At 33.5% G+C, this 115,343-nt stretch carries 92 protein-coding genes, 48 tRNA genes, 9 rRNA genes, 1 other RNA gene and 3 other annotated features; of the genes, 3 read left to right on the top strand and 147 right to left on the bottom strand.

Annotated elements, in window-relative coordinates:
* Positions 1-13 precede the first annotated feature (13 nt).
* The 59 genes from rplF to ACTG48_RS00460 all read right to left on the bottom strand — a co-directional run bounded on the left by rplF (position 14) and on the right by ACTG48_RS00460 (position 56,524).
* Positions 14-556 (bottom strand): 50S ribosomal protein L6, encoded by a 543-nt coding sequence (gene rplF / locus ACTG48_RS00750; RefSeq protein WP_003435668.1) that lies wholly within the window; start codon positions 554-556, stop codon positions 14-16.
* 30 nt (positions 557-586) lie between these two features.
* Entirely contained in the window at positions 587-985 is a 399-nt protein-coding gene (gene rpsH / locus ACTG48_RS00745; RefSeq protein ID WP_021382525.1) for a 30S ribosomal protein S8, read from the bottom strand.
* Between the two features lie 32 nt (positions 986-1,017).
* Positions 1,018-1,203: a type Z 30S ribosomal protein S14 gene (locus ACTG48_RS00740; RefSeq protein WP_003421149.1), complete on the bottom strand. Its 186-nt coding sequence runs from the start codon at positions 1,201-1,203 to the stop codon at positions 1,018-1,020.
* A 17-nt stretch (positions 1,204-1,220) separates the two neighbouring features.
* A complete protein-coding gene (rplE, locus tag ACTG48_RS00735; protein ID WP_021382514.1) occupies positions 1,221-1,763 on the bottom strand; it encodes a 50S ribosomal protein L5 in 543 nt (180 codons plus the stop codon).
* 29 nt (positions 1,764-1,792) lie between these two features.
* Positions 1,793-2,098 carry a 50S ribosomal protein L24 gene (rplX, locus tag ACTG48_RS00730; RefSeq protein WP_021382513.1) on the bottom strand — a complete coding sequence of 102 codons (306 nt, stop codon included), beginning with the start codon at positions 2,096-2,098 and terminating at the stop codon, positions 1,793-1,795.
* 23 nt (positions 2,099-2,121) lie between these two features.
* On the bottom strand, positions 2,122-2,490 hold the full coding sequence (gene rplN / locus ACTG48_RS00725) for a 50S ribosomal protein L14 (protein WP_021382511.1): 369 nt from the start codon (positions 2,488-2,490) through the stop codon (positions 2,122-2,124).
* 25 nt (positions 2,491-2,515) lie between these two features.
* The gene (rpsQ, locus tag ACTG48_RS00720; protein ID WP_003421156.1) at positions 2,516-2,770 is read right to left on the bottom strand and encodes a 30S ribosomal protein S17; all 255 of its coding nucleotides are present in this window, start codon (positions 2,768-2,770) and stop codon (positions 2,516-2,518) included.
* 23 nt (positions 2,771-2,793) lie between these two features.
* Positions 2,794-2,997 carry a 50S ribosomal protein L29 gene (gene rpmC / locus ACTG48_RS00715; RefSeq protein ID WP_003421158.1) on the bottom strand — a complete coding sequence of 68 codons (204 nt, stop codon included), beginning with the start codon at positions 2,995-2,997 and terminating at the stop codon, positions 2,794-2,796.
* A 1-nt stretch (position 2,998) separates the two neighbouring features.
* Entirely contained in the window at positions 2,999-3,430 is a 432-nt protein-coding gene (rplP, locus tag ACTG48_RS00710) for a 50S ribosomal protein L16 (protein ID WP_003421160.1), read from the bottom strand.
* Positions 3,431-3,465: 35 nt separating this feature from the next.
* Positions 3,466-4,305: a 30S ribosomal protein S3 gene (gene rpsC, locus ACTG48_RS00705; RefSeq protein WP_054268681.1), complete on the bottom strand. Its 840-nt coding sequence runs from the start codon at positions 4,303-4,305 to the stop codon at positions 3,466-3,468.
* Positions 4,306-4,327: 22 nt separating this feature from the next.
* Entirely contained in the window at positions 4,328-4,663 is a 336-nt protein-coding gene (rplV, locus tag ACTG48_RS00700; RefSeq protein WP_009887891.1) for a 50S ribosomal protein L22, read from the bottom strand.
* A 31-nt stretch (positions 4,664-4,694) separates the two neighbouring features.
* Positions 4,695-4,976: a 30S ribosomal protein S19 gene (gene rpsS / locus ACTG48_RS00695; protein ID WP_021386634.1), complete on the bottom strand. Its 282-nt coding sequence runs from the start codon at positions 4,974-4,976 to the stop codon at positions 4,695-4,697.
* Between the two features lie 34 nt (positions 4,977-5,010).
* Positions 5,011-5,841 carry a 50S ribosomal protein L2 gene (gene rplB / locus ACTG48_RS00690; RefSeq protein ID WP_003421168.1) on the bottom strand — a complete coding sequence of 277 codons (831 nt, stop codon included), beginning with the start codon at positions 5,839-5,841 and terminating at the stop codon, positions 5,011-5,013.
* 29 nt (positions 5,842-5,870) lie between these two features.
* The gene (gene rplW / locus ACTG48_RS00685) at positions 5,871-6,161 is read right to left on the bottom strand and encodes a 50S ribosomal protein L23 (RefSeq protein WP_003435681.1); all 291 of its coding nucleotides are present in this window, start codon (positions 6,159-6,161) and stop codon (positions 5,871-5,873) included.
* Positions 6,161-6,784 (bottom strand): 50S ribosomal protein L4, encoded by a 624-nt coding sequence (rplD, locus tag ACTG48_RS00680; RefSeq protein ID WP_021386633.1) that lies wholly within the window; start codon positions 6,782-6,784, stop codon positions 6,161-6,163. The genes rplW and rplD overlap by 1 nt, the downstream gene beginning before the upstream one ends.
* Positions 6,785-6,813: 29 nt before the next feature.
* The gene (gene rplC, locus ACTG48_RS00675) at positions 6,814-7,443 is read right to left on the bottom strand and encodes a 50S ribosomal protein L3 (protein ID WP_021386632.1); all 630 of its coding nucleotides are present in this window, start codon (positions 7,441-7,443) and stop codon (positions 6,814-6,816) included.
* Between the two features lie 91 nt (positions 7,444-7,534).
* Positions 7,535-7,846, bottom strand: a complete 312-nt coding sequence (gene rpsJ / locus ACTG48_RS00670; protein WP_003421175.1) for a 30S ribosomal protein S10 — start codon at positions 7,844-7,846, stop codon at positions 7,535-7,537.
* Between the two features lie 370 nt (positions 7,847-8,216).
* Complete coding sequence (gene tuf, locus ACTG48_RS00665; RefSeq protein WP_169469762.1) at positions 8,217-9,410, bottom strand: elongation factor Tu; 1,194 nt, start codon at positions 9,408-9,410, stop codon at positions 8,217-8,219.
* A 90-nt stretch (positions 9,411-9,500) separates the two neighbouring features.
* On the bottom strand, positions 9,501-11,567 hold the full coding sequence (fusA, locus tag ACTG48_RS00660) for an elongation factor G (protein WP_021382502.1): 2,067 nt from the start codon (positions 11,565-11,567) through the stop codon (positions 9,501-9,503).
* A 48-nt stretch (positions 11,568-11,615) separates the two neighbouring features.
* The gene (gene rpsG / locus ACTG48_RS00655) at positions 11,616-12,086 is read right to left on the bottom strand and encodes a 30S ribosomal protein S7 (RefSeq protein WP_021382504.1); all 471 of its coding nucleotides are present in this window, start codon (positions 12,084-12,086) and stop codon (positions 11,616-11,618) included.
* A gap of 121 nt (positions 12,087-12,207) precedes the next feature.
* Complete coding sequence (gene rpsL, locus ACTG48_RS00650; protein ID WP_021382501.1) at positions 12,208-12,630, bottom strand: 30S ribosomal protein S12; 423 nt, start codon at positions 12,628-12,630, stop codon at positions 12,208-12,210.
* A gap of 288 nt (positions 12,631-12,918) precedes the next feature.
* On the bottom strand, positions 12,919-16,404 hold the full coding sequence (gene rpoC, locus ACTG48_RS00645) for a DNA-directed RNA polymerase subunit beta' (RefSeq protein ID WP_021382500.1): 3,486 nt from the start codon (positions 16,402-16,404) through the stop codon (positions 12,919-12,921).
* Positions 16,405-16,445: 41 nt separating this feature from the next.
* Positions 16,446-20,162 carry a DNA-directed RNA polymerase subunit beta gene (rpoB, locus tag ACTG48_RS00640; RefSeq protein ID WP_021382506.1) on the bottom strand — a complete coding sequence of 1,239 codons (3,717 nt, stop codon included), beginning with the start codon at positions 20,160-20,162 and terminating at the stop codon, positions 16,446-16,448.
* A gap of 469 nt (positions 20,163-20,631) precedes the next feature.
* Positions 20,632-21,420 carry a 7alpha-hydroxysteroid dehydrogenase gene (gene hdhA, locus ACTG48_RS00635; protein WP_479917875.1) on the bottom strand — a complete coding sequence of 263 codons (789 nt, stop codon included), beginning with the start codon at positions 21,418-21,420 and terminating at the stop codon, positions 20,632-20,634.
* A 388-nt stretch (positions 21,421-21,808) separates the two neighbouring features.
* A complete protein-coding gene (gene rplL / locus ACTG48_RS00630) occupies positions 21,809-22,174 on the bottom strand; it encodes a 50S ribosomal protein L7/L12 (protein WP_021382505.1) in 366 nt (121 codons plus the stop codon).
* 57 nt (positions 22,175-22,231) lie between these two features.
* On the bottom strand, positions 22,232-22,738 hold the full coding sequence (rplJ, locus tag ACTG48_RS00625) for a 50S ribosomal protein L10 (protein WP_003421187.1): 507 nt from the start codon (positions 22,736-22,738) through the stop codon (positions 22,232-22,234).
* A gap of 42 nt (positions 22,739-22,780) precedes the next feature.
* Positions 22,781-22,909, bottom strand: a sequence feature (ribosomal protein L10 leader region).
* Positions 22,910-22,960: 51 nt separating this feature from the next.
* Positions 22,961-23,659 carry a 50S ribosomal protein L1 gene (gene rplA / locus ACTG48_RS00620; RefSeq protein WP_021382507.1) on the bottom strand — a complete coding sequence of 233 codons (699 nt, stop codon included), beginning with the start codon at positions 23,657-23,659 and terminating at the stop codon, positions 22,961-22,963.
* Positions 23,660-23,729: 70 nt separating this feature from the next.
* Positions 23,730-24,155, bottom strand: coding sequence for a 50S ribosomal protein L11 (rplK, locus tag ACTG48_RS00615; RefSeq protein ID WP_003421189.1), 426 nt, complete (start codon positions 24,153-24,155; stop codon positions 23,730-23,732).
* Positions 24,156-24,190: 35 nt separating this feature from the next.
* Entirely contained in the window at positions 24,191-24,733 is a 543-nt protein-coding gene (gene nusG, locus ACTG48_RS00610) for a transcription termination/antitermination protein NusG (protein WP_003421190.1), read from the bottom strand.
* A gap of 19 nt (positions 24,734-24,752) precedes the next feature.
* Entirely contained in the window at positions 24,753-24,974 is a 222-nt protein-coding gene (secE, locus tag ACTG48_RS00605) for a preprotein translocase subunit SecE (protein ID WP_479917874.1), read from the bottom strand.
* 25 nt (positions 24,975-24,999) lie between these two features.
* Entirely contained in the window at positions 25,000-25,149 is a 150-nt protein-coding gene (gene rpmG, locus ACTG48_RS00600) for a 50S ribosomal protein L33 (protein ID WP_003421192.1), read from the bottom strand.
* A gap of 249 nt (positions 25,150-25,398) precedes the next feature.
* On the bottom strand, positions 25,399-26,592 hold the full coding sequence (gene tuf / locus ACTG48_RS00595) for an elongation factor Tu (protein WP_169469762.1): 1,194 nt from the start codon (positions 26,590-26,592) through the stop codon (positions 25,399-25,401).
* Positions 26,593-26,665: 73 nt separating this feature from the next.
* The gene (gene sigH, locus ACTG48_RS00590) at positions 26,666-27,313 is read right to left on the bottom strand and encodes an RNA polymerase sporulation sigma factor SigH (protein WP_021382468.1); all 648 of its coding nucleotides are present in this window, start codon (positions 27,311-27,313) and stop codon (positions 26,666-26,668) included.
* A 64-nt stretch (positions 27,314-27,377) separates the two neighbouring features.
* Complete coding sequence (locus ACTG48_RS00585; RefSeq protein WP_021382459.1) at positions 27,378-27,905, bottom strand: NYN domain-containing protein; 528 nt, start codon at positions 27,903-27,905, stop codon at positions 27,378-27,380.
* A gap of 2 nt (positions 27,906-27,907) precedes the next feature.
* Positions 27,908-28,645, bottom strand: coding sequence for a 23S rRNA (guanosine(2251)-2'-O)-methyltransferase RlmB (gene rlmB, locus ACTG48_RS00580; RefSeq protein WP_021382471.1), 738 nt, complete (start codon positions 28,643-28,645; stop codon positions 27,908-27,910).
* Positions 28,646-28,657: 12 nt separating this feature from the next.
* Positions 28,658-29,416 (bottom strand): FAD-dependent thymidylate synthase, encoded by a 759-nt coding sequence (gene thyX, locus ACTG48_RS00575; protein WP_021382485.1) that lies wholly within the window; start codon positions 29,414-29,416, stop codon positions 28,658-28,660.
* Positions 29,417-29,521: 105 nt separating this feature from the next.
* A complete protein-coding gene (locus ACTG48_RS00570; protein WP_044211958.1) occupies positions 29,522-29,917 on the bottom strand; it encodes a ribonuclease III domain-containing protein in 396 nt (131 codons plus the stop codon).
* A 2-nt stretch (positions 29,918-29,919) separates the two neighbouring features.
* Positions 29,920-31,317, bottom strand: coding sequence for a cysteine--tRNA ligase (cysS, locus tag ACTG48_RS00565; RefSeq protein WP_021382482.1), 1,398 nt, complete (start codon positions 31,315-31,317; stop codon positions 29,920-29,922).
* 146 nt (positions 31,318-31,463) lie between these two features.
* The gene (locus ACTG48_RS00560; protein WP_021382499.1) at positions 31,464-31,619 is read right to left on the bottom strand and encodes a hypothetical protein; all 156 of its coding nucleotides are present in this window, start codon (positions 31,617-31,619) and stop codon (positions 31,464-31,466) included.
* Positions 31,620-31,840: 221 nt separating this feature from the next.
* Complete coding sequence (gene gltX / locus ACTG48_RS00555) at positions 31,841-33,322, bottom strand: glutamate--tRNA ligase (protein WP_479917873.1); 1,482 nt, start codon at positions 33,320-33,322, stop codon at positions 31,841-31,843.
* A gap of 432 nt (positions 33,323-33,754) precedes the next feature.
* Positions 33,755-35,200 (bottom strand): proline--tRNA ligase, encoded by a 1,446-nt coding sequence (gene proS, locus ACTG48_RS00550; protein WP_021382483.1) that lies wholly within the window; start codon positions 35,198-35,200, stop codon positions 33,755-33,757.
* Between the two features lie 120 nt (positions 35,201-35,320).
* Positions 35,321-37,036, bottom strand: coding sequence for a proline--tRNA ligase (locus ACTG48_RS00545; RefSeq protein WP_479917872.1), 1,716 nt, complete (start codon positions 37,034-37,036; stop codon positions 35,321-35,323).
* A 63-nt stretch (positions 37,037-37,099) separates the two neighbouring features.
* Positions 37,100-37,308 (bottom strand) — a binding site (T-box leader).
* Between the two features lie 94 nt (positions 37,309-37,402).
* Complete coding sequence (gene ispF / locus ACTG48_RS00540) at positions 37,403-37,888, bottom strand: 2-C-methyl-D-erythritol 2,4-cyclodiphosphate synthase (RefSeq protein ID WP_021382470.1); 486 nt, start codon at positions 37,886-37,888, stop codon at positions 37,403-37,405.
* Positions 37,885-38,598 carry a 2-C-methyl-D-erythritol 4-phosphate cytidylyltransferase gene (gene ispD / locus ACTG48_RS00535; RefSeq protein WP_021382498.1) on the bottom strand — a complete coding sequence of 238 codons (714 nt, stop codon included), beginning with the start codon at positions 38,596-38,598 and terminating at the stop codon, positions 37,885-37,887. Before ispD ends, ispF begins: the two co-directional genes overlap by 4 nt.
* Before the next feature lie 276 nt (positions 38,599-38,874).
* A complete protein-coding gene (gene lplA, locus ACTG48_RS00530; RefSeq protein ID WP_479917871.1) occupies positions 38,875-39,807 on the bottom strand; it encodes a lipoate--protein ligase in 933 nt (310 codons plus the stop codon).
* A 178-nt stretch (positions 39,808-39,985) separates the two neighbouring features.
* Positions 39,986-40,636: a class II aldolase/adducin family protein gene (locus ACTG48_RS00525; RefSeq protein WP_021382472.1), complete on the bottom strand. Its 651-nt coding sequence runs from the start codon at positions 40,634-40,636 to the stop codon at positions 39,986-39,988.
* Between the two features lie 171 nt (positions 40,637-40,807).
* Positions 40,808-41,281 carry a hypothetical protein gene (locus ACTG48_RS00520; RefSeq protein WP_479917870.1) on the bottom strand — a complete coding sequence of 158 codons (474 nt, stop codon included), beginning with the start codon at positions 41,279-41,281 and terminating at the stop codon, positions 40,808-40,810.
* A 27-nt stretch (positions 41,282-41,308) separates the two neighbouring features.
* A complete protein-coding gene (locus ACTG48_RS00515; protein WP_021382469.1) occupies positions 41,309-42,664 on the bottom strand; it encodes a PTS galactitol transporter subunit IIC in 1,356 nt (451 codons plus the stop codon).
* Positions 42,665-42,740: 76 nt separating this feature from the next.
* Complete coding sequence (locus ACTG48_RS00510) at positions 42,741-43,043, bottom strand: PTS sugar transporter subunit IIB (RefSeq protein WP_479917869.1); 303 nt, start codon at positions 43,041-43,043, stop codon at positions 42,741-42,743.
* Positions 43,044-43,122: 79 nt separating this feature from the next.
* Entirely contained in the window at positions 43,123-43,587 is a 465-nt protein-coding gene (locus ACTG48_RS00505) for a PTS sugar transporter subunit IIA (RefSeq protein ID WP_479917868.1), read from the bottom strand.
* Positions 43,562-46,513 (bottom strand): sigma 54-interacting transcriptional regulator, encoded by a 2,952-nt coding sequence (locus tag ACTG48_RS00500; RefSeq protein WP_479917867.1) that lies wholly within the window; start codon positions 46,511-46,513, stop codon positions 43,562-43,564. Before ACTG48_RS00500 ends, ACTG48_RS00505 begins: the two co-directional genes overlap by 26 nt.
* A 405-nt stretch (positions 46,514-46,918) precedes the next feature.
* Positions 46,919-48,649, bottom strand: a complete 1,731-nt coding sequence (lpdA, locus tag ACTG48_RS00495) for a dihydrolipoyl dehydrogenase (RefSeq protein WP_479917866.1) — start codon at positions 48,647-48,649, stop codon at positions 46,919-46,921.
* Between the two features lie 163 nt (positions 48,650-48,812).
* The gene (locus ACTG48_RS00490) at positions 48,813-49,859 is read right to left on the bottom strand and encodes a 2-oxo acid dehydrogenase subunit E2 (protein ID WP_479917865.1); all 1,047 of its coding nucleotides are present in this window, start codon (positions 49,857-49,859) and stop codon (positions 48,813-48,815) included.
* 12 nt (positions 49,860-49,871) lie between these two features.
* Positions 49,872-50,858 carry an alpha-ketoacid dehydrogenase subunit beta gene (locus tag ACTG48_RS00485; RefSeq protein ID WP_021382484.1) on the bottom strand — a complete coding sequence of 329 codons (987 nt, stop codon included), beginning with the start codon at positions 50,856-50,858 and terminating at the stop codon, positions 49,872-49,874.
* Positions 50,859-50,882: 24 nt separating this feature from the next.
* Positions 50,883-51,845: a thiamine pyrophosphate-dependent dehydrogenase E1 component subunit alpha gene (locus ACTG48_RS00480; RefSeq protein WP_021382479.1), complete on the bottom strand. Its 963-nt coding sequence runs from the start codon at positions 51,843-51,845 to the stop codon at positions 50,883-50,885.
* A gap of 37 nt (positions 51,846-51,882) precedes the next feature.
* Entirely contained in the window at positions 51,883-52,836 is a 954-nt protein-coding gene (locus ACTG48_RS00475; protein WP_021382477.1) for a sugar-binding transcriptional regulator, read from the bottom strand.
* A 401-nt stretch (positions 52,837-53,237) separates the two neighbouring features.
* The gene (locus tag ACTG48_RS00470; protein WP_479917864.1) at positions 53,238-54,698 is read right to left on the bottom strand and encodes an aspartyl protease family protein; all 1,461 of its coding nucleotides are present in this window, start codon (positions 54,696-54,698) and stop codon (positions 53,238-53,240) included.
* A gap of 3 nt (positions 54,699-54,701) precedes the next feature.
* Positions 54,702-54,959 carry a hypothetical protein gene (locus ACTG48_RS00465; protein ID WP_479917863.1) on the bottom strand — a complete coding sequence of 86 codons (258 nt, stop codon included), beginning with the start codon at positions 54,957-54,959 and terminating at the stop codon, positions 54,702-54,704.
* Between the two features lie 83 nt (positions 54,960-55,042).
* Entirely contained in the window at positions 55,043-56,524 is a 1,482-nt protein-coding gene (locus ACTG48_RS00460) for an aspartyl protease family protein (protein WP_479917862.1), read from the bottom strand.
* Between the two features lie 167 nt (positions 56,525-56,691).
* Between ACTG48_RS00460 and ACTG48_RS00455 the strand changes: the two genes are divergently transcribed.
* Together ACTG48_RS00455 and ACTG48_RS00450 are read left to right on the top strand one after the other, a co-directional pair.
* Positions 56,692-57,426: a response regulator transcription factor gene (locus tag ACTG48_RS00455; protein WP_479917861.1), complete on the top strand. Its 735-nt coding sequence runs from the start codon at positions 56,692-56,694 to the stop codon at positions 57,424-57,426.
* 4 nt (positions 57,427-57,430) lie between these two features.
* Positions 57,431-58,528 carry a sensor histidine kinase gene (locus ACTG48_RS00450; RefSeq protein ID WP_479917860.1) on the top strand — a complete coding sequence of 366 codons (1,098 nt, stop codon included), beginning with the start codon at positions 57,431-57,433 and terminating at the stop codon, positions 58,526-58,528.
* A 143-nt stretch (positions 58,529-58,671) separates the two neighbouring features.
* Here the strand turns inward: ACTG48_RS00450 and ACTG48_RS00445 are convergent, their stop codons facing one another.
* The 58 genes from ACTG48_RS00445 to ACTG48_RS00160 all read right to left on the bottom strand — a co-directional run bounded on the left by ACTG48_RS00445 (position 58,672) and on the right by ACTG48_RS00160 (position 84,854).
* On the bottom strand, positions 58,672-60,849 hold the full coding sequence (locus ACTG48_RS00445; protein WP_479917859.1) for a hypothetical protein: 2,178 nt from the start codon (positions 60,847-60,849) through the stop codon (positions 58,672-58,674).
* Positions 60,850-60,977: 128 nt separating this feature from the next.
* Entirely contained in the window at positions 60,978-62,072 is a 1,095-nt protein-coding gene (locus tag ACTG48_RS00440) for a PIN/TRAM domain-containing protein (RefSeq protein ID WP_021382466.1), read from the bottom strand.
* A gap of 88 nt (positions 62,073-62,160) precedes the next feature.
* Positions 62,161-63,231 carry a DNA integrity scanning diadenylate cyclase DisA gene (gene disA / locus ACTG48_RS00435; RefSeq protein WP_021382461.1) on the bottom strand — a complete coding sequence of 357 codons (1,071 nt, stop codon included), beginning with the start codon at positions 63,229-63,231 and terminating at the stop codon, positions 62,161-62,163.
* Between the two features lie 2 nt (positions 63,232-63,233).
* Positions 63,234-64,607: a DNA repair protein RadA gene (gene radA, locus ACTG48_RS00430; protein ID WP_021382493.1), complete on the bottom strand. Its 1,374-nt coding sequence runs from the start codon at positions 64,605-64,607 to the stop codon at positions 63,234-63,236.
* A 179-nt stretch (positions 64,608-64,786) separates the two neighbouring features.
* Positions 64,787-67,234: an ATP-dependent Clp protease ATP-binding subunit gene (locus ACTG48_RS00425; RefSeq protein ID WP_479917858.1), complete on the bottom strand. Its 2,448-nt coding sequence runs from the start codon at positions 67,232-67,234 to the stop codon at positions 64,787-64,789.
* A complete protein-coding gene (locus ACTG48_RS00420; protein ID WP_021382480.1) occupies positions 67,221-68,246 on the bottom strand; it encodes a protein arginine kinase in 1,026 nt (341 codons plus the stop codon). Before ACTG48_RS00420 ends, ACTG48_RS00425 begins: the two co-directional genes overlap by 14 nt.
* A gap of 15 nt (positions 68,247-68,261) precedes the next feature.
* Positions 68,262-68,756, bottom strand: coding sequence for a UvrB/UvrC motif-containing protein (locus ACTG48_RS00415; RefSeq protein ID WP_479917857.1), 495 nt, complete (start codon positions 68,754-68,756; stop codon positions 68,262-68,264).
* A 6-nt stretch (positions 68,757-68,762) separates the two neighbouring features.
* Entirely contained in the window at positions 68,763-69,227 is a 465-nt protein-coding gene (locus ACTG48_RS00410; RefSeq protein WP_479917856.1) for a CtsR family transcriptional regulator, read from the bottom strand.
* Between the two features lie 377 nt (positions 69,228-69,604).
* Positions 69,605-71,533 (bottom strand): elongation factor G, encoded by a 1,929-nt coding sequence (locus ACTG48_RS00405; protein WP_479917855.1) that lies wholly within the window; start codon positions 71,531-71,533, stop codon positions 69,605-69,607.
* Between the two features lie 241 nt (positions 71,534-71,774).
* Complete coding sequence (locus ACTG48_RS00400) at positions 71,775-75,206, bottom strand: pyruvate carboxylase (RefSeq protein ID WP_479917854.1); 3,432 nt, start codon at positions 75,204-75,206, stop codon at positions 71,775-71,777.
* 302 nt (positions 75,207-75,508) lie between these two features.
* A complete protein-coding gene (locus ACTG48_RS00395) occupies positions 75,509-75,922 on the bottom strand; it encodes a hypothetical protein (protein WP_021382496.1) in 414 nt (137 codons plus the stop codon).
* Positions 75,923-75,997: 75 nt separating this feature from the next.
* A tRNA-Val gene (locus ACTG48_RS00390) sits at positions 75,998-76,073 on the bottom strand.
* A 12-nt stretch (positions 76,074-76,085) separates the two neighbouring features.
* Positions 76,086-76,162 (bottom strand) — tRNA-Arg (locus ACTG48_RS00385).
* Positions 76,163-76,171: 9 nt separating this feature from the next.
* Positions 76,172-76,245, bottom strand: a tRNA-Cys gene (locus tag ACTG48_RS00380).
* A gap of 7 nt (positions 76,246-76,252) precedes the next feature.
* Positions 76,253-76,328, bottom strand: a tRNA-Lys gene (locus ACTG48_RS00375).
* 8 nt (positions 76,329-76,336) lie between these two features.
* A tRNA-His gene (locus tag ACTG48_RS00370) sits at positions 76,337-76,413 on the bottom strand.
* A gap of 20 nt (positions 76,414-76,433) precedes the next feature.
* A tRNA-Ile gene (locus ACTG48_RS00365) sits at positions 76,434-76,510 on the bottom strand.
* Between the two features lie 14 nt (positions 76,511-76,524).
* Positions 76,525-76,598, bottom strand: a tRNA-Met gene (locus ACTG48_RS00360).
* 6 nt (positions 76,599-76,604) lie between these two features.
* Positions 76,605-76,680: transfer RNA gene (locus ACTG48_RS00355), tRNA-Phe, on the bottom strand.
* Between the two features lie 3 nt (positions 76,681-76,683).
* Positions 76,684-76,772: transfer RNA gene (locus tag ACTG48_RS00350), tRNA-Ser, on the bottom strand.
* Positions 76,773-76,774: 2 nt separating this feature from the next.
* Positions 76,775-76,850 (bottom strand) — tRNA-Lys (locus tag ACTG48_RS00345).
* Positions 76,851-76,858: 8 nt separating this feature from the next.
* Positions 76,859-76,934, bottom strand: a tRNA-Gln gene (locus ACTG48_RS00340).
* Between the two features lie 9 nt (positions 76,935-76,943).
* Positions 76,944-77,020 (bottom strand) — tRNA-Arg (locus ACTG48_RS00335).
* 24 nt (positions 77,021-77,044) lie between these two features.
* Positions 77,045-77,119, bottom strand: a tRNA-Gly gene (locus tag ACTG48_RS00330).
* A gap of 24 nt (positions 77,120-77,143) precedes the next feature.
* A tRNA-Leu gene (locus ACTG48_RS00325) sits at positions 77,144-77,227 on the bottom strand.
* 9 nt (positions 77,228-77,236) lie between these two features.
* Positions 77,237-77,321, bottom strand: a tRNA-Tyr gene (locus ACTG48_RS00320).
* Between the two features lie 14 nt (positions 77,322-77,335).
* A tRNA-Thr gene (locus ACTG48_RS00315) sits at positions 77,336-77,410 on the bottom strand.
* 11 nt (positions 77,411-77,421) lie between these two features.
* A tRNA-Asp gene (locus ACTG48_RS00310) sits at positions 77,422-77,498 on the bottom strand.
* 5 nt (positions 77,499-77,503) lie between these two features.
* Positions 77,504-77,579: transfer RNA gene (locus ACTG48_RS00305), tRNA-Val, on the bottom strand.
* Positions 77,580-77,584: 5 nt separating this feature from the next.
* A tRNA-Gly gene (locus ACTG48_RS00300) sits at positions 77,585-77,658 on the bottom strand.
* A 9-nt stretch (positions 77,659-77,667) separates the two neighbouring features.
* Positions 77,668-77,742 (bottom strand) — tRNA-Glu (locus ACTG48_RS00295).
* Between the two features lie 15 nt (positions 77,743-77,757).
* A tRNA-Met gene (locus ACTG48_RS00290) sits at positions 77,758-77,833 on the bottom strand.
* A gap of 15 nt (positions 77,834-77,848) precedes the next feature.
* Positions 77,849-77,934: transfer RNA gene (locus ACTG48_RS00285), tRNA-Leu, on the bottom strand.
* Between the two features lie 5 nt (positions 77,935-77,939).
* Positions 77,940-78,014: transfer RNA gene (locus ACTG48_RS00280), tRNA-Asn, on the bottom strand.
* Positions 78,015-78,020: 6 nt separating this feature from the next.
* Positions 78,021-78,094, bottom strand: a tRNA-Cys gene (locus ACTG48_RS00275).
* Between the two features lie 7 nt (positions 78,095-78,101).
* Positions 78,102-78,177 (bottom strand) — tRNA-Lys (locus ACTG48_RS00270).
* An 8-nt stretch (positions 78,178-78,185) separates the two neighbouring features.
* A tRNA-His gene (locus ACTG48_RS00265) sits at positions 78,186-78,262 on the bottom strand.
* 6 nt (positions 78,263-78,268) lie between these two features.
* A tRNA-Pro gene (locus ACTG48_RS00260) sits at positions 78,269-78,345 on the bottom strand.
* Positions 78,346-78,367: 22 nt separating this feature from the next.
* A tRNA-Ile gene (locus tag ACTG48_RS00255) sits at positions 78,368-78,444 on the bottom strand.
* 14 nt (positions 78,445-78,458) lie between these two features.
* Positions 78,459-78,532 (bottom strand) — tRNA-Met (locus ACTG48_RS00250).
* A gap of 6 nt (positions 78,533-78,538) precedes the next feature.
* Positions 78,539-78,614, bottom strand: a tRNA-Phe gene (locus ACTG48_RS00245).
* Positions 78,615-78,617: 3 nt separating this feature from the next.
* A tRNA-Ser gene (locus ACTG48_RS00240) sits at positions 78,618-78,706 on the bottom strand.
* 16 nt (positions 78,707-78,722) lie between these two features.
* Positions 78,723-78,795 (bottom strand) — tRNA-Lys (locus tag ACTG48_RS00235).
* 9 nt (positions 78,796-78,804) lie between these two features.
* Positions 78,805-78,880, bottom strand: a tRNA-Gln gene (locus tag ACTG48_RS00230).
* A gap of 7 nt (positions 78,881-78,887) precedes the next feature.
* A tRNA-Arg gene (locus ACTG48_RS00225) sits at positions 78,888-78,964 on the bottom strand.
* A 30-nt stretch (positions 78,965-78,994) separates the two neighbouring features.
* A tRNA-Leu gene (locus ACTG48_RS00220) sits at positions 78,995-79,078 on the bottom strand.
* A gap of 10 nt (positions 79,079-79,088) precedes the next feature.
* Positions 79,089-79,173: transfer RNA gene (locus ACTG48_RS00215), tRNA-Tyr, on the bottom strand.
* Positions 79,174-79,187: 14 nt separating this feature from the next.
* Positions 79,188-79,262, bottom strand: a tRNA-Thr gene (locus ACTG48_RS00210).
* A gap of 12 nt (positions 79,263-79,274) precedes the next feature.
* Positions 79,275-79,351, bottom strand: a tRNA-Asp gene (locus ACTG48_RS00205).
* A 5-nt stretch (positions 79,352-79,356) separates the two neighbouring features.
* Positions 79,357-79,432 (bottom strand) — tRNA-Val (locus ACTG48_RS00200).
* A 5-nt stretch (positions 79,433-79,437) separates the two neighbouring features.
* Positions 79,438-79,511, bottom strand: a tRNA-Gly gene (locus ACTG48_RS00195).
* A gap of 9 nt (positions 79,512-79,520) precedes the next feature.
* Positions 79,521-79,595 (bottom strand) — tRNA-Glu (locus ACTG48_RS00190).
* A gap of 15 nt (positions 79,596-79,610) precedes the next feature.
* Positions 79,611-79,686, bottom strand: a tRNA-Met gene (locus tag ACTG48_RS00185).
* A 15-nt stretch (positions 79,687-79,701) separates the two neighbouring features.
* Positions 79,702-79,787: transfer RNA gene (locus ACTG48_RS00180), tRNA-Leu, on the bottom strand.
* A 5-nt stretch (positions 79,788-79,792) separates the two neighbouring features.
* A tRNA-Asn gene (locus ACTG48_RS00175) sits at positions 79,793-79,867 on the bottom strand.
* A 6-nt stretch (positions 79,868-79,873) separates the two neighbouring features.
* A 5S ribosomal RNA gene (gene rrf / locus ACTG48_RS00170) occupies positions 79,874-79,990 on the bottom strand.
* A 182-nt stretch (positions 79,991-80,172) separates the two neighbouring features.
* Positions 80,173-83,069: ribosomal RNA gene (locus ACTG48_RS00165) — 23S ribosomal RNA — on the bottom strand.
* A gap of 282 nt (positions 83,070-83,351) precedes the next feature.
* A 16S ribosomal RNA gene (locus ACTG48_RS00160) occupies positions 83,352-84,854 on the bottom strand.
* Together the 16S, 23S and 5S rRNA genes with 44 tRNA genes alongside form the textbook arrangement of a ribosomal RNA operon.
* 508 nt (positions 84,855-85,362) lie before the next feature.
* On the opposite strand from ACTG48_RS00160, the gene ugtA reads away from it, so the two are divergent.
* On the top strand, positions 85,363-86,568 hold the full coding sequence (ugtA, locus tag ACTG48_RS00155) for a glycolipid MHDRG biosynthesis glycosyltransferase UgtA (protein ID WP_021382451.1): 1,206 nt from the start codon (positions 85,363-85,365) through the stop codon (positions 86,566-86,568).
* 68 nt (positions 86,569-86,636) lie between these two features.
* On the opposite strand, the gene ACTG48_RS00150 is transcribed toward ugtA, so the two are convergent.
* The 30 genes from ACTG48_RS00150 to dnaA all read right to left on the bottom strand — a co-directional run bounded on the left by ACTG48_RS00150 (position 86,637) and on the right by dnaA (position 115,343).
* Positions 86,637-86,858, bottom strand: a complete 222-nt coding sequence (locus ACTG48_RS00150; protein WP_021382448.1) for a hypothetical protein — start codon at positions 86,856-86,858, stop codon at positions 86,637-86,639.
* Between the two features lie 141 nt (positions 86,859-86,999).
* Positions 87,000-87,599 carry a recombination mediator RecR gene (recR, locus tag ACTG48_RS00145; RefSeq protein WP_479917853.1) on the bottom strand — a complete coding sequence of 200 codons (600 nt, stop codon included), beginning with the start codon at positions 87,597-87,599 and terminating at the stop codon, positions 87,000-87,002.
* 12 nt (positions 87,600-87,611) lie between these two features.
* The gene (locus tag ACTG48_RS00140; protein ID WP_021382454.1) at positions 87,612-87,962 is read right to left on the bottom strand and encodes a YbaB/EbfC family nucleoid-associated protein; all 351 of its coding nucleotides are present in this window, start codon (positions 87,960-87,962) and stop codon (positions 87,612-87,614) included.
* A gap of 58 nt (positions 87,963-88,020) precedes the next feature.
* A complete protein-coding gene (gene dnaX, locus ACTG48_RS00135; RefSeq protein ID WP_479917852.1) occupies positions 88,021-89,658 on the bottom strand; it encodes a DNA polymerase III subunit gamma/tau in 1,638 nt (545 codons plus the stop codon).
* A 76-nt stretch (positions 89,659-89,734) separates the two neighbouring features.
* An RNA gene (ffs, locus tag ACTG48_RS00130) (signal recognition particle sRNA large type) lies at positions 89,735-89,999 on the bottom strand.
* Positions 90,000-90,036: 37 nt separating this feature from the next.
* Positions 90,037-90,128 (bottom strand) — tRNA-Ser (locus ACTG48_RS00125).
* Positions 90,129-90,584, bottom strand: a complete 456-nt coding sequence (locus tag ACTG48_RS00120; protein WP_479917851.1) for a nucleoside deaminase — start codon at positions 90,582-90,584, stop codon at positions 90,129-90,131.
* Between the two features lie 326 nt (positions 90,585-90,910).
* Positions 90,911-92,182: a serine--tRNA ligase gene (serS, locus tag ACTG48_RS00115; RefSeq protein WP_479917850.1), complete on the bottom strand. Its 1,272-nt coding sequence runs from the start codon at positions 92,180-92,182 to the stop codon at positions 90,911-90,913.
* Positions 92,183-92,306: 124 nt separating this feature from the next.
* Positions 92,307-92,512: a binding site (T-box leader), on the bottom strand.
* Positions 92,513-92,639: 127 nt separating this feature from the next.
* Positions 92,640-93,521, bottom strand: coding sequence for a mechanosensitive ion channel family protein (locus ACTG48_RS00110; protein WP_479917849.1), 882 nt, complete (start codon positions 93,519-93,521; stop codon positions 92,640-92,642).
* 11 nt (positions 93,522-93,532) lie between these two features.
* Positions 93,533-94,042 (bottom strand): 3H domain-containing protein, encoded by a 510-nt coding sequence (locus ACTG48_RS00105; RefSeq protein WP_479917848.1) that lies wholly within the window; start codon positions 94,040-94,042, stop codon positions 93,533-93,535.
* A 126-nt stretch (positions 94,043-94,168) separates the two neighbouring features.
* Positions 94,169-94,285: ribosomal RNA gene (rrf, locus tag ACTG48_RS00100) — 5S ribosomal RNA — on the bottom strand.
* A 114-nt stretch (positions 94,286-94,399) separates the two neighbouring features.
* Positions 94,400-97,296, bottom strand: a 23S ribosomal RNA gene (locus tag ACTG48_RS00095).
* A 311-nt stretch (positions 97,297-97,607) separates the two neighbouring features.
* Positions 97,608-97,683 (bottom strand) — tRNA-Ala (locus ACTG48_RS00090).
* Between the two features lie 55 nt (positions 97,684-97,738).
* Positions 97,739-99,241 (bottom strand): 16S ribosomal RNA (locus ACTG48_RS00085).
* A 110-nt stretch (positions 99,242-99,351) separates the two neighbouring features.
* Positions 99,352-99,428, bottom strand: a tRNA-Ile gene (locus ACTG48_RS00080).
* A gap of 11 nt (positions 99,429-99,439) precedes the next feature.
* Positions 99,440-99,528: transfer RNA gene (locus tag ACTG48_RS00075), tRNA-Leu, on the bottom strand.
* 5 nt (positions 99,529-99,533) lie between these two features.
* Positions 99,534-99,650, bottom strand: a 5S ribosomal RNA gene (gene rrf, locus ACTG48_RS00070).
* A 200-nt stretch (positions 99,651-99,850) separates the two neighbouring features.
* Positions 99,851-102,747 (bottom strand): 23S ribosomal RNA (locus ACTG48_RS00065).
* Positions 102,748-103,029: 282 nt separating this feature from the next.
* Positions 103,030-104,532, bottom strand: a 16S ribosomal RNA gene (locus tag ACTG48_RS00060).
* A gap of 181 nt (positions 104,533-104,713) precedes the next feature.
* Positions 104,714-105,487, bottom strand: coding sequence for a SigB/SigF/SigG family RNA polymerase sigma factor (locus ACTG48_RS00055; protein ID WP_021386626.1), 774 nt, complete (start codon positions 105,485-105,487; stop codon positions 104,714-104,716).
* Positions 105,487-105,894: an ATP-binding protein gene (locus ACTG48_RS00050; protein WP_021386612.1), complete on the bottom strand. Its 408-nt coding sequence runs from the start codon at positions 105,892-105,894 to the stop codon at positions 105,487-105,489. Before ACTG48_RS00050 ends, ACTG48_RS00055 begins: the two co-directional genes overlap by 1 nt.
* A gap of 3 nt (positions 105,895-105,897) precedes the next feature.
* On the bottom strand, positions 105,898-106,215 hold the full coding sequence (locus tag ACTG48_RS00045; RefSeq protein ID WP_021386566.1) for an STAS domain-containing protein: 318 nt from the start codon (positions 106,213-106,215) through the stop codon (positions 105,898-105,900).
* A gap of 11 nt (positions 106,216-106,226) precedes the next feature.
* Positions 106,227-106,487, bottom strand: a complete 261-nt coding sequence (locus ACTG48_RS00040; RefSeq protein ID WP_021386594.1) for a hypothetical protein — start codon at positions 106,485-106,487, stop codon at positions 106,227-106,229.
* Complete coding sequence (locus ACTG48_RS00035; protein ID WP_021386570.1) at positions 106,487-106,783, bottom strand: YtxH domain-containing protein; 297 nt, start codon at positions 106,781-106,783, stop codon at positions 106,487-106,489. Before ACTG48_RS00035 ends, ACTG48_RS00040 begins: the two co-directional genes overlap by 1 nt.
* Positions 106,784-106,851: 68 nt before the next feature.
* Positions 106,852-109,278 (bottom strand): DNA gyrase subunit A, encoded by a 2,427-nt coding sequence (gene gyrA, locus ACTG48_RS00030; protein WP_021386572.1) that lies wholly within the window; start codon positions 109,276-109,278, stop codon positions 106,852-106,854.
* A 19-nt stretch (positions 109,279-109,297) separates the two neighbouring features.
* On the bottom strand, positions 109,298-111,199 hold the full coding sequence (gyrB, locus tag ACTG48_RS00025; protein ID WP_479917847.1) for a DNA topoisomerase (ATP-hydrolyzing) subunit B: 1,902 nt from the start codon (positions 111,197-111,199) through the stop codon (positions 109,298-109,300).
* A complete protein-coding gene (gene recF / locus ACTG48_RS00020) occupies positions 111,200-112,315 on the bottom strand; it encodes a DNA replication/repair protein RecF (protein WP_021386574.1) in 1,116 nt (371 codons plus the stop codon).
* A 16-nt stretch (positions 112,316-112,331) separates the two neighbouring features.
* Positions 112,332-112,538: a S4 domain-containing protein YaaA gene (gene yaaA, locus ACTG48_RS00015; protein ID WP_021386627.1), complete on the bottom strand. Its 207-nt coding sequence runs from the start codon at positions 112,536-112,538 to the stop codon at positions 112,332-112,334.
* A gap of 137 nt (positions 112,539-112,675) precedes the next feature.
* Positions 112,676-113,782: a DNA polymerase III subunit beta gene (dnaN, locus tag ACTG48_RS00010; protein ID WP_021386621.1), complete on the bottom strand. Its 1,107-nt coding sequence runs from the start codon at positions 113,780-113,782 to the stop codon at positions 112,676-112,678.
* A gap of 241 nt (positions 113,783-114,023) precedes the next feature.
* Positions 114,024-115,343, bottom strand: coding sequence for a chromosomal replication initiator protein DnaA (dnaA, locus tag ACTG48_RS00005; RefSeq protein WP_021386592.1), 1,320 nt, complete (start codon positions 115,341-115,343; stop codon positions 114,024-114,026).

Raw genomic sequence — 115,343 nt, 5'->3', positions numbered from 1 at the left:
TTAAGTTTTGGTATTATTTTTTACCAGTTTTTCCTTCTTTACGTCTGATTACTTCATCAACGTATTTTATACCTTTACCTTTGTATGGCTCTGGTTTTCTCCAAGCTCTTATCTTAGCAGCATAATTTCCTACTAATTGCTTGTCTATACCTTTTACTATTAACTCTGTTTGGTTTGGAGCTTCAACAGTTATTCCTTCTGGATCTTCCATTTCAACTGGATGAGAGAAACCTAAGTTCATAACTAATTTCTTTCCTTGTTTTTGAGCTCTATATCCAACACCTTTTAATTCTAATTTCTTTTCGAAACCAGTATTTACACCTACAACCATATTATCTAATAAAGTTCTAGTTAATCCGTGTAAAGATCTATGTTTTTTATTATCAGTTGGTCTTTCAACCATTATTGTATTTTCTTCTTTTTTTATGTTTAACTCAGCACTTAATTGTTTAGTTAAAGTTCCTTTTGGACCTTTTACTGTAACTAAATTTCCTTCAGCTATAGTAACTTCAACACCTGCTGGTATTATTATTGGCTTAACACCTATTCTTGACATGGTCGCACCTCCTTACATTGTTCATATTAATTACCAAACGTAGCAGATTACTTCTCCACCAACATTTTCTTTTCTAGCTTGCTTGTCAGTTAATATTCCTTTTGAAGTAGATATAACTGATATTCCTAATCCGTTTAATACTTTTGGTATCTCGTGATTAGCAGCGTAAACTCTCATACCAGGCTTAGATATTTTCTTAAGACCTGTTATAACTCTTTCGCCTTCTTGTCCGTACTTTAATTGTATTCTTATGATACCTTGTTTTCCGTCTTCTATAACATCATAACCTCTTATGAAACCTTCTTCTAATAAGATTCTAGCTAACTCTTTCTTAATATTAGAAGCTGGAACATCTACAGTTTCATGCTTAACAACATTAGCATTTCTTATACGAGTAAGCATATCTGCAATTGGATCTGTCATTGTCATTTTGTTGCCCTCCTTCCATTCTAATCAAGCTTCTACCAGCTTGCTTTTCTAACACCAGGTATTTGACCTTTATAAGCTAATTCTCTAAAGCATATACGGCATATACCAAATTTTTTCAAAACTGAATGCGGTCTTCCGCATATAGTACATCTAGTGTATTCTCTAGTAGCGTACTTTTGCTTTCTTTGTTGTTTAACAACCATCGCTTTTCTAGCCACGGGAATCCCTCCTTTGCTTACTTAGAAAATGGCATTCCTAATAATTTTAATAATTCACGAGCTTCTTCGTCAGTTTTCGCTGTAGTAACAAATATTATATCCATTCCTCTTACTTTATCTATTTTATCATATTCTATTTCAGGGAATATTAATTGTTCTTTAACTCCTAAAGCATAGTTTCCTCTACCATCAAAAGCGTTAGGGTTAACTCCTCTAAAGTCTCTAACTCTTGGTAAAGAAACAGAAACTAGTTTGTCCATAAAGTAGAACATTTTGTCAGCTCTTAATGTAACTTTTGTTCCTATTGGCATTCCTTCTCTTAATTTGAAGTTAGCAACAGATTTTCTAGCTTTAGTTATAACAGGTTTTTGTCCTGATATTATTTCTAATTCTTCAACGCCTTTTTCTAATCCTTTTGGATTTTCTCTAGCGTCACCTATACCCATGTTAATAACTATTTTATCTAACTTAGGTATCTCCATTACGTTTTTGTATCCAAATTTCTCCATTAAAGCAGGAGCAACTTCTTTCATGTATTTTTCTTGTAATCTAGAAGCCATTTAAGGTCCCTCCTTTCAAGCAATATTTATTATAATTCTTTTCCGCTCTTTGCTGATACTCTTACTTTGTTCCCATCTTTTACTTCATATCTTACTCTAACGCCTTTTCCTGTTTCAGGATCAAATGGCATTACATTAGATATGTGTATTGGGGCTTCTTTATTTATTATTCCACCTTGTTGGTTCATAGCACTTGGTTTTTGATGTTTAGTTATTACATTTACACCTTCAACTAACACTTTGCTAGCTTTAGGATATACCTTTAAAACTGAACCTTTTTTACCTTTATCTTTACCTGCTATAACTACAACAGTGTCACCTTTTTTAACACGCATCATGTCCTATTGCACCTCCTTAATTATAGTACTTCTGGAGCAAGAGAAACTATTTTCATGAATTCATTGTCTCTTAACTCTCTAGCAACAGGCCCGAATATACGAGTCCCTACTGGAGTTTTATCGTCTTTTATTATAACAGCTGCATTCTCATCAAAAGAAATATAACTTCCATCATTACGTCTCATGCCTTGTTTAGTTCTCACTATAACAGCTTTAACAACTTTACCTTTTTTTACAACTCCACCAGGTGTTGCACTTTTAACAGTAGCAACTATAACGTCACCTATGTTACCATATCTTCTTTTACTTCCGCCTAGAACACGTATACATAAAATTTCTTTAGCTCCTGAGTTATCAGCAACTCTTAGACGTGATTCTTGTTGTATCATATCGTAATCCCTCCTTCTTCAAAAACTATTTCACTTTCTCAACAACTTCAACTAGTCTAAATCTCTTGTCTTTTGATAAAGGTCTAGTTTCCATTATTTTAACTCTATCTCCGATGTTACATATATTCTTTTCATCATGAGCCTTGAATTTCTTAGTTCTCTTAACACGTTTATTATATAGTGGATGACGTACAAACTCTTCAACAGCTACTACTATTGTTTTATCCATCTTATCACTAACAACACGGCCTATTCTAACTTTTCTTCTTCCTCTTTCCATGTTTAAAAAGCCTCCTTTCCAAATTAAGCTCTAGTTTCGTATAACTTTCTTTCAGCAAGAACAGTTTTAACTTTTGCTATATCCTTCTTAACAAACTTTATTCTAGCTGTATTTTCTAATTGACCAGTAGCTAATTGGAATCTTAAGCTAAATAATTCACTTTTGAAGTCGTTTAATTTGTTCATTAGCTCTTCGCTTGTTAAATCTCTTAATTCTTTAGCTTTCATCCTATTCACCACCCTTTACTTCTAAATCTTCTTTTTTCACAAATTTACATTTGATTGGTAATTTATGTGCAGCAAGTCTCATAGCTTCTCTTGCCTTATCTTCAGAAACACCCGCTAATTCAAACATAACTCTTCCTGGCTTAACTACAGCTACCCAATATTCTGGAGAACCTTTCCCTGCACCCATACGAGTTTCTGCTGGTTTTCTTGTTACTGGTTTATGAGGGAATATTTTTATCCAAACCTTTCCCCCTCTTTTTATATATCTAGTCATCGCGATTCTGGCAGCTTCTATTTGATTAGAAGTTATCCAAGAAGCTTCTAAAGCTACTAATCCAAACTCACCATAAGTAACTTTGTTACCTTTATGAGCTTGCCCAGCCATACTTCCTCTATGAACTCTACGACGCTTTACTCTTTTTGGCATTAACATGAGTATTTTTCCTCCTTCCTTGAACCTAACTATTATTAATTTCCTTTGTTTTCAGTTCTTTGAGGTCTTGATCCACCTTGAGGTCTTTGTCCTCTGTAGTTTCCTCTGTTATCATTTCCTCTATTATCATTTCCTCTATAGTTTCTATTGTCATTTCCTCTTCTATCGTTTCTTCTGTTATCTCTCTTATTGTCTCTTCTATCGCTCTTTCTGCTTTCTTCTCTTGGATTTACACCGTCTCTAGTTGGTAAAACTTCACCATTACATATCCAAACTTTTATACCGATTTTTCCATAAGTAGTATCAGCTTCAGCGAAACCATAATCTATATCTGCTCTTAAAGTTTGTAGTGGCACATTTCCTTCACTATAACCTTCAGTTCTAGCCATCTCAGCTCCACCTAATCTTCCTGAAGCAGAAACTTTTATTCCTTTAGCACCAGATTTCATTGCTCTTTGTATAGCTTGTTTCATTGCTCTTCTGAAAGCAACTCTTCTCTCTATAGCTAAAGCTATATTTTCAGCTACTAATTGAGCATTTTTATCTGTACTTCTTACTTCTACTATATTAACTATTATAGTTTTCTTTGTCATTTTTTCTAATTCAACTTTTAATGCTTCGATTCCTGCACCAGCTCTTCCTATAACTACTCCTGGCTTAGCAACGTGTAAGTCCATTTTTATTTTGTTAGCTGATCTTTCTATTTCTATCTTAGCAACTCCAGCTGAGTATAATCTTTTCTTTAAGAATTTACGTATATTATGGTCTTCTAATAATAAGTTTCCGAACTCTTTTTTATCAGTAGCGAACCATCTTGAGTCCCAATCTTTTATAACACCGACTCTTAAGCCGTGTGGATTAACCTTTTGACCCATTACTTTCCCTCCTATCTATTAATTATTTTTTCTCTTTAACAACAACCTCTATATGAGAAGTTCTTTTTCTTATTGTAGTTGCACGACCCATAGCTCTAGGCATGAATCTCTTCATTGTTGGTCCTTGATTAGCAACTATTGATGCTATATATAATTTTTCAGTATCCATTTCGTGATTGTTTTCTGCGTTAGCTTTAGCTGATTTTACAACCTTAGCTATTATTGAAGCTGCTCCTCTTGGAGTAAACTTTAATATTGCTAATGCTTCATCAACATTCTTTCCTCTAACAAGGTCACATATTTGGCCTGCTTTTCTTGGTGATACACGTACGTATTTAGCAGTAGCTTTTGCTTCCATTGTTATTCCTCCTTTCTTAGTCATAATTTAATTATTTTCTCTTATTAGATTTTTCGTCATCCTTATGTCCTTTGAAAGTTCTAGTAGGAACGAACTCACCTAATTTATGTCCAACCATATCTTCTGTTATATATACTGGAACATGTTTTCTTCCATCATGAACAGCTATAGTGTTTTCTACCATTTGTGGAAATACAGTTGAAGATCTTGACCAAGTTTTTATAACTTCTTTACTTCCACTAGCATTCATAGCTTCTATCTTCTTTAAAAGTCTTGCATGGACAAAAGGCCCTTTTTTAGTTGATCTTGACATTTATATTCCTCCTTTCCGAGCAAAAATAAATTTACTACTTAGTTCTTCTTGATACTATTAATTTATTTGAAGCTTTATTTTTCTTTCTAGTTTTGTATCCAAGAGCTGGTTTACCCCATGGAGTAACAGGAGATGGTCTACCTATTGGAGATCTACCTTCCCCTCCACCGTGTGGATGGTCATTAGGGTTCATTACAGAACCTCTTACAGTAGGTCTTATTCCCATATGTCTTTTTCTTCCTGCTTTACCGATAACTACGTTACCGTGCTCTATATTTCCAACTTGTCCTATAGTAGCTTTACAGTTTATGCTTACTAATCTCATCTCACCTGATGGTAATCTTAATAAAGCATTTTTTCCTTCTTTAGCCATTAATTGTGCAGAAACTCCAGCAGATCTAACTAATTGAGCTCCTTTTCCTGGCTTTAATTCTATATTATGAATGATAGTACCAACTGGCATATCTTTTAATGCTAAACAGTTTCCTGGTTTTATATCAGCACCTAATCCTGACAATATAGTATCTCCAACGTTAATTCCAACTGGAGCTAATATATATCTTTTTTCTCCATCAGCATAGTTTAATAATGCGATATTTGCAGTTCTGTTTGGATCATATTCTATAGTAGCAACCTTAGCAGGTATACCATCTTTATCTCTTTTAAAATCTATTATTCTATATTTTCTTTTTTGTCCTCCACCTCTATGACGAACAGTTATTCTACCATGTACGTTTCTACCAGCATTTTTCTTTAAGTTAACTAAAAGAGATTTTTCTGGTTGGTTACATGTTATTTCATCAGAAACTAAAACTGTCATTTGTCTTAAGGCAGGAGAAGTTGGTCTAAACTTTTTTATAGCCATCTGTTTTCCCTCCTTCGTTTGTTATAATACTACATTCCTTGGAAGAATTCTATTTCTTTACTATCAGCAGTTAACTTAACTACTGCTTTCTTAAAGCTTGATGTTCTTCCTTGAGTTCTACCCATTCTTTTAACTTTTCCATCGTAGTTTAAAGTATTTACTTTATCAACACTAACTCCGAATACTTTTTCTACTGCTTTTTTTATTTCAGTTTTGTTCGCATCTTTAGCCACAACAAAAGTGTATTTTTTTTCACCCATTTCAGCCATACTGTGCTCAGTTACAACTGGTCTTATTATTACATCATGTGGATTAGTCATTATGCGTACACCTCCTCCACTTTTTTAACAGCATCTGTAGTTATTATGAATGAATCATATTTTAATATGTCATATACATTCATAGTATTAACTAATGCAGTTTGAACACCTTCTATATTTCTAGCTGATTTTATTATGTTATCATTTTTGTCAGCTATAACTACTAAAGCTTTTTTAGCAGCATTTATATTATTTAATATTTGAGCGAATTCTTTAGTTTTAGGAGCATCCATGTTTAATGCATCTAATACTATAACTTCACTATTTTGTATTTTTGAAGATAAAGCACTCTTCATAGCTAATCTTCTTACCTTCTTAGGTAATGTATATCTGTAGCTTCTTGGCTTAGGTGCAAAAGCAACTCCTCCACCTACCCATTGTACAGATCTTGTAGAACCTTGTCTTGCTCTACCTGTTCCTTTTTGTTTCCAAGGTTTTCTTCCGCCACCTCTAACTTCTGCTCTAGTTTTAGCAGATTGAGTTCCTTGTCTCTTATTTGCTAATTGATTTTTTACAACTTCGTATAAAACATGTCCATTAACTTCTACGCCAAATATAGAATCTGATAATTCTATTTCTCCAACGTTTTGTCCACTAACATTTAGTACATTTAATTTTGGCATTGTTATTCCTCCTTTCTCTAGGTTAGTCATTATTTAGAAACCTTTACAGCTTCTTTTATAGTTACTACTGAACCTTTAGCTCCTGGTATAGCTCCCTTAACTAATATAAGGTTCTTATCAGCATCTACTTTAACAACCTCTAAGTTTTGAACTGTTACCTTTACACTTCCCATGTGTCCAGCTAATTTTTTGTTTTTAAATACTCTACCAGGGTAAGAACAAGCTCCCATTGAACCTGGTCTTCTGTGGTATCTAGAACCGTGAGTTTCAGGACCTCTACTTTGTCCATGTCTTTTTATTGGACCTTGGAATCCCTTACCTTTACTTATTCCAGTAACATCTATTTTTGCACCTGCTTCAAATACATCAGCTTTTATTTCTTGTCCTACTGTGTATCCTTCTACAGAATCTACTCTAAATTCTTTTAAATGTTTCTTTAAAACATTAGCAGCAGCTAAATGTCCTTTTTTAGGTTTGTTTAAAGCTTTTTCTTTAGCATCTTCGAAACCTATTTGTATAGCATTGTATCCATCTTTATCAACTGTTTTTATTTGAGTAACGACCATAGGTCCTGCTTCAACAGCTGTTACAGGTATAACTACACCTTTATCAGTGAATATTTGAGTCATACCAACTTTTTTTCCTAATATTCCTTTCATATTAGCACCTCCTATAATTCTTACAGCGGATTACATCTTTTAGAGTAATCATTCTAAGATAATCATCTATAGGATAATATCTTAGGGGTTCTTATAATTTTATTTCTATATCTACACCTGCTGGTAAGTCTAATCTCATTAATGAGTCAACTGTTTTAGGTGTTGGATTAGCTATGTCGATTAGTCTTTTATGAGTTCTTATTTCAAATTGTTCTCTAGAGTCTTTGTACTTATGTACAGCTCTTAATATAGTTACAACTTGTTTTTCTGTTGGTAGAGGCACAGGTCCTGAAACTTGTGATCCAGCCTTTTTAGCAGTTTCAACTATTTTCCCTGCTGAAAAATCTAATAATTTGTGATCATATGATTTTAATCTTATTCTTATTTTTTCATTCTTAGCCATTTTGTTTTCCCTCCTTTATCACGTGTTTAATTTTCAAGTTGCGTACAACCAATACCGATACACTGCTCCGGGTGTGTTGTAACTTTCAAATCGATATTAGTTCGTATTTCACTAGGATTTAATTCTTATTTTCTTAATCTCTCAAGCACACTATTATATTTTATATCATCTGTTACATTTTTTCAAGTTTTTTTTATATTTTTTTCAATTTTATTTTCTATTACAACAGCATAACCTCAGACTTGATTGTTAATCTGTCTCAAGGCACTAGTTTAGTATATATGCTTTAGTGCTACTTGTCAACAAAAAACAAAAAAGAGAGGTGTTACCCCCTCTTTTTCTATATTAAATCCATTAGTTTAGTAAAAGATTACTCTACTATTGTAGCAACAACTCCTGAAGCTACTGTTCTTCCACCTTCTCTTATTGAGAATCTTAATCCCTCTTCTACAACTATTGAGTTTATTAAGTCTACTTCCATTGTTACGTTATCTCCAGGCATTACCATTTCTATTCCATCTGGTAATTTACAAGCTCCTGTTACGTCTGTTGTTCTGAAATAGAATTGTGGTCTATATCCATCAAAGAATGGTGTATGTCTTCCACCCTCTTCTTTTTTAAGTACATATACTTCTGCTGTAAACTTTGTGTGTGCCTTTACTGATCCAGTTTTTGCTAGTACTTGTCCTCTTTCTATCTCGTTTCTTTGTACTCCTCTTAATAATGCTCCTATATTATCCCCTGCTTGTGCTTGGTCTAATAATTTTCTGAACATCTCTACTCCTGTTACTACTACTTTTCTTGGTGCTTCTGTTAATCCTACTAATTCTACTTCGTCTTGTACTTTTAGTACTCCTCTTTCTACTCTTCCTGTTGCAACTGTTCCTCTTCCTGTGATTGAGAATACGTCCTCTACTGGCATTAAGAATGGCTTGTCTGTATCTCTCTCTGGTGCTGGAATATACTCATCTATTTGCTCGAATAATTCTACTATCTTATTTCCCCACTCGCTCTTTGGATCTTCTAATGCCATTAATGCTGATCCTCTTACTATTGGAGTATCATCTCCTGGGAAATCATATTCTGTTAATAAATCTCTTACTTCCATTTCTACTAATTCTAATAACTCTTCATCATCTACCATGTCACATTTGTTTAAGAATACTACTATATATGGTACACCAACTTGTCTTGATAATAGTATATGCTCTCTTGTTTGTGGCATTGGTCCATCTGTTGCTGAACAAACTAATATTGCTCCGTCCATTTGTGCTGCTCCTGTTATCATGTTCTTAACGTAGTCAGCATGTCCTGGGCAGTCAACGTGTGCGTAGTGTCTGTTTGGAGTCTCATACTCAACGTGTGCTGTTGATATTGTAATTCCTCTTTCTCTTTCTTCTGGAGCTTTATCTATGTTTGCGAAATCTACTGCTTCTCCTAATTGGTATCTGTCATATAATGTTTTTGTTATTGCTGCTGTTAATGTAGTTTTACCGTGGTCAACGTGTCCTATTGTACCTATATTAACATGAGGTTTTGTTCTTTCGTATTTAGCTTTAGCCATTTTGAATTTCCTCCCTTTATCTTGTGCGATATGAGATATATCTCATATCGCTGATTATTTTTTATATTTATATTATTAATTATTTTTAAATTATTTTCCTTCAGCTATTTTCTTAGCAACTGAAGCTGGAACTTGCTCATAGTGATCGAATATCATTGTATAAGTTGCACGACCTTGAGTTGAAGATCTTAGGTCTGTTGAGTATCCAAACATTTCTGAAAGTGGAACGAATGCATTTATAACTTGTGCACCACTTCTAGCTTCCATACCTTGGATTAATCCTCTTCTTGAGTTTAAGTCACCCATAACATCTCCCATGTAATCTTCAGGAGTAACAACTTCTACTTTGAAGTAAGGCTCTAAAAGAACTGCATTACCTTTCTTCATAGCATCTTTGAATGCCATTGAACCAGCCATTTTAAACGCCATCTCAGAAGAGTCAACCTCATGGTAAGAACCATCATATAACTCAACAGCAACGTCTACAACTGGATAACCAGCAACTATACCAGATTGCATAGCTCCTTGTATACCCATGTCAACTGGACCAACATATTCTTTTGGTACAGATCCACCAACAGTTTTGTTTGTGAACTTGTATCCTTCACCTGGCTCTTGAGGAGCAACTCTAATCTTAACGTGACCGTATTGTCCTCTACCACCTGATTGCTTAGAGTACTTGTATTCAACATCAACTGGTTGAGTTATAGTTTCTCTATATGCAACTTGTGGTGCACCAACTTTAGCTTCTACTTTGAATTCTCTTAATAATCTATCTACTATTATCTCTAAGTGTAACTCACCCATACCAGATATTATAGTTTGTCCTGTTTCTTGATCAGTCTTAACTGTGAAAGTTGGGTCTTCTTCAGCTAATTTTTGAAGAGCTATACCCATTTTTTCTTGAGCTGCTTTAGAGCTTGGCTCTATAGCAACAGATATAACTGGCTCAGGGAATTCCATAGATTCAAGTATTATTGGATTAGCAGGGTCACATAATGTGTCTCCAGTAGTAGTATCTTTTAATCCTACTGCTGCTGCTATATCTCCAGCATAAACTTTAGTTATTTCTTCTCTTGTATTGGCATGCATTTGTAATATACGACCAATTCTTTCTCTCTTATTCTTAGTTGCATTTAAAACATAAGAACCAGATTCTAATGTTCCAGAGTAAACTCTGAAGAACGCTAGTTTTCCAACGAATGGGTCAGTCATTATTTTGAATGCTAATGCAGAGAATGGCTCTTCATCAGAAGAATGTCTTTCAGCTTCTTCTCCATCTTCTAATATACCTTTTATAGCTGCTATATCTGTTGGTGCTGGTAAGTAATCTAAAACTGCATCTATTACTAACTGAACACCTTTATTTCTATAAGCTGTACCACAGAAAACTGGGTTCATTTCACAAGCTATAGTAGCTTTTCTTATAGCAACTTTTAATTCTTCTATAGTAGGCTCTTCACCTTCAAGGTATTTCATCATTAGTTCTTCATCAGTTTCAGCTACTGATTCAACTAATTTTTCTCTCCACTCAGTGGCTAATTCTTTCATGTCTTCTGGTATATCTGTTTCTTCCATTTCAACCCCTAGGTCGTCTTTGTATATAACAGCATCCATTTTTAATAAGTCTATTATACCTATGAATGAATCTTCTTTACCTATTGGTAATTGCATAGGAACTGCATTAGAATTTAATCTAGATTTCATCATGCTTACAACATTGTAGAAATCTGCACCTAATATATCCATTTTATTTACAAAAGCTATTCTAGGTACTCCATAAGTTTCAGCTTGTCTCCATACATTTTCTGATTGAGGCTCAACCCCACCTTTTGCACAGAATACAGCAACTGAACCGTCAAGAACTCTTAGAGATCTTTCAACTTCAACTGTGAAGTCCACGTGTCCAGGAGTATCTATTATATTTATTCTATGGTCTTTCCATGAAGCAGTAGTAGCGGCAGAAGTTATTGTTATACCTCTTTCCTTTTCTTGCTCCATCCAGTCCATTTGAGAAGCTCCTTCATGAGTTTCTCCTATTTTATGAGTTTGCCCAGTATAAAACAGAATTCTTTCTGTAGTAGTAGTTTTTCCTGCATCTATATGAGCCATGATTCCTATATTCCTAGTTCTTTCCAAAGGAAACTTTCTAGCCATGGTTATCCTCCTTATGATATCCTCAATTTTATAAGATATCTATATATCCTACCATCTGTAATGAGCAAATGCTTTATTAGCCTCTGCCATTTTATGAGTATCTTCTTTTTTCTTAACTGAAGCTCCAGTGTTGTTAGCTGCATCCATTATTTCTTTAGCAAGCTTATCAACCATTCCTTTTTCTCCACGAGCTCTAGTGTATTTTACTAGCCATCTTAAACCTAATGTTTGTCTTCTTTCAGGTCTAACTTCGATTGGTACTTGGTAGTTTGCTCCACCAACTCTTCTTGCTTTTACTTCTAAAACAGGCATTATATTGTCCATTGCTTTATTAAATACTTCTAAAGCTTCTTCTCCTGTCTTTTCAGCAATAACTGCGAAAGCATCATAAACTATACTTTGAGACTTTCCTTTTTTTCCGTCTACCATTAGATTATTTATTAATTTAGTAACTACCTTACTCCCATACATAGGATCTGGTAAAACTTCTCTTTTTGGAACATTACCTTTTCTTGGCATTTCGCTTCCCTCCTTAATTATTTAACTTAAATCATAGGTACTCGACATAATTCACTTAATGCCGTGATGCCATAAATATATATATTTAAAGCACCGAACTATAATCAATCATTAATTGTTTTTACTTTTTAGCTTCTTTAGGTCTCTTCGCACCGTACTTAGATCTTGATTGTCTTCTCTTATCAACACCTGCTGTATCTAAAGTACCTCTTAGTATATGGTATCTAACCCCTGGAAGGTCTTTTACTCTTCCTCCTCTTATAAGAACAACACTATGCTCTTGTAAGTTGTGTCCTTCTCCTGGTATATAAGCAGAAACTTCTATACCATTAGTTAATCTAACTCTGGCAACTTTTCTTAAAGCTGAGTTAGGTTTCTTAGGAGTAACTGTTTTTACTGAAGTACAAACCCCTCTTTTTTGTGGGGCACTAGCGTCAGTTACTTTCTTGTTTAAAGAGTTGTAACCTTTTTGTAATGCTGGAGCAGTAGATTTCTTCTCTACCGCTTTTCTACTTTTACGAACTAATTGGTTAATTGTTGGCATCATCTGCACCTCCTTCCAAATTTTCGATCTTATCAGTGACCGCCAACTACATCAATATGAATATTCATACTGACTGATTGTAACATACGTTACTTACAATTTAATGTCTATAACACATAAATATGTGATATTAGCATTTTTCTAGCTTGATGCTTTTTAGTTTTCATTTATTGCCATCTAAAAGTCACTAAGAGCTTATTCAAGCCCTTAGTGCACTTTTAAACAACACACTTTACTATTTTAACACCACAAATAATGGTTGTCAAGATTTCTTTACTCTATCTGCCATTAATCTTCAATTTTTTCAACAGCTATATTTCTATATTTCTTCATTCCTGTTCCAGCTGGTATTAATTTACCTAATATAACATTTTCTTTAAGTCCTATTAAGTGGTCTTCTTTACCTTTTATTGCTGCTTCTGTTAGTACTCTTGTTGTCTCCTGGAATGAAGCTGCTGATAAGAATGAATCAGTTGCAAGAGACGCTTTAGTTATACCAAGTAAAACTCTTTTAGCAACTGCTGGTCTTAGACCTTTGGCTACAGCATCTTTATTACATTCATTGAATGTTAATACATCTTCATATCCACCTGGTAATAAATCTGTATCTCCTGGGTCTTCAACTTTAACTTTAGATAGCATTTGTCTTACTATAACTTCTATATGCTTATCGTTAACGTCAACCCCTTGAAGTCTATACACTCTTTGAACTTCTTTAACTATATATTCTTGAACTCCCTTAACACCATTTACTCTTACTATATCATGAGGATTTATAAACCCTTGTGTTAATGGGTCTCCAGCTTCTAACATTTGACCTTGTTTAACCTTTAATCTAGAACCATATGGTATCACATATGTTTGAGTTTCGCCTTCTGCTGGTATTACATTTACTTCTTTTCTCTTTCCAGTTTCGTCTATTTCAACTCTACCAGATACTTCAGTTATTACGGCTAATCCTTTTGGTTTTCTAGCCTCAAATAATTCTTCAACCCTTGGAAGACCTTGAGTTATATCGGCTCCTGCAACTCCTCCAGTATGGAATGTACGCATTGTAAGCTGAGTACCCGGCTCACCGATAGATTGAGCTGCTATTATACCAACTGCTTCACCTATATTAACTTCTTTTCCTGTAGCTAAGTTTCTACCATAGCACTTAGAACAAACTCCATGATTAGTTTTACAGTTAAGAACTGTTCTTATCCTAATTTTTTCAATTCCTAAATCTACTATAGTTTCTGCTTCATCTTCTTGTATCATAGCATCAGCTTCAACTATAACTTCACCAGTTTCAGGATTTAATATAGGGTCTATAGTATATCTTCCTACAATTCTATCATATATCTCTTCTATAACTTCATTTCCTTCTTTTATAGCATAAATTTCTGTAGTATCCTCTGTTCCACAATCTATTTCTCTTACGATAACATCTTGACTTACATCAACAAGTCTTCTTGTTAAGTATCCAGATTCAGCTGTACGTATAGCGGTATCAGCAAGACCTTTTCTGGCACCATGTGAAGATGTAAAGTATTCTAGTACTGATAGACCTTCACGGAAATTAGATTTAACTGGTATCTCAACTGTTTTACCAGACGCATTGGCCATAAGACCACGCATTCCTGCCAGCTGTCTAATTTGGTTTTTAGAACCTCTGGCTCCTGAATGTGCCATTATATATATATTATTTAATCTGTCTAGTCCACCCATAAGAGCATCAGTAACTTTATCAGTTGTTTCTGTCCATGTCTCTATGACTTTCTCATATCTCTCTTCATCAGATATTAGACCTCTTCTGTACGCTTTTTCATATTTATCAACTTTTGCTTCTGCTTCAGATATAAATACTTTCTTTTCTTCTGGTACACTCATATCATCAACAGCAACTGTTATTCCACCTAGTGTAGAATATTTAAACCCTAGAGCTTTTATATAATCTAGTAATTCAGCTGTTTCTGTATTTCCATGTTTTCTAAAACATTTATCTATTATCTTCCCAAGAGATTTTTTATCTGCTAAGAAATCAACTTCCAGTGCAAATGGGTTTTCTTTTCTATCTACAAAACCTAAATCTTGAGGTATATTTTCATTAAATATAAATCTACCAACTGTACTTTCAACTAATGAACTGCTTCCATCTTCAAGTGTTACCTTTAATTTTACTAAAGCATGTAGATGAACTGATTTATTATAATAAGCAAGTAATAGTTCATTAAAATCTTTAAATACCATTCCTGTTCCTTTAGCTCCATCTTGTGCTTCTATTGTTAGATAATAGCAACCTAAAACCATATCCTGAGATGGAGTAGTTATAGGTGAACCATCTTTAGGAGCAAGGATATTATTTACAGAAAGCATTAAGAATCTTGCTTCTGCTTGTGCCTCTACTGATAAAGGTACATGGACTGCCATTTGATCCCCATCGAAGTCTGCATTATAGGCTGTACATACAAGAGGATGTAGTTTTATAGCCTTACCTTCAACTAAGATTGGTTCAAATGCTTGTATACCTAATCTATGTAGAGTCGGTGCACGGTTAAGAAGAACTGGATGACTTTTTATAACATCTTCTAAAACATCCCAAACTTCTGGTTTAACTTTTTCTACTATAGATTTAGCACTTTTTATGTTATGTGCATATCCTTCTTTAACTAATTTGTCCATAACAAATGGCTTGAATAATTCTAATGCCATTTTCTTTGGAAGTCCACATTGGTAAAATTTAAGTTCTGGTCCAACAACTATAACAGAACGTCCTGAGTAGTCAACACGCTTACCAAGTAAGTTTTGACGGAAACGACCTTGTTTACCTTTTAACATATCTGATAAAGATTTAAGTGGTCTATTTCCAGGGCCTGTTACAGGTCTACCTCTTCTACCATTATCTATTAATGCATCAACGGCTTCTTGAAGCATTCTTTTTTCGTTTCTTACAATTATATCTGGAGCTCCAAGCTCTAATAATCTTTTAAGTCTATTATTTCTATTTATAACTCTTCTATATAAATCATTTAGGTCTGAAGTCGCGAATCTTCCACCATCTAGTTGTACCATTGGTCTTAAATCTGGTGGTATTACTGGTATTGCATCTAAAATCATCCACTCTGGTTTATTTCCAGACTTTTTAAATGCCTCTACAACTTCTAATCTTCTGATTGTTCTAACTTTCTTTTGTCCTGTACTATCTTTTAATTCCGCTCTTAAGTCTTTACTTTGTTGTTCTAAATCTATATTCTGTAGCAATGTCTTTACAGCTTCAGCACCCATTCCTACAGTAAAAGTATATCCATACTTTTCAAGAGCAGTTCTGTATTCTTTTTCTGTAAGTAACTGTTTTTCATTTAATCCAGTTTCTCCTGGATCAACTACTACATATGAGGCGAAGTATAATATTTTTTCTAATGATCTTGGTGACATATCAAGTAAAAGTCCCATTCTACTTGGTATACCCTTGAAGTACCAGATGTGAGACATAGGAGCAGCTAGCTCTATATGTCCCATTCTCTCTCTTCTTACTTTTGATTTAGTTACTTCTACTCCACATCTATCACAAACTACACCTTTATATCTAACTCTTCTATATTTACCACAATGGCACTCCCAGTCTTTTTGTGGTCCAAATATTCTTTCACAGAAAAGACCATCTTTCTCTGGCTTTAAAGTACGGTAATTTATAGTTTCTGGCTTTTTAACTTCTCCTCTAGACCATTGTCTTATTTTTTCTGGAGAAGCCAATGCTATTTTTATCGACTCGAAATTGTTTAATTCAAACAAGGAGTTCTCTCCCTTCTATTTGAGATTTACATTAATTAAATTTACACATCAAAGTCATCACTTTCAAAATCTATTTCTTCTTCAAATAAATCCTCTTCAGCGAATTCTTCTAAATTCTCTATATCCTCATCTTCTGCGTTTTCAGCAAAATCATCTTCAATTTCTTCTATTATATTACTTTCTTCAACTTCTCCCATATGATTTACAACGTCTAGCTCAAATTCGCCTATTGTATCATCTTCATCTACAGATTCTCTTACTTCTATTTCTTGGTCTTCATCTGTCAATACTTTTACATCTAAGCATAAACTTTGAAGTTCTTTTATAAGAACCTTAAATGACTCTGGGATTCCTGGCTCAGGTATGTTTTCACCTTTAACTATAGCTTCATAAGTTCTAACACGACCTACAACATCATCAGACTTAACAGTAAGTATTTCTTGAAGTATGTGAGCAGCTCCATATGCTTCTAGAGCCCAAACCTCCATCTCTCCAAATCTTTGTCCACCAAATTGAGCTTTACCACCTAGTGGCTGTTGAGTAACTAATGAGTATGGTCCAGTACTTCTTGCATGTAATTTTTCATCTACTAAGTGATGTAGTTTTAAGTAATACATATATCCAACAGTTATTCTGTTATCAAAAGTTTCACCTGTTCTACCATCGTATAAAGTTAATTTACCATCTCTAGGATACCCAGATGCCTCAAGAGCATCCATTATATCGTACTCATTAGCACCATCGAATACTGATGTTGCCACATACCATCCTAATGTCTTAGCAGCAAGTCCTAAATGGACTTCTAGAACCTGACCGATGTTCATACGTGATGGTATACCTTGTGGGTTAAGTATTATGTCTAGAGGAGTTCCATTTTCCATAAATGGCATATCTTCTTCTGGTAATATTCTTGAGATAACCCCTTTGTTACCATGACGACCAGCCATTTTATCTCCAACTTTTATCTTTCTTTTTTTAGCTATATAACATCTTACTAATTCATTTACTCCTGGAGATAAGTCATCTCCATTTTCTCTAGTAAATACTTTTACATCAACTATTATACCAGATTCACCATGAGGTACTTTAAGTGAAGTATCTCTAACTTCCCTAGCTTTTTCTCCGAATATTGCACGAAGCAATCTTTCCTCAGCAGTAAGTTCAGTTTCTCCTTTTGGAGTTACCTTACCAACTAGTATATCACCTGAGTCTACCTCTGCACCTATTCTTATTATACCTCTGTCATCTAGGTTTTTAATTGCACTATCTCCAACATTAGGTATATCCCTAGTTATTTCCTCTGGTCCTAGTTTTGTATCTCTAGCTTCACATTCATACTCTTCTATATGAATTGTTGATAATCTATCTTCTTTAACTAATCTTTCATTTATTAATATGGCATCCTCGTAGTTATAACCTTCCCAAGTCATGAATGCTATAAGGCAGTTTCTTCCAAGTGCAACTTCTCCTAAATCAGTTGCTGGACCATCTGCTATAACATCGCCTCTCTCAATCTTTTCACCTTTACTTATTATAGGTGTTTGATTTATACAAGTACCTGAGTTTGAACGTTTAAACTTAAGTAAATTATATCTATCTCTGTTTCCATCTTCTCTTTTTATAATTATTTCATCTGCTGTTACTCTTTCTGCTATACCAGAATTTCTAGCAACAACAACTGCTCCAGAGTCTTTTGCAGCTCTATATTCTATACCAGTTCCTATAATTGGTGCTTCTCTTCTAACTAGAGGCACTGCCTGACGCTGCATGTTAGCTCCCATAAGGGCACGGTTGGCATCATCATTTTCTAGGAAAGGTATCATAGCAGTGGCAACAGATACAACTTGCTTAGGAGATATATCCATGTAATCTACTCTGCTTTCAGGAACCATTTCAACAGCACCATTTACAGTTCTACAAACAACTCTATGGTTTACGAACTTACCATCATCTGTTAATGGCTCATTTGCCTGAGCTCTTACAAATAAATCTTCCTCATCAGCAGTTAGATAATGTATTTCATCAGTAACTGTTGATGTTTCTTTATCAAATTTTCTATATGGTGATTCTATAAATCCAAATTCATTTATCTTTGCATAAGTTCCTAGAGAGTTTATAAGACCGATGTTTGGTCCCTCTGGAGTCTCTATCGGACACATTCTACCATAGTGTGAATGGTGAACGTCACGCACTTCGAATCCAGCTCTTTCTCTTGAAAGACCTCCAGGTCCAAGAGCTGATAATCTTCTCTTATGTGTTAACTCAGACAGAGGATTTGTTTGGTCCATGAACTGAGATAACTGAGAACTACCAAAGAATTCTTTTATTGCAGCAGAAACTGGTCTTATGTTAACCAACGCTTGAGGCGTTATGGCTTCCATATCTTGAACTGTCATTCTTTCTTTTATAACTCTTTCCATTCTTGAAAGACCAATTCTAACTTGATTTTGTAATAATTCACCTACAGATCTTATTCTTCTGTTTCCTAGGTGGTCTATATCATCAATATTTCCTATATTATAGAATATATTAAATTCATAACTTATTGAAGCTATTATATCATCTAATAATATATGTTTTGGTATAAGTTCTTTAATTCTTGATTTTATAGCTTCTTTTATTTCTTCTTCGTCGCTATATCCATCTAAAATTTCTTTTAAAGTTGGATAATGTACTTTTTCTTTTATGTTTAAATCATCTATGTCAAAATTAATGTGAGACTTAATATCTACAAAGTTGTTTCCTATAACTCTAACTTTCTTATCATCATCCATTAGTAGATTTACTACATTTATACCTGCATTTTGTATATCTTTAGCTAACTCATAACTTATTTTTTCTCCAGCTTTTACAAATACTTCCCCAGTTTCTGGATTAATTATGTCTTGTGCTGAAATTTTATTCATTATTCTATAACATAAAGCAAGTTTCTTATTAAACTTATATCTACCAACTTTTGCTAAATCATATCTTTTTGGATCAAAGAATAAAGCATTTAACAAAGATGATGCACTTTCTACAGTAGGAGGTTCGCCTGGTCTTAATTTTTTATATATCTCAACAAGACCTTCTTCTACTGATTTAGTATTATCCTTTTCTAATGTAGCAGTTAATCTCTCGTCTTCTCCTAAAAGGTCAATTATCTCTGCATCTGTTCCTATTCCTAAAGCTCTAAGTAAAACTGTAACTGGTTGCTTTCTTGTTCTATCAACTCTTACAGAAATTACATCATTAGAATCTGTCTCATATTCTAACCATGCTCCTCTATTAGGAATTACAGTAGATGAAATCAATCTCTTACCTGTTTTATCTCTTTCTTCCGCATAGTAAACACCAGGAGATCTAACTAATTGACTTACTATAACTCTTTCTGCTCCATTTATAACGAAAGTTCCTCTTTCTGTCATTAAAGGGAAGTCACCCATAAATACTTCTTGTTCTTTTATTTCGCCTGTTTCTTTATTTATAAGTCTTACCTTAACTTTTAGAGGTGCACAATATGTAGCATCTCTCTCTTTACACTCTTCTATATCGTACTTTGGTTTATCGTCTAAAGAATAGTCAACAAATTCCAATATAAGATTACCAGTATAATCTTCTATTGGTGAAATATCATCAAACACTTCTTTTAAACCTTCTTTTAAAAACCACTCATAGGAATCTACTTGAATTTCTATAAGATTTGGCACATCAGCTATTTCCTTAATTTTAGAAAAGCTCATTCTAGTTCTTTTACCTATCGTGACAGGATGTGGCATTCACTTTTCACCTCTCAATAATTAAAAATAAAACAATAGTTCATTCTAACGCATCTAATAATTTTAGCATATTGTCAAGTATTTTTCAATATATTTTTTATCTTATATGTAAACTATGCATTATTTTTGATTTTTTGTAAATTATTTTAAGCATATATTATGTATTATGTACAATTTTTCAATATAAAATCCATATTTTGCATTTATAGGTCTAATTTTCTATATAAAATTATATACAAATACCATTCCCCTATTTAATTATAATTCCATAAGAAAATAGTTGTAAATAATTAGATTTATACAAATATATACAATTTATTTAATATACAAAATAAAGACCATAGATAAATTTAAATTGGAATTTTGAGCATTAAACTTTTTCCAATATAAATTATATCTATGGTCTTTATAAAAATAGAATTTTTAACATAACTAATTCATAAATCTTCATTACATATTATCAACTTGACTATCCTAATATATTATCTGCAAATTGTGGAGTAGGTAAACCAAATCCTCCTGCAACTTCAAGTAAATCTCCTGTTATAAATGATGAGTCATCGCTAGCATAGAATAAGACAGCTTTAGCAATATCATCTGGTTCTCCTATACGATTTAAAGGAACATGCTTTAAAAACTCTTTTATGAATTCTGGAGACATATTATCCAGTGCAGCCTTAGTTGCAATAAGACCTGGAAGTACAGCATTACATCTAACATTATCTTTTGCATATTGTGTCGCTATATTTTGAGTTAATGAATTGATTGATGCTTTTGATACACAATAAGCTATTCTGGATAAATCAGGTAATACTGAACCTATACTTGATATATTTACTATACTGCCTTTTCCATTCTTTATCATATGAGGAATTGCTGCTTTACATGGTAAATACACACTTTTTAAATTAGTATTTACTGTGTCAAAGAAATTATCTGTATCCCCAGTTACAAGGTCTTTGTCAAGAGAAGGGTTTGTTGAACCAAAATTGTTTACAAGTATATCTATCTTACCTTCTTTTTTAACTACATCTTCTATCATTGAAGTAAAAGTTTCTTCTTCACGAGCATTAAAGTAAACAAACTTAGCACAACCACCTTCTGCACTTATTTTATTTATAACTTCATTAGCTAATTCTTCTGAACGAGCTGCTAAATATACAATTGCTCCATTCTTTGCTAATATCTCTGCTGAAGCTAATCCAATACCTTTTGTTGCAGCAGTAACTACTGCAATTTTTCCTTGTAATTTTTCCATTGTTAATTCCTCCTTAAATATATCCTTCAAAGTCTACAATTTTCGATTTTTTTAAATACTTAGTTCATTTTAAAATTTATATTCGTTAATTAATTATTTATTACATTTTATTTCCAAATTACTCATGTATTTTTTTAAAATAATATGTAATTTTTTACAGTTCCATTTAATTATATACCCTACATATATACATTACAATAATTGTTTATATTTTAATTTAATAACAATATTAAATTAAAATATCATTACATACTATATGATACCCTTAATTTAATACTATTATATAAATTTTTTTCATTTTATAAAAATATTTTATTTATAATTCCAAATAAATTCTATAATTCTTTGCAAATAAAAAAGATACCCATTGGGTATCTTTTTAAAGAAACTACTTAACTTCTACTTTAGCTCCAGCAGCTTCTAATTTTTCTTTTATTTGATCAGCTTCTTCTTTAGAAGCTCCTTCTTTAACTGTCTTAGGAGCATTATCAACTACTTCTTTAGCTTCTTTTAATCCTAATCCTGTTATCTCTCTAACTGCTTTTATAACTCCAACTTTTGAAGAACCAACTTCAGCTAATACTACATCAAACTCAGTTTTTTCTTCAGCAGCTGGTCCACCAGCAGCTGCACCAGCTACCATTACTGGAGCTGAAGCTGATACACCGAATTTTTCTTCAGCAGCTTTAACTAATTCATTTAATTCTAAAACTTTCATATTTTCTATAGCTTCTAATATTTGTTCTATTGTCATTTTTAGCACCTCCGAATTTTATTTCAAATTAATATTTATAATTTTTTAATTAAGCAATTAAGCTTCTTCTTGACCTTCTGCCTTTTTCGCTATTGCATCTATTAAATATGCAAAGTTTGATACTGGAGCTTTTAAGCTACCAAGTAATTTAGCGATAAGAACTTCTCTTGATGGTATGTTAGCCATTTCAACAATTTTAGACTCATCGTAGAATGCACCTTCCACAATACCCATCTTTAATTTCATCTTTGGATGAGAATCCATGAATCCTTTTAATATTCTTGCTGGAGCAACTGGATCATCATATCCAAATGCTATAGCATTAGTTCCAACTAATAATTCATCATTGAATTGCTCTATACCAACTTCTTTAGCTGCTCTTCTAACTAAAGTATTTTTATATACTTTGTAATCTACACCAGCTTCTCTCATTTGTTTTCTTAACTCAGTTACTTCTTCAACTGTTAATCCTTTGTAATCTACAACAACAGCAGCAGAAGATTTTTGTAACTTTTCAACTATCTCAGAAACAACTTCTGATTTAATTTCTATAGCTTTTCTCATATAGATGTGCACCTCCTTCACCAAATAGGCTTAGTATTTACCGCAACATTATAAAAAGCTTTTGTTGCCAAAAGTAGACATCAAAAGCTTTAGTAATCTCAATTTATCTAAAACCTCGGCGGGATATTAAGCTTTCGCACCCACTATCTACGGCAAATCTATTCTTTTTTACATTGACAAGTGATATGATAACATTTTTGTCAACCTGTGTCAACAGTTTTATTATTCAGCTGTTCTTGCTGGGTTTATTTTAACTCCAGGTCCCATTGAAGAAGCTACTGTTACACTTCTTAAATATTGTCCTTTAGCAGCAGCTGGTTTAGCTTTTATTATAGCATCCATTAATGCTGCAAAGTTTTCAGCTAATTTTTCTCCACCAAATGATACTTTTCCTACTGGAACGTGTATTATGTTAGTTTTGTCTAATCTGTATTCAACTTTACCAGCTTTTATTTCATCTATAGCTTTAGCTACATCAAATGTAACTGTTCCTGATTTAGGGTTTGGCATTAAACCTTTAGGTCCTAATACTCTACCTAATCTACCTACTACACCCATCATATCTGGAGTAGCAACTACTATATCAAATTCAAACCAGTTTTCACCTTGTATTTTTTGAACTAATTCTTCAGCTCCTACAAAGTCAGCACCAGCTTGTTCAGCTTCTTTAGCTTTCTCACCTTTAGCAAAAACTAAAACTCTTTTAGTTTTACCAGTTCCGTGAGGTAATACAACTGCACCTCTTACTTGTTGGTCAGCATGTCTTGAGTCAACACCCAATTTAATGTGTGCTTCTACTGTCTCATCAAATTTAGCTCCAGCTATATCTGAAACTAATGTTAATGCTTCTGATGCATCATAGAATTTAGTTCTATCTACTTTTTGTAATGCACCTGCATATCTTTTACCTTTTTTAGCCATTTTATTTTCCTCCTCGTGGTTAATTTCGGCTTTTCGCCTCCCACTTTATAAAAAAAAGTGTTTCTTTTTATTAGTCTTCTATTACAACACCCATGCTTCTAGCAGTACCAGCTATCATACTCATAGCAGCTTCTACTGATGCAGCATTTAAGTCAGGCATTTTTAACTCAGCTATTTCTCTTACTTGAGCTGAAGTCATTTTAGCAACTTTCTTTTTGTTTGGTTCTCCAGAACCTGATTTTAAGTTTAATGCTTTTTTAATTAAAACTGCAGCTGGTGGAGTTTTTGTTATAAAACTGAATGATCTATCTTGATATACAGTTATAACAACTGGTATTATCATTCCAGCTTGATCTGCAGTTTTAGCATTAAATTCTTTTGTGAATCCCATTATATTAACACCATGTTGTCCTAATGCTGGTCCAACTGGTGGCGCTGGAGTAGCCTTTCCTGCAGGTATTTGTAATTTTATTTGACCTATAACTTTTTTAGCCATTTTGAGCGCACCTCCTCAGATTTTTCTATATAGTATTAGATTTTTTCTATACCTTCAAGCTCTATTACAAATAGAGTCCTTTTACCAAATGCATTTATGCATACTTTGACTTCTCTATTTTCTAAGTCAATTTCTTCTATGTTACCTATTTGTCCACTAAATGGTCCTTGAGATACTTTTACTGTGTCTCCTATTTCAAAATCAATATCGCTATTTACTACTTTAGGGTCTGTTGTATCTATTCCCATAGCTTTGACTTCATCTTCACTTAATGGTACTGGTTTTGAACCAGGTCCAACGAAACCTGTAACTCCCTTAGTATTTCTTACTACATACCAAGATTCATCAGTTATTATCATTTTAACCAAAACATAACTTGGATAAACTTTACGTTGTCTAGTTTTTTCTTTTCCAGTTTTAGTAGTTTCTACTACCTCTTCTGTTGGAACAACTACTTGTCTTATGCAGTCTTCCATACCTCTTGTTTTAACTGCTTTCTCAATTGTAGCTTTAACTTTATTTTCATGTCCCGAATAGGTATGAACTACATACCAACTTGCTTCTTGTAATTCTGACATTTAACTTACCTCTTTTCGTCTATTTTAGTAATAACGCTAGTGCACCAGATAATATAGTGTCTATACCCCATACTAATATAGTGCATGAAATAACTACAGTTAAAACTATACTTGTGTTTTTAAACAGTTCCTTTTTTGTCGGCCATGTAACTCTTTTTAATTCTTGTTTAGTTTCTTTTAAATATCCAAATAAACTAAACCTTTTTTTAGTTTTTGCACCGTCATTTTTTGGGGCAGCCATTCCATACTCACATCCTTATAAAAAACTATTTTGTTTCTTTATGAGTTGTATGCTTTTTACAGAATCTACAATATTTTTGTAATTCTATTCTGTCTGGATTATTTTTCTTATTCTTAGTAGTGTTGTAGTTTCTTTGCTTACACTCTGTACATGCTAAAGTTACTTTAACTCTCATCTGATACACCTCCAACTTTGTAATACAATAATATATATTGTTAATATATGTGAATATAATACCTTTAAAATATGTATTTATTAAAAATCTACAGTATTCAAGATATTATTAACTTCCTATAATCATTACCTTGTATAAGTTATCACAAAATCCTATGCTGTGTCAATGTTTTTGTATTTCTATGTTAAAAAAAGAGGAGCATAACCCCTCTTTCTATTATTCTTTTTAATCCATCAGTTTAATAAAAGATTACTCTACTATTGTAGCAACAACTCCTGAAGCTACTGTTCTTCCACCTTCTCTTATTGAGAATCTTAATCCCTCTTCTACAACTATTGAGTTTATTAAGTCTACTTCCATTGTTACGTTATCTCCAGGCATTACCATTTCTATTCCATCTGGTAATTTACAAGCTCCTGTTACGTCTGTTGTTCTGAAATAGAATTGTGGTCTATATCCATCAAAGAATGGTGTATGTCTTCCACCCTCTTCTTTTTTAAGTACATATACTTCTGCTGTAAACTTTGTGTGTGCCTTTACTGATCCAGTTTTTGCTAGTACTTGTCCTCTTTCTATCTCGTTTCTTTGTACACCTCTTAATAATGCTCCTATATTATCACCTGCTTGTGCTTGGTCTAATAATTTTCTGAACATCTCTACTCCTGTTACTACTACTTTTCTTGGTGCTTCTGTTAATCCTACTAATTCTACTTCGTCTTGTACTTTTAGTACTCCTCTTTCTACTCTTCCTGTTGCAACTGTTCCTCTTCCTGTGATTGAGAATACGTCCTCTACTGGCATTAAGAATGGCTTGTCTGTATCTCTCTCTGGTGCTGGAATATACTCATCTATTTGCTCGAATAATTCTACTATCTTATTTCCCCACTCGCTCTTTGGATCTTCTAATGCCATTAATGCTGATCCTCTTACTATTGGAGTATCATCTCCTGGGAAATCATATTCTGTTAATAAATCTCTTACTTCCATTTCTACTAATTCTAATAACTCTTCATCATCTACCATGTCACATTTGTTTAAGAATACTACTATATATGGTACTCCAACTTGTCTTGATAATAGTATATGCTCTCTTGTTTGTGGCATTGGTCCATCTGTTGCTGAACAAACTAATATTGCTCCGTCCATTTGTGCTGCTCCTGTTATCATGTTCTTAACGTAGTCAGCATGTCCTGGGCAGTCAACGTGTGCATAGTGTCTGTTTGGAGTCTCATACTCAACGTGTGCTGTTGATATTGTAATTCCTCTTTCTCTTTCTTCTGGAGCTTTATCTATGTTTGCGAAATCTACTGCTTCTCCTAATTGATATCTGTCATATAATGTTTTTGTTATTGCTGCTGTTAATGTAGTTTTACCGTGGTCAACGTGTCCTATTGTACCTATATTAACATGAGGTTTTGTTCTTTCGTATTTAGCTTTAGCCATTTTGAATTTCCTCCCTTATCTTTCGATATAAATTAATTTTGCTCACAATAAGCTTATGGTAAGTATTTTACTATTAATCATTTCTGTTTTCAAGATGTTTTTCTAATTTTCTCTTAACCCTTTGTAAAGCGTTATCTATTGACTTTACATCTCTTTTAAGCTTGTCCGCTATAAACTGGTATGACTTTCCATTTAAATATAATTCTAGGACTTCTAATTCCAAGTCACTTAATAATTCGTTCATCTTTGATTCTATATTTTTCAACTCTTCTTTACTAATTATAAGCTCTTCTGGATCTGTTACTATACTTGTAGCTATAATATCTAAAAGTGTTCTGTCTGACTCTTCATCATATATTGGTTTATTCAAAGAAACATATGAATTTAAAGGTATATGTTTTTGTCTTGTTGCAGTTTTTATAGCAGTTATTATTTGTCTTGTTATACATATCTCTGCAAAACATTTAAATGAATTTGTCTTACTTCCATCAAAATCTCTAACTGCCTTATAAAGGCCTATCATTCCTTCTTGTATTATATCTTCTTTATCTGCTCCAATTAAAAAATATGACTTTGCTTTTGCCTTTACAAAATTTCTGTATTTGGTAATAATGTACTCTAATGCTATTTTATCTCCTTCACTTGCTCTTAATACAATGTTATACTCATCTTGCTGACAATTGTCTATTAACTCATAACTTTTTTCTTTCGCTACCAACATGTAAATCTCCCCCATATATAAAACAAATTTATAGGTATATTATAGTCTAAAGAAGCTAGTAATTTCAACGCTTTCTACGAATGTTCTCAAGTTTCGACAATGTTTCTTTATCTAACCTTTCCTCCAACCAATTTCGCTGAATTTTTTTCCTCAAACCGCTATTTTTTTCCTTCATTTTATTCTTGGAACGATCTAACTCTAGCTTTAATTCTCTCGCAGACATTCTTGTAGCACCTTTTCCTAAAATCATTTGTTGCTCTGCATAGTCATTAGTCGCTACTTTTACATCATCGTACTTTGATAAAGAAGTTATAAATTTTTCTATATAACTATCTGCTGTTTGGTGCTCTCTTGTATAAACTATTGTTATGTGTTTTCTTTTCTCAACTTTTTCTCGTGAATTCTTAACATTATAAGCATCAAAAACTATTATAGTTTTATAACCCATAAACTCAGAAAATTCTATAATATCATCAATAAGCTTTTCTCGAGAATCTTCTAAGTCCTCTTTAGCCAGTTCTTTCAAATTATCCCACGCATTTATAATATTGTAGCCATCTATTATTAAGTAATGATTTATATTTTTTTTCATAGTTATTTACTTTTATCCAGTCTTTGTCTGAATATCTCATATAAAAGTATCCCACCTGCCACAGATGCATTTAAAGACGTAACATTACCTATCATTGGCATTTTTACTATAAAGTCACAGTTTTGTTTAACCAATCTAGATATTCCAAAGCCTTCACTTCCAATTACTACACCAAGAGGACCTGTAAGATTTTGTTTATAAAAAGTTTCTCCATCCATATCAGCAGCTGCAATCCACAGCCCTTCATCTTTTAATCTTTTTATTGTATTAACTATATTGGTTACCTTACAAACTGGCATATACTCTACTGCTCCAGCGGATGCTTTAGCAACTACAGGGGTTATGTGTACAGACCTTCTCTTTGGAATAATAACTCCATGTGCTCCTACTGCATCTGCTGTCCTTATTATCGAACCTAGATTATGTGGATCTGTTATCTCATCTAGTATAATGAAAAATGGGTCCTCATCTTTATTCTTTGCTAAATCTATTAACTCATCCAATTCATAATACTTATATTCACTTGCATAAGCTATTACACCTTGATGTGCATGACTTGTGCTGACCTCATCCAACTTATGTTTATCAACATATTGTATGATTATGTTTTTTTCTTTAGCCATTCCTATTATTTTTTTAATTGAACCTTCTTTAGCTGAATTTGAAATTAATATTTTGTCTATTTCTCTATCACTTTTTATAGCTTCTATTACTGGATTTCTTCCTTCTATACTTGCCAAATGATTCACCTCCTACAAGGCCTTAAATTTTTCTCTAACTTGAACTATATCTCCACAAGTCATAGTTCCTTCTGGACAACTCCCATTTACACAACTTGGTCCAGTCTTTTTAAATAGTATTGGAGCAACCTTTTTAACCTCTCTTAACATCTCTACAGCTAGATTTCTTATTTCCCACTGTGCTCTTTCACAGCATCTATGTTCAAAGAAATTAAACAAACTTCTAGCGTTTATAGTAAATACCATTTTTGTTTCGCATGCATTTGGAAATACATATCTAGCATCTTCTATTGCTTTCTTCTCAGCTTGTCTTTTTGCTGTTTTTTCATTTTTTCCATCTTTTATTAATTCATTATAATGATTTTCAAATAATATCTCTACTAAGTTATCATAAGCCTCTTGGTCTTTTTTCATTGAATTTATAAATAACTCTTTTGCTTTTTCTATTTTTTCTATTTCTGGAGGAATTATGTACTCAAATTGCTCTAATTTAACATATCTTTGACTTTGTTGTGAAAAACTAGCTATACGATGTCTAACAATTTGATGTGAACAAGCTCTTGATATCCCTTCTATTGAAAATGTAAATGAAGCATGTTCTAATATTGACCCATGGCCTATACCTAATAACATATTTAAAAATTTCTCTATACTTTCATCTGTTAAGTCTTTTTCTATTTCGTCTGTCCCAACTGGTGAATAACATAGCTTAGCTGCCATAGCTATTACTTTTTCTGGTTCAGGTGTATGTGATATTAATTTTACTTTCATAAACTTTTATCCTTTCTCATGACTAATTTCTATATATTTATTATACATTAGTTATAAAAAAAGTGTTGCCTTATTGATTATTATTAAGACAACACTCTTTAATATTTACATATCTCTTTCAATAATTTTGATTCCTTTATTGATAATATATTGAAGTCTCTCTATTTCATTATTTAAATACAAATATCCAACCAAGGCCTCAAATCCAGTTGCATGTTTATAGTCTATAATATCTGCATTTTTAGGAGAAGTATTTGATTTTTGATTTCTTCCCCTTTTGTATATTTTGCTCTCTTCCTCAGTTAATTCAGCTTCAATTTCATGAATTATACTCGCCTGAGCTTTAGCTTTTACATACTTTATAGCTAATTTATGCAAATCATTAACTTTTCTTTGTGTATTCTGTCTAATTAAATGTTCTCTTATATATGTCTCATACACTGTATCACCTAAGTATGCTAAAACTAGTGGTGACATAGTAACTAATTCAGTTTTTTCCATTTTTATACCCTTTTCCACTTAACGCCTTGTCTTGTGTCTTCTAATACAATTCCCATATCTAATAATTGTTGTCTTATATCATCTGCTAATTGGAATTCTTTATTTTTCTTTGCATCAGTTCTTTTTTGTATTAATTCTTCAATGTCCTTATCTAATACAGTATCTTTTTTCTTATTTACAATGTTTAATACTTTTGTAAGCTCATTAAATTCATCTAAGCATTTTTTAGCAAACTCTAGAGAAGAGTTTTCATCTACATTAGAATTTATTAACTTAGCTAACTCAAATATTACACTCACTGCATCTGCTGTATTGACATCATCGTCCATAGCGTCGATAAATTTTTGTCTGAAGTTATCTAACTCTTTAACAAGCTCTACTTCTTTTTCTGTTAAAGTAGACTCTTTTAAATTACTTAATGTAAATTCTAATTTTTCTTTAGTATTATATAATCTTTCAAGACCAGCTTTAGCTTGATTTAGCATCTCATCACTAAAGTTTACTGGATTTCTATAATGTGCTGATAACATGAAAAATCTTACTATCTCTAAATCATATAATTTTGATATATCTCTTACTGTAAAGAAATTACCTTTAGATTTACTCATCTTTTCATCATTTATATTTATATATCCATTGTGCATCCAGTATTTTGAGAATGTTTTTCCACTTCTAGCTTCACTTTGAGCTATTTCATTTTCATGATGTGGGAATGTTAAATCTTGACCACCTGCATGTATATCAATTGTCTCACCTAAATATCTCTTAGACATAACAGAACATTCTATATGCCATCCAGGTCTACCTTCTCCCCAAGGACTATCCCATCCTGGTTCACCTTCTTTTTTGGCTTTCCAAAGAACAAAGTCCATAGGATGTCTTTTTTGGTCATTAACTTCAATTCTAGCACCAGCTTCTAAGTCTTCTTGTTTTTGACCTGAAAGCTTTCCATATCCTTCAAACTTATTTGTATCAAAATACACATCACCATTTACTGCGTATGCATATCCCTTATCTTCTAATTCTTTTATAAAATCTATAATCTGTTGTATATTATCTGTAACTTGAGGATGAACAGTAGCTCTTTTAATTCCTAACCCATCACAATCTACAAAATATTCTTTTATATACTTAGTAGCAACTTCCTCTGGAGATATTCCTTCTTCATGGCTTCTATTTATAATCTTGTCATCAACATCTGTAAAGTTTTGTACATAAGTTACATCATATCCTCTATACTCTAAATACCTTCTTAGAGTATCAAATATTATAAATGGTCTTGCATTACCTATATGTATATAGTTATAAACTGTCGGACCACACACATACATTTTTACCTTTCCTTCTTCTAATGGAACAAATTCTTCTTTTGTTCTAGTCAATGTATTATAAACTTTCACACTCATCACCTCACCGTATTTTTATAAATTATTTTATTAACATTATATATTATATTATAGTTGAAAATTGCAATAAATAATAGTACTACTATCATTTTTAGTACTATCCTTCTAAACCACATCATAACAAATACTATTGTTATTCTCTATTGCTCTTCTAAAAATATCTTTTTTTGAGAAGAACATTTTTCAAAAGTTTCTTCTGTAATCATTTTTTCATCTTTTAATTTTTCTAAAATTGTAACATATTCTAAGCATAGCTCCTTTAATTCCTTTTTAACATCATCCATATTACTATACATAGTAATTACCCCCTTAATAATTAAATCAAACTAAAATAATAGATTTCCTTCTTCTATGCTTAATATTTTTATTAGTTTATTATTAATATTTTATTTATATTTTTGCTTTGCTTTTTATATATTAAATTTATAGCCCTAAATACCTTCATTTTCTTAACTAGATATTTTCACCAAATACTAACACAAAAAAAGTCCGCTTCTAAATTAGCGGACTTTTATGACTATAATATATTATTTTTTACATAAGCTATTCTATTTAAGCAAGTTTCTTTTCCTAAAACCTCCATTACTTTTGGTAAATCTGGTCCATGCATTTGCCCTGTTAAAATTATTCTTGAGCCCATAAATAAATTTTTTCCTTTTATTTTATACTCTTTTTGTATTTCTTTAAGCATTGCTTGAACAAATTCAGCATTTAATACTTCTGATTTTTCTATTTTTTCTTGTAAAGCATCTATTAAAGTAGGTATGTGTTCTAATTTTAAGAATTCACTTCCTTCTTCAGTCTCTACTTCTATTTTATCTCCAAAGAATATACTTGCATGTTCAGTAACTTCTTTTACATATTGTAATTTTTCTTTAAGTACTGATATCATACTCTTTAAAAACTCATACTTACTAGTAGCTTCTTCTTCTGTTATAAATCCATCTTCTATTAAGAATGGTATTGCTAAATCTGTTAAGTAAGTGTCATCACCATCTTTTATATAATGTTGATTAACCCAATTTAGCTTTTCAGTATCAAATACTCCACCACTTTTAGATACTCTTTCTACAGAGAATGCTTTTTCTAATTCTTCCATTGTAAACAATTCTTGATTATCTTCTGGAGACCAACCAACTAATGCTACATAGTTTACTAAACCTTCTGGTAAATATCCTTTTTTCTTAAAGTCTTCAACTGCTACATCACCTTGTCTCTTACTTAATTTTTTCTTTTCTTTATTAAGTATATTTGGTAAATGTACAAATACAGGTGCTTCCCATCCAAAAGCTTCATATAAATAGACATGTTTTGGAGTAGATGATACCCACTCTTCTCCTCTTATAACATGTGTGATTTTCATTAAATAATCATCTACAACTACTGCAAAATGATAAGTTGGGAATCCATCTGTTTTCATTAGTACCTGGTCATCTAAATCATTAGTATTAAATTCCATATCTCCTCTAACTAAATCTGTAAACTTAATTGTATGATTCTCTGGTAATCTTAATCTTATAACGTATGGTATTCCTGCTTTTATATTTGCTTCTACTTCTTCTTTAGAAAGATTCTTACAGTAACCATCATATTTAGCTGTTTCTCCTGCTGCTCTTTGAGCATCTCTTACTTCATCTAGTCTTTCCTTTGTACAGAAACAATAATAAGCCTTTCCACTATCTAAAAGTTGTTTTATATATTCTTGATATATATCTAATCTCTGAGATTGAATATATGGACCATATTCTCCCTTTTGTATTACACTTCCATTGTCATCTAATATAACACCTTCATCATGATTAACCCCAGCCCATTTCATAGCATTAAGCATATTCTCTATAGCACCTTCTACTAATCTACTTTGGTCTGTGTCCTCTACTCTTAATACATACTCTCCGCCCATTTTTTTTGCAAATAAATAATTATATAAAGCAGTTCTTAAACTACCTATATGTACAAATCCTGTTGGACTTGGTGCAAATCTTACTCTTACATTCATTTTTACTTCCTCCTGATATTTTATTCAATATAACTATAATATTAAACTAGTACATTGTTTTGCAAGTTTATTTTTACTGAACCTCCCATGACTAAAGTCACAGGGTTCCTGTTTCATAGAATTTCGCATAATCAAATCTAATAATAATATCCTTATTTATTTAAAAATACACATGTTTATTATAGCAGAAAATCCTAGTTTTAATTTCATAAATCTTTCTTTTAATCCATTTATTTGCTGAAAATTAAAAGCATTCCCTATTGATATATTTGTATTTATTAGTTACTTTATGGAATATTTATATAGTAACTGTTCTACAAAGTAAGTATGTACACTAATAATAAATATATATAAGGAAATAAAACTTAAAATAAAATTGGGATGAAAAGTATCAAATACTCATCACCCCAGTTTTTATTTAAACATCTTATTTTAGTAAGCTTTTGCCATTACTACCATATTATCTGCTTCTTTTCCACAATATACACACTTGTGACCTAAGTTTTCTTGTTCAAAAGGTAAGCATCTTATAGTTGCTCCTGTTTCTTCCTTAATCTTAGCTTCACATTCTGCATCTCCACACCACATAGTCTTTATGAATCCTGGCTTTTCTTCTAAAGCTTTTTTAAACTCATCCATATTTTCAACTACAGATGTATTATCTTCTCTATGTTTTTTTGCTTTTTCAAACATATCATTGTGTATAACATCAAATAAATCACATATAGCATCAGCTAATCCTTCTAAAGGCATAGAACTCTTTTCTAAAGTATCTCTTCTGAATATCATAGCTTGATTATTTTCTATATCTTTTGGTCCAATTTCAATTCTTACTGGAACACCTTTCATTTCCCACTCATTAAACTTCCAGCCAGTTGTATAGTTGTCTCTATCATCAACTTCAACACTTACTCCTTTAGCTTTTAAATCAGCATATATTTTATCCACTGTTTCCATTACATTTCCTTTTTTAGCAGCTATAGGAACTATAACAACTTGGATTGGAGCTACTCTTGGTGGGAATACTAGACCTCTGTTATCACTATGAGTCATTATAAGTCCACCTATAAGTCTTGTAGATGCTCCCCAAGATGTATGGTATGGATTAGCTAAATTTCCTTCTCTATCTGCAAAAGTAATCTCAAAAGCTTTTGTAAAGTGTTGACCTAAGAAGTGACTTGTACCTGATTGTAACGCTTTACCATCATGCATCATAGCTTCTATAGTATATGTTCTTTCACCACCTGCAAACTTCTCACTTTCACTTTTTTGACCAGCTACAACTGGCATTGCAAGTAATTCTTCACATAATGCTTTATATATTTCTAATTGTTGTATTGTTTCTTCTTGTGCTTCTTCTGCTGTTTCATGTAATGTATGACCTTCTTGCCATAAAAACTCAGATGTTCTTAAGAAAGGTCTAGTTGATTTTTCCCATCTAACAACTGAGCACCATTGATTATAAAGGTATGGTAATTCTCTATATGATTTTAACCATTTCGCATACATTGTACATATTATAGTTTCTGAAGTAGGTCTTACACATAGTCTCTCTTCTAATTTTTTATTTCCTCCATGTGTTACCCATGCAACTTCTGGAGCAAAACCTTCAACATGCTCTGCTTCTTTGTTTAATAAACTTTCTGGTATTAATAATGGGAAATAACAGTTTTTGTGTCCAGTTTCTTTAAATTTTTTATCCATAAATTCTTGCATTTTTTCCCATAATGCATATCCATATGGCTTTACAACCATAAAACCTTTTACTGGTGCATAATCAACTAAGTCAGTCTTAGTTATCACATCTGTATACCATTGTGGGAAATCATCTTCCATCTTTGTTATTTCTTCAACAAATTGTTTTTCATTTTTTGCCATTTCAATTACCTCCTCATTTATTATGTTTTTATAAAAAAACACCACTTTATCTCCTTATATAGATAAAATGGTGTTTATAAAGTACAACTCTGATTATCTATACAATAGCTTTTTAAGTTACTATCCTAACCTAACATTATTTTTGATAAACTCTGCCTTTACTTTTTCATTTATTTCTTTTATGTCAATTATTTCTTTATCTTCTTTATGTCTAAACTTAAATTCTACTTTACCTTCACTAATATTTTTACCTACTGTAATTCTCATAGGTATTCCTATTAATTCTGAATCATTAAATTTAACACCTATTCTTTCATCTCTATCATCTAATAAAACTTCTACACCCATAGCTTGTAAATCATTATATATCTTTTCAGCTATTGATACTTGTTCCTCATTTTTCATATTTGCTGGAACTATCACAACATGGTATGGAGCTACTGATAAAGGCCATATTATACCTTTTTCATCATTATGTTGTTCAATTATAGCTGCAGCTGTTCTTTCAACACCTATTCCATAACATCCCATTACTATAGGTTTTGATTTTCCATCTTTATCTATAAAGTTTGCATTCATAGATTCTGAGTATTTAGTTCCTAGCTTGAATATGTGACCTACTTCAACACCTCTGGCTATTTCAAGTGGCTTCCCACATACTATACACTTGTCGCCTTCTTGAACATTTCTAAAATCTCCAACTATTCCTTCAAAATCTCTTCCATAGTTAGCATTTTTTATATGATACTCAGTTTTATTAGCCCCAACAACTATGTTTCTTTGTTCAACAATTTCTTTATCTATAAATACATAGTCAGCGTTTATACCTATTGGTCCAGCAAAGCCTACTTCTGCATTAGTTACTTTTCTCACTACATCATCTGTAGCAAGTGCAAATTCTATAACAGAACCTATCGCATTAGACACTTTAACTTCGTTAACTTCTCTATCTCCTCTTACAACAACTACAACTGTTTTTCCATCTGCCTCATATACTAAAGTTTTAGCAAATTTATCTGGAGAAATTTTTAAAAATTCCTCTAGTTCTTTTATTGTAGCTGCTCCTGGCGTATGAACTTCTTCTAATTCCTTCATATCTTCTTTTTCTGATACTACATTACAAGATTCTGCTCTCTCTACATTTGCTGCATAGTCACATCCACTACAGAATACAACTTCATCTTCACCAACTTCTGATTTAACCATAAATTCAGCTGATGTAGACCCTCCTATAGCTCCTGAATCTGCCTGAACTGGACTATTCTCTAGACCACATCTATCAAATATACTCACATATGCATCAAACATATCTTGATATGATTTATCTAGACCTTTATCATCTACATCAAAACTATATGCATCCTTCATAGTAAAAGTCTTAGTTCTCATAACACCAAATCTTGGTCTTCTTTCATCTCTATATTTTACTTGTATTTGATACAGGTTCAATGGCAATTGTTTATATGAAGTAATTTCTTGTCTTATTATATCAGTGAAGGCTTCTTCATGTGTTGGTCCGAGACAGTATTCTCTTTCTGTTCTGTCTTTTAGCCTAAACATTTCTTCACCCATAGCAGTCCATCTTCCGGACTCTTTCCATAATTCAGAAGGAAGTAAAGCCGCACAAAGTATCTCTTGACAATCTTTTTTATTTAGTTCTTCTCTAATTATTTGTTCAATTTTTTTGAATACTCTTAATCCCATCGGTAATTGATTATAAACCCCTGAAGTCATTTTTTTTATCATTCCCGACCTAACCATTAATTGATGGCTTGTAATCTCAGCATCTGCTGGGATTTCTTTTAATGTCGGCATAAACATTTTAGACATTTTCATTAATAGATTCCTCCTGAATATTAATTTCTTGAAAATATAAAAAACCTCTCATCTCTATACAAGTATAGAGACGAAAGGTTTAATTTCCGCGGTACCACTCTAGTTAGCTATATAAATAGCTCTCTTTTGGGAATGTAACGGTTCCTACCGTAAAGATTTTTATACCTTTAAGCTAAAAGACAGGTTCAAACATTTCCTCTTGAAAACTCTCACCAACGTTTTCTCTCTGTAAAGATTTCATCGTTTTACTATTTCTTTATCATAACTAGTTTTATATTTATATTAATTTCACTTAAATTCACATATTATAGATATTCTATATAGGCCTATTATTTGATATCCAATAAACTTATTACTAATAATATATTAATTATTCTGACTTGTCAACAATAATAAACAAATACTTTGTGATGCGATACCTTGTTTTGCTCCTGTAAAGCCAAGACCTTCTTCTGTAGTTGCCTTTATGTTTATATTATCAATATCCGTATTTAAAGTTTTTGATATGTTATTTCTCATGCTCTCAATATATGGAGCCATCTTAGGGCTTTGAGCAATTATAGTGCTATCTATATTCCCAATCTTATACCCTTTACTTGTTATTAGATTATATACATATTCTAATAATTTCATACTATTTGCTCCCTTATATTTTTCATCTGTATCTGGGAAATGCTTACCTATATCACCTAAAGCTAAAGCTCCTAAAATAGAATCCATTATTGCATGTATCAGTACATCAGCATCAGAATGACCTAACAAACCTTTATCATGTGGTATTTCTACTCCACCAATTATAAGTTTTCTATCCTCTGTTAATTTGTGTACATCATATCCTAACCCTATTCTCATATAATTCTCCTTCTACTATTAACTTCATCTCTTTTTTCCATATTTAATATTTGCTCTGCTATATTTAAATCTTCTGGACTAGTTATCTTTATATTTTCATAAGAGCCCATTACCATAGTAACGCTTTGCCCTATATTTTCCACCAACATTGAATCATCGGTACCATAGTAATTGTTCTTATATGCTTGTTCATAAGCGTTTATTATCAGATTATATTCAAAAGTTTGAGGAGTTTGTGCTGCCCACAATAGACTTCTCTCTGGAGTTTCTTTTACTGTTCCATCGGAAACTATCTTTATAGTGTCACTTACTGGAACACCTACAACTACAGCCTTTCTTTCTTTAGCCATCTTTATAGATTCATTAATTATTCTATGGTCTACAAATGGTCTTGCTCCGTCATGAATAAGTACTATGTCACAATTTTTATCTAATTTTTTTAAGCCATTATATATTGAATCCTGTCTCTCTTTTCCACCATATGCTATTTTTATATTTTTAAAATTATACTTATTTATTATATTTTCCTTAAAAAAATCTTCCTCTTCTTTTTTTATACATACCACAATTTCATCTATATTTATATTTTCATAAAAAACTTGAATTGTATGAGCAATAATTTCTTTTTCTCTTAATTTTATGAACTGTTTGTTTATATCTAGGTTCATTCTCCTTCCGCTTCCTGCAGCAACAATTATAACACTATACATGGTATCACCTCATATTTTATTTTTAACCATAATTTATTAAAACTTTCAATATTTTTTATTTTAACCATCTGATTAATTATATATTAAATTTTCAGTTGTATAAACAGTTAATCTCTATTTTCTAATTAAAAACATGCACATTTAATTCGATATATATTGATTTTTCAATAGTATTGTTTTTAACTTTACAACTTTGTAATGGTTTATAAAATTGCAAAAAATATTCAAAGCCTCCAGTTTGATATAAGAAAATTTTATCAAATTGGAGGCTTTATATTAAAATATTAAATTAATTAAATCTATGTAATGTGGATAATTTTCTAAGAGGCTATCTTTTATTTCTTGTTTAAAAAACTCCACTTCTAGCAACTTATCCATATTAATCACATCATCCTTGTAAGAAATAAAAAACTTTGATACCTTCCACTTATTAACATGTATATTGATTTCACTTTCACTATTAAATGACAGTACTACTTGAAATTTAGGTGTTTTACCATATGCCCACTCCACTTTTTTATACTTGTCTTCCACTAGATTGTATACACTTTTAATATCATCATCATCTAATTCAAGTTCTTTTATATTTTTTATATTAGATTTTAAATATTTAACACAATAATCTAAAAAATAATTTATATCTTTTTCAAGTACAAGTTTAATATTTGTCACTTTACTTGAAACAGACTTAGTAGCATTTGATTCAGTTGATTTATTTGAATTCAGATACTTAGTCAATTTATTTAAATCCGAATCATAAAGAAGAGTTCCATGATAAAGAGAATTTTTTCTTTTTATAGACTGTGCTGAGCCTGAAATTTTTTTACCCTTTAAAAATAAATCTTTTCTTTCAGTTATAGATACATCTAGACCTAGGGCTAAGAGCATATCTTGCATAAGCTTAGTATGTTCCAAAAAATCTATTTCATGAAGATGTCTATCTTTTTGTATGAATGACATATTTATATTACCTAAATCGTGATAAACAGTACCTCCTCCAGATATTCTTCTTAAAATAGGGATTTCTCCCTTTTCAATGACAGCATGATGTATTTCCTGATATGGATTTTGATTTTTACCAATAAAAATGGATTCCTCGTTTCTCCATATGATTATAATATCATCATTATATTTTTCATTTAAAAATAGATATTCTTCTAATGCTAAATTAAAGTAAGGATTTGTGCTTTTGTTTAATAAGTAATACATAGAAATATAGACTCCTTTTTTATTTTATCTTATTTTTTATTTTAGACTTAAATAATTTTATATACTATTAGACTTCCTATTTTTCTTTCTTAATTATTAAACTTATTATATCATTATAAAACGCCTTAATATTATTGAATATCTATATTTTTACATTAATTTAAAAGTTTTACCTAGCTTATTTGTCCTGACCATATACATTAAAAAATACATCTCTAGCTCTTTGAATTTCTTCGTCTGGCAATAATACTGGTGTGCCAATTGATTTTGCCAAGTAATATACTTTTGCTGAATCTTCCAACATTACAGCTGCTGTAATGGCATGTCCTACAGATGGACCAACTGCTATTACACCATGATTTGCTAAAAGACACGCTCTTTTATTACCAATTACTTCAACAACACATTTCCCCATTTTGTTAGATGTTGGTGGTGCAAATTTTGCGACAGGTACCGCCCCACCTACTTCATTTGCAAGAGTTGTACTTGCACACGCTATAGGTTCATTTAAAATAGCAAAACAACTTGAGTATGTAGAGTGTGTATGAATTATACTATTTATATCTTCTCTATGCTTATATATATATAAGTGGTCTGGCAAATCCACTGATGCTTTCCATTTTCCATCTATAGTGTTTCCTTCTATATCCACTATAACAATATCACTTGGTATAAGGTTTCTATAGTCCATTCCACTTGGGGTAATTGCTATATATCCAGTTTCTTCGTCTCTTCCACTTACATTTCCTCCTGTTAATGTCACCAACTTATAATTTAAAAGGTCTAAAGATGCCTGTAAGACTTCTTTTCTCAATTTCTCCAACAACATTAGTTAAATCCCCCAATCTATTATAGACACAACCTTTATATATCTTAGTTGCACCTTATTATTTAAATACTATCTTCAATTTTATTTGAAAATTCCAAAAACTTTCCATAAAACCTAATATTACATTTTATCAATAGAAATTAATCCACTTCCAATTTTAATTTTTTACTCTTATACTCCTTTATTATCTAATCTCTTATTTCTAAATTTTAATGATTCTGGATATAAACCTTCTTCTAATGCAACAAAATAATTGTATAATTCTATATCGTTACTAAACATATTTGTTCTTATCCAATACCTACCTTTAAAAAAGCTCCCATCATTAATTTTCAGATAAAGATTTTTATTGTAAAACTCTCGTATTCTTACTTTTTTGATATCTGTAATTTCATACTTATGTGTAGCAATAAATGAGATAAAATGTATACATTTATTATCAATAATAATTTCTTTAGGATTACTTGATGATACAAAAGTATTGTGTATCCCATAGGTACAGATAATTATCAACAAACTATACATATTTACACTAAAATTTATATAGTTATTAAACAGTGCATAAATCAATATCAAAATCATAAAAAATCCTGGTACTATCACGCTAATTAAGTATCTTATAGAATTATATTTATATTTTTTCATAATCCATACACTCCAATAAAATTATTTTTATATTTCCTCTTCTAGAGATAATTTTTTATTTTCCTTTATTATTCTATTTCTATTGTAAATAGCCATTCCTAAAGCTATAACTCCAAAAATCACTCCTCCAATAGCTTTATAATTCATAATCTTTACAAATACCCAACTTAATGGATTTGCACCATCACAAATGCTTGAAATCATAGTTGCTCCTTCAGGCATTTTAAAACTAGCATTTAGAGCCATTTGAGTAAATAGTGGAGCTAAATTAGTTGCAATTAACAATCCAGAAGTAATTATAAGTATTCCTATTATTAATGTTCTAAATACATTTCCTTTTGTAATTGGTACGATTAAAACAAGTGCAAATGGAATTACTGCTAAGTCTGCAAATGGCAGGACTTTATTTCCTGGTAATATAGCTGCTATAACTATAGTTAAAGGAACCAATACTAATGCAACTGACAATGTAACAGGATGACCTATCCCTACTGCTGAATCTAAACCTATATAAATCTTCCCTCTATTTTTAAATCTTTTCTCAATAAATTCCTGTGCTGCTTCTGATACTGGTAATAAACCTTCCATTAACAATGCTGCCATCTTTGGAATTAATATCAATACAGCTCCCATAGTTACACCTAACTGTAATATACCTTTTATATCATATTTCGCTGCAATACCAATTATTATACCTATTATAGACCCCATGATTAAAGGTTCTCCAAATAATCCAAATTTTTTCTGTAGTGTATCCGCATTTATCTCAATCTTATTTATACCTGGTATTAAGTCTAGTAATTTATTTACAACTATAGCAATTGGAACAAATGCTTGTGTAAATCCATGAGGAAGGGATATCCCTGGCATACCCAAATATTTCTCTATACCTGGAGCAGTTAAATCTGCCATTACCAATACAATTACCATATTTGCTACTGCCGCAAACACTCCCCATACTACACTTTGTGTGGCTCCTGCTACTAAAGCCCCTGTAAAAGCAAAATGCCAGTAATCCCATATGTCTACATCAACAGTTTGAGTAGTATTAGTAATTAACATAACTATATTTACTACAAGACCTATTGGAATAATTAAAGCCCCTACCGTTGATGCAAAAGCTATAGCTGATGCTGCTGGCCAGCCTACATCTATTATAGATAGGTTTAATCCTAAGTTCTTAACCATTTGTTGTGTTGCTGGACCTAAGTTATCTGTCAATAAAGCTATAATAGTATTAAGACCTATAAATCCAACCCCCACTGTTAAACCAGCTCTTAATGATTTTCCAATCTTTGTGCCTAATATCAAACCAAAAATACATATTATTATTGGCATCATTACTTGTGCACCTAAACTAACAATGAAATTTAATATCTCCATCTAAAGACCCTCCATTATTTAATTTTCAGTCTCTAAAACTTATAATTTTAGAGACTCTATTCTTTAAAAGTTCAAATTATAATTCTAATTTTTCCAATATATCATCGATTAATTTGTCCATTCCAACACCAGTTAAAAAAGGTAACCCATTTATTACAGGTGTTTTTATACTACTAGAAACTTGTGTAGTACAAATTATCAAATCATAGTCAGGTGCTTTTGACGCAACTTCCACTACTTTACACTGTGTAATATTAACCATATCTAATTTCCCAAGGTCTTGAAGTGCTTTCTTTAATTTGTTTATAGCAATTGTTGAAGTACATACTCCTGTTCCACATGCAACTAATATTTTTTTAGCCACATTATTCACCCCCATTAAAATTGTTTTATTTTAAAGATATCTATAGTTAGAAATCTTCAATAACATTTATATATTTTTAATACTCTTTACATGTTTAATTTTTTAGTTTAGAGTTTAATAAGTCACTCATACTTTCTTCATTTAAATCTACAATATTATTTAACATATTCTTATCTTGAAATATAGTCATAAGTTTTTCTAATAATTGTAATTGTTCTTGTGGCTCTTTTACTGCTAACATAAATACAACTTTTACATCAATTTCAGTATCTTCTGTACCCATCATTATAAATTTTACAGGCTTATTAAGTATGCCAATCGCTATACCTGGTTCATTTACATGTACTATATCTGTATGTGGTATAGCTACTCCATAGATTTCCGTTGGTAACCCTGTAGCATACTTTTTTTCTCTTGCTATAACAGCTTCTATGTAGCTTTCTTTTACATACTGTTTATCAAATAAACGTTGTCCTAAAAATTTTAATGCATCTTCATTGTTCGACACTTCAATATTTTTGAAAATTAAATTACTACTGATTATTTGCATTGACTCCATCTAATATCATCTCCCTAATAAAATCTCTATCTTTAATGTTTTTTATATCTTTAAATTCATCTGTTTCTATAAATGTAAGTAGAGTATTTAATGGATTAAAGCATTTTTGGTCTACAGCTAATAAAAGTATTATTTTCACTTTATTTTTACTCCATATAATAGGATTTTTCAAAATAGCTATACTTATAGCTGGTCTAATTACATCTATTCCATCAGTATGAGGTATTGCTATTCCATCTGATAATTCAGTCGGAAATAGATTATCTCTTTCTACCACTTTTTTATAGAAATTTTTCGTCACATAACCTTTTTCTCTAAGTTTTTTACTCATGTACTTTAAAGCGTCTTCTTTTGATTTAACTTGTAAATCTACAAAGATATCTTCTTTATGTATTAAATCTGATAATTCATATTTTTTATTTGTTTTAACAATTTGATTTGTATCAATTAAATTATTTATTTGATTTAATTTTGTTTTATCATTTATGTCTACTAGGCTAAAGAAAGGGATATTGGCTATCTGTGGGTCAATTGTTCCAACTATAGCAATTACATTCTTATCATTACTTATTTGCTTTATCTCTAAGTCAAGACTTGGATATTCAATCATACCTATAGATTCTATATCAACCTTTTCATTTATACCTTTAATATTTTCCTCTAAGATTTTTTTTACCTTACAAGCTCCTCCTAATCCTGTAATACATAATGTTAAAATTATAGGTTTTCTAGAATCTAATTTTGTGTTGTTATATTTACTAGCCCTCTCCTTTACTTGTGGTTCTATACTTTTAACTTCATCAACTATTTCATCTATTGTTAAATCTGGTAAAACTGCTCTTCGTATAACTTCTATGGATAGTAAGGTGTCAAATCTACATATTGTCCTTATATTAATCCCTGTCTTCCCAGAGATAATATCTCCAAAATATGAAAGCGAACCCATATCAACTAATATAATCACGCCTCTACCTTCATCAATATCTTTTACTACTGTAGTAGCCTCTTCAATCATTTCTTCTGGTTTTTTTTCAAATGGCATATCTAAATACCTTGCATGGTTAATTCCTAATAGTTTATTTGTAACTTCACATACAGATGAAGCCACTCTTCCATGAGCCATAAGAAGTACACCTATCTTTTTTTGTTCAGATATATCTCTTCTGCTACTCATTTTAAAATATATCGCTATTATACCTATTTCTTCTTTTGGCAAATTTATATTATATCTTTCCTTCAGATGTTGAGCTACCTTTTCTGCTACAGAGTATTCTAATGGATAATTTCCTATTATTTCTTTTAAATGGGCATTGGATATTACTTTACCTTCTTTTAGCCTCTCAAAAGCTGCTTTTAAGTGAACTGCTAAACATAAATGTAGATTTGGCTCTAAGGAACTAAGATATTGTGATGCTATTTTGATTACTTCATAAGTAAGCTCTACAATATATTTTCCAACAATCGGACTTATATCTGGAATATTATCACTAATAGAAACTTTTTTAACTTGCTTTATATATTTTTGAATACAGCTTTCTAACTCTCCTCCAACAATTCTATTTATAACATCAAAATCTAAACCTTGCTCTAATAAATCAATATGTCTTCTTTCAGTAAGCTTATATATTTCATCTGGAAAAGTATATATATCTTCATTTTTCTTTTCTATCTCACCATGATAACTTGAGTCTATAATTAAGTCTCCATCTACATAATTTTCTATTTTATCTCTACAATTTCTAATTTTCATAAGACCTTGTTTTACATATCCAGGTACATCTGATATATTTATATTTACTTCTTTCTGTTTGCTCGTAAGTTTGTTTAATAGTCCCCTGGCACAAGCTACTTGAATATCACTTCTAAGCTGACCAACATTTCCTATACAATCGTAAAGCATAAGAGCTTTTAATACATCTGATTTTATATGTATTCTTGTTTCCATTCTTTGAGCTTCTATTAAGAAGAAGTTATTTATAATATCAAACCTCTCATTTAATGGTCTTGCAACTAATTCTGGTATTTCAATTGTTACAGGTATACGTCTTTTAAATGTATTAAGTAAGTGAGAATCTATGGGTTCAGAAGTTGCTGAAATAATCATTACATCTATTTTATTTGTCAACCTTGTTTCTCCTAGCTTTCTGACCATACCTTTATCAATTAATTGAAATAATATCTCTTGACCTTCATGAGGCAATCTATGTATTTCATCTATAAACAAGATTCCTCCATTTGCTTTTGATACTAAACCTTCTTTGGTCTCATCAGCTCCTGTAAAAGCACCTTTGACATGTCCAAATAATTGAGATAATAAAAGCTGTGGATTTTCTGAATAATCTGCAGCATTAAAAACTATAAAAGGTGCATTCTTAGGGAATCTAGATGATTCTACTGCAAATTTATACATACATTCTGCTAACTCACTCTTTCCAACACCAGTTGGCCCCATAATGATGGTGTGAAGGCCGTGAGGAGGATAGAGTATTGCTGCTTTGGATAATTTTATAATTGTACTTAAACTGCCACTACTGCCTATTAATTTATCAAATGCTATATCTATATTTTCTCCATTATTCTTTATCTCTTCTTTTTTATCATCAACTTCTTTATCAGGCTTTAAATCATCAGAATCTTGAATTTCTTTTAAATACTGTATGACTGTAAATCTTGATACTGTAAATCCAATACTGTTTAACCTTCTTGTTATGTCATTTTTATTTATAATATTTTCTTCCTTTAAAATGTCCTTTATAGCTTTAATCAAAACAACTTTTCTTCTTTGTCTTGAATCCTCTATTTTTAACTCATTTCTCAAAAAGGTAACATCTTCTCTTCGAACATTTAGCATACTTGAAATTGCTTCATCTGTTAAAGGATTTTTCTTATCTTCATTTTCAATTAGGTTTTTTATTCTTTGCCTCATTTATAATTGTTCCCTCCTTACTATTTATATAGCAACTTATATGCCATATATTGTTTTTTTTGTGCTTATTATTATTGCATAAAATCATAACATTTAAATCAAGCTATTCTTTTATTGAAATATTAAGAAAATTTTTTTTAATATTTTACAAATAATACGTTTAAAAAAACAAAAAAGTCTTTTTTTCTAATTCCAAGTAAAGTCATACTAAAATGACACTGTTATTTTATATTACTATCTTTTTTGTACAACAAAAACTACAAATATTTAATTTCTATATTTTCACATAAAAAATACTCCTTCTCGTACAAATATATATATTTATACAAGAAAGAGTATGGCTAAATAAGTATTTTAAGATTTTATAATATAAATTTATTTTAATAATAAACTTACATTAATAATTTATTTTTTAGGTAAATGTAAACATCTCCCATTTACATCTGCTAAAGCTTCCATCAAAGCTTCTGAAGTACATGGATGACCAAATATCAACTCACTAGCTTCATCAGCAGGTATTTCTAATGCCTTAAATGATGCTGCATGATTTATAAGTTCTGCTACACCACATCCAAACATATGTACTCCTAAAATTTCTCCATATTTATCATCTGCTATCACTTTTACATATCCTTGCTCTTGTCCAGAAGCTAAGGCTCTTCCATTTCCAGCAAAGTTGAATTTACCCACTTTTACATTATGTTTTTTTCTAGCATCTTCTTCTGTAAGTCCAACTGATGCTACTTCTGGAATTGTATAGACACAACTAGGCAACGCACTTAAATCAACTTCTTCATTCATCCCTAAAGCATTTGCAGCTGCTACCTCTCCCATTTTAAATGCTGCATGAGCTAACATCACACCACCAGTAACATCACCTACTGCGTATATATTTGGTATACTTGTCTCCATTTTACTGTTTACAGCTATTGAACCTTTATCTATTTTAATATCCAAATCTTCTATACCAGAAAGATTAGCTTGTCTTCCTATAGCATATAGACATAAATCTGCTTTTATTGGCTCTTCATCTTCAATGCATACTACTATTTTATTGCCTTCTTCTTTGAATTCAGAAACTTTCTTCTTAGTTAATACATTTATACCTTTTTTACTAAGAGAATAGTTCAGAGATTCGCTCAATTCTTTATCCATTCTTGGAATTATTCTATCTTCCATTTCTACAATAGTTACCTTAGAACCTCTTGAATTAAATATCTCTGCAAATTCGCAACCTATCACTCCACCACCAATTATTACTAATTCTTGTGGCACCACTTCTAAATCTAAAGCTTCTGTACTAGTTATTATCAAATTCGATTCTATTCCTTTTATAGGTAATACTCTTACTTTAGAACCTGTTGCGATTATTATATTTTCTGTATCTAAAATTTTTCCATCAGATAATATTACTTTATGTGCTTCTTTAACGCTAGCTTTAAGATTAAATACATCTACATTTCTGCTTTTTAATAGACCACCAACACCAGCTGTAAGTTTTTTAACTACTCTATTTTTATATTTTATTGCTTTTTTGATATCCTGTTCCTTATCTACAGCTACTTTTACGCCCCTCTTTGATAACTGTTCAACTTCTTCCAATATTTCTGCTGTTTTTATATAGGTCTTTGTAGGAATACAACCTCTATTTAAGCAAGTTCCTCCTAATATGTTTTCTTCAACTAATGCAACTTTTCCACCTAATAGAGATGCTTTTAATGCTGATAAATAACCTCCAGGTCCTCCACCTATTACTACTACATCATAATCATGATTACATTCTTTTTTATTTATTTTTTCTTCTTTTTCCTCTACGTTTTGAATTTCTTCAACAATATCTTCTTTTGAGACATTACCAGATAAATATTTAGCTTTTATTTCTTCTTGATTTTCACCTTTTTCTGCTATTACACCTATTACTGTAAATACTGGTAATACTTCACCTTCTTCTTTATGTATGATTACAGCCAGTGTACCTTCTCCCTCTGACTCTATTTCCATGTTTACTTTGTCTGTTGTTATCTCTAATATAGGCTCTCCAATTTTTACTTCTTCACCTTCTTGTTTTAGCCAAGAAACTATAGTACCTTCTTCCATAGCTACTCCTGCTTTTGGCATTATGACTTCTACTGACATAGGCTCTCCTCCTATTTATTTTCATATATTTTCATTAATCAATTTATATTCATATAGTTACATTTAAAAGTAATGCCGAATATATAAAAGTTTTAAATTTACCTAGATAATCATAACTATGTAATCTATTAAAACTATTATATCGGTAATGAAACATCAAAAACTATACAAGCATTGATAAAGGATTTTCTAACAATTCTTTTAAGTCTTTTAAGAATTTTGCTGCTACTGTTCCATCTATTACTCTGTGGTCTGATGTCAATGATAAGTTCATTATAGGTTTTATTTTAGCTTCTCCATTTACTGGAACAAACTTATCTTGTGTAGCACCCACCCCTAGTATTGCACTTGAAGGCATATTTATTATAGGTGTGAATGTAGTTATACCATACATTCCAACATTACTTATAGTAAATGTATTGCCTTCTTGGTCTGCTGGTAGAAGTTTTCCTGTCTTTACTTTTTCAGCAAGCTCTTTACTTTCTTTAGCTATCTCTTTTAAAGATTTTTTATTTACATTTTTTACTACTGGGACATATAAACCTTCATCTAGCCCGACTGCAATAGCTACATTTATATCTTTATATCTAAATATTCCATCGTCTGTCCATGCTGAATTTAAAGCTTGATGCTTTGGAAGTATTCTAGATACTGCCATTACTATTAAATCTGTCATAGTTAATTTTACTCCAGTTGCTTCTTTTACTGTGTCTATTAACTTTGCTCTAAGTGACTTCAATTCAGTAGCATCTACCTCTATGTTGAATGTAAATACAGGAGCACTAAAATAACTTTCTGACATTCGTTTTGCTACAGTGGCCCTCATTGGATTTGGTTTTTCAAACGTTCCTTCTACTGTATTAAACATGCGTGAATTTTCATCTTTACTCTTTGTCTCTTTTTGCTCACTAGCTTTAGATGTATTAAATGATACAATAGTTTCTTTTTTAGTTAATTTTTCTACATCGCATTTTCTTATTTTTCCATTATATCCAGTACCTACAATAGTTTCTAAATCTATATTCAAATCTTCTGCTATTCTTTTAGCTAAAGGAGTAGTATTTGCCTTACTATCTTTTAAGTAATTTAACACATCAACTAAATGAATTCTTCCATTTTCTCCACTTCCAATCAGCCTATCTAGTTTTATATTGTCTTTTCTTGCTTGATGTCTGGCTGCTGGTGTGGCCTTTACTTTATTTGCCACCATATCTATCCCTCCTTATCTAACAATTAAAGATTTTATTGCTTCTTCTATTTCATCAACTCTTGGGACAACTGCTTTTTCTAACTCTGGATTATATGGTATTGGCACATCTTTTCCGCAGATTCTTTTTACTGGTGCATCTAAATAATCAAATGATTCACTTTCTGTTATTAATGCTGATATTTCTCCACCTAGTCCACCAGTCTTGGCTGCTTCATGACAAATTAGAACTCTTCCAGTTTTACATACACTCTTCACTATAGTCTCTTTATCTAATGGATATAAAGTTCTTAAATCTATAATTTCTACACTTATATTTTCTTTTGATAGTGCCTCTACTGCTTCCTCAACACTTTGTAACATTCTTCCATAAGTGATTACTGTAACATCTGTACCTTCTCTTTTAATATCTGCCTTTCCAATTTCAATTACATAATCATCTTCTGGAACAATACCTTTTTTTCTATATAACAATTTATTCTCAACAAATATGACTGGATTATTATCTCTTATAGCTGCTTTTAATAACCCTTTAGCATCTGCTGGTGTAGAAGGTGCAACCACTTTTACTCCTGGAACATGGCAAAACCATGCTTCTAAGCTTTGTGAATGTTGCTCTGCTGAACCAGTTCCAGAACCACCAGGACATCTAACAACCATTGGAACTTGAGCTTTTCCACCAAACATATATCTCATTTTTGCTGCTTGATTTACAATTGCATCCATAGAGATTGTTACAAAATCCATAAACATTACTTCCATAATAGGTCTTAGACCAGTTGCCGCAGCTCCTGCTGCTGCCCCTGCTATAGCAGCTTCTGATATAGGAGTATCTCTTACTCTTTCTGGACCAAACTCATCTATCATTCCAACTGATACACCAAATGCTCCTCCATATATACCTATATCTTCTCCCATAAATATTACATTTTCATCTCTTCTCATTTCTTCTGACATTGCTTCTTTTATAGCTTGTGCATATGTTAGTTCTCTTGTACTCATTTTTATTTTCCTCCTTTACCATTCTTAGTCTGCATATACATCCTCTAATAAAGACTCTATCTTTGGATTTGGACTGTTTTGAGCAAACTCTACTGCATCTTCTATTGATTGTTTTGCAAATTCTTGAATTTTATCTAATTCATTTTCGTTAGAGATATTATTTTCGATAAGATAATTTCTTAAAAATTCAATAGGGTCCTTTGCTTTCCATGATTCTATTTCTTCTTTTGTTCTATATACATTTGCATCTGATTTTGAGTGACCTAACCATCTATAAGTTCTACTTTCAATCAATACAGGTCCTTCACCTCTTCTACATTTCTCAGCAGCTTTTTGTACTGTCTCGTATACTTCTATTGGATTATATCCATCTATTGATATTCCCTCTATTCCATAAGAAGCTGCTCTAGTAGCAATACTGTCTATATTCATATGACGTTTTATACTTGTTGACATACCATATAAGTTATTTTCACAGTAGAATATTATTGGCAACTTCCATATTGAGGATAAATTTATCCCTTCGTGAAAAGTACCTTCATTTGATGCCCCATCACCAAAACTGCATAAAACTATTTTACCTGTTTTTTTATATTGTTGTGTAAGTGCAGCTCCTGGAGCTATTGTAAGACCTCCACCTACAACTCCATTTGCCCCTAAGTTACCTGACTCAATATCTGCTATATGCATTGAGCCTCCTTTTCCTTTACAAAATCCTGTTTCTTTACCCATAAGTTCAGCCATCATCTTGTTTAAGTCTATTCCCATACCTATAAATTGACTATGTCCTCTATGAGTTAATGATACTAAATCTCCTTTTTCTAAAGCCATTACAGCTGCTACACTTGAAGCTTCCTGACCTACAGATAAATGAGTTGTTCCATGTACCATACCTCTTGCAAAAAACCAACTAACCTTTTCTTCAAATTTTCTAGCCTGATTCATTCTCTTATACATTTCAAGCAATGTTTCTTTTGATATTGACATATACATTCCCTCCTGTTAACTTTTATCTATTATTATATTAGTCACAATCTTCTAATAATTTAAGTGCTAAACTGTGATTAATTGCCAAACTATTTATAAACTTTGCTTTTAATGATGCTTTTATTGCTTCTATTTTTTCATCTCCTGAAGCTACACCTATTGTTCTTTTTATTTTTTTTAAATCTTCTAGCTTTACTCCTAATACTCTTTGATTAAATTCAAGTATAGAAGTTTTTCCTTCTTTATCAAAGGCTTGTAAACAAATTGCACCTATTGAGTTATATTTTTTTAAATCTTCTATATCTTCTTCATGCATGTATCCAGAAGCCATTATTGTTGAGTTTAAGCTCATAGGATTTCCTATACCTACGATTGCTATAGTCGTTTTATATATTAAATCTAGTACTTCTTTAATTTTTTCATCTTTACAAAGTTTTTCTTTTGTAGACAAATCAGACATAACAGCTGGAGCATGTAATAATTTAAAATCACCTCCAAAAGCTCTTGCTAAACTTACTGCTATTTGATTTGCATGAATATCTATTTCATTGTCTCCAATTCCACCTAACAGAGGTATAAATGTGACGTTTTTACAGTTATTTTTTTCTACATATCTAGGTATTTCTTTTAGTGTCGTGCCTATTGAAACCCCTATTATATCATTTTCCTTTACTACTCTAGTTAGGTATTCAGATACAGCTCTTGCTAATTCTTGTTTTTGAGTTAGTGAATCCTGTTTATCATCTACAACTATTACTTCTTTCAATTTGTATTTTCTTTCTAGACTTCTCTCTATTTTTTGGTAGTCATTTTTCAAAACATCAACTATCTGTATTTTTACTATTCCTTGCTCAAAAGCTTCTTTTAATATTCTTGATATTGTTGGTCTTGATATTCCCAATTGATTTGCTATTTCTTGTTGATTTAAATTATCTTCATAATAAAGTGAACAACACTTCATCATTAACCTTAGGTCTCCAATTTTTTTCATTTGCTTTCCTCCAAAATCAAGCTTTTTTAATTATCTTTACATTTGTTCAATCATTTTACTTAATTTCAGTAACATTATAGAAGGGGTTCATATAAAAAGTCAACTGTTTTTTTGGATAATGAGAAAATTGTTACAATAAATACTAGTAAAAATATAATTTTAGCTTTTACTACTCTATCTAATTCTGTTATAACTCAGCTAGAAACTTGACCAACTAATAGTATCTCTGTAATTAGATGAGCTAGAATACTATTACTCCTAACAGATTTGTAAACAAGTTATCTATTACATTTGACTTATAAAATATTTTTACATATAAAAAACACAGAGATACTTTTCCTGTACCTCTGTGTCTTTAAAGAAGTGAAACTTAATCACGCAATTTGTGTTATATACTATTTCTATTTGCTAAATGTCATCTTCATAGAATCGAAATCAATTGACCATTTATAATTCTTAAAATAATTATGGCTTACCAATCCATCATGAACAAATCCAAGTTCCTCATCATAATCCCACAGTCCACCTGTAAAATAATATCCAAGACCATTTTTTAGTTTTAAATTACCCAGTCCATATGATGAAACATCAAAATGTGCTTCCTTAAAATCACTTCCTCCCATTCCACCTTGTCCTTCAGGAGCTTTCTTTAGCTCTGGCATAGGAATCTTCAAAGAATCTATAGTTTCTTTAGGTAATATAATTCCAGCACCTTTTTCGTCAGCAAGTCCTGAATCAAGGAAGTAGTTAAGTCCACTTTTCTGATTGACTGAACCTTTTCCATACAAAAAGTGAGTGGCTGCAAGCGTAAATGGCATTTCTTCCAATGTTTTGTCATCTGCAAGCATTTTATTAAGATTCTCTCTACCTACTTCATTTCGAGGTCTTAATATTAATTGACCACTATGGTAATCCATCGTAGGTACAAATTCCTTCAATACACCTGTACCAATAATACCATGAATATTTTCATAACCCTTAAATACCTCTTCAAACCCATCAAATGGTCCTAACATTACAGGTACATTTTTAATATTTACACCTCCTATAGTAAGTGAATCAGCTTGACCAAAACCAGTTTCAACAGAATTACCTCCAGCAAATTCATTTTCGTTTTTTGAGGCTGTTTTTATACCAAGTTCTTTTACAAGTTTCTGATCAATAGTAAACATTGGACCACCAGTATCAATAATAGCATTTATTCTTTTGCCATTTATCTCTACTGGCACAACTGGCAGAGGGTCGGTTGTGATAAAAGGAATCACTGTTTCACTTTTTCCCTTCCAGTCAATTTGATTTGGTTGTTTATCCTTAAAAGCTTTCATCATTTCCAATACACTATTTATACTATTATTCTTATCTTCTGATGCTACGGATAATTTTTCAGCTTTTTGATATTGATTTGTTTGATAATATGTTAGTGTCAATCCTTTTTCAGCTTTTGTTTTGAATTTATCAGGATATTGCTCTATAAGAGTATTATATAGTTTTTCAGCCTGCTCATAATTACCATTCAAATATCCTATTCGTGCAGAAAGATAAATCACATCTGGAGAAGGCTTCTTCGAATTCATCAAGGGACTCAGCATCTCTTGTGCTTCTGTAATGTCACCTAATTTAAATAGTATCTGGGCATATTCTAATCTTATAGCTTCATCATTTGGGTTTTTGTCATACTTTCCTTTGATTTCTGTTAGTTGTTTTTCGCAACTTGCACGAGTAACTTTTTCTATTGTCTTAGTTGACTTAGGCGTTGAGCTTTTCGATGAGGTAGCCTGAGATGTACATCCTGTCATTACACCAACAATTAAAGCTCCACATAATATAATACTTATTCCTCTTGATTTCAGTGATTTCATCATTTTTTACCTCCTATTTTTGTTCTTATCTATAAGATACAATATGAAAATAGCTTCATCATTTGGGTTTTTGTCATACTTTCCTTTGATTTCTGTTAGTTGTTTTTCGCAACTTGCACGAGTAACTTTTTCTATTGTCTTAGTTGACTTAGGCGTTGAGCTTTTCGATGAGGTAGCCTGAGATGTACATCCTGTCATTACACCAACAATTAAAGCTCCACATAATATAATACTTATTCCTCTTGATTTCAGTGATTTCATCATTTTTTACCTCCTATTTTTGTTCTTATCTATAAGATACAATATGAAAGTAAAATTAAAAAGATATCTCTTGTTCACAATTTAGATTATATATTCTTCTTCTCATTAAATGTCATCTTCATTGAATCAAAATTAATTGTCCATTTGTAATTCTTCAGATAATTATGGCTTATTAAGGCATCTTGGAAAAATCCATGTGCTTGATACATTCCTTCTTGTCCTGTCGCAAAATGCCCAATACCTTTTCTCTGTTGCACATTACCTAATCCATATGATGAAATATCAAATTGTGCTACTTCAAAATCATTTCCTGTCATTCCACCTTCCTCTGTAGTAGCTGGTCTTAGCTTTGGCATAGTAATACCCAGTAAATCTATTGTTTGTTTAGGCAACATAACCCCAGCACCCTTTCCACCATTAAATCCTGAATCAATAAAGAAATTAAGATTATTTTTATTATTAATTGAACCTTTACCAAACATATAATGAGTAGAAGAAAGTGTGAATGGAATTTGTTGTATTATTTCACTTTTACCTTCTTTGGCATCTTCATCAGTTACAACTATTTCATTCCTTACTACTTCACTTCGTGGTCTTAATACCAACTCACCATTTGGATAATCCATTGTTGGTACAAATTGTTTTAATACATTTGTACCAAGAACAGCACGAACATCTAATCCAGTACTCTTAAATAGTTCTGCAAGTCCACCAAGCTCTCCTATCATTACCGGGATATTTTTCATATTTATATCTCCTACCTTAAATGAATCAGCTCTACTAAACCCAATCTCAGAAGTACCACCTCCAGCAAAATTTCCATCTGCATTTGAAACTGGTTTGATTCCAAGTTCTTTTGCAAATTTTTTGTCAAGAACAAATGTAGGAGCACCAGTATCAATAAAAGCGTTCATTCTTTTTCCATTTATCTCTACTGGCACAACAGGCAGAGGGTCAGTTTTAAGAAATGGAATAACACTTTCATTTTTTCCATTCCATTCAATTTGATTAGGTTGTCTATCACCAAAATCTTTCATCATATTGTTCAATAAGCTACTTGCATTTTCTTGCCCCATAGATAGCTGTTTTGCTTTCTGATATTGATTTGTTTGATAATAGACCATTGATAGCCCAGCTTCTGCCTTTTCTTTAAATTTATCAGGATATTTCTCCACAAGAGTATTGTATAGCTTTTCCGCTTTTGTATAATTACCATTCATATATTCTATTTGTGCTGAAAGGTAAATAGCATCTGGTAGAGGTTTATCTCCATTTAAAAAAGGTTTTAATACTTCTTGCAATTCTGTAAAATCTCCCAATTCAAATAAGTTTTGAGCATATTTTAATGCTAAGGCTCCATCATTTGGGTTTTTCTCATATTTTTCTTTCGATTTCTTCAACTGTTTTTCAGAACTTACACGGGTAACTTTTTCCATTGTTTTAGGTGTTGACTTAGATGTTGAGCTTTTTGTTGATGTAGCCTGAGATGTACATCCTGCCATTACACCAACAATCAAAGCTCCACATAACAGAACACTTAGTCCTCTTGATTTTAGCGATTTTGTCATTTTTTACCTCCTGTTTTATTTTTATCTCTCTTTTTATCTATAGAATATAGTATGAAAATAAAATAAAAGTAAAGTGAGGGTAAAAACAAAAGAATAATTTATTGCTTACACTTTGCATGTATGGTATTATAATGATACTATTTTTGTATACTGGGAGATGAAATATTATGGATGACAAATTGGAAAACCCTGAAAAGATACTTATTGTTGATGATGAAGAAGGGCTGTTAACCCTAGTGAAAATAACCTTAAATAAAGAACACTATAATAATGTTACCTGTGTATCAACAGGAACCAAAGCCCTTGAGTGTATTGAAAACAGGCAATATGACCTTATCATTCTTGATGTAATGCTACCAGATTATTGCGGATTTGACCTATGCGCGAAAATGCGCAGGAAAACTATAGCCCCTATCATATTTCTGACTGCCAAAACTGGTGATTACGATAAATTATCAGGACTTGCCATTGGTGGTGATGATTATATAACAAAACCTTTTAATACAATGGAGCTTGTCGCCAGAATCAAAGCTATTTTTAGGCGTCAACAACTTGAACGTTCAGTATTACATACTCATTCAGAAAATTCCTTAATTTATCATTATGGTTATATTATTCTTGATATGACTTGTGCAATACTTACTGTAAATGGTCAAGACGTAGAATGTACAGCCAAAGAACTCGAGCTAATGGAATTTTTTTGCCAAAATCCTAACAAGGTCTTTACTACATCACATCTGTACGATACAATTTGGGGATTAGCAGGATATGGAGATGAAAAGACTGTTACAATACATATATCCAAGCTTAGAAAAAAGATATTGGATGATAATAAACCATACAAAGTTATTACAAACCTTCGTGGAATTGGGTATAAGTTCATACCACCAGATGGGAGCTGATATATTGAAAAAATTATACTTTCGTTTTATTGCTTACTTTACAACAGGTCTCTTTATATTTCTAGTATACTTCGTTACATTATTCATATTACTTAATCAATTAATATATCCTGAAAAATCACATAAATTTTTATATGTGACTGATTCATCTATTGGATATTTTCCAAGCATACTTATAATTTCTTTCTGCTTTATTACAGGAGGGATACTTTTTTGCTTATTTCTTGTTCGACCACTTTACTTGATAATTTGTTCAATAAGTAATTTATCTAAAGGAGATTATGCAATAGTCAAAAAAGCCTTTACCAATAATGGGAAATTAAAATGGTACTATTTTATGTATAAAGAAGTCATTGTAAATATAAAATCTTTAGGCAATAAGCTTCAAGAAACTGAAATGGAGCGAGAAAAACTTGAAGTTGCAAAAACTGATTGGCTTGCTGGTGTATCACATGATTTGAAAACGCCATTATCATACATCACAGGATATTCATCTCTAATGCTTAACAAAAACCACCGTTTTAGTGAAGAAGAGAGAACGATATTTTTAGATAACATATATAAAAAAGGAGTATATATTGAAAAATTAATAGACAATTTAAGTCTTACATTTTTTATAGATTCGTCTGGAAAAATACTGCTTAAACACACACAGGTTGAAATGGTTGCATTTCTTCAAAACCTTATTGCTGATGTAGCTAATAATCCAAAATCTAAAAAACAGATATTTGGATTTTATACAGATTTAGAATGTTTGTATTTAGCCATAGATGAAACATTAATGTATAGAGCTCTTTATAACCTTTTAATGAATTGTGTTGAACATAATCCTGATGGTACAGAAATAAAAATTTGCTTAAAACAGAGTTCTGAACAAATTTACATTAATACTACTGACAATGGTGTTGGGATAAATGCGGAAAAAGCAGATGATATTTTTGACAAATATTATAGTAGCAAAAATCATAATACACAAAACAAAGGATTAGGATTGTTTATTGTTAAGCAGATTATTGATGCACATGGAGGGAATATTTCGGTTTCAAGCATTTTAGGGAAAAGTACATCCTTTCAAATTATATTGAAACAAGATAAAATTTAAATTATTATATAAAAATCCCAAGTTAAAATAAACTTGGGATTTTTATATAATAACTAATTTTTATAAAATTTCTTCTTTAAATTTATTTTGACAAAATAAATTTAAATTAACATATCAATATTTATATATAGCCTCTATGCAACTTATTCTTTTAATGCTACCAGATTTATACTTAATATAATCATAGGTACAATTACATAAATAAAAGCTGTAGCTGATGACACAATTCCAGAATCATTTACTAAAAGAGTTACAAAACATCCTGCTATTGATGCGATAAAGCCTTTAAATACAATTGGATATTCATCAATCAATTGTTTGAAATACCTAATCTGATTAATCATAAGAACCAAGATTACTCCTATTCCAGTTAATAGTATATTTACCCATGCACTAGTTTGAGCTAGTTTTAAGTTCATCTCTATCTTTCTACTAAATGTTTGTATTATTTCTCCTGGTCCATTAAAGTAAACTTCTTTTACAAACATACCTAGATGTGAGTTACTTCCTGAAATCATATCTATAGCTACAAAAACTCCTAAAACAAGTAATACTGATATACCTAATAAAACAACTTTTTTGAAGTCTATTTTTACATTATATATTAATAGTATAAATAGTAAAAATGCAACACATTCAGAAATAGCAGTTCCAACATTTGCCCCCATAGCTGGAGATGCACTCGTAATTAAGATAACTAAAGAAAATACTATTACAGACCACTTTGGTATCTTTTTATATGTAAGTAAAATTGCAAACGTAAATATTGCACTACCTATTGCTACTCCTTGATATTCATTGCCTACTCCATAGTATCTAGCGCCAATTATACAATCGTAACTCATTACATTGCTTTTCATTAGATATGAACCAAATCCAGAATCAATAACCATAATCAATATAGTTAATCCAGTAAAAAATAACATATTTTTTAAATCATTCTTTATTAAAACTTTGCTTATCAAGTATATAGTAAGTGTTATTATAATTATTCCTAAAGATATTGCTACTGGTGTTTTAAAATTCATTATTGGAGTTATCATAAATGACAATGGCATGACTATTCCTACTTTTAAAAGTTCTTTTAATATAAAAAATGTTGTTTCTTTATGATTTTTTGATATATGCTTTCTAAATAAAATTAGAACCATAGCAACTATCCAAGACAAGAATACTATACTTACAAATCCATTGAGTATTGTAGACCTTATGCTTGAAACAGATACTATCTTTTGGTATTCATCCAGCAGATATTCTTTATTATCATCTCTGTTAATAAGTTCATACTTCTTTCCAACCATATTTTGATTTTTTATATCGAAGTTATTTAATATTTCAGCTCCAACATCTAGATTAGTCACAATCCCTTCTCTTCTCGTGGTTGAAGATGATAATAGCCCTTTTCCATTACCACTTAATTTTATTATTGGAGAAAGCCTTCTTTTGTTTTTATAATCTAAGTCACTTGGAAATGCACTTGATATATAAACAGTGTCATTTTCTCCAACCATAGAAAATACATTTTTTAAGTATACATCTATATTTTTTTCTATGCTATTTTTCATGTTACCATATGTTTTTTCAGTTAGGTTTGGTTTATATAAATCTAATCTATATGTATCTCCAAGCTCTACAAAAACTACATCATCATTTTTGTAAGCTTCTTTAGTCTCTTTAATCAATTTATTATAATCAGTTGATATTCCATAAGGCATAGATAAATCTTTCTTATTTATATTATCTACGTTTCCATTAGGAATTCTTCCATACTCATCCATTGCAACTAGACATAAGTTTCTATTTTTTATAAGCTGACCATTTTCAATTATATCTGCATTTCCCAACACAGATGTTCTTAATCCATTATCAGATAAACTTTGACCTAATGACCCTAATACAGAACCATACTCCCCAAAGTTTAAATTTTCATTTATAGACTTATTTATGGTTAAATTATTTATACCTTTTGCGCTTTTTCCTGTAGCTGATTTAAAAACTATATCCCTATCTTTACTTGAGCTCTCAAAATTAATATCTTCTTCATTAGCTACATTAGCTCTTCCACCAGCACCCATACTAGCATATGACCTTCTGTCATCACTACCTTTATCGCCTCTTATGTTCATTAGACCGATATATCCTCTACTATCTAGTTCTTCTTTCAATGATTTTATTCTTAACATATTGCTCATACTAGTTCTATTCATATCTATAAATATTACTTTTCCATATGTCGGTATATCATCTGCAAAACTATATTGACTAATCGATGTTAATATTATGATAAATGTTGCTAAGAAAGATATAATCTTTTTTCTCATAAATTCTCCCTGCTTTCTGATTTAAATCCTCATCTTTAAGAATACATTAAACATTGTCGTTATAAATAAATAAATTTGGACCATCTATTTAAAATAAACAGCCCAAACTATAGGTTTTTTTGAATATATTAATTTTTAGGTTTTGCGAATATCATTCTACCTGCAGGAGTTTGAAGAACAGAAGTTACAAGTACTTTTATAGTCTCGTTCATATGTTTTCTTCCTCCATCAACAACTATCATAGTTCCATCATCTAGATATGCAACACCTTGTTGAGCCTCTTTTCCTTCTTTCACCACTTGAACAACCATATCTTCACCTGGTATTGCAACTGGTTTTATAGCATTAGCTAACTCATTTATATTTAATACTTCAACACCTTGGAATTGAGCAACTTTATTTAAATTATAATCATTAGTAACAACTTTTCCATTTAAAACCTGAGCAAGCTTTAATAATTTACTATCAACTTCAGCTATTTCATCAAAGTCTCTCTCACTTATTTCAACTTCTATATTTAATTCTTTCTGAATTATATTTAATATATCCAGACCTCTTCTACCTCTCACTCTTTTTAAATCATCTGAAGAATCTGCAATATGTCTCAGTTCTTCTAAAACAAAAGCAGGAATAATAAGTTTTCCCTCTATAAAGCCTGTTTTACAAATATCTGCTATCCTTCCATCAATTATTACACTCGTATCTAATACTTTTGGAGGAATTGCTTTTATATCTTTTTTGTTCTCTTTGTCCTTATCTTTATCTTTAATAGGATTTGCTAATCTTCCTAATTTTCCAATATTAAATAAATCATTTTTACTTTTAAGCGCAACTTTCATTCCAAGATATCCTAGGAATAAATATAATAGTAAAGATAGTATTCCACCTACTATTGGTATTCTATTTACTAAGCCACTTAATAAATATGCAATCACAAATCCTACTATAAGACCCATAGACCCTAACAATATATCAGTCTGAGGATATTTTGATAACTCTTTATCCACTATTTTAGCAATTTCTTTTACTCTATTTACAACCCATGGCTCTATAAGATATCCTAAAATGGCTATTATTATACCTGCTACTACAGCTGCGATATAACCATATGTTTCTTTCCCAAATGTTAATATTTCAAAATCTTTCATTAATGTTAAATAGGTCGTTATACCTATCGTAAATCCAAGTAAAATAAACAATATCCTTGTTACTTTCCTTATCAATGCTTCACCCCCTAGTTATACTTATCTATTATAGACCAAAGTGTATATTATATTCAAGAAAAAAGTAGTAAAATTCATTTAAAATTCATCATATGTGTCTATCTAATAATACTAATTGTTTCATTTTTATGAGTCCATTTTTTATATATGTTGCCCTTATTTCACCTATTCCTTCAACTTCATCTAATTCTTCAATAGACGCATCTAATATTTGTTGGAAGTTTTCAAAATAATTTACTAAGTTTTCTATTATTGCTGTTGGTAGTCTATGTATTTTACTAAGAATTCTATAGCCTCTTGTTTTTATAGGCATATCCATACTTTCTGAAAAACCACTATACCCTAATAGTTTTGCCATATTAACCAATTCTATTAGTTCTTCTGAATTTAAATTTTTAACTTTTTTCATAAGTTCTTTTATTTCTGTATTTTCTTTATTATAATCTTTGAATATTAATTTCTGATCTATTCTAGTTGTACCCATTAACTCTTCTAATTGCATGCTTACTAAAGTTCCTTCATCACCCAATTCTATTACATATTTTTCAATTATACTGGTAACTCTCATTACCATTTCCATCTTCTGCATGACTAATGCAACATCATAAATAGTTACTAAATCATTAAACTCTAAAGCATTTAAATTTGTTATAGCTTGGTCTAATACTGTCTTATATTTTTCTAGAGTTTGTATTGCCTGATTTGCCTTAGTAAATATCTTAGATATATCTTCGACCACATACTTCTCATTTCCTCTATAAACTGTTATAACATTTCTTCTTTGTGAAATTCCTATGACTATAGCACCCGTCTGTTTTGCCACTCTTTCTGCTGTTCTATGTCTTGTTCCTGTTTCTGATGTTTCTATAAAATAATCTGGTATAAGTTGCGCATTAGCAAATAGTATTTTTTTTATATCGCTACTTAAAACTATAGCTCCGTCCATTTTAGCTAATTCATATAGATATGATGGTGAATATTCTGCATTTATAGCAAATCCACCATCTACTATTTTCATTACATCTTCGTTAGTTGCAATTACAATCAATCCACCTGTCTTAGCTCTTAGTACATTGTTTAGACCTAATCTAAGCGGAGTTCCAGGAGATATCATTTTTAATGCATATAGCATATTTTTATTATCTAGAAAATTCTCCATATTTATTGATTCCTCCCAAGTACTATATTTATAGCTTGTCTTAAGTTATCTACTGGCCATATTTCTATACCTTTGGTGTCTTTTACAACATCATAATTACTTCTAGGAACTACTATCTTTTTAAATCCAAGTTTTTTACATTCAGCTATTCTCTTTTCTATAAAGCTTACTGCCCTAACTTCTCCTGTAAGACCCACTTCTCCTGTAACAGCTATATCTTCATCTATAGGTATATTTCTAAAACTAGATGCTACAGAAATAGCTATGCCTAAATCAATTGAAGGTTCATTTATCTTTATTCCTCCAACTATGTTTATATAGACATCTTGATTTTGTATTTGCAATCCAACACGTTTTTCTAATACTGCTAATAACATACCTACTCTATTATAGTCTACTCCTGTAGAGGTTCTTTTTGGTATACCAAAACTTGTAGGCGAAACTAGTGCTTGTAATTCAAGTAACATTGGTCTCGTACCTTCTACAGTAGATATTATTACTGAACCTGCTACATCTTTTGGTTTTTCAGATATCAAGATTTTAGATGGATTATCAAGTTCTACTAATCCTAAATCTCTCATTTCAAATACTCCAAGTTCATTTGTTGAGCCAAATCTATTTTTAACAGCTCTTACTAATCTATAAGTATTATATCTTTCACCTTCAAAATATAGAACAGTATCAACCATATGCTCTAATAATTTTGGTCCTGCTAGTGAACCTTCTTTTGTCACATGACCAACTATGAATGTTGAAATACCCATTTTCTTAGAAATTTTCATAAATTTTGAAGTACCTTCTTTAATTTGGCTGACAGTTCCTGGTGCCGAGGATATTTCTGGACTAAAGACAGTTTGAATTGAGTCTAGAATTATTAATTCTGGATTTACACTTTCTAAATAAGATTCAATTATACTTAAATTGTTTTCAGCAAATATATATAAATTTTCTGAGTTAATTCCTAATCTTTTAGCTCTCATTTTTATTTGAGATTCTGATTCTTCTCCAGTTATATATAAAACAGTTTTTCCTAAATTCGCAACATTGCTAGAAACTTGGATTAAAAGTGTTGACTTACCTATACCAGGGTCTCCACCAACAAGTACTAAAGAGCCTTTAACTATACCGCCTCCTAGTACTCTATCCAATTCATTTATATCTGTTGTAAATCTCTCTTCTTCTTTGCTTTCTATTGAATTTATGCTAACTGGTTTAGATGAAGATTTATCTATTATAAAGACCTCTTTTTTAGTGCTTTTTTGGTCTACTTCTTCTACAAATGTATTCCACTTTGTACACTCAGGACATTTTCCCAGCCATTTAGCTGTTTCATATCCACAAGATTGACATACATATTTTGTTTTTATTTTTGCCATACTTTTATCATCCTTAATTTATTATTCTATACTATAATTTTAGCATATGTGAAAGACAATATGTAAAGATTAAATAAAATAATTAAGGACAATGAATTATTATAGATTCATTGCCCTTAAAATTCTGTTTAATCTCTAAAACTTGTATATGCAAGATTTTAAAATGCAACTCTATTAAATTATTTAGTTTCAAAAACTATTTTGTCATCTTTTACTTTTGCTACTACAGTGCTTCCCTTTTTCACGTCACCCTTTAAGATTGCTTCAGATAATTCATCTTCTAACTCTTTTTGTAAAGCTCTTTTAAGAGGTCTTGCTCCATATTCTAAATCAAATCCAGATTTAGAAATTAATTTAACAGCTTCGTCACTCATTTCTAATTTTATATCCATTTCTTTTAGTCTTTCTTGTAATTTAGCCACCATTAAAAGTATTATTTTTGATATGTGATTTTCATTTAATGAATGGAAAACAATTATATCATCTATTCTGTTCAAAAACTCAGGTCTGAATCTCTGTTTTAATTCACCCATTATATTTTCTTTCATTTTTTCATATTGAGACTTTTCTTCTTCGTCTCCTTTAGCAATACTAAAACCTAAAGTTTTTTGTCTGCCAATCGTAGATGCTCCGACATTTGATGTCATTATTATGATAGTATTCTTAAAATCTACAGTTCTTCCTTTTGAGTCAGTCAATCTACCATCATCTAAAATTTGTAACAAAATATTAAATACATCTGGGTGAGCTTTTTCTATCTCATCAAATAAAATAACTGAATATGGATTTCTTCTTACTTTCTCAGTTAATTGACCACCTTCATCATGACCAACATAACCCGGAGGCGAACCTATCATTCTTGATACAGCATGTTTTTCCATATATTCAGACATATCTATTCTTATTATTTGATTTTCATCTCCAAACTGTACTTCTGCCAATGCCTTAGATAATTCTGTTTTACCGACTCCTGTAGGACCTAAAAATAAAAATGAACCAATTGGTCTATTAGGGTCTTTAAGACCTGCTCTTGACCTTCTTATTGCCTTTGAGATAGATTTTACTGCTTGTTCTTGCCCTATTACTCTATTGTGTAATATTTCTTCAAGTCTTAGAAGTCTATCAGCTTCTTCTTCAAGAATTTTATTAACAGGTATCCCTGTCCATAAGCCAACTACTTCAGCAATAACTTCTCCATCAACTAAATCAGAATGTTTAGATGATTTATTCCATCTTTCTCTTACGTCTTCTAATTGTTTTTTAAGTAGACCTTGTTCATCTCTTATTTTTGCTGCTTTCTCAAAGTCTTGACATCTCACTGCTTCTTCTTTTTCTTTGTCTATGTTTTCTATTTCTAATTCTAATTTCTTTATTTCTGAAGGAGGTGTATTTTCCTTTAATCTTACTTTTGATGCAGCTTCATCAATCAAGTCTATCGCTTTATCTGGTAGATATCTGTCTGATATATATCTAGTTGATAATTCTACAGCTGATTTTATAGCATCGTCAGTTATTTTAACTTTGTGATGAGCTTCATATTTATCTCTTAATCCTTCTAATATTTTTATTGAGTCTTCTTTACTTGGTTCATCCACCATAACTGGTTGGAATCTTCTTTCTAATGCAGAATCTTTTTCAACATGCTTTCTATATTCATCAATTGTTGTTGCACCTATAACTTGTATTTCTCCTCTTGCTAAAGCTGGCTTTAATATATTTGATGCATCTATAGAACCTTCTCCTGTAGAGCCAGCTCCTATTATTGTATGCATTTCATCTATAAATAAAATTATATTTCCATTTTTAATAACTTCATCTACAACTTCTTTGATTCTCTCTTCAAATTCTCCTCTATACTTAGCACCAGCTAATAATGAACCCATCTCTAAAGAATATAAAGTTTTATTTTTTAACGTTTCTGGAACATTTCCTAGGGCTATATTTGTTGCTAAACCTTCAGCTATAGCTGTTTTACCTACTCCTGGGTCTCCTATTAATACTGGATTATTTTTTGTTCTTCTACTTAGTATTTGTATTACTCTTTGTATTTCTTTCTCTCTACCTATTACAGGGTCTATTTTATTCTGTTTTGCATATAGTGTAAGATTTCTTCCATACTTATCAAGCACCTTTGACTCTACTTGATTCTGGTTGCCCGTGTAACTATTTTCTGGTTTATATTGATTTTTATCACTAATACCCATCATATCAATTGTTAATTGGGCAAGAGTTCTATCATTTACTCCTGCATAATTTAAAATCTTATTAGCAATTCCTTCTCCTTCTTGAATAATAGATAATAGTATATGTTCAGTCCCAATATAATTTGTTTTTAATTTGTTTGCAAACATACCTGACAGTTCAAGTATCTGTTTACTTCTTGGGCTTAATACTATATCTTCTGGAATTCCGTCTACTTTACCTTCCATATCAATTATTTTACCTTCTAAATAAGCCTCTGTAAATCCAACTTTACTTAGAACTTTAGCAGCTATACCTTCTTCTTCTCTTAAAAGACCTAAAAGTATATGTTCACTCCCAACAATATTATGCCCTAAGGCTTTGGCAGATTCAAATGCTAAATCAATTGCCTTCTTAGCTCTTTGTGTAAATCTATTGAAGTTCATAATTCATCCCTCCTCTTAATTTCTCCAAAGTTTCTCTAATGTATGTTGCTCTATTTATATCTCTATTCTCAACATCATCACTCTTATACATTATTGACTGATGTGCTGGTTGTATACCTATCATAAGTTGTTCTATCGCCTTTAAATCTAGTTTATCTATATAGTTCATTTCTATCCCCATTTTTATATTTGATAGATGGCTCATAGCCTCTGAACTACTCATTACTCTTGAGTTTTCAAGTGTTCCTATTGACCTAAATATTTTATCTTCTAATTTTATACCTAATTTTTTTTGCAATATTTCTCTGGCTTTTATTTCTTTTGATATTGCATCTTTTGTAAGACCACTTACATTCTCTATAATATTAGACTCTGTTCTTCCAAGTGTAAGTTGATTGGATATTTGATATATGTTTCCTAATGCTTCTGTTCGTTCTCCATATATACCTCTTATAGCTATGCCTATTTGTGAGGATATTTTATAAAGTTCATCCATATATCCCAATTGACTTAATGCTGGTAAATGCATCATCACAGAAGCTCTCATTCCTGTTCCTGTATTAGTTGGGCAAGATGTAAGATAACCTAACTTTGTGCTGAATGCATATTCTAAACTTGATTCTAACAAATCATCTATCTCATTTGCTATGTTATATGCATATTCTAAATTTAAATCATCACACATAGTTTGTATTCTTATATGGTCTTCTTCATTTATCATTATGCTTACAGTTTTATCTTTTTTTACTATAACTGCACTTTTATCATTCTCTGCTAAATCTGGGCTTATTATATGTTCTTCAACCATAAGCATTTTCTTAGATTTATCTAAATCTTCAATTTTATAAAAATCAAATTCTTCTTTTTGCTCTAAACTAGAATTCATAAATACATTTTTTACTTTTTCTATTATTTCCATAGCACTTTCTTTATCTAATCTATTTGGAAAAGGATAATTATTTAAGTTTCTAGCTAGCCTAACTCTTGATTTCATGACTATGTTCTCTCTCACAATATCACTCCAATCTTAGTCAATAGAACCTTTTAAATATTTAATTTTATCTCTAAATTGAGCAGCCAATTCATACTCTTCATTTTTTATAGCTCTATCTAAATCTTCTTTTAATTCTTTAATCTCATTTTCTACACTTATCTTGTAAAAAGATTTTTTAGGTGCCTTACCTGTATGCTCTATGTGTCCATGTATATTTTGGAGCATTGGATTTACTTGGCTACTGAATGCATTGTAGCATTCACTGCATCCAAACCTTCCATTATTCTTAAATTCGCTATAAGTCATATTACAATTTGGACAAACTAACTTCTCTTCAAGTTCTTTTTTAGGTTGAAATCCTAAGTTAGAAAATATATCCATCATTGAAAAAGGCATATCTAAATTAAAATTCATTTCTGTCTTCTCTTTTGCACATTCACTACATAGGTACATTTCTGTCTTCTCTCCATTGACTATCTTATTATAATATACGGATGCTTTATTCTTATTACATTTTTGACATAGCATAAATTATCACTCCTCTATACTAAATAATCCTATTATTATATTCTTTAGAATATTAGACCTTACCTTCTCTTTTAATTCATATACTGGCATACATAATGATTTATCATCTATTGCATATAATATTAATTTTAGTTCTCTTTCACTAATTAAGCCTGACTCTCTCAAACTTTCCAATAATTCTTTTGCTTTTTTATATGATATTTGACTTCCTATTTTTTCATTTAATAATTCTCTAATATGTCCATCTTTACTTTTTCGTATTTTTTCTATTTGAACATATCCTCCGCCACCTTTTTTACTTTCAATATAATACCCTTTATCTATTGTAAATCTTGTTGTTAAGACATAATTTATTTGTGATGGTGCACAACTAAACAAGTTTGCTAGTTCATTTCTTTGAATTTGTATGCTATTATCCTCTTCCATCAAATCTTTAATAAATTTTTCAATTATATCTGTCATAGTTGCCATTAATATCACCACACGCCTTTTAATTTTTGACTTTCTTTGACTACTATTTTACACCTATTATTTAAATTTTTAAAGCCCTAAATTACATAATTTTATATTTTTTATAACAATTTAAACATGAATTTACCTCTTTATCAATTATAAAGTTTTATTAATTACATTTATGATAACCAAACATTAAAATTTTGATTTATTATTAAATGTTTTATATTTTAGATATACCTTCTCACCTTTATTATTAAACATTTCTAAAAAATAATAATAATAAAATACAAAAACTAGGTATATGCTTACATAAAATAAACTTATACCTAGTTCAAATCCTAAAAATATTTTTAATAGTATACTATTAATTATTTATTATTCTATTTTACCTATTATTTTGCAGTAGCTAACCCAATTATTTTTTCTGCAAATTGTGATGGTACCTCTCCATATTTTGCTAATTCCATTTCAAAGTATCCTCTACCTTGTGTCATTGCTCTTAAATCTATTGCATATTTAAATGTCTCTGCCTGTGGAGCTTCTGCAAATATTATTTGTTTCCCTTTATTATCTGGCTCCATTCCAAATATTTTTCCTCTTCTCTTATTTATATCACCCATAACATCTCCCATATATTCTTCTGGTACAGTTATCTTCAGCTTCATTATAGGTTCTAGTAGTATTGGATGTGCTTCTTCCATACCTTTTTTAAAGGCGGCACTCGCTGCCATCTTAAAAGCCATTTCAGAAGAGTCTACATCATGATATGAACCATCATAAAGTGTAGCCTTTATATTTGTAACAGGATAACCAGCTAATACACCTTTTTGCATAGAGTCTTTTAGACCTTTTTCAACTGCAGGTATATATTGTTTTGGTACAGACCCACCAAATATTTCTTCTGTAAATTCAAAATCAGATTCACATCTTTCAAATCTTATTTTTACATCTCCATATTGACCATGACCACCTGATTGCTTTTTATGTTTTCCTTGTACATCTGCTGTTCCTTTTATAGTTTCTCTATAAGGAACTTTAAGGTCATTTAATTCAACATCAACACCAAATTTATCTTTCATTTTATTTTTAATTGTTTTTATATGAAGTTCTCCTTGTCCTCCTAAAAGGGCTTGTTTTGTCTCTGTATTTCTATAAGAATGTAATGTAGGGTCTTCTTCTACTAGTTTATTTAATACAGATGCTACTTTTTCTTCATCACCTTTATTCTTAGGTTTTACTGCATAGTATATCTGTGGTTTAGGGAAATCTATATTTTCTAAAGCTTCTGCATCTTTATCTGTAGATATAGTGTCTCCTGTTTTTAGAGAATTAATTTTAGTTACAACTACTATATCTCCAGCTTTAGCTTTTTCTACTTCCACTAATTCACTATTTTTTAATGTATATATATTAGCTATCTTTTCCTTTACACTTTTATTTATATTAAAGACATCTTTATCTTTAGAAAGTACACCTTCAGTAATTTTTATATATGACATTTTACCAACAAATGGGTCAACCATAGTCTTAAATACTAATCCTCTAAATGGTTTACTTTCTTCTGTAAAAATAGGTTCTAGGTAATTTGATATAGTATCTAATATTTCTTTTGTTCCTATATTATTTATAGTTGAACCACATATTACAGGTATAATATCACCTCTTTGTATCCCTATAACAATACCTTTTTGTATTTCTTCTGTAGTTAACTCTTCACCATTAAAATATTTATCTAATATTTGGTCATCTGTCTCTGCTATAAGCTCCATTAATGCTTCTTTAACACTCATAGCTTGTTCCTTGAATTCACCTTCTAAATCATCTATGTTTTCAAATACATTATGTAACTTTACAAAGTTTTTATCTTTATATATAGGACTTATCATAGGAACTATCTTATTGTTGTACTTTTCTCTTAACATTGCTATTGCGTCTTTATATCTTGCTTTTTCATTATCTATTTTATTTATAAACATTATCTTAGGAATACTCTCAGTTAGTTCCAATGATTTCTCTGTACCAACTTGAATAGGTGCTGTTGCATCTATTACTATTATTGCTGCATCACTTGCTCTAAGAGATGATACAACGTCTCCGCTAAAGTCAAAATATCCTGGGGTATCCAATAAGTTAAACTTATAATCATTATACTCTATAGGTATTAATCCCATACTATAAGTCATATTTACCTTGTCTGTTAATTTAGGTATCTTATTAGTGTTTGCTGTGTAAGCTATAGTTTCGATTAGATTTGTTTTTCCACATCCGCTATGTCCTAATACCGCTACATTTCTCAACATTTTACTATCATAAACCTTCATATAAGCACCCACCTTTTAAATTTATGTATTTTCTCTTAGCTGTTATTTCCTAAGAAATAGTCCAGAAAATGTTTATTATTTTTAGAATTTTTAGATAACATTTTCCTTACTAGCTTTATTTCTACATATGGATGTAATTTTCCTCTTTTTTTTAACAAAAATTTAATTTAAATAAATAAAAACACTCTAAAACATTTTTTATTAAATGTTTTAGAGTGTTTTTTTAATTATCTTAATTCAATTATTTCATTATCATTAATAATTGTTTATCTTCAACCATATCATCTTCTTTTACTTTGATTGACTTAATTACTCCATCAGTCTTAGCAACTATTATAGTCTCCATTTTCATAGCTTCTATAACTATTAGTGGTTGATTGGCTTTTACTTCATCTTCTTCTTTAACCATTATTTTTATAACTTTTCCTGGTATACTTGCTCCAATTTGAAGAGGGTCATTCATATCAGCTTTCTCAACATTATGAATTTTACCAGAGAAGTTTCTATCTTTTATTTCTACTTCTCTAACCATTCCATTCAATTCAAATCCTATAGTTCTAAATCCATTTTCCTTAACTTCACCGATTTCAACTAATCTTATTGTTAATACTTTACCTTCTTCTATCTCTACTTCACATTCTTCATTTTTATTTAAACCATAGAAGAATACATCACTTTCAAGTTTAGATATATCATTATAGTGTTGTAAATGTTTGATATAATCCTCATAAACTTTTGGATATAAAGCATAACTTATAACATTTCTTATATTAGCATTTATGTCATATTTTTCATCTAGATATTTAGCTATTTCATCAAAATCTTCTGCTGGTAATAATGAACCAGGTCTTACTGTAATAGCTTCTTCGCCTTTTAAAACTACTTCTTGTAAATCTTTTGGTATTCCACCTTCTGGTTGACCAATCATACCTTTACAGTAGTCCACAACAGAATCTGGGAATGATAAGTTTTTACCTTCTTCAATTATATTGCCTTTATCTAATTTATTTTTAGTCATAAAGATAGCTAAGTCTCCTACAACCTTTGAAGATGGAGTTACTTTTATTATATTCCCTACAACTTCATTAGCTTCTTTATATTTTTCTTTAACTTCGTCAAATCTATTAACTAATCCTAAACTATCAGCTTGAGGTTTTAAGTTTGTATATTGACCACCTGGTATTTCAAAATTATATATTTCTGCACAAGAGTTAGTTAAGTCACTTTCAAATTTGCTATAAACTTTTCTTAAGTCCTTATAATATTTTCCTAACTCATCATATCCAAATAAATCTATACCTGTATCTCTTTCTGTATTTTTAAGAGCCTCTACTATAGCATTAAGTGATGGTTGACTTGTAAGTCCTGCCATAGATTCTAATGCAGCATCAATTATATCTACTCCAGCTTCTGATGCCATTAAACAAGTTGCTACACCATTTCCACTTGTATCATGAGTGTGTAAATGTATTGGTGCTTTTATATTTTTCTTTAACTCTTTAACTAGAGTGTAAGCTGAATATGGTTTAAGAAGTCCTGACATATCTTTTATTGCTATTATATCTGCTCCTAAACTTTCTAATTCTTGTGCCATCTTAATATAATATTCTAGATTATATTTAGTTTTAGTTTTATCTAGTATATCACCTGTATAACACATAGTTGCTTCAACAATTTTTCCAGTTTCTAAAGCTGTATTTATAGATGGCTTCATATTTTCAACCCAGTTTAATGAGTCAAATATTCTAAATACATCTATACCTTGTTTAGCAGATTCTTTTGTAAATTCTTCTATTACATTATCTGGATAATTTTTATATCCAACTCCATTTGATGCTCTAAGCAACATTTGGAACATTATACTTGGTATTTCTTCTCTTAGCTTTTGTAATCTACGCCAAGGTGATTCTTTTAAAAATCTATATGCAACATCATAAGTAGCTCCACCCCACATTTCAAGTGAGAATAAATCTTTTTGATATTTTTCTGTTGGCTGAGCAGCTTTTAATAAATCATATGTTCTTATTCTTGTTGCTAATAATGATTGATGTGCATCTCTCATTGTTGTATCTGTTAGCAATAATTTCTTATCATTTTTTATCTTTTCTATATATGCAGATTTACCTAACTTATCAAAAAGTATTTTACTTCCTTCTGCCTTTGAGCCATCTTTATCCATTCTTGGGTCATGTAATGCATCAAATAATGGTTTTTCTTTACAAGCATTATCATTTACAATTACATCCCCTATGAATTGAAGTAATTTTGTTCCTCTGTCTTTACTTTCTGTTATTTCAAATAAATCTGGATTTTCATCTATAAACTTAGTGCTACATTTACCATTTGAGAATATAGGATTATTTAAAACATTAACTAAGAATCCTACATTAGTTTTAACTCCTCTAACTCTAAGCTCTTTTACTGATCTTATAGTTTTATTTATTGCTCCTTGGAATGTTCTATCCCAAGAAATTGTTTTAACTAGTAAACTATCATAGTGAGGACTTATATTTGCACCTGTAAATCCATTTCCACCATCTAGTCTTATACCAAATCCTGAACCAGTTCTATACACTTGAATTTTCCCTGTATCAGGCATGAATTTATTCTTAGGGTCTTCTGTAGTTATTCTACATTGAATAGAATACCCTCTTATTTCTACATCATCTTGTGATTTTATATTGATTTCTTCACTATCTAAACTATAACCTTGAGCTATTAGTATTTGACTTTGAACTATATCTATTCCTGTAACCATCTCTGTTACAGTATGTTCAACCTGTACTCTTGTGTTCATCTCTATAAAATAATGTCCGCCATTTGCATCTACTAAGAATTCTAATGTTCCTGCATTAGCATAGCCTACATGCTTTGATAATTTGACTGCATCTTCACATATTTCTTGTCTTACTTTATCATCTAATGAAAAAGCTGGTGCATATTCTATTATTTTTTGATGTCTTCTTTGAACTGAACAGTCTCTTTCGTACAAGTGAACTATATTTCCATAGTTATCTCCTAATATTTGAACTTCTATATGTTTTGGATCAGCTATATATTTTTCTATAAATATGATATCTTCTCCAAAAGCTTTTCTTGATTCGCTACAAGCAGTTTCATATTCAATCTCTAAGTCTTCTTCGCGGTGTACAATTCTCATCCCTCTACCGCCACCACCATTAGATGCTTTTATCATAACAGGATAACCTATTTTATTTGCAACTTCTTTTGCTTCTTCAGTACTTTTTATTGCTTTTTCTACACCTGGTATAGTTTGAACATTAACTTCTTTTGCGATTTTCTTAGAGTTTATCTTATCTCCCATCATATTCATTACTTTAGATGATGGCCCTATAAAAGTAATTCCATTCTCTTCACATTTACGAGCAAACTCTGCATTCTCTGCTAGAAAACCATATCCTGGATGTATCGCATCAACTTTTTTTCTCTTCGCCAAGTCAATTATCCCATCCATGTCTAGATACGCATCTATTGGCCCTTTGCCTTCCCCTATCAAATATGATTCGTCTGCTTTTGTTCTAAATAATCCATATTTATCTTCTTTACTATATATACCAACACTTTTTATCCCCAATTCTGAACAGGCTCTAAATATTCTTATAGCTATTTCGCCTCTATTAGCTACTAGTATTTTATTAAACTTTTTAAGCATACTCTATTCTTCTCCTTTATTGTTTGTGTAATATTAAAGATTATAGACTAAAATACTTTATTTTTGAAGATGTTTAAGCAAGTTCCTTAATTAATAAGATAAATTTATAAATATAAGTAATTTTTAGACTGTGTAAACTCAATTTACCTCACTAAAATTAAGGCATTTTTTATGGAATTTCAGGGAAATTTATGTGAAAATTTCTACAATTGACTTGATTTTATACTGTTTTTTCTTATGTTTACATAATTATTTTCATCTTTACGTAAGATTTTATATATTTTTTTAATATCGTTCATACCCTAATCTATTTGTCTAGATACCCTCTTCACTACATCTGAAAGTTTTAAATGACCTAAATCCGCATAAGCTATAGCCAAGATTATTTTTACGACTCCATCTACCTCATCTAATTTATATGCTCTAGCATTTATTATTGTGTATTTTGGCATAAATTCTTCTAAATCTAGTGCAAGTTCATCAGATAAAGTCATATATTCATCAAATTTTTCTTCATCAGATAAGTTAACAGAATCATATTGTTCGCTTATAATAGTATCTAAGTAATTCAAATCTATACTCAACTGATATGCAATTACGTCTTCCCTTTTTGTACTTTTACTTAAATCTTTTTCAACTTTAAATTTGCTATTTTTATCTATAGTTAATTTTAGTTCTTCGCTATCAACTATTTCATTTCCTATTATTATATACAAGTTTCTTACCTCCTAAATATGAAAACTTTTTTAATCAAAAATAAAACCTCTAGTAAAATTACTAGAGGTTTGCACTGGTGGGATTAACAGGGCTCGAACCTGTGACCCCCTGCTTGTAAGGCAGGTGCTCTCCCAGCTGAGCTATAATCCCTCGATGTTTATATGGTGCGCCCAAAGGGACTCGAACCCCTAACCTTCTGATTCGTAGTCAGACACTCTATCCAGTTGAGCTATGAGCGCATTTTTTATTGGAGGCGACACCCAGATTCGAACTGGGGATCAAGGAGTTGCAGTCCACTGCCTTACCACTTGGCTATGTCGCCACCTTTTTGGTGATCTATCCGCGACTCGAACGCGGGACACCCTGATTAAAAGTCAGGTGCTCTACCGACTGAGCTAATAGACCATATTAGTTGGGGTGGATAATGAGAGTCGAACTCACGACCTCCAGAGCCACAATCTGGCGCTCTAACCAACTGAGCTATACCCACCATGTATTCATAATTTAATGTGGTGGGCCATCAGGGACTCGAACCCCAGACCTACCGGTTATGAGCCGGGCGCTCTAACCAACTGAGCTAATGGCCCACATTAAATTTTAGTAGCGGTAATAGGAGTCGAACCTATGACCTTTCGGGTATGAACCGAACGCTCTAGCCAACTAAGCTATACCGCCATACTTTGGTGCCCAGAGGCGGAATCGAACCACCGACACGGGGATTTTCAGTCCCCTGCTCTACCGACTGAGCTATCTGGGCATCTGGCGGAGAGGGTGGGATTCGAACCCACGGCCCCTTTCGAAGTCACTGGTTTTCAAGACCAGCTCCTTAAACCACTCGGACACCTCTCCATTGGTGATCTATCCGCGACTCGAACGCGGGACACCCTGATTAAAAGTCAGGTGCTCTACCGACTGAGCTAATAGACCATGTTATTTGGCTGGGGATGCAGGACTCGAACCTACGCATACATGAGTCAAAGTCATGTGCCTTACCGACTTGGCTAATCCCCAATATATATGTGGTGAGCGCACAGGGATTCGAACCCCGGACACACGCCTTAGAAGGGCGTTGCTCTATCCAGCTGAGCTATGCACCCACATTACAATATAAACACAAAATTTGGAGCGGGAAACGAGATTCGAACTCGCGACTTCAACCTTGGCAAGGTTGCGCTCTACCACTGAACTATTCCCGCTCGTTTATTAAATTAAATAAAAAATGGTGCGGATGAAGGGAGTCGAACCCCCACGCCAATGGCGCTAGATCCTAAGTCTAGTGCGTCTGCCAATTCCGCCACATCCGCGCATTTTTTTGGTGGAGGATGGTGGATTCGAACCACCGAAGTCGATGACAACAGATTTACAGTCTGCCCCCTTTGGCCGCTCGGGAAATCCTCCGTATTAATTTTACATGGAGCTGGTGATAGGAATCGAACCTACAACCTGCTGATTACAAGTCAGCTGCTCTACCGTTGAGCCACACCAGCATTTTTTGTTTTGGCGACCTGGAAGGGGTTCGAACCCTCGACCTCCAGCGTGACAGGCTGGCATTCTAACCAACTGAACTACCAGGCCGCAAATGGTGGGACCAACAGGGCTCGAACCTGTGACCCCCTGCTTGTAAGGCAGGTGCTCTCCCAGCTGAGCTATGGTCCCATTTTTGGAGCGGGTGAAGGGGATCGAACCCTCACAGCTGGCTTGGAAGGCCAGAACTCTACCATTGAGCTACACCCGCATATTTAATTGGTGACTCGTAGGGGAATTGAACCCCTGTTACCGCCGTGAAAGGGCGGTGTCTTAACCTCTTGACCAACGAGCCATTTTAATATTTTAATGGTTGCGGAGGCAGGACTCGAACCTACGACCTTCGGGTTATGAGCCCGACGAGCTGCCAACTGCTCCACTCCGCGATATTGTTTTATAAGTGCCGAAGACCGGAATCGAACCGGTACGAGAGGTAAGTCCCGCAGGATTTTAAGTCCTGTGCGTCTGCCAGTTCCGCCACTTCGGCTTTTTTGGCTCCAAGGGTGGGGCTCGAACCCACAGCCTACCGGTTAACAGCCGGTTGCTCCACCGTTGAGCTACCTTGGAATATATTGGAGGCGACACCCAGATTCGAACTGGGGATCAAGGAGTTGCAGTCCACTGCCTTACCACTTGGCTATGTCGCCGCCTTTTTGGTGATCTATCCGCGACTCGAACGCGGGACACCCTGATTAAAAGTCAGGTGCTCTACCGACTGAGCTAATAGACCATATTAGTTGGGGTGGATAATGAGAGTCGAACTCACGACCTCCAGAGCCACAATCTGGCGCTCTAACCAACTGAGCTATACCCACCTTAATTGGTCGAGGTGAAGGGACTCGAACCCCCGGCCCCATGGTCCCAAACCATGTGCGCTACCAAACTGCGCTACACCTCGAAGTTATTTAATTAATTTAATGTGGTGGGCCATCAGGGACTCGAACCCCAGACCTACCGGTTATGAGCCGGGCGCTCTAACCAACTGAGCTAATGGCCCACATTAAATTTTAGTAGCGGTAATAGGAGTCGAACCTATGACCTTTCGGGTATGAACCGAACGCTCTAGCCAACTAAGCTATACCGCCATATTTTGGTGCCCAGAGGCGGAATCGAACCACCGACACGGGGATTTTCAGTCCCCTGCTCTACCGACTGAGCTATCTGGGCATTTGGCGGAGAGGGTGGGATTCGAACCCACGGCCCCTTTCGAAGTCACTGGTTTTCAAGACCAGCTCCTTAAACCACTCGGACACCTCTCCATATTCTACTTCACAATGATTCATCCGAGGATCGAACTCGGGACACCCTGATTAAGAGTCAGGTGCTCTGCCAGCTGAGCTAATGAACCTAATTTTAATGGCTGGGGATGCAGGACTCGAACCTACGCATACATGAGTCAAAGTCATGTGCCTTACCGACTTGGCTAATCCCCAATATATGTGGTGAGCGCACAGGGATTCGAACCCCGGACACACGCCTTAGAAGGGCGTTGCTCTATCCAGCTGAGCTATGCACCCACAATTATATATGTACAAATCAAATAAAAATGGTGCGGATGAAGGGAGTCGAACCCCCACGCCAATGGCGCTAGATCCTAAGTCTAGTGCGTCTGCCAATTCCGCCACATCCGCGCATTTTTTTTGGTGGAGGATGGTGGATTCGAACCACCGAAGTCGATGACAACAGATTTACAGTCTGCCCCCTTTGGCCGCTCGGGAAATCCTCCGTATTAATTTTACATGGAGCTGGTGATAGGAATCGAACCTACAACCTGCTGATTACAAGTCAGCTGCTCTACCGTTGAGCCACACCAGCATTTTTTTGTTTTGGCGACCTGGAAGGGGTTCGAACCCTCGACCTCCAGCGTGACAGGCTGGCATTCTAACCAACTGAACTACCAGGCCGCAAATGGTGGGACCAACAGGGCTCGAACCTGTGACCCCCTGCTTGTAAGGCAGGTGCTCTCCCAGCTGAGCTATGGTCCCATTTTTGGAGCGGGTGAAGGGGATCGAACCCTCACAGCTGGCTTGGAAGGCCAGAACTCTACCATTGAGCTACACCCGCATATTTAATTGGTGACTCGTAGGGGAATTGAACCCCTGTTACCGCCGTGAAAGGGCGGTGTCTTAACCTCTTGACCAACGAGCCATTTTAATATTTTAATGGTTGCGGAGGCAGGACTCGAACCTACGACCTTCGGGTTATGAGCCCGACGAGCTGCCAACTGCTCCACTCCGCGATATTGTTTTATAAGTGCCGAAGACCGGAATCGAACCGGTACGAGAGGTAAGTCCCGCAGGATTTTAAGTCCTGTGCGTCTGCCAGTTCCGCCACTTCGGCTTTTTTGGCTCCAAGGGTGGGGCTCGAACCCACAGCCTACCGGTTAACAGCCGGTTGCTCCACCGTTGAGCTACCTTGGAATATCCACGTGGCTATGTCCTACTCTCCCAGGCAGTTTCCCACCAAGTACCATCAGCGCTAAAGAGCTTAACTTCTGTGTTCGGAATGGGAACAGGTGTATCCTCTTTGCTATTATAACCACATATTGCCTATTTATAAGACAAGTATTATATTAACATCTTTATTTTTAAATGTCAATAGTTTTAAAGTACTAAATAGTAATTGTTTTTTATGATATATACCATATTAATTGAAGTTAGTACTTTACATAGAGTTAACACTCTAAAAACTACACATATATTTTACTGAATGAACATCAAATAATTTGGTCAAGTCCTCGACCTATTAGTATCGATAAGCTAAATACATTGCTGCACTTACACCTTCGACCTATCAACCAGATAGTCTTTCTGGGGTCTTACCCTTGCGGTGGGAAATCTTATCTTGAAGTTGGCTTCGCGCTTAGATGCTTTCAGCGCTTATCCATTCCGTACATAGCTACCCAGCCATGCCCTTGGCAGAACAACTGGTACACCAGAGGTACGTCCATCCCGGTCCTCTCGTACTAAGGACAGGTCTTCTCAAATTTCCTACGCCTGCGACGGATAGGGACCGAACTGTCTCACGACGTTCTGAACCCAGCTCGCGTACCACTTTAATGGGCGAACAGCCCAACCCTTGGGACCTACTACAGCCCCAGGATGTGATGAGCCGACATCGAGGTGCCAAACCTCCCCGTCGATGTGGACTCTTGGGGGAGATAAGCCTGTTATCCCCAGGGTAGCTTTTATCCGTTGAGCGATGGCCCTTCCACGCAGAACCACCGGATCACTAAGTCCGATTTTCATCCTTGCTCGACCTGTATGTCTTGCAATCAAGCTCTCTTTTGCCTTTACACTCTACGTACGATTTCCGACCGTACTGAGAGAACCTTTGAGCGCCTCCGTTACCTTTTGGGAGGCGACCGCCCCAGTCAAACTGCCCACCTGACAGTGTCCCAAGACCAGATTCATGGCCTATGGTTAGAGTCCCAGTACTACAAGGGTGGTATCCCAAGGATGGCTCCGCCAAAACTGGCGTCCTGGTTTCAAAGCCTCCCACCTATCCTGTACATGTAGTACCAAGACCCAATGTCAAGCTACAGTAAAGCTCCATGGGGTCTTTCCGTCCTGTCGCAGGTATCCGGCATCTTCACCGGAATTACAATTTCACCGAGTCTGTTGTTGAGACAGTGCCCAAATCGTTACGCCTTTCGTGCGGGTCGGAACTTACCCGACAAGGAATTTCGCTACCTTAGGACCGTTATAGTTACGGCCGCCGTTTACTGGGGCTTAAGTTCACTGCTTCGATTGCTCTAACAGATCCCCTTAACCTTCCAGCACCGGGCAGGCGTCAGCTCCTATACATCGTCTTGCGACTTAGCAGAAACCTATGTTTTTGGTAAACAGTCGCTTGGGCCTATTCTCTGCGGCCACCGGATGGTGGCACCCCTTATCCCTAAGTTACGGGGTCATTTTGCCGAGTTCCTTAACAACAGTTCTCTCGCGGGCCTTAGGATACTCTCCTCACCCACCTGTGTCGGTTTGCGGTACGGGTACCTTTAACCTCGATAGAGACTTTTCTTGACAGTGTGAAATCAGCTACTTCGCTACTAAACTTCGCTCCCCATCACATCCCAGCATTATCAAAGCGGATTTACCTACTCTGACTGCCTCAATGCTTGGGCACACATAACCAACAGTGTGCTTAGCTTATCCTACTGTGTCATCCCATCTCTCAAACGGTTATCGGTAGTACAGGAATATCAACCTGTTGTCCATCACCTACGCCTTTCGGCCTCAGCTTAGGTCCCGACTAACCCAGGGCGGACGAACCTTCCCCTGGAAACCTTGGGTTTACGGCCTGTGGGATTCTCACCCACATCTCGCTACTCATGCCAACATTCTCACTCCCATACTGTCCACATGTCCTTACGGTCATGCTTCAACCCGTATGGGAAGCTCCCCTACCCATCATAATGATGCCGTAGCTTCGGTAGTAAGTTTTAGCCCCGGAAATCTTCGGCGCAGGATCACTCGACCAGTGAGCTATTACGCACTCTTTGAATGAGTGGCTGCTTCTAAGCCAACATCCTGGTTGTCTGTGCAATCCCACATCCTTTACCACTTAACTTACATTTAGGGACCTTAGCTGACGATCTGGGCTGTTGCCCTTTCGACTATGAATCTTATCACCCACAGTCTGACTCCCAAGTATAAGATGACGGCATTCGGAGTTTGATAGTCTTCGGTAGGTGCAATACCCCCTAGGACATTCAGTGCTCTACCTCCGTATCTCTCACCTTGAGGCTAGCCCTAAAGCTATTTCGGGGAGAACCAGCTATCTCCGGGCTCGATTGGAATTTCACCGCTACCCACAAGTCATCCCCGAGCTTTTCAACGCTCGTGGGTTCGGACCTCCACGAAATTTTACTTTCGCTTCATCCTGCTCATGGGTAGGTCGCCCGGTTTCGGGTCTACGTCAAGTAACTGAACGCTCAGTTAAAACTCGCTTTCGCTACGGCTCCACACCTTAAGTGCTTAACCTTGCTACTTAACGTAACTCGTTGGCCCGTTCTACAAAAAGTACGCGGTCACACAAGAAATGTGCTTCCACAGCTTGTAAGTGCAGGGTTTCAGGTTCTATTTCACTCCCCTCCCGGGGTTCTTTTCACCTTTCCCTCACGGTACTATACGCTATCGGTCACTAGGTAGTATTTAGCCTTGGAGGGTGGTCCCTCCTGCTTCCCACAGGGTTTCACGTGTCCCGTGGTACTCTGGATCATATCTGAAGTCTTCTCGTTTAACATACAGGACTATTACCTTCTGTGGTGGGTCTTTCCAAACCTCTTCAATTACGATACCTCTTCGTTATGATATGTCCGCAACCCCAATAAAGAAAACTTTATTGGTTTGGGCTATTCCGCGTTCGCTCGCCGCTACTTACGGAATCGAATTTCTTTCTCTTCCTTCAGGTACTTAGATGTTTCAGTTCCCTGAGTTCCCCTCATTAAGCTATGTATTCACTTAATGATACTTAGACATTACTCTAAGTGAGTTTCCTCATTCGGAAATCTTCGGATCAAAGTTTACGTGCAACTCCCCGAAGCTTATCGCAGCTTATCACGTCCTTCATCGGCTCCTAGTGCCAAGGCATCCGCCCTGCACCCTTAATAACTTGACCAGTTAAAAAGGTTTGATAGATTAAAGTCTATCAACTTGATAATTTTAAAAAGTTATCAGCTTTATATATTACAAATTAGATGTCATATCACTAAATATATATGCAGTTTTCAAAGTGCTAACGCACAGCGCCAACGGATAAATCCCGTTGCTTAAAGTGCTAACGCACGTCGCCAACAAACAAACTTCGCATGCGCTCAGTTTATTCTGTTGCTTAAAGTGCTAATTTTGAGTATTCGTAAAAACGAACCCTCAAAATTAAACAGTAGGTAATTCTCCTTAGAAAGGAGGTGATCCAGCCGCACCTTCCGATACGGCTACCTTGTTACGACTTCACCCCAGTTATTGATTCCACCTTCGACGACTTCTTCCAAAAGGTTAGATAATCGGCTTCGGGCGTCTCCAACTCCCGTGGTGTGACGGGCGGTGTGTACAAGACCCGGGAACGCATTCACCGCAGCATTCTGATCTGCGATTACTAGTAACTCCAGCTTCATGTAGGCGAGTTTCAGCCTACAATCCGAACTGAGAGTAGCTTTAAGGGATTAGCTCCACCTTACGGCTTGGCAACCCTCTGTACTACCCATTGTAGCACGTGTGTAGCCCTAAGCATAAGGGGCATGATGATTTGACGTCATCCCCACCTTCCTCCAGGTTATCCCTGGCAGTCTCTCTAGAGTGCCCAACTTAATGATGGCAACTAAAGACAAGGGTTGCGCTCGTTGCGGGACTTAACCCAACATCTCACGACACGAGCTGACGACAACCATGCACCACCTGTCACCAATGTCCCCGAAGGGAAGTCTCCGATTAAGGAGATGTCATTGGGATGTCAAGCTTAGGTAAGGTTCTTCGCGTTGCTTCGAATTAAACCACATGCTCCGCTACTTGTGCGGGTCCCCGTCAATTCCTTTGAGTTTCACTCTTGCGAGCGTACTTCCCAGGCGGAGTACTTAATGCGTTAGCTGCGGCACCGAGGGGGGTAACCCCCGACACCTAGTACTCATCGTTTACAGCGTGGACTACCAGGGTATCTAATCCTGTTTGCTCCCCACGCTTTCGTGCCTCAGCGTCAGTTACAGTCCAGAGAGCCGCCTTCGCAACTGGTGTTCCTCCTAATATCTACGCATTTCACCGCTACACTAGGAATTCCACTCTCCTCTCCTGCACTCAAGTCTCCCAGTTTCAAGAGCTTACTACGGTTGAGCCGTAGCCTTTCACTCCTGACTTGAAAGACCGCCTACGCACCCTTTACGCCCAGTAAATCCGGATAACGCTAGCCCCCTACGTATTACCGCGGCTGCTGGCACGTAGTTAGCCGGGGCTTCCTCCTCAAGTACCGTCATTATCTTCCTTGAGGACAGAGTTTTACGACCCGAAGGCCTTCATCACTCACGCGGCGTTGCTGCATCAGGCTTTCGCCCATTGTGCAATATTCCCCACTGCTGCCTCCCGTAGGAGTTTGGACCGTGTCTCAGTTCCAATGTGGCCGATCACCCTCTCAGGTCGGCTACTGATCGTCGCCTTGGTAAGCCGTTACCTTACCAACTAGCTAATCAGACGCGGGTCCATCCTGTACTGGCTCACCTTTGATATTTAAGAGATGCCTCTCAAATATGTTATCCCGTATTAGCATACCTTTCGGTATGTTATCCGTGTGTACAGGGTAGGTTACCCACGCGTTACTCACCCGTCCGCCGCTCTTTACCGAAGTAAATCGCTCAACTTGCATGTGTTAGGCACGCCGCCAGCGTTCATCCTGAGCCAGGATCAAACTCTCAAATAAAAGTTTATCAGGCTCAGATACTATTGTTATCAAAATATCTGGCTTTATGGTTTGTTTCTTAATATAAATTAACCTACTGTTTAATTTTCAATGTTCGTGTTTATTTCTTTTTCCTTTTTTCAAGGACAAGTAATACTATATCACCTTTATTTATCTAAGTCAATATAATTTTTCATTTTTTTTAATTTTTTATTTATCATATATTTTTTATATTCAAATTTTTAAATTTAATACTGTTTAGAAGTGTTTATTTCATAAAACTAATATATATTCTATGCTCAATTTTCCTTTTTATTCTATAATTAAATTTTTTATTTATAATGGATATTTATAATAGCACATATTTTATAAGATTAATTTACATTTCTTTCACTTGTAATTTTTGTAATCTTGTATTAGATTAATATTAAAAAATAATTTATTAATAATTTGATTTACAATGACAATTTATATATATCAAAATATAATATCATACAAATACTATGCTACATTTTAGGAGGATTTTATTATGAGCAAAAAAGTATTAATAATGTCTGCTTCCACTGGTGGTGGACATAATAGAGCTGCTCTAGCTATTAAAGAAGAACTTACTTCCAAAACACTTGATGGAGAGCCAATTGAATGTGAAATAATAGATAGTTTAAAATTAGTTAATAACACAATGGATAAGATAATTTCAAGAGGATATGAAAAGTCTGCTATATATACCCCCAAAGCATATGGAAGTGTATATAGATTATCTGAAACGAATCTTTTATCAAAAAATGAATTTAAAGACAATTTAATAATAACATTTATGGCAAAAAAATTTAAAAAACTTATTAGAAGCACAAAGCCAGATTTGATTATAGGAACGCATCCTTTTCCAATGATTGCACTTAGTACATTGAAAAAAAACTTTAACTTACATAATAATGAATCCAATACTTATACAGAGTATTTTTATAAACATCATACAAATACTATCAATGTACCTCCACTTATTTCTGTATTAACTGATTATACTACGCATTCTACATGGATACAAAACGAAATTGATTATTATATAGTTGGTCATGAATATGTAAAAGAATTATTGGTATTTGATGGGGTTGAACCTAGTAAAATTAGAACTTTTGGAATTCCTGTTGAAAAATCATTTCTTTCTCACAGAGATAAAGAAATTGTTCTTTCTGAGTTGAATTTATCTCCTGATAAATTGACTGTTTTACTTATGGGTGGTAGTTTTGGAGCTGGAAATATAAAAGAAACATTAGATGAACTATTAGATACTGATAGAGATTTTCAGATACTTGTAATAACTGGTAGAAATGAAAGTTTAAAAGAAAAAATCGAAAAAAAACTTATGTCTCGTTCTCATAATAAAAATGTATGTGTTCTTGGATATACTAATAAAATGAATGATATTTTAGCTTCTATAGATGTCTTGGTAAGTAAACCTGGTGGTCTTACTACAACTGAAGCACTCTTAAAAGATGTGCCTATGATAGTTCCATATTATATACCTGGTCAAGAAGAAGAGAATCTAGATTTTTTATCTAATTGTGGTGCAGCACTTAGAACTACAAAAAAGTATAATTTATCAATATTATTAAAAGTTTTAATAGATGACCCAAGTAGGTTAGAAATGTTAAAAAGAAATATTAAATCAATAAGAAAATCAAATTCAGCCCAAAATATAGCTAATTTGATTTTAAGTATAATTTCTAATTAATAAAATAAATAAAATCCCTATAGTATATATTATCTATTAGGGATTTTTTATTTTCTAATTATTTAATATTAAATTGGTTCATAAAAGTCTTCTTCATAATCATACTGATAGTTTTTATAATTATTTCTGAATTCAGTATTTTTGTTTCGTACACTTTTCTTGGTTTTTTTCTTATTAGAAAAGTTTATATCATCAAAATCATCATATTTAGGTTTATCTTTTGATTTCATTTTTTTAACTCTTTTTTCTTTCATTGCATTATGTTCTTCTAAGTTCATAATTGGTTTCATGTTGCACCCCTATCAAAATTTTTAAATGATTTATACAACAAATTATACAATACAGAAGAAATTTATTCAACAAATCTAAATCAAAATTAATTTGAAATTAACACCAAAAAATTACAAAAATCGAGGTATTAACCTCGATTTTTATATCTCTCTTCTACCTTCTAATGCTTTTGATATTGTAACTTCATCTGCATACTCTAAATCTCCTCCAACAGGAAGACCATGAGCTATCCTAGTAACTTTAATTCCCATTGGCTTTACTAATCTAGCAATATACATAGCTGTGGCTTCTCCTTCAATAGTAGGATTTGTTGCCATTATTATTTCTTTAACTTCTTGATTTCCAAGCCTTTGTATAAGTTCCTTTATTTTTAGCATATCTGGACCAATTCCATCCATTGGAGAAATTACTCCATTTAATACATGATAATGACCCTTAAACTCTCTCGTTCTCTCCATAGCTGCTACATCTCTTGGATCTTCTACAACACATATGACACTAGAGTCCCTATTTTTATTTGAACACATACTACATGGATCTGTATCTGTTATATTACAACAAATTGAACAATATCTTATTTCTCTTTTTGCATCTATAATCGCTTTAGATAAAGCTTCTACATCATTAGTATTCATACTAATAATATGAAATGCCAATCTTTGAGCAGTCTTTCTCCCCACTCCGGGAAGCTTTGAAAATTCTTCTATAAGTCTCGTTATTGGACCTGTATAAACTTGCATAAATATCACCTACTAGAATAACCCTGGTATATTCATACCTCCAGTTACCTTATTCATTTGATTTGCTTGTATATCATCAATATTTCTCAATGCTTGATTTATTGCACTTAAAACTAAATCTTGTAGCATTTCTATATCATCTGGGTCAACTACTTCTGGTTTAATAGTTATATCCAAAACTTCTTTCTTACCATTAACTTTTACAGTAACTGCTCCTCCGCCAACTGAAGCTTCTACTTCTTTATTTTCTAACTCTTGTTGAGCTTTTTGCATATTTTCTTGCATCTTTTGAGCCTGTTTTAATAAATTGTTCATATTTCCACCACCAGGCATCATTCCGCCTCCAAAACCTTTTTTAGCCATAAATACTATTCCTCCTAAACTTATTTTCATTTTATTATTATATCATAATAATATTTTATTATTTACTTTCATTTTCATCAATACTATCTTTTATTTCTAGTATCTCTTCATTTACTATGTTCTTTAAAATCTCTTCACCAATGTCTTTTTTCTCTTTAACTTCAAGATTTATATCTTTAACTTCTGATGTCAACACTATTTTCACATTAAAACTTCTATTTAAAACATCTCTTATTATTTTTTCTAGATAATTTATTGTATCTTGGGAGCTTAGTCTAGTTTTTGCAAAATCAAATTTATCATCAAATATAACGTATAACATATTAGAATATACATTAAAACTTTTTACCTCACTTAAAAGTGCATATATTGGCATTTTTTTATCTTTTTTAATTTGTTTAAGTATATTCTTCCAAGATGACTCTATAAGTATAACATCCTCATTTTTTACCTCTTCATAAACTACATTTTCTTTTTTTACATTTATGTCTCTATCTACATCATATTCTTTTTCTTTACTATTATCCTGTTTTGAAACTTTAAAGCTACCCAATTCAATCATTTTTTCTAAGTTTTCAACTCTTTTAATAAGAGCTTCTTTACTTTCATCAAACATTGGTTGAGCAATCTTCATCATAGTTATTTCCACCAAGACCCTTGGATTTGAAGATGACTTTATATCATCTTGAGTTGCTGATAACACATTTAAAATTCTTATTAAATCATTTATATCTATATCTTCAGATTGAAATTTAAGTTGTTCTATAGTTTCTTCTGGTAATGAAATTATTTCATCTAATTCTGATGATACTTTACATACCATTAAATTTCTAAAATGATCAATCAAATCATTTATAAGGTTTCTTATATCTTTTCCCCATAAAACAAATTCATTTAATATCTCAAGAGATTTTTTAGTATTTTGTTCTACAATACATTGAGACAATTCAAATAATTGTTCTATATTGACGCTTCCCATCAATTCAACAACATCTTTATAATCTATTTTATTCTCTCCAAATGACATACATTGGTCTAATATACTAAGAGCATCTCTAAGTGCTCCTTGAGAATTCCTAGATATTAAGTTAAGAGCTTTATCATCTATATCAATTCCTTCATCTTCACAAATCCTTTTCATTCTAAGAGTCATGTCCTTAACTGTAACTCTTTTGAAATCGTATCTTTGGCATCTCGATAAAATAGTTGCAGGTATCTTGTGAGGTTCAGTAGTAGCCAATATAAAGATTACATATGAGGGAGGCTCCTCTAATGTTTTTAATAGTGCATTAAAAGCTCCTTGAGACAACATATGAACCTCATCTATTATATATACTTTATATTTAGCATTAGCTGGAGAATATTTCACACTTTCTCTAAGTTCTCTTATATCATCTACACTGTTATTTGATGCTGCATCTATTTCTACAACATCCATTGTATTGTCCTTTAATATAGATTCACATATCTCACACTCATTACAAGGTTCTTCATTTATTTTATTTAAACAGTTAACTGCTCTAGAAAAAATCTTTGCAGTAGATGTCTTACCAGTACCTCTTGTACCGCAAAACAAATAAGCATGTCCTATATTATCATTGTATATTTGATTTTTTAAAGTCTTAATAATATGATCTTGACCAATAACGTCCTCAAACTTTTGTGGTCTATATGCTCTATATAATGCTTTATGCATCTTTTTACCTCTCTTTAGTAAAATTAATAAAAAAATCCCTCATTATCTAAGGGATTAGTCTTTTATATATTAAATGCTGTACACCATCTATCGACTTAATTCCATAGGCGTTACCAAAACAGTTAGCTCAACTTAGGCACCCCCGCGGCACACAAAAGTGATCACTTACCGCTGCTTCCTTCCGGATCTGACGGGGTTCATGAGCTTTCATTGCGCAGGACCTAAGCATCAACACCACTTATTTAGGGCGGCCCTACAGAAAATAAGCCTTTAGATGGAATTCAATCCTGCTATAGCGGATTGCAGGTTACAGGGCACCGCTACCTCCCCATCTAGTACAGCAAAATTACAACCATATTTAATTACTTTTATTGTTTCTGGCGGAGAGAGTGGGATTTGAACCCACGATACAGTTTTACCCATATACTCGCTTTCCAGGCGAGCGCCTTCGACCACTCGACCATCTCTCCTTAATCTCTTTTTCTTAATGCCTTAAAAAATTCTTGCAATATGATCGAGCATTCTTCTTGCAAAACATCAAAAGCCACTTTTACATTATTATTATTAAAATAATCTAATTTAAACTCATGCTGTTTTTCTATATATGAATTTTTTACATGTCTTGTCCCTATTATAAGCTTTTTTATTCTAGAATTAACTATTGCACCACTACACATTATGCAAGGTTCCATTGTAACATATAAATCACAATCAGTCAACCTCCAGCCACCTATTTTTTCTGATGCTTGTTTTATCGCCAACATTTCTGCATGAGCTGTAGAATCTTTTAATGTTTCTGTAAGGTTATGGGCTCTAGCTATTATTTCATTATCTTTAACTATAATAGCACCTATTGGTGTTTCTCTTTTATTATATGCTTTATATGCTTCCTTTAATGCTTCTTTCATATAAAATGAACTTTCCATAATTCCTCCCAAAACTTATAACAAACTTATCTTATCATAATTCATTTTATAATTCAACTTAATTTTATTTTGTTTATTTAATTATTAATAGATATAGCTATATTTTATTTAAATTAGTTCTAAAATAATCTTTATTCATTTACATAAGTGTTGATTTATAAAGATATTTAGTATTTTATGATAAACATTCTGTTATATAAATTGACATAAAAAAGCTATGAAATTTAATAATTATATTAATAATTTCATAGCCTTTTTAATTTATTGTTCATTCATAGTATATCTTTTATATTAAAATATCTTTCTACATATGATATTAAATAGAATTATCTTATAACATCAACACCCATATAAGGTCTTAATTCTTCTGGAACTACTACAGAACCATCTGCTTGCTGATAATTTTCTAATATAGCAGCTAAACATCTTCCTATAGCTAATCCAGAACCATTTAAAGTATGAACATATTCTGCTTTTGATTTTTTATCTCTTTTAAATCTTATTCCAGCTCTTCTAGCTTGGAAGTCTTCAAAGTTTGAACAAGAAGATATTTCTACATATCTATTGTAACTTGGCATCCAAACTTCTAAATCATATTTAAATGCAGCTGTGAATCCTAAATCTCCTGTACATATTTTTACAACTCTATATGGAAGACCTAACATTTGTAGCATAGTTTCAGCATCATGAGTTAATGATTCTAATTCATCATAAGAATCTTCTGGTTTAACAAATTTAACTAACTCAACTTTATTAAATTGATGTTGTCTAACTAAACCTCTTGTATCTCTTCCTGCTGAACCTGCTTCAGATCTAAAACAAGGAGTATATGCACAATATTTAATTGGAAGTTCTGCGACATCTAATATTTCATTAGCATGTATATTAGTAACAGGTACTTCAGCTGTTGGTATTAAGAAATACTCTAGTCCTTCTATCTTAAACATATCTTCTTCAAATTTAGGAAGTTGACCTGTACCTATAAAACTATTTCTATTAGCCATAAATGGAGGTAAAACTTCTGTATATCCATGTTTAGCTGTATGAGTATTTAAAAAGAAATTCATTAAAGATCTTTCTAGTCTAGCACCTAGACCTCTATATAGAGTAAACCTTGAACCAGTTATTTTTCCAGCTCTTTCAAAATCTAATATACCTAGACCAGTACCAATATCCCAATGTGCTTTATGCTCGAAATCAAATTTAGTAGGTTCTCCCCAAGTTCTTACTTGAACATTATCTTCATCTGTTTCGCCTTGTGGTACCTCAGGATGAGGAACATTTGGTATTCTCATCAATGTGTATTCCATTTTTGCTTCTACTTCTTTTACTTTTTCATCAATACCTTTTATCTTGTCTGATAACTCTTTTAATCTTGCTTTTTCTTCTGTTACATCTTTTCCTTCTTTTATTAATTGTGGTATATTTTTAGAATTTACATTTAATTCATTTTTCATAACTTCAACTTCTTGAAGTATTTCTCTTCTTTTATTATCTAATTCCACTACAGCATCAAGGTCAAATTCTTTTTCACCTCTTCTATCCATAGCTTTCTTGATATCATCTAAATTTTCTCTTATTCTTTTAATATCTAACATATTAATTCCTCCTAATAATTTTGATAATCTAAATTATAATTCCAATTAATTTACAAGTATTATAGCTATAAACCTTTAGTTTAAACAAATTTGAGAAATAAAAAAAGACCTCCGTTTACCCTATAAAAGGGACGAAAATCTTTTATCCGCGTTGCCACCCTAATTGATTATACTAAAGTGTATAATCCTCTCAGACCTATAACGTAGGTAAACGTCTAGCTTTAACTAGAAGCTCTAGAGTAGATTCAAAAACCATTGTAATGAGTTCTCACCATCCACTCATTCTCTGAATACAATCTGTTTTTTACTATTTTCCTTCACCGCTTTTTAACTAATTGTTTTATTTGATAATCATTATATTATATATATTAACATCTTTCAATACTATTATTCAAATTTTTTTAGAATTTTCTTTAATTTTTTATATTAAATTCATTTTTTTTATTTAATTAAAATTCTATCTTTTATCCATTGTATTTAAATTGCTTATATTATTAAATAACAATGAAGAAGGAACAAATGGAACTTTTATATTATTTTCATCAAATTTATTTTTGACTTTTTCCATTATATCAAAGTATACATCCCAGTAATCATCAGTTTTAACCCATGGTCTAGCAACTATTTGCATGGTATTATTTCCTATAGAGTTTAAACCTATTATAGGTTTTGGGTCATCTAATATTCTTTTTTCATTTGTAAAAATTTCATTCAATATAGACTTAACTACATCTATATCACTATCATAGGAAATATTATAAGAAAAATCTATTCTTCTTTTATTTTGATGTGTGTAATTAATTATATTATTACTTGTCAATTGAAAATTTGGTATAATTATGGTTTTATTATCTGGAGTTTTTAGAACAGTACTAAATATCTGTATATCAGAAACTGTACCTTCTACACCTGAACCTTGAATATAATCACCTATGTTAAATGGCTTAAAAAATAAAATAATCATACCTGAGCCTAGGTTTGATAATATTTCTTTAAATGCTAAACCTATACTAAATCCAGCAGCTCCTAATACAGCTACAACTGAAGTAGTTTGTATTCCTATAATTCCCAAACTTATCAATGATATAATAGATAGCATAGATATATATATTCCATATACAATGAAATTATTTACACCTTTACTCATTCCATATTTGATTAAAAACTTTGAAACCATCTTTCTTACTATCTTAGATATATAGATACCTATTACAAATACAATTATTGCATATATAATATTTGGTATATTATCACTAAAGTTATTAAGCATATTTTCTAAAGTTCTCTTAGTTATATTACTATTTGTTGAAGCAGTCTTAGCCAATGATAAAAAATTCATTTAACTCCTCCTTATGATAATATTCCTCTGTCCTCTAATTCTTTTGTTATAGCTTCTATAGTCTCTTCTTTTAGCGCCTCAACTGTATGAATATGACTACATTCTGTCAGAACTGATAACTGCTTAAATTCATTTGTCTCAACCTTCTTCATAAAATTATCTATATCCATCTTAGAATAAATGTTAAGTTCTGCAGTTATCTGACCATATGTTGGATGATTTACAATGACATCTTTTACAATCCCACCTAAATCTACAATAATCTTTAATTCATCGTAAATTTCTTTAGAGTTCTTGTGATTCTTACATTTTATTTGTTTTGTAAAATATGGTTGATTATATATTATATATCCTTGAGGTGTAGCTATTATTTCAAATCCTCTAGCTCTTATAAGGGCTATATCTTGTACTATTACTTGTCTACTTACATTTAATATCTCAGCTAGCATTCCACCTTTTACAGGGCACTTAGATTCTTTTAAAATATCTATTAATTTGCTTCTTCTTTCATCAGAATTCATATTACACCTTCTTTCTAAATCAAAAACTTTACCTATACTATATAATTCTATATTTTATCTTATTATAAATCAATATTGACTTTATATTCTATTTAATCTTAAATTTTATTGCAAATAAAAAAGATTACGTGGCTACGTCCTACTCTCCCAGGCAGTTTCCCACCAAGTACCATCAGCGCTAGAGAGCTTAACTTCTGTGTTCGGAATGGGAACAGGTGTATCCTCTCTGCTATTGTAACCACATAATCTCTATGCTTAATATATCTATTAAGTTATTAGAATCTAGTAATACTAGTTTCTTTAGAGTTAGCACTCTAAAAACTACACATATATTTTACTGAATGAACATCAAATAATTTGGTCAAGTCCTCGACCTATTAGTATCGATAAGCTAAATACATTGCTGCACTTACACCTTCGACCTATCAACCAGATAGTCTTTCTGGGGTCTTACCCTTGCGGTGGGAAATCTTATCTTGAAGTTGGCTTCGCGCTTAGATGCTTTCAGCGCTTATCCATTCCGTACATAGCTACCCAGCCATGCCCTTGGCAGAACAACTGGTACACCAGAGGTACGTCCATCCCGGTCCTCTCGTACTAAGGACAGGTCTTCTCAAATTTCCTACGCCTGCGACGGATAGGGACCGAACTGTCTCACGACGTTCTGAACCCAGCTCGCGTACCACTTTAATGGGCGAACAGCCCAACCCTTGGGACCTACTACAGCCCCAGGATGTGATGAGCCGACATCGAGGTGCCAAACCTCCCCGTCGATGTGGACTCTTGGGGGAGATAAGCCTGTTATCCCCAGGGTAGCTTTTATCCGTTGAGCGATGGCCCTTCCACGCAGAACCACCGGATCACTAAGTCCGATTTTCATCCTTGCTCGACCTGTATGTCTTGCAATCAAGCTCTCTTTTGCCTTTACACTCTACGTACGATTTCCGACCGTACTGAGAGAACCTTTGAGCGCCTCCGTTACCTTTTGGGAGGCGACCGCCCCAGTCAAACTGCCCACCTGACAGTGTCCCAAGACCAGATTCATGGCCTATGGTTAGAGTCCCAGTACTACAAGGGTGGTATCCCAAGGATGGCTCCGCCAAAACTGGCGTCCTGGTTTCAAAGCCTCCCACCTATCCTGTACATGTAGTACCAAGACCCAATGTCAAGCTACAGTAAAGCTCCATGGGGTCTTTCCGTCCTGTCGCAGGTATCCGGCATCTTCACCGGAATTACAATTTCACCGAGTCTGTTGTTGAGACAGTGCCCAAATCGTTACGCCTTTCGTGCGGGTCGGAACTTACCCGACAAGGAATTTCGCTACCTTAGGACCGTTATAGTTACGGCCGCCGTTTACTGGGGCTTAAGTTCACTGCTTCGATTGCTCTAACAGATCCCCTTAACCTTCCAGCACCGGGCAGGCGTCAGCTCCTATACATCGTCTTGCGACTTAGCAGAAACCTATGTTTTTGGTAAACAGTCGCTTGGGCCTATTCTCTGCGGCCACCGGATGGTGGCACCCCTTATCCCTAAGTTACGGGGTCATTTTGCCGAGTTCCTTAACAACAGTTCTCTCGCGGGCCTTAGGATACTCTCCTCACCCACCTGTGTCGGTTTGCGGTACGGGTACCTTTAACCTCGATAGAGACTTTTCTTGACAGTGTGAAATCAGCTACTTCGCTACTAAATTTCGCTCCCCATCACATCCCAGCATTATCAAAGCGGATTTACCTACTCTGACTGCCTCAATGCTTGGGCACACATAACCAACAGTGTGCTTAGCTTATCCTACTGTGTCATCCCATCTCTCAAACGGTTATCGGTAGTACAGGAATATCAACCTGTTGTCCATCACCTACGCCTTTCGGCCTCAGCTTAGGTCCCGACTAACCCAGGGCGGACGAACCTTCCCCTGGAAACCTTGGGTTTACGGCCTGTGGGATTCTCACCCACATCTCGCTACTCATGCCAACATTCTCACTCCCATACTGTCCACATGTCCTTACGGTCATGCTTCAACCCGTATGGGAAGCTCCCCTACCCATCATAATGATGCCGTAGCTTCGGTAGTAAGTTTTAGCCCCGGAAATCTTCGGCGCAGGATCACTCGACCAGTGAGCTATTACGCACTCTTTGAATGAGTGGCTGCTTCTAAGCCAACATCCTGGTTGTCTGTGCAATCCCACATCCTTTACCACTTAACTTACATTTAGGGACCTTAGCTGACGATCTGGGCTGTTGCCCTTTCGACTATGAATCTTATCACCCACAGTCTGACTCCCAAGTATAAGATGACGGCATTCGGAGTTTGATAGTCTTCGGTAGGTGCAATACCCCCTAGGACATTCAGTGCTCTACCTCCGTATCTCTCACCTTGAGGCTAGCCCTAAAGCTATTTCGGGGAGAACCAGCTATCTCCGGGCTCGATTGGAATTTCACCGCTACCCACAAGTCATCCCCGAGCTTTTCAACGCTCGTGGGTTCGGACCTCCACGAAATTTTACTTTCGCTTCATCCTGCTCATGGGTAGGTCGCCCGGTTTCGGGTCTACGTCAAGTAACTGAACGCTCAGTTAAAACTCGCTTTCGCTACGGCTCCACACCTTAAGTGCTTAACCTTGCTACTTAACGTAACTCGTTGGCCCGTTCTACAAAAAGTACGCGGTCACACAAGAAATGTGCTTCCACAGCTTGTAAGTGCAGGGTTTCAGGTTCTATTTCACTCCCCTCCCGGGGTTCTTTTCACCTTTCCCTCACGGTACTATACGCTATCGGTCACTAGGTAGTATTTAGCCTTGGAGGGTGGTCCCTCCTGCTTCCCACAGGGTTTCACGTGTCCCGTGGTACTCTGGATCATATCTGAAGTTTTCTCGTTTAACATACAGGACTATTACCTTCTGTGGTGGGTCTTTCCAAACCTCTTCAATTACGATACCTCTTCGTTATGATATGTCCGCAACCCCAATAAAGAAAACTTTATTGGTTTGGGCTATTCCGCGTTCGCTCGCCGCTACTTACGGAATCGAATTTCTTTCTCTTCCTTCAGGTACTTAGATGTTTCAGTTCCCTGAGTTCCCCTCATTAAGCTATGTATTCACTTAATGATACTTAGACATTACTCTAAGTGAGTTTCCTCATTCGGAAATCTTCGGATCAAAGTTTACGTGCAACTCCCCGAAGCTTATCGCAGCTTATCACGTCCTTCATCGGCTCCTAGTGCCAAGGCATCCGCCCTGCACCCTTAATAACTTGACCAGTTAAAAAGGTTTGATAGATTAAAGTCTATCAACTTGATAATTTTTAAAAGTTATCAGCTTTATATATTACAAATTAGATGTCATATCACTAAATATATATGCAGTTTTCAAAGTGCTAACGCACAACGCCAACGGATAAATCCCGTTGCTTAAAGTGCTAACGCACGTCGCCAACAAACAAACTTCACATTCGTTCAGTTTATTCTGTTGCTTAAGGTGCTAATGCACAAGGCTTGTATAAAAATAAGCTTAAAGTGCAATGTAAGAGTCTACTAGATAAATCAAAGATTTAAGTAATATGCTCTTAAATGGTGGAGATGAGGAGAGTCGAACTCCTGACCCCTTGCTTGCAAGGCAAGTGCTCTCCCAACTGAGCTACACCCCCAAATATGAAGTTCATAAAGAACTTTCAAAATTAAACAGTAGGCAATTCTCCTTAGAAAGGAGGTGATCCAGCCGCACCTTCCGATACGGCTACCTTGTTACGACTTCACCCCAGTTATTGATTCCACCTTCGACGACTTCTTCCAAAAGGTTAGATAATCGGCTTCGGGCGTCTCCAACTCCCGTGGTGTGACGGGCGGTGTGTACAAGACCCGGGAACGCATTCACCGCAGCATTCTGATCTGCGATTACTAGTAACTCCAGCTTCATGTAGGCGAGTTTCAGCCTACAATCCGAACTGAGAGTAGCTTTAAGGGATTAGCTCCACCTTACGGCTTGGCAACCCTCTGTACTACCCATTGTAGCACGTGTGTAGCCCTAAGCATAAGGGGCATGATGATTTGACGTCATCCCCACCTTCCTCCAGGTTATCCCTGGCAGTCTCTCTAGAGTGCCCAACTTAATGATGGCAACTAAAGACAAGGGTTGCGCTCGTTGCGGGACTTAACCCAACATCTCACGACACGAGCTGACGACAACCATGCACCACCTGTCACCAATGTCCCCGAAGGGAAGTCTCCGATTAAGGAGATGTCATTGGGATGTCAAGCTTAGGTAAGGTTCTTCGCGTTGCTTCGAATTAAACCACATGCTCCGCTACTTGTGCGGGTCCCCGTCAATTCCTTTGAGTTTCACTCTTGCGAGCGTACTTCCCAGGCGGAGTACTTAATGCGTTAGCTGCGGCACCGAGGGGGGTAACCCCCGACACCTAGTACTCATCGTTTACAGCGTGGACTACCAGGGTATCTAATCCTGTTTGCTCCCCACGCTTTCGTGCCTCAGCGTCAGTTACAGTCCAGAGAGCCGCCTTCGCAACTGGTGTTCCTCCTAATATCTACGCATTTCACCGCTACACTAGGAATTCCACTCTCCTCTCCTGCACTCAAGTCTCCCAGTTTCAAGAGCTTACTACGGTTGAGCCGTAGCCTTTCACTCCTGACTTGAAAGACCGCCTACGCACCCTTTACGCCCAGTAAATCCGGATAACGCTAGCCCCCTACGTATTACCGCGGCTGCTGGCACGTAGTTAGCCGGGGCTTCCTCCTCAAGTACCGTCATTATCTTCCTTGAGGACAGAGTTTTACGACCCGAAGGCCTTCATCACTCACGCGGCGTTGCTGCATCAGGCTTTCGCCCATTGTGCAATATTCCCCACTGCTGCCTCCCGTAGGAGTTTGGACCGTGTCTCAGTTCCAATGTGGCCGATCACCCTCTCAGGTCGGCTACTGATCGTCGCCTTGGTAAGCCGTTACCTTACCAACTAGCTAATCAGACGCGGGTCCATCCTGTACTGGCTCACCTTTGATATTTAAGAGATGCCTCTCAAATATGTTATCCCGTATTAGCATACCTTTCGGTATGTTATCCGTGTGTACAGGGTAGGTTACCCACGCGTTACTCACCCGTCCGCCGCTCTTTACCGAAGTAAATCGCTCAACTTGCATGTGTTAGGCACGCCGCCAGCGTTCATCCTGAGCCAGGATCAAACTCTCAAATAAAAGTTTATCAGGCTCAGATACTATTGTTATCAAAATATCTGGCTTTATGGTTTGTTTCTTGTTTTATAAATTAACCTACTGTTTAATTTTCAAAGTTCTTTAAATTATTGTGGTGGGCCATCAGGGACTCGAACCCCAGACCTACCGGTTATGAGCCGGGCGCTCTAACCAACTGAGCTAATGGCCCACAATAATTTGTGGTGCCGAAGACCGGAATCGAACCGGTACGAGAGGTAAGTCCCGCAGGATTTTAAGTCCTGTGCGTCTGCCAGTTCCGCCACTTCGGCACATCACCTGGCTATGTCCTACTCTCCCAGGCAGTTTCCCACCAAGTACCATCAGCGCTAGAGAGCTTAACTTCTGTGTTCGGAATGGGAACAGGTGTATCCTCTCTGCTATTATAACCAGATTATTGTCTAAATTTTCATTTAACTTTTTTCTAAGACAAGTATTATAATAACATCTTTGTCTTATTATGTCAATACTTTTTTTATTCGATTTTTTAGTTTATAAAACTACTAAAAATCTATAATTTTTGACAAGTTTAAACATATAGAGTTAGCACTCTAAAAACTACACATATATTTTACTGAATGAACATCAAATAATTTGGTCAAGTCCTCGACCTATTAGTATCGATAAGCTAAATACATTGCTGCACTTACACCTTCGACCTATCAACCAGATAGTCTTTCTGGGGTCTTACCCTTGCGGTGGGAAATCTTATCTTGAAGTTGGCTTCGCGCTTAGATGCTTTCAGCGCTTATCCATTCCGTACATAGCTACCCAGCCATGCCCTTGGCAGAACAACTGGTACACCAGAGGTACGTCCATCCCGGTCCTCTCGTACTAAGGACAGGTCTTCTCAAATTTCCTACGCCTGCGACGGATAGGGACCGAACTGTCTCACGACGTTCTGAACCCAGCTCGCGTACCACTTTAATGGGCGAACAGCCCAACCCTTGGGACCTACTACAGCCCCAGGATGTGATGAGCCGACATCGAGGTGCCAAACCTCCCCGTCGATGTGGACTCTTGGGGGAGATAAGCCTGTTATCCCCAGGGTAGCTTTTATCCGTTGAGCGATGGCCCTTCCACGCAGAACCACCGGATCACTAAGTCCGATTTTCATCCTTGCTCGACCTGTATGTCTTGCAATCAAGCTCTCTTTTGCCTTTACACTCTACGTACGATTTCCGACCGTACTGAGAGAACCTTTGAGCGCCTCCGTTACCTTTTGGGAGGCGACCGCCCCAGTCAAACTGCCCACCTGACAGTGTCCCAAGACCAGATTCATGGCCTATGGTTAGAGTCCCAGTACTACAAGGGTGGTATCCCAAGGATGGCTCCGCCAAAACTGGCGTCCTGGTTTCAAAGCCTCCCACCTATCCTGTACATGTAGTACCAAGACCCAATGTCAAGCTACAGTAAAGCTCCATGGGGTCTTTCCGTCCTGTCGCAGGTATCCGGCATCTTCACCGGAATTACAATTTCACCGAGTCTGTTGTTGAGACAGTGCCCAAATCGTTACGCCTTTCGTGCGGGTCGGAACTTACCCGACAAGGAATTTCGCTACCTTAGGACCGTTATAGTTACGGCCGCCGTTTACTGGGGCTTAAGTTCACTGCTTCGATTACTCTAACAGATCCCCTTAACCTTCCAGCACCGGGCAGGCGTCAGCTCCTATACATCGTCTTGCGACTTAGCAGAAACCTATGTTTTTGGTAAACAGTCGCTTGGGCCTATTCTCTGCGGCCACCGGATGGTGGCACCCCTTATCCCTAAGTTACGGGGTCATTTTGCCGAGTTCCTTAACAACAGTTCTCTCGCGGGCCTTAGGATACTCTCCTCACCCACCTGTGTCGGTTTGCGGTACGGGTACCTTTAACCTCGATAGAGACTTTTCTTGACAGTGTGAAATCAGCTACTTCGCTACTAAATTTCGCTCCCCATCACATCCCAGCATTATCAAAGCGGATTTACCTACTCTGACTGCCTCAATGCTTGGGCACACATAACCAACAGTGTGCTTAGCTTATCCTACTGTGTCATCCCATCTCTCAAACGGTTATCGGTAGTACAGGAATATCAACCTGTTGTCCATCACCTACGCCTTTCGGCCTCAGCTTAGGTCCCGACTAACCCAGGGCGGACGAACCTTCCCCTGGAAACCTTGGGTTTACGGCCTGTGGGATTCTCACCCACATCTCGCTACTCATGCCAACATTCTCACTCCCATACTGTCCACATGTCCTTACGGTCATGCTTCAACCCGTATGGGAAGCTCCCCTACCCATCATAATGATGCCGTAGCTTCGGTAGTAAGTTTTAGCCCCGGAAATCTTCGGCGCAGGATCACTCGACCAGTGAGCTATTACGCACTCTTTGAATGAGTGGCTGCTTCTAAGCCAACATCCTGGTTGTCTGTGCAATCCCACATCCTTTACCACTTAACTTACATTTAGGGACCTTAGCTGACGATCTGGGCTGTTGCCCTTTCGACTATGAATCTTATCACCCACAGTCTGACTCCCAAGTATAAGATGACGGCATTCGGAGTTTGATAGTCTTCGGTAGGTGCAATACCCCCTAGGACATTCAGTGCTCTACCTCCGTATCTCTCACCTTGAGGCTAGCCCTAAAGCTATTTCGGGGAGAACCAGCTATCTCCGGGCTCGATTGGAATTTCACCGCTACCCACAAGTCATCCCCGAGCTTTTCAACGCTCGTGGGTTCGGACCTCCACGAAATTTTACTTTCGCTTCATCCTGCTCATGGGTAGGTCGCCCGGTTTCGGGTCTACGTCAAGTAACTGAACGCTCAGTTAAAACTCGCTTTCGCTACGGCTCCACACCTTAAGTGCTTAACCTTGCTACTTAACGTAACTCGTTGGCCCGTTCTACAAAAAGTACGCGGTCACACAAGAAATGTGCTTCCACAGCTTGTAAGTGCAGGGTTTCAGGTTCTATTTCACTCCCCTCCCGGGGTTCTTTTCACCTTTCCCTCACGGTACTATACGCTATCGGTCACTAGGTAGTATTTAGCCTTGGAGGGTGGTCCCTCCTGCTTCCCACAGGGTTTCACGTGTCCCGTGGTACTCTGGATCATATCTGAAGTCTTCTCGTTTAACATACAGGACTATTACCTTCTGTGGTGGGTCTTTCCAAACCTCTTCAATTACGATACCTCTTCGTTATGATATGTCCGCAACCCCAATAAAGAAAACTTTATTGGTTTGGGCTATTCCGCGTTCGCTCGCCGCTACTTACGGAATCGAATTTCTTTCTCTTCCTTCAGGTACTTAGATGTTTCAGTTCCCTGAGTTCCCCTCATTAAGCTATGTATTCACTTAATGATACTTAGACATTACTCTAAGTGAGTTTCCTCATTCGGAAATCTTCGGATCAAAGTTTACGTGCAACTCCCCGAAGCTTATCGCAGCTTATCACGTCCTTCATCGGCTCCTAGTGCCAAGGCATCCGCCCTGCACCCTTAATAACTTGACCAGTTAAAAAGGTTTGATAGATTAAAGTCTATCAACTTGATAATTTTAAAAAGTTATCAGCTTTATATATTACAAATTAGATGTCATATCACTAAATATATATGCAGTTTTCAAAGTGCTAACGCACAGCGCCAACGGATAAATCCCGTTGCTTAAAGTGCTAACGCACGTCGCCAACAAACAAACTTCGCATGCGCTCAGTTTATTCTGTTGCTTAAAGTGCTAATTTTGAGTATTCGTAAAAACGAACCCTCAAAATTAAACAGTAGGTAATTCTCCTTAGAAAGGAGGTGATCCAGCCGCACCTTCCGATACGGCTACCTTGTTACGACTTCACCCCAGTTATTGATTCCACCTTCGACGACTTCTTCCAAAAGGTTAGATAATCGGCTTCGGGCGTCTCCAACTCCCGTGGTGTGACGGGCGGTGTGTACAAGACCCGGGAACGCATTCACCGCAGCATTCTGATCTGCGATTACTAGTAACTCCAGCTTCATGTAGGCGAGTTTCAGCCTACAATCCGAACTGAGAGTAGCTTTAAGGGATTAGCTCCACCTTACGGCTTGGCAACCCTCTGTACTACCCATTGTAGCACGTGTGTAGCCCTAAGCATAAGGGGCATGATGATTTGACGTCATCCCCACCTTCCTCCAGGTTATCCCTGGCAGTCTCTCTAGAGTGCCCAACTTAATGATGGCAACTAAAGACAAGGGTTGCGCTCGTTGCGGGACTTAACCCAACATCTCACGACACGAGCTGACGACAACCATGCACCACCTGTCACCAATGTCCCCGAAGGGAAGTCTCCGATTAAGGAGATGTCATTGGGATGTCAAGCTTAGGTAAGGTTCTTCGCGTTGCTTCGAATTAAACCACATGCTCCGCTACTTGTGCGGGTCCCCGTCAATTCCTTTGAGTTTCACTCTTGCGAGCGTACTTCCCAGGCGGAGTACTTAATGCGTTAGCTGCGGCACCGAGGGGGGTAACCCCCGACACCTAGTACTCATCGTTTACAGCGTGGACTACCAGGGTATCTAATCCTGTTTGCTCCCCACGCTTTCGTGCCTCAGCGTCAGTTACAGTCCAGAGAGCCGCCTTCGCAACTGGTGTTCCTCCTAATATCTACGCATTTCACCGCTACACTAGGAATTCCACTCTCCTCTCCTGCACTCAAGTCTCCCAGTTTCAAGAGCTTACTACGGTTGAGCCGTAGCCTTTCACTCCTGACTTGAAAGACCGCCTACGCACCCTTTACGCCCAGTAAATCCGGATAACGCTAGCCCCCTACGTATTACCGCGGCTGCTGGCACGTAGTTAGCCGGGGCTTCCTCCTCAAGTACCGTCATTATCTTCCTTGAGGACAGAGTTTTACGACCCGAAGGCCTTCATCACTCACGCGGCGTTGCTGCATCAGGCTTTCGCCCATTGTGCAATATTCCCCACTGCTGCCTCCCGTAGGAGTTTGGACCGTGTCTCAGTTCCAATGTGGCCGATCACCCTCTCAGGTCGGCTACTGATCGTCGCCTTGGTAAGCCGTTACCTTACCAACTAGCTAATCAGACGCGGGTCCATCCTGTACTGGCTCACCTTTGATATTTAAGAGATGCCTCTCAAATATGTTATCCCGTATTAGCATACCTTTCGGTATGTTATCCGTGTGTACAGGGTAGGTTACCCACGCGTTACTCACCCGTCCGCCGCTCTTTACCGAAGTAAATCGCTCAACTTGCATGTGTTAGGCACGCCGCCAGCGTTCATCCTGAGCCAGGATCAAACTCTCAAATAAAAGTTTATCAGGCTCAGATACTATTGTTATCAAAATATCTGGCTTTATGGTTTGTTTCTTAATATAAATTAACCTACTGTTTAATTTTCAATGTTCGTGTTTATTTCTTTTTCCTTTTTTCAAGGACAAGTAATACTATACCATCTTTAAAACAGTAGGTCAATACTTTTTTTATATTTTTTTATAAATTTTTCTCATATTCCTTTTTTAGCTTTTCTACTACCTTTTTTTCTAGTCGAGAAACAGTCATCTGAGATATCTCTAACTCCTTAGCTATACTAGATTGTGTTTTATCAAAGAAAAATCTGTCTTTAAATATTTTTACTTCTAATTCATTCAAAGTTTTAATAAACTTATTAATAAAATCTTCATACTCTATACTTCCAAAGTTACCTTCTTCTTTTCCTATCTTATCAATAAGAGTTATGTCTTTATCTTCTGAATCATCATTACTTGATGAATCTAAAGACATAGGTTGATATCCATAGGAAGCTTCCATAGCCTCTAGAACATCTTCTTCACTGACTCCAATGTAATCAGCTATATCTTTTACTTTTGGATGCTTTTTATTTTCTTGTTCTAGTTTAATTTTTGCATCACTTATCTTTTTGCTTAGTTCCTGTATTCTTCTTGGTACTCTAAGTGTCCAAACTTTATCTCTAAAATATTTTTTTATTTCTCCTACTATAGTTGGTGTTGCAAAACTGGAGAATTCAAATCCTTTTTCAACATCATATCTATCAATAGCATAAATTAACGCTAATGAAGCAACTTGATATATATCTTCAAAATCAACACCTTTATTTATATACTTCTTAGCTAACAATCTTGCTAAATACAGATGCCTTTCAATAAGAATATTCCTAATATCTACATTTTTATTTTTATTATATAAATTAAATAGCTCTTTTGTATCCATATTTAGGTAATGTGTAGCATTAGCTACATTTTTCATTAAATATCAACTCCTAAATATTTAGTCATTTTTATTTTTGTTCCCTGGTTATGTTCTGATTCAATATCTACATCATCCATTAAAGTTCTAATTATAAATAGTCCAAGACCACTCTCTTTTGGATTCTCTAAATCTGGTGTACTTATTGAGCTAACATCATATCCTTTTCCATTATCCTGAATTTCTATATTAATTGCATTATCTAAAATATTAAATACTATATTGAACACATCATCTTTACTATGCTTTATTGCATTTGTACATGCTTCTGATACTGCTACCTTTATATCTTCTATATCATCTATTGGAAATCCCATCTTATTAGCAATTCCAGACGCTGTTAATCTTATTATACTAACATAATCTGGATTTGTAGTAATTTCCATCTTTATAGTCTCACAAGCCAAAGTCTATCCCTCCACTTTAAATATTTTATCTAGACCTGTTATAGTAAAAATCTTTCTGACATTACTCTTAGGATTTACTATGTATATCTCTTTTTCGTTTATCTTTAATTTTTTCAATACACCTATCATAGCTCCTAAACCTGTTGAATCTATATAATCTAAATCTTTAAGATTAATTTTTACATCTAACATATTTTTTTCTATCAAGTTATGCAAATGTTCCTTTAGTTTATCTGCTGTAGAAACATCAAGTTCTCCATCAAGACAAACATTCCAAAATTTATTTTGAGAATCTAAATTTGACTCTATATTCATAGACATGTAAAAACCTCCTATTTCCTCTTAATAATTTTAAATATATTTCCTATACTCATTATTTTATTAATTACATAAACTATATCATCTATTCCCTTTGATATTGATGATGCATTTTCAACAATATCCTGTATATGTCTTTCATTATAATCTACAATCTTATAAGCCTTTTCAACAACCTTATTTAGGCTATTTAGAGTTTTAGCTAAATAAATTGCTACTATAAGAGCAGAACTACCTACTAACACTGCTCCAATCTGCCACCCCCATGCATTCATTAGTTAACATCTCCCTCGTCATCAAAGCTTTTACTTATTACTATATCTTCTTCAGAAATCTTTATATCTTCTTCATTATTATCATCATCTACTAAATTTATTATTCTCTCTTTGACATCATTAAATGTTTCATGTAGAACTTCTTTTGGATTTTCTTTCACATCATTAAACTTCTCTTTTGTTTCTTTTCTTAATTCAGAACCTTTTTTTGGTGCAAAAAACAGACCAAATACAAAACCTAAAATAGCTCCTATTAATAAAAATCCACCTTTTTTACAACTTTTTTTATTACACATAACAACTACTCCTTTCAATTTTAAATTTTTATCTAAGTACATTATACAAAAAGAATAGGATATTTATCCTATTCTTCTTCAATATTTATTTTGGCAATCGAAACTACATTGACTTCATCATTAGTTTTCATTAATTTAACACCACTTGTGACCCTTCCAAACAGTGATATCTCATTAACTCTTATTCTAATAAGAACTCCATCAGAATTTATAATCATTATCTCATCATCTTCATTAACCATATCTGCACCTACAATTGTGCCAGTCTTCTCAGAGATATTATAAGTTTTAATTCCTTTACCAGCTCTTATTTGGCTTCTATATTCTTCTATATTTGTTCTTTTTCCAAAACCATTTTTACTTACAACTAATACATCTGTACCTTTACTACAAAGGTTCATAGACACAACAAAATCATCTTTACTTAAAGTTATACCTTTTACACCCATTGCTGTTCTACCCATATATCTTATATCATTTTCATCAAATCTTATAGACATACCATCTTTAGTAACTAAAAGTACTTCTTGTTTTCCATCTGTAAGTTCTACTCCAATAAGTTCATCATCATCTCTTAAACCTATAGCAATAAGACCAGATTTATTTATATTTCTAAACTCTTCTCTCTTAGTCTTTTTAACAATACCTTTTTTTGTTGTAAGTAGTAAGTATTCATTTTCATCATTGCCATCTATAGGTATCAATGTAGCAATTTTTTCATCTGCTGATAATTGAAGTAAATTCACTATAGCAGTACCTTTAGCTTGTCTTTTACCTTCAGGTATTTCATATGCATTTAGTTTAAACACTCTACCTTTATTTGTAAAGAATAACAGTCTACTATGAGTAGTTGTAGTTATTAAATGTCTTACAAAATCTTCTTCTCTAGTTGTAAGTGCTGAAATACCTCTTCCACCTCTTTTTTGACTCTTATAAGTATCAGATGGAAGTCTCTTTATATATCCAAAGTGAGTAAGAGTTATTGCTATTTCTTCATCACTTATAAGATCTCTCATATCTATTTCGCCTTCAGCATGTCTTATCTCTGTTCTTCTCTCATCAGAATAATTCTCTTTTATTATTGTAATTTCATCTTTTATTACATTTAAAAGTAATCTTTCATCAGCTAAAATTTCTTTTAATCTATTTATCTTCTTAATTAACTCTTCATATTCAGCATCTATCTTATCTCTTTCTAAACCTGTAAGTCTTTGAAGTCTCATATCTAGTATAGCTTGAGCTTGAATTTCAGTTAACTTGAATTTTTCTATTAAGCCTTGTTTAGCCTCTTGACCTGTTTTTGAAGCTCTTATCAGGCTTATAACTGCATCTATATTATCTAAAGCAATTTTTAATCCTTCTAAAATATGTGCTCTTGCTTCAGCTTTATTTAATTCAAATTTAGTTCTTCTTGTAACAACATCTTCTTGATGTTTAATATAATGAAATAATATTTGCTTAAGATTTAAAACTCTTGGTTGTCCATCTACAAGTGCAAGCATTATTATACTAAAAGTATCTTCCATTTGAGAATGTTTATACAGATTATTTAATACTATATTAGCATTAGCATCTCTCTTTAATTCTATAACAATTCTCATACCATTTCTATTACTTTCGTCTCTTAAATCTGATATACCTTCTATTCTTTTTTCTTTAACTAACTCAGCTATTCTCTCAACTAATTTAGCTTTATTTACTTGATAAGGTATTTCTGTAACTATTATTTGTTGTTTTCCTTTTGGAAGTTCTTCTATAAAAGCCCTAGATCTAACTTTAACTTTTCCTCTTCCAGTTCTGTATGCTTCTGCGATACTCTCTTTCCCCATTATAATTGCAGCTGTAGGGAAATCTGGACCTTGCACAAATTTTATTAAATCATCTACACTACACTCTGGATTATCAATTAAATATATCGTTGCATCAATTACCTCAGCTAAGTTATGTGGAGGTATTGAAGTTGCCATACCAACAGCTATCCCATTAGAGCCATTTACTAATAAATTAGGATATCTTGCTGGTAGTACTGAAGGCTCTTTTAATGACTCATCAAAGTTTGGTTTAAAGTCTACAGTTTCTTTTTCTATATCTCTTAATAACTCTAATGATAATTTACTCATTTTGGCTTCTGTATAACGCATAGCTGCTGGTGAATCTCCATCAACAGAACCAAAGTTACCATGACCATCTACTAAAAGTGCTCTAGTTGAAAAGTCTTGAGCCATTCTTACCATTGCATAATAAACAGCAGTATCTCCATGAGGGTGGTACTTACCTAAAACGTCCCCAACAATACGAGCTGATTTTCTGTAAGGTTTATCTGGAGTTAAATTTAATTCACTCATTGAGTATAATATTCTTCTATGAACTGGCTTTAAACCATCTCTAACATCAGGAAGAGCACGTCCAGCTATAACACTCATCGAATAATCAATATATGACTTTTTCATTTCTTCCGCTATTTCAATAGGGAGTATTTTGTTATTTTCTTCCATGTATACTAATCCCCTCTCTCTATATATCTAAGTTTCTAACAAATCTTGCATTTTCTTCTATAAATTCTTTTCTTGGAGCTACTTTATCACCCATAAGCATTGAAAATACTTCATCTGCAATTGCAGCATCTTCTACAGTTACTTGTAATAAAGTTCTTGTATCAGGATTCATAGTTGTATCCCATAATTGCTCTGCATTCATCTCTCCAAGACCTTTGTATCTTTGAAGCTCTGCACCATTTCTTCCAATTTCATCTAATAATATATTTAATTCTTTATCTGAATAAACATAATGTTCCTTTTTTTGCTTTGTAACTTTATATAAAGGTGGTTGTGCTGCATAAACATATCCCTCATCTATAAGAGGTCTCATATATCTAAAGAAGAATGTTAATAATAAAGTTCTTATATGAGCTCCATCTACATCGGCATCGGTCATAATTATAATTTTATGGTATCTAGCCTTATCTATATCAAAATCTTCTCCAATACCACAACCATAAGCTGTTATCATATTTTTTATTTCATCTGAAGATAATATTCTATCTAGTCTTGATTTTTCAACATTAAGTATCTTCCCTCTTAATGGAAGTATAGCTTGACTATTTCTATCTCTACCTTGTTTAGCTGAACCTCCCGCTGAATCCCCTTCGACTAAGAATATTTCACTTTTAGCAGGGTCTTTTTCTGCACAATCTGCAAGTTTTCCAGGTAAAGATGTGCTTTCTAATACACTTTTTCTTCTTGTTAACTCTCTTGCTTTTTTTGCGGCTTCTCTAGCTCTTTGTGCTCTTAAAGCTTTATCAACTATGATTCTTGCTGTTGCTGGATTTTCTTCTAGGAAGGAACCAAGTTCATCAACTGTTACACTATCAACTAGACCTCTCATAAAACTATTACCTAGTTTTGTTTTAGTTTGACCTTCAAATTGAGGTTCTGGTAATTTAACTGATACTACTGCTGTAAGACCTTCTCTTATATCTTCACCAAGTAAGTTAACATCATTTTCTTTTAAAAATTTATTTCTTTTAGCATAATCATTTACAGTTTTGGTAAGAGCCGCTTTAAATCCACTTAAATGAGAACCACCTTCATGTGTATTTATATTATTTGCAAAAGAATATATGTTCTCTGTGTAACCATCTGTATATTGCATAGCTAGTTCGACAAAACAATCGTCAACCTTTTTATCTATATAAACTATGTCGTCATGTATACCAGTTCTAGATTTATTTAAATACTTAATATATTCTACCAAACCACCTGTATAGTGGAATTCTTTTCTTTTTTGTTGACCTTCCCTTTTGTCTTCAAATACTATTTTTATCCCTTTATTCAAAAAAGAAAGTTCTCTAAGTCTATACTCCAATGTTTCATATTTGAATTCTATTTCATCAAATATTGTCTCATCTGGCATGAACTGAATCATGGTTCCTTTGTCTTGTGATTCTCCAACTACTTCAAGTTTAGATGTTGGTAATCCTTTCTCATATGTCTGCTTGTATACTTTTCCATTTAAATAAACCTCTGCTAGCATCCATTTTGACAGTGCATTAACTACAGAAACACCAACTCCATGAAGACCTCCAGATACTTTGTATCCTCCGCCTCCAAACTTTCCTCCTGCATGAAGATTAGTTAGTACTGTTTCTAAAGTCGATTTACCAGTCTTAGGATGTATTTCAACAGGTATCCCTCTTCCATTGTCCTTTACTAAAACACTGCCATCTTCATTAATAGATACATATATGTCTGAACAATATCCTTGTAAAGCCTCATCTATACTATTATCTACAACTTCATAAACTAAGTGATGTAAACCTCTAGGGCTTGTACTACCAATATACATACCTGGTCTTTTTCTAACGGCTTCTAATCCCTCTAATACTTGTATCTGACTTGCACCGTATTCTTGTTTCATTTAATTTCCTCCATTCTCTATGCTAATAACATCGCCATTTTCAATATTAAATATTGTAACATCCTTTTCATCAAATATTTTTTTATGTGAAACCTCAGCACTTGTTATAAACATTTGAACATTGCTTAAATTGTTTACTAAAAGTTTTTGTCGTGCTTCATCTAACTCACTAAAAACATCATCTAAAATTAATATTGGATATTCTTCAACTTCATTTTTTATTAATTCTATTTCTGATAGCTTTAGTGATATTGAAGCTGTTCTTTGTTGACCTTGTGAACCAAAAAGTCTTGCATCTAAATCATTTATGAATATATTTAAGTCATCTTTGTGTATACCATATCTGGTAGTCTTAGATTCTATATCATTAGGTCTATTCGATGACAACTTGGCTAAAAATTTATTATATACTGTCTCTATAGTATCTTCATCAGTTATATTTATTTGATTCTTATATCTAATTGACAATTTTTCAATTCCATTAGTCAAATTCATATGCATATTCTCAGATATATTGGCTATCTTTTTTATAAAATCTCTACGCAAAATATAAATATAACTTCCATACTTTGCTAATGTATCATCATATACATCTAATAAAGCCTCATCAACATGCATGCTTTTAAGCACTCTGCTTCTTTGAGAAAGTGTTTTATTATAATTGGTAAGATATTTATAATATTTAGGCATAATCTGACTAATCTCTTTATCTATAAATGTCCTTCTCTCTTTAGGTCCTTCTTTAACCAGTCTCAAATCTTCAGGAGAGAATATGACAACATTTAAGTTGCCAAGTAATTCCTGTATTTTTTGTAAAGGGACTTTATTTATTCGTATCCCCTTTTTATCTTTTCCAATAATTAGCTCTATTAGACTATATTTATTATATTTTGAAAAACTTCCTCCAATATATAAATTTTCACTATTAAATCTAACCATTTCTTTATCTTTGTTGGTTCTGAATGATTTCCCAAAAGAGAGCATATAAATAGATTCTACTATATTTGTCTTTCCTTGACCATTTTTCCCAACAAGAAGATTTACTTTTCCATTAAATTCCAGATGCAACTTTTCATAATTTCTAAAATTAACAAGTTGCAAACTTTTAAGTTTCACAAAAAGTTCTCCTTTTTTACAATACTTTTATTTTAGTTCCTTCTATTTCAACTATATCTCCTGATTTTATCTTTTTTCCTCTTCTTAGTTCTATTTCATCATTTACTGTCACTAAACCTTCTTGAATTAAAAATTTTGCATGACCTCCAGTTGATGCAATGTCTGCTAATTTAAGAAATTGGTCCAACTTTATATATTCTGATTCTATAGTTATTTCAGTCATAATAGTTCCTCCTTGTCACTATTTTAGGCAAATTCCTATTGATACACTAAAAGTATATTATACCATAAATGTACTTATAAAAGGAGTTGTCTAATATTAGAAAAATTTTTCTACAAAAGACAACTCCTTCATGTCTGCTATATATTTGATGATATTCTTACTGGAAGTAGTAAATAAATATAATTAACATCATCTATTGGTTTAATTATACAAGGATTTACATTTGTAGTAAATTCTATAAATATTTCCTCATTATCTATATTTTTCAAACCTTCAATAAAGTATCTAGAATTGAAAGCTATATCTAGATAATCTCCATCTAAATCTATTTCAACTTCTTCATATACATTTCCTTTTTCTGTATTAGAAGTAATTGCCATTACTTTATCTCTTATAGATAATTTTATAAGATTATTTTTTTCTGATTGAGACAATAAAGATGCTCTTTCTATACTATTTAAAAGTTCTTTAGTGTTTAATTTAACTCTGCTATTATGTTCTCTTGGTAATAATTTTTTATAATCAATAAAATCTCCTTCAAGTAACCTTGTAATAATCTTTGTATCATTGATTATAAAAATAGCATTTTTTTCATTAAATCCAACTTTAACATTATCTTCTCCAGAAAGTAAGCTATTTACATCTATAAGCGTCTTTCCAGGAATTATGACTTTTATATTTTCAGTTAAACTATCCACTGAACAACTTTTTACAGCCAATCTATATCCATCAATAGCCACTAAATTTAAATTTCTATCCACAATTTCTAAAAGTTCTCCCATCAAAATAGGTTTTGTTTGGTCCTGGGAAATAGCAAATACGGTTTGTTTAATCATATTTTTTAGAATTTCTTGAGGTATGCTATATAAATCTTCTTCGTTTAATTCTGGTAGTTTAGGAAATTCTTTAGCTGCATATCCTTTAATTTTGAATCTAGAATTTACACAATTTATGTAAATATTATTTTCTGAATCTGTTTCTATTTCAACAAAAGAATCTGGTAATTTTCTAATTATATCTCCAAATAATCTTGCATCTACAACAACATCACCTTTTTCTATAATCTCTGCTTGTACATAAGTTTCTATTCCTATCTCAGCATCATACCCTGTAAGTTTTAATTGACCTTCTTCTGTAGATATAAGTATACCTTTTAATAGTTCTATAGTTGTTTTTCCATTAATAGCTTTTTGAGCAATCCCAATTCTATTTGCTAGGATTTTTTGATTACAAATTATTTTCAATGTGGATAACCTCCTTTGGCCTTTTATATAAAAAAATAAGTTAAAATCATAGTAGTAATAGTAGTAGGTGTTGTTGATAATGTTAATAAGTACGTATAACGTTATAAATACAAAGATATCAACATGTGTATAAGATGTTAATATCTTTGTTATTAGAGACTTAATTATTTGTTAATAATTTTTATTCAAAAAAGATATAAACAAGTTATCCAATAGATATAAACAGACAATTGTGTATAAATTATCCCTTTAAATCTGATATGATTTTGTCTATTTTAGTCTTAATTTCTTCGCTTTCTGCTATATCTTTAGATACCTTATCATGAGCATGAATTACTGTTGTATGGTCTCTACCCCCAAACTCTTCTCCTATTTTAGGAAGGGATAAATCAGTAAGTTCGCGCGTTAAATACATAGCTATTTGTCTAGGATAAGCTATTGAGCGTGTCCTTTTTTTAGAATTGAAGTCTTCCATTTTTATATTAAATACAGAAGATACTTTTTCTTTTATTCTAAGAACATTTATTTCTTCATTTTTAGACGTTGTTATAATATCTTTCAAAGCTTCTGTAGCAAGATCAAAAGATATCACTCTATTACTAAGAGAAGAATAAGCAACTACTCTAGTTAAGGCACCTTCTAGTTCTCTTATATTTGACTTGATATTTTTTGCTATATATGACATAACTTCATTTGGTACTTCGATGCGTTCTAGTTGAGCTTTTTTTCTAAGTATAGCAATTCTTGTTTCAAAGTCTGGTGCTTGAATATCAGTTATAAGTCCCATTTCAAATCTCGATCTTAGTCTATCTTCTAGTGTAGGTATGTCTTTTGGTGGTCTATCACTAGATATAATTATTTGTTTATTTGCCTCATGAAGAGTGTTAAACGTATGGAAGAACTCCTCTTGAGTTCTTTCTTTTCCTGCTATAAATTGAATATCATCAATTAATAATACATCTACATTTCTATACTTATTTCTAAATTCTTCGTTTTTATCATCTTTTATAGAGTTTATAAGTTCATTAGTAAATTTTTCTGAAGAAACATAAACAACTTTTGAGTCTTTTTTTTGACTAACAATGTGATGTCCTATAGCATGCATCAAGTGAGTTTTACCTAGTCCAACTCCTCCATACAAAAAAAGCGGGTTGTAAGCTTTAGCTGGAGATTCAGCAACTGCAACACATGCAGCGTGAGCAAATCTATTGCTATTACCAATAACGAACGTATCAAATGTGTATTTTGGATTTAGGTTAGGGTAAAGTACTCTATAATTTAAATCTGTACTATCAGAATTTAGGTCAGCAACCTCTTTTTCGCTCAATACAAATTTAATATTATATTTTTTTAGTGACAGCTGACTGATGGCATCTTCAATTAAATGCAAATATCTATTTTCTAAGATATCTTTATTAAAATCACTAGGAGCCAAGAGTATTAAGTCATTAAGATGTATTTTTAATGGTACGATGTTTTTAAAAAAGGTATTAAAACTTACTGAAGTTAAGTCACCTTTTATTAATTGTAGGGTTTTGTCCCATAAAGAAACTATATCCAT

The organism is Clostridioides sp. LIBA-6822, from assembly GCF_056688955.1.
Note: the sequence above shows the minus strand (reverse complement) of the source record. Positions and strands in the feature narration are given on the sequence as shown.

What these genes read in the sequence shown, in the direction of transcription:
- rpsG (WP_021382504.1), bottom strand. Translation starts at nt 12,086, where the DNA reads ATGCCAAGAAAAGGTAATGTTCCAAAAAGAGAAGTTTTACCAGATCCT.
- rplA (WP_021382507.1), bottom strand. Translation starts at nt 23,659, where the DNA reads ATGGCTAAAAAAGGTAAAAGATATGCAGGTGCATTACAAAAAGTAGAT.
- ACTG48_RS00505 (WP_479917868.1), bottom strand. Translation starts at nt 43,587, where the DNA reads ATGGAGTCAATGCAAATAATCAGTAGTAATTTAATTTTCAAAAATATT.
- rplD (WP_021386633.1), bottom strand. Translation starts at nt 6,784, where the DNA reads ATGCCAAAATTAAATGTACTAAATGTTAGTGGACAAAACGTTGGAGAA.
- ACTG48_RS00045 (WP_021386566.1), bottom strand. Translation starts at nt 106,215, where the DNA reads ATGTCTATGAATATAGAGTCAAATTTAGATTCTCAAAATAAATTTTGG.
- rpsH (WP_021382525.1), bottom strand. Translation starts at nt 985, where the DNA reads ATGACAATGACAGATCCAATTGCAGATATGCTTACTCGTATAAGAAAT.
- rplX (WP_021382513.1), bottom strand. Translation starts at nt 2,098, where the DNA reads ATGCGTGTTAAAAAAGGTGACACTGTTGTAGTTATAGCAGGTAAAGAT.
- ACTG48_RS00475 (WP_021382477.1), bottom strand. Translation starts at nt 52,836, where the DNA reads ATGAAAAAAATTGGAGACCTAAGGTTAATGATGAAGTGTTGTTCACTT.
- ugtA (WP_021382451.1), top strand. Translation starts at nt 85,363, where the DNA reads ATGAGCAAAAAAGTATTAATAATGTCTGCTTCCACTGGTGGTGGACAT.
- rpoB (WP_021382506.1), bottom strand. Translation starts at nt 20,162, where the DNA reads ATGCCACATCCTGTCACGATAGGTAAAAGAACTAGAATGAGCTTTTCT.
- hdhA (WP_479917875.1), bottom strand. Translation starts at nt 21,420, where the DNA reads ATGGAAAAATTACAAGGAAAAATTGCAGTAGTTACTGCTGCAACAAAA.
- rplF (WP_003435668.1), bottom strand. Translation starts at nt 556, where the DNA reads ATGTCAAGAATAGGTGTTAAGCCAATAATAATACCAGCAGGTGTTGAA.
- ACTG48_RS00570 (WP_044211958.1), bottom strand. Translation starts at nt 29,917, where the DNA reads ATGGAAAAAACTGAATTAGTTACTATGTCACCACTAGTTTTAGCATAC.
- ACTG48_RS00465 (WP_479917863.1), bottom strand. Translation starts at nt 54,959, where the DNA reads ATGATGAAATCACTGAAATCAAGAGGAATAAGTATTATATTATGTGGA.
- rplW (WP_003435681.1), bottom strand. Translation starts at nt 6,161, where the DNA reads ATGACTAATCCACATGATGTAATAATAAGACCAGTTGTAACTGAGCAC.
- rpmC (WP_003421158.1), bottom strand. Translation starts at nt 2,997, where the DNA reads ATGAAAGCTAAAGAATTAAGAGATTTAACAAGCGAAGAGCTAATGAAC.
- dnaX (WP_479917852.1), bottom strand. Translation starts at nt 89,658, where the DNA reads ATGCATAAAGCATTATATAGAGCATATAGACCACAAAAGTTTGAGGAC.
- rpsJ (WP_003421175.1), bottom strand. Translation starts at nt 7,846, where the DNA reads ATGGCTAAGAATGAAAAAATAAGAATAAGATTAAAATCATATGATCAC.
- rplC (WP_021386632.1), bottom strand. Translation starts at nt 7,443, where the DNA reads ATGAAAGGAATATTAGGAAAAAAAGTTGGTATGACTCAAATATTCACT.
- ACTG48_RS00415 (WP_479917857.1), bottom strand. Translation starts at nt 68,756, where the DNA reads ATGCTATGTCAAAAATGTAATAAGAATAAAGCATCCGTATATTATAAT.
- radA (WP_021382493.1), bottom strand. Translation starts at nt 64,607, where the DNA reads ATGGCAAAAATAAAAACAAAATATGTATGTCAATCTTGTGGATATGAA.
- ACTG48_RS00520 (WP_479917870.1), bottom strand. Translation starts at nt 41,281, where the DNA reads ATGAAAAAATATAAATATAATTCTATAAGATACTTAATTAGCGTGATA.
- ACTG48_RS00460 (WP_479917862.1), bottom strand. Translation starts at nt 56,524, where the DNA reads ATGACAAAATCGCTAAAATCAAGAGGACTAAGTGTTCTGTTATGTGGA.
- gyrA (WP_021386572.1), bottom strand. Translation starts at nt 109,278, where the DNA reads ATGGAAGAAAATAACAAAATACTCCCTATTGAAATAGCGGAAGAAATG.
- sigH (WP_021382468.1), bottom strand. Translation starts at nt 27,313, where the DNA reads ATGTTGGTAGCGAAAGAAAAAAGTTATGAGTTAATAGACAATTGTCAG.
- rplE (WP_021382514.1), bottom strand. Translation starts at nt 1,763, where the DNA reads ATGGCTTCTAGATTACAAGAAAAATACATGAAAGAAGTTGCTCCTGCT.
- ispF (WP_021382470.1), bottom strand. Translation starts at nt 37,888, where the DNA reads ATGAGAATAGGGTTAGGATATGATGTACACAAATTAACAGAGGATAGA.
- ACTG48_RS00150 (WP_021382448.1), bottom strand. Translation starts at nt 86,858, where the DNA reads ATGAAACCAATTATGAACTTAGAAGAACATAATGCAATGAAAGAAAAA.
- rplJ (WP_003421187.1), bottom strand. Translation starts at nt 22,738, where the DNA reads ATGAGAAAAGCTATAGAAATTAAATCAGAAGTTGTTTCTGAGATAGTT.
- rpsL (WP_021382501.1), bottom strand. Translation starts at nt 12,630, where the DNA reads ATGCCAACAATTAACCAATTAGTTCGTAAAAGTAGAAAAGCGGTAGAG.
- serS (WP_479917850.1), bottom strand. Translation starts at nt 92,182, where the DNA reads ATGTTAGATATTAAAAGAATAAGAGAAAATTTAGATGATATCAAGAAA.
- dnaA (WP_021386592.1), bottom strand. Translation starts at nt 115,343, where the DNA reads ATGGATATAGTTTCTTTATGGGACAAAACCCTACAATTAATAAAAGGT.
- ACTG48_RS00055 (WP_021386626.1), bottom strand. Translation starts at nt 105,487, where the DNA reads ATGAAAAATGTAGCTAATGCTACACATTACCTAAATATGGATACAAAA.
- ACTG48_RS00510 (WP_479917869.1), bottom strand. Translation starts at nt 43,043, where the DNA reads ATGGGGGTGAATAATGTGGCTAAAAAAATATTAGTTGCATGTGGAACA.
- rplL (WP_021382505.1), bottom strand. Translation starts at nt 22,174, where the DNA reads ATGACAATAGAACAAATATTAGAAGCTATAGAAAATATGAAAGTTTTA.
- ACTG48_RS00405 (WP_479917855.1), bottom strand. Translation starts at nt 71,533, where the DNA reads ATGAAGGTTTATGATAGTAAAATGTTGAGAAATGTAGCGGTATTAGGA.
- proS (WP_021382483.1), bottom strand. Translation starts at nt 35,200, where the DNA reads ATGGCAAAAAATGAAAAACAATTTGTTGAAGAAATAACAAAGATGGAA.
- gltX (WP_479917873.1), bottom strand. Translation starts at nt 33,322, where the DNA reads ATGAATGTAAGAGTAAGATTTGCACCAAGTCCAACAGGATTTGTACAT.
- rplB (WP_003421168.1), bottom strand. Translation starts at nt 5,841, where the DNA reads ATGGCTATAAAAAAGTTTAGACCAACTTCTCCTGCCTTAAGACAAATG.
- yaaA (WP_021386627.1), bottom strand. Translation starts at nt 112,538, where the DNA reads ATGACTGAAATAACTATAGAATCAGAATATATAAAGTTGGACCAATTT.
- tuf (WP_169469762.1), bottom strand. Translation starts at nt 26,592, where the DNA reads ATGGCTAAAGCTAAATACGAAAGAACAAAACCTCATGTTAATATAGGT.
- lpdA (WP_479917866.1), bottom strand. Translation starts at nt 48,649, where the DNA reads ATGTCAGTAGAAGTCATAATGCCAAAAGCAGGAGTAGCTATGGAAGAA.
- ACTG48_RS00500 (WP_479917867.1), bottom strand. Translation starts at nt 46,513, where the DNA reads ATGAGGCAAAGAATAAAAAACCTAATTGAAAATGAAGATAAGAAAAAT.
- ACTG48_RS00140 (WP_021382454.1), bottom strand. Translation starts at nt 87,962, where the DNA reads ATGGCTAAAAAAGGTTTTGGAGGCGGAATGATGCCTGGTGGTGGAAAT.
- rplK (WP_003421189.1), bottom strand. Translation starts at nt 24,155, where the DNA reads ATGGCTAAAAAAGTTATAGGTCAAATAAAATTACAAATACCTGCAGGA.
- ACTG48_RS00120 (WP_479917851.1), bottom strand. Translation starts at nt 90,584, where the DNA reads ATGGAAAGTTCATTTTATATGAAAGAAGCATTAAAGGAAGCATATAAA.
- ACTG48_RS00585 (WP_021382459.1), bottom strand. Translation starts at nt 27,905, where the DNA reads ATGAAAAAAAATATAAATCATTACTTAATAATAGATGGCTACAATATT.
- nusG (WP_003421190.1), bottom strand. Translation starts at nt 24,733, where the DNA reads ATGTCAGAATTACAAGAAGCAAGTTGGTATGTAGTTCATACCTATTCG.
- disA (WP_021382461.1), bottom strand. Translation starts at nt 63,231, where the DNA reads ATGGAGAATTTTCTAGATAATAAAAATATGCTATATGCATTAAAAATG.
- ACTG48_RS00400 (WP_479917854.1), bottom strand. Translation starts at nt 75,206, where the DNA reads ATGCTTAAAAAGTTTAATAAAATACTAGTAGCTAATAGAGGCGAAATA.
- rplP (WP_003421160.1), bottom strand. Translation starts at nt 3,430, where the DNA reads ATGTTAATGCCAAAAAGAGTAAAGCGTCGTAGAGTTCATAGAGGAAGT.
- ACTG48_RS00425 (WP_479917858.1), bottom strand. Translation starts at nt 67,234, where the DNA reads ATGAACTTCAATAGATTTACACAAAGAGCTAAGAAGGCAATTGATTTA.
- ACTG48_RS00035 (WP_021386570.1), bottom strand. Translation starts at nt 106,783, where the DNA reads ATGTGTAATAAAAAAAGTTGTAAAAAAGGTGGATTTTTATTAATAGGA.
- rpsQ (WP_003421156.1), bottom strand. Translation starts at nt 2,770, where the DNA reads ATGGAAAGAGGAAGAAGAAAAGTTAGAATAGGCCGTGTTGTTAGTGAT.
- ACTG48_RS00525 (WP_021382472.1), bottom strand. Translation starts at nt 40,636, where the DNA reads ATGTTGTTGGAGAAATTGAGAAAAGAAGTCTTACAGGCATCTTTAGAC.
- rplV (WP_009887891.1), bottom strand. Translation starts at nt 4,663, where the DNA reads ATGGAAGCAAAAGCTACTGCTAAATACGTACGTGTATCACCAAGAAAA.
- ACTG48_RS00490 (WP_479917865.1), bottom strand. Translation starts at nt 49,859, where the DNA reads ATGGTGGCAAATAAAGTAAAGGCCACACCAGCAGCCAGACATCAAGCA.
- ACTG48_RS00480 (WP_021382479.1), bottom strand. Translation starts at nt 51,845, where the DNA reads ATGTCAATATCAAAAGAAACATTGCTTGAAATGTATAAGAGAATGAAT.
- secE (WP_479917874.1), bottom strand. Translation starts at nt 24,974, where the DNA reads ATGGCTGCCCCAAAAAATGACGGTGCAAAAACTAAAAAAAGGTTTAGT.
- rplN (WP_021382511.1), bottom strand. Translation starts at nt 2,490, where the DNA reads ATGATACAACAAGAATCACGTCTAAGAGTTGCTGATAACTCAGGAGCT.
- ACTG48_RS00040 (WP_021386594.1), bottom strand. Translation starts at nt 106,487, where the DNA reads ATGAATGCATGGGGGTGGCAGATTGGAGCAGTGTTAGTAGGTAGTTCT.
- ACTG48_RS00445 (WP_479917859.1), bottom strand. Translation starts at nt 60,849, where the DNA reads ATGAGAAAAAAGATTATATCTTTCTTAGCAACATTTATCATAATATTA.
- ispD (WP_021382498.1), bottom strand. Translation starts at nt 38,598, where the DNA reads ATGTATAGTGTTATAATTGTTGCTGCAGGAAGCGGAAGGAGAATGAAC.
- ACTG48_RS00485 (WP_021382484.1), bottom strand. Translation starts at nt 50,858, where the DNA reads ATGAGTACAAGAGAACTAACATATGCACAAGCTATAAAAGAAGCAATG.
- ACTG48_RS00470 (WP_479917864.1), bottom strand. Translation starts at nt 54,698, where the DNA reads ATGATGAAATCACTGAAATCAAGAGGAATAAGTATTATATTATGTGGA.
- thyX (WP_021382485.1), bottom strand. Translation starts at nt 29,416, where the DNA reads ATGAAAGTAAAATTAATATCACATACACCTGAACCAGAAAAAGTAATA.
- ACTG48_RS00560 (WP_021382499.1), bottom strand. Translation starts at nt 31,619, where the DNA reads ATGTATAGTAATATGGATGATGTTAAAAAGGAATTAAAGGAGCTATGC.
- ACTG48_RS00105 (WP_479917848.1), bottom strand. Translation starts at nt 94,042, where the DNA reads ATGAATTCTGATGAAAGAAGAAGCAAATTAATAGATATTTTAAAAGAA.
- ACTG48_RS00455 (WP_479917861.1), top strand. Translation starts at nt 56,692, where the DNA reads ATGGATGACAAATTGGAAAACCCTGAAAAGATACTTATTGTTGATGAT.
- ACTG48_RS00545 (WP_479917872.1), bottom strand. Translation starts at nt 37,036, where the DNA reads ATGAAAATGTCTAAAATGTTTATGCCGACATTAAAAGAAATCCCAGCA.
- rpsS (WP_021386634.1), bottom strand. Translation starts at nt 4,976, where the DNA reads ATGTCAAGATCAACTAAAAAAGGGCCTTTTGTCCATGCAAGACTTTTA.
- ACTG48_RS00515 (WP_021382469.1), bottom strand. Translation starts at nt 42,664, where the DNA reads ATGGAGATATTAAATTTCATTGTTAGTTTAGGTGCACAAGTAATGATG.
- recR (WP_479917853.1), bottom strand. Translation starts at nt 87,599, where the DNA reads ATGCAAGTTTATACAGGTCCAATAACGAGACTTATAGAAGAATTTTCA.
- rpmG (WP_003421192.1), bottom strand. Translation starts at nt 25,149, where the DNA reads ATGAGAGTTAAAGTAACTTTAGCATGTACAGAGTGTAAGCAAAGAAAC.
- ACTG48_RS00110 (WP_479917849.1), bottom strand. Translation starts at nt 93,521, where the DNA reads ATGAATTTTTTATCATTGGCTAAGACTGCTTCAACAAATAGTAATATA.
- lplA (WP_479917871.1), bottom strand. Translation starts at nt 39,807, where the DNA reads ATGTATTACTTATTAAACAAAAGCACAAATCCTTACTTTAATTTAGCA.
- rpsC (WP_054268681.1), bottom strand. Translation starts at nt 4,305, where the DNA reads ATGGGTCAAAAGGTTAATCCACACGGCTTAAGAGTCGGTGTTATAAAA.
- ACTG48_RS00410 (WP_479917856.1), bottom strand. Translation starts at nt 69,227, where the DNA reads ATGGCAACTATGACAGATATAATTGAAAAATTTATTAAAGATTTGATG.
- gyrB (WP_479917847.1), bottom strand. Translation starts at nt 111,199, where the DNA reads ATGAAACAAGAATACGGTGCAAGTCAGATACAAGTATTAGAGGGATTA.
- tuf (WP_169469762.1), bottom strand. Translation starts at nt 9,410, where the DNA reads ATGGCTAAAGCTAAATACGAAAGAACAAAACCTCATGTTAATATAGGT.
- fusA (WP_021382502.1), bottom strand. Translation starts at nt 11,567, where the DNA reads ATGGCTAGAAAGTTTCCTTTGGAAAGAACTAGGAATATAGGAATCATG.